The organism is Klebsiella sp. w6 (genome assembly GCF_033100215.1).
GTDB lineage: Bacteria > Pseudomonadota > Gammaproteobacteria > Enterobacterales > Enterobacteriaceae > Klebsiella > Klebsiella variicola.
This window is the reverse complement of the sequence record NZ_CP136907.1, coordinates 3,752,408-3,867,057: the sequence shown is the minus strand read 5'-3', so window position 1 is coordinate 3,867,057 and position 114,650 is coordinate 3,752,408. Positions and strand designations below refer to the sequence as shown.

The window sequence follows — 114,650 nt, the reverse complement described above, 5'->3', positions numbered from 1 at the left end:
CGTTCCCGGAAGGCCGGGGCAGCCCGCATGGATGCGGGCTGAGGGCCGTGTTTTGCAGGGACGCTGCCTCGGCCCGACCCGAAGCCTGCAGGGATAAGTCGAAGGCACCACGAAGTGGCGATTTTGCTGGCCGGAGCCCGGGGGTACAGGGGGCGGCGGCGACTGGCCGCCCCCTGTGCGCTCCCTGCGCCATGAATGACATAACGCAGAAGACTAACCGGGAGCGCAAACTACGCTGAAGCCACAGATAATATAAACAACCACACCGCAGTGCTTCCCCTCACCCTGTCCCTCTCCCGGAGGGAGAGGGAACCGTCCGGCTGGCGTTTAGACCTGCCAAGCGCAGCGCCGCCGGGCAAGATATCAGGCACGGTACCCCTGGTATTGCCGGGTGGCGGCTGGCGCCTTACCCGGACTACAGGATCCTCTCATAGGCTCACACCCCGCAGGCCCGGCAAGCGCAGCGCGACCTGGCCGTGTCATTCGCGGGCCAGCTTACGCTGGTTCTTTTGCCGCAGCTTTTTCGCTCGACTCTCCAGCAGCAGATAAGCCACCGTCGCCAGCAGCAGCGGCAGGAAATAATAGAGCGCGCGCCAGGCGAGCAGGGCGGCGATAATCGCGCCCTTCGAAATCTCCTCTCCGGAGAGCATGGCGATAAACACCGCCTCCAGCACGCCGATACCGGCCGGAATATGAACGATCACCCCGGCGATACTGCTCACCAGCAGCACCCCTAATACCAGGAAATAGTTAATTTCGCTGCCCAACAGCAGCCAGATTATCGCCCCCATCGCCATCCAGTTCGCCGCCGAAATCCCCATCTGCAGCAACGCGAAGCGCCAGGAGGGCAGCACCAGCCGCTGGCCTTTAATCGTCAGGTGACGGCGTTTGGCAAACGCGCAACCGAACAGATAGCAAAGCGTAAGGAGCAGCATCACCCCGCCGATAATGCGCAGAGTGGTCTGGCTGATGTACCAGTGCGGCGGCAGCTTCACCAGATCCGCCGTAAATATCACCCCACCGAGCAGGATATAGCCCAGCCAGTTGGTGGTAATGCTTAATGAAAAAATACGGGTGATGGTGCCGCCGTTGAGCCCCAGCCGCGAGTACAGCCGGTAGCGCATGCCGATCCCGCCGACCCAGGTGCTGAGCGTCAGGTTAAAGGCATAGCAGATAAACGACACCAGCATCACCTGGCGTTTCGCCAGCTTATGCCCACAATAGGCCCGGCCAAGCAGATCGTAGCAGCCGTAGATCAGATAGCTGACGATGACCAGCGCAATGGCGCTAAACAAGGCCAGCCGATCGTAGCCGCGGATCACCTTCCACACGTCCTGCCAGTCGACTTTTTGCGCGTAAATCACCAGCAGGACGATCACCGCGATAAAAAAGAGCACGGTAAGTACTCTTTTCGCCATCCGCCAGCGGGGATGCGATTTGCTCATAGCGGATTATCCCTGGTTTGTGAGTCGACACGATCCTGGGTTTCAATCTCCGGCTGCACCGGCGGGCTGACCCTGGCCAGCCGCGGCGTATGGGCTGGTAGCCAGCCGACCCACGCCGGGAAGTGGCGCAGAAAGTGGAAGGCCATCACGCTGACGCCCAGCCGCCACCAGTTGCGTTTCGGCAGCATCGTTTTATCGATCCGCTGGCAATCCCTGGCGATAAGCCCGTTAAGGTTATCGCGCAGCGTCTGGTTAAACACCCGGTCGTGGATAATCAGATTGGCTTCCAGATTCAGCGACAGGCTCAATGGATCCAGGTTGCTCGACCCGACGGTGGCCCAGTGGTCATCCGCCAGGGCGACCTTGCCATGCAGCGGACGGCGGCGATATTCGTAGATCTGCACCCCGCCCTTAACGAGATAGTGATAGAGCAGGTGGGCGCCAAACTTCACAATCGGAATATCCGGCTCGCCCTGGACGATCAGCTTGACCCGCACGCCGCGTCGCGCAGCGTTGCGCATCGCATGCAGCAGGCGGTAGCCGGGAAAGAAATAGGCGTTGGCAATGATCACCTCCCGGCGGGCGCTGGTGAGCATCTTCAGGTAGTGGCGTTCGATATCGTCGCGGTGATCCTGGTTGTCGCGCCAGATGAACAGCGCCTGCGCCTCGCCGGGAGTCTGGTTGATCTCTGGCTGGTGGCGACGGCGGCGCCACCAGCGGCGGGCGGTTTCGCTGTTGGGCAGGTTCTCCAGCTCGAACTGGAGAATATCAAGCACCACCGGCCCCTCGACCTGCACCGCATAATCCTGTTTCGCCTCCGGGCCGTAGTCGCTCATATGCTCGGCGGAGTAGTTGATGCCGCCGACAAAGGCGGTGGTGTCGTCAATCACCACGATTTTACGGTGCATCCGACGGAACAGGTTGGTGCGCATCCCCATCAGCTTAGGGCGCGGATCGTAGTAGCGAAAAATCACCCCGGCGGCGGTCAGTTCGCCGACAAACTCATCGCTGAGATCCGGCGAGCCGTAGCCGTCAAGCAGCACCTCCACCTGAATACCGCGGCGGGCGGCTTTCAGCAGCACCGCGTGCAGCCGCCAGCCCACCTCATCTTCAAACCAGATAAAGGATTCGAGGATCACCCGCCGGCTGGCGCGACCAATAGCCGCAAACAGCGCCGGATAGTACTGGTCGCCGTTCTCCAGTAGCGTAATGCGGTTGCCTTCCTGCCAACGACATTTCACAAGTGTATCTCCACGCTAAGGGGCGCATGATCGGACAGATGCCGCCATTGTTTGAGGGCCAGCGCCTTCGGGTGGCTGGCGTGGGCGTTTTTGACATAAATACGATCGAGGCGCAGCAGCGGAAAACTGACCGGAAACGTACGCGCCGGCCGTCCGCGGGCGCGGGTAAAGATCTCTTCCAGCCCGGCTTGCGCTTTTAACGGCTGATTCGCCTGCTGACGCCAGTCGTTAAAATCCCCGGCCACCACCACCGGCTCACCGGCGGGGAGGGTATTGACCCATTCTGCCAGCATGGTCAACTGCGCCTGCCGTTGGTCGGCGCGTAAACCCAGGTGAACGCAGATCACATGGATCGTCACGCCGCTCTCTGGCGGCACGATGCGGCAGTAAAGCAGACCGCGTTTCTCGCCGTTGCCGACTGAAATATCCCGATTTTCATAGTATTCAATGGGAAAGCGCGACAGTACGGCATTGCCGTGGTGGCCTTCCGGATAGACTGCGTTGCGCCCGTAGGCGTAATCGCTCCACATGGTGTCGGCGAGAAATTCATAATGGGTGGTATCTGGCCAGTTCTCGATGTGCAGCGGGTGAACCTCGTGAGCACCCATCACTTCCTGCAGGCAAACAATATCCGCGCTGACGCTGCGCACGGCGTCGCGCAACTCGGGCAAAATAAAACGCCGATTAAACGCCGTAAAGCCTTTATGGGTGTTAATTGTCAGCACGTTCAACGAAAATCCCGACGTTGGCTCAGCCATAATTCTCCAGTAAATGTCACTTTCCTGAATAAAATAGTGTAGTAGACGTCACAAAAAGATGCGGTGTTACGGAATTTTCCGTAAAGTGCGGTACTCTGAGTAGCAGAGAAAAATCCTTCAGGAGAGAAGCCATGAAGTGGCAACAACGTGTACGCGTCGCAACAGGTCTTAGTTGCTGGCAGATTATGTTGCATCTACTGGTCGTGGCAGTGCTGGTGATGGGATGGATGAGCGGCGCGCTGGTGCGCGTCGGATTGGGGCTGTGCGTCCTCTATAGCGTCACGCTGCTGGCGATGCTGTTTTTGCAGCGTCACCACGAGGCGCGCTGGCGCGATGTGGGAGACTTCCTTGAGGAGCTCACCACCACCTGGTACTTTGGCGCGGCCATGATAGCGCTGTGGCTGCTGTCGCGCGTGCTGCACAACAACCTGCTGCTGGCCCTCGCCGGGCTGGTGATACTGGCAGGCCCGGCGGTGGTCTCGCTGCTGGCGAAAGATAAAAAACTACGCAATCTTTCTTCGGAACATCGCATACGCCGCTGAGCCGGTGGTGGCCGCTATGACCAGTAGCGGCCACAAACTTCCCCACACAATCTTCAGACTCGCATCCTTCAGATAAATTTGCTTGGTGATATCGGTAAAATGGCGGATCGGGTTTATCCAGGTCAGATCCTGCAGCCACTGCGGCATATTTTCCACCGGTGAAACGTAGCCCGAAAGCAGGATCGCCGGCATCATAAAGACGAACACGCCGATAAACGCCTGCTGCTGGGTGGCGCACAGCGATGAAATCAATAAACCGAAGCCCACCAGCGATAAGCCATAAATCACCATCGTGAAATAGAACAGCAGCAGCGAGCCGGCAAACGGGATCTGATAGGCCCAGATACCAATCGCCAGCACGATAGTCGCCTGCAGGGTGGCGACGATCAGCGCCGGCACTGCTTTGCCAACGAAGATTTGCCAGGTGGCGAGGGGCGAGACCAGCAGCTGATCGAGGGTACCCTGTTCGCGCTCACGGGCCACCGACAACGACGTCACGATCATCACTCCGATGGTGGTGATCATGGCGATAAGCGACGGCACCACGAACCACTTATAGTCGAGATTCGGGTTGTACCAGTTGCGCACCACCAGTTCGCTGTTGTTCGGCTTCGCTTTCCCCTCCAGCAGCTCCTGCTGATAGTTTTTTACGATCTGCTGCAGGTAGTTGGCGGCGATTTGCGCGCTGTTGGAGTTGCGCCCGTCGAGCAGGAGCTGCAGCGGGGCGGTTTGATAGTTGTCGAGATTACGCGAGAAATCCGCCGGGAAGCGTACCACCAGCAGGGCTTTTTGTTCATCGATGGTCGGCTGGATCGCTTGCGGGCTTTTCAGCAACAGGACGTGGGTAAAGGCTTTGGCGCGGGCGAAGCGCTGAGTGAGTTCCACCGCGTGGCGGCCGCTGTCTTCGTTGTAGATGGCGATGGTGGCGTTGGTCACCTCCAGCGTCGCGGCAAAGGGAAACAACAATACCTGAATCAGCACCGGCATGATTAAAATTGCCCGCGTTTGCGGCTCGCGCAGCAGCGACTGCAGCTCTTTGCGGATCAATGTCCATAAACGGTGAAACATAATTGCTCCTTTGGCCCATTCAACCACGCCGGGCGGCACTGCGTTTGCCCGGCCTGGGGGATCGGCGAACCGTATAATCGATGTTGGTTAAACCGTAGGCCCGGTCAGCGCAGCGCCACCGGGCAAAACCTAATCCAGACGCCGCTTGGTTTTTAACCACGTCAGGCCGATAAACATCACCGCCGACGCAATCAAAAACAGCACATTCACCAGCAGCACCACCGGAATATTGCCCGCCAGAAACAGGCTTTGCAGGGTGTTGACGAAATAGCGCGCCGGGATCACGTAGGTCACCGCGCGGATCACCGCCGGCATACTGTCTATCTGGAAAATAAACCCGGACAGCATAATCGACGGTAAAAACGCGGCATTCAGCGCCACCTGCGCGGCGTTAAACTGGTTGCGGGTAATGGTTGAGATCAGCAGCCCCATCCCCAGGGTGCTGAGCAAAAACAGACTGGTGATGACAAACAGGATCGGCAGCGAGCCGCGATAGGGCACGCCGAGAATAAATACCGACACCAGCATACAGAGCAACATCGCCAGCATGCCGAGGAAATAGTAGGGAATGAGCTTGCACAGCAGCAGTTCGGCGCGGGTGATCTCCGTCGACAGCAGCGCCTCCATGGTGCCGCGCTCCCATTCGCGCGCCACCACCAGCGAGGTCAGGATCGCGCCGACCACGGTCATGATGATGGTAATTGCGCCGGGGATAATAAAGTGCTGGCTAATAGCCGCCGGGTTAAACCAGTAGCGCATCTGCACGTCGATCAGCGGTTCAAAGGTTTCGCCGCGGTCTTCCGCCCGCTGCTGCTGCCAGATCTGCCAGATACCTTCCACGTAGCCCTGAGCGAAGTTGGCGGTATTGGGCTCGCTGCCGTCGGTGATGAGCTGCAGCGGTGCGTCGGCGCCGGCGCGGGCCATCTGGCGGTCGAAGTCCACCGGAATGACCACCATGGCGCGGATGCGCCCGGCCTGCATCATTTGAATCAGTTGCTGGCGATTATCGCTGACCGTGGCGTCGATATAGGGCGAGCCGGTCATGGTATGGACGAAATCCAGCGCCTCTTCGCTCTGTTGCTCCAGCAATACGCCGACCCGCAGTTTGCTGGAGTCGAGGTTAATGCCATAGCCGAAGATAAACAGCAGGAGTAGCGGGATCACCACCGCGATCAGCCAGCTGCTGGGATCGCGGACGATCTGCCGGGTCTCTTTCACGCACAGGGCGCGGACCCGCCGCCAGGAGAGAATGCTATTGCTCATGGCTATTCTCCTTATCCCAGCGGTTAATCAGGGTAATGAACGCCTGCTCCATGGTCGGGTCCGTCTGGCTGTCATCCGCTGCCTGGGCCTTCAGCGCGTCCGGGGTGCCGCTGGCGATAAGTTTACCGTGGTAAACCAGCCCGATACGGTCGCAGTATTCCGCCTCATCCATAAAGTGGGTGGTCACCATCACCGTCACCCCTTTATCGACCATGCTGTTGATATGCAGCCAGAACTCGCGGCGGGTGAGGGGGTCGACGCCGGAGGTCGGTTCATCGAGAAACAGAATATCGGGCTCATGCATCAGCGAGCAGGCCAGCGCCAGCCGCTGCTTGTAGCCGAGCGGCAGCTCGTCGGCGGCGTGACGGGCGATACTTTTCAGGCCAAAGGCATCGCTCATTCGGGCGATTTTTTCATTTTGCGCCCGGCCGCGCAGGCCATAGACGCCGGAGAAAAAGCGCAGGTTCTGCTCGACGCTGAGGTTGCCGTACAGCGAAAATTTTTGCGCCATATAGCCCAGATGCTGGCGCGCCTTGCCAGAGCTGACCTTAAGATCCATCCCCAGCACCAGCGCTTTGCCGGAGGTGGGCACCAGCAGGCCGCACATCATTTTGAAGGTGGTGGATTTCCCGGCGCCGTTGGGGCCGAGCAGGCCGAAAATTTCACCGCGCTTAACCTGGAAATCGACGTGGTCGGTAGCGGCGAAATCACCAAACTTTTTCGTTAACGACTGGGCTTCAATGACCGTTTCGTCTTTGCTGCCGTCAACACGATGGATAATCGCTCCCAACGGCGATTCGGCGGTTCCCGCTCCGCCGAGCAGATCGATAAACGCATCTTCAAAGCGCGGCGCGGTGTCGGCCACCTGCAGCGGCGGCATGTCGCCATGCTGCTGGACTTCCTCAATGCGGGCGTCCTTTTTCAGGATCAGGCGCACCGATTTGCCCTGGATCACGCCATCGCTGACCTGCGGCAGCTTCAGCGCCCGCTGCAGCAGACGGCGGTTGTTTTCCTGTGGGCTGGAGACGAGGAAACTGCGCCCGGCCATGGTTTGCGTCAGCGCCGTCGGCTCACCCTGGTAGAGCAGTTTGCCTTCGTTCATCAGCAGCACGTCGCGGCATTGTTCCGCTTCATCGAGATAGGAGGTGCTCCACAGGATCAGCATGCCGTCGCCGGCCAGCTCGTGCACCATCTGCCACAGCTCGCGGCGCGAGATAGGGTCGACGCCGACGCCGGGCTCATCCAGCAGCAGTACTTTCGGGTCGCCCACCAGGGTACAGGCGAGCCCCAGCTTTTGCTTCATGCCGCCGGAAAGCTTGCCTGCCAGCCGTTCGGTGAACGGGCCAAGGGAGGTGAACTCCAGCAGACGGTCGAAAATTTTCTTCCGCGCCTCGCCGGTGACGCTGCGCAGGTCGGCGTACAGGGTCAGGTTTTCCATCACCGTCAGATCTTCATACAGGCCGAACTTCTGCGGCATATAGCCGAGCACCGCGTGCAGGGCGCTGTCGTCTTTTAGCGGGTCGAAGCCGATCACGCTGGCGCGGCCCTCATCAGGCTTGAGCAAACCGGCCAGCATTCGCATCAGGGTGGTTTTCCCCGCGCCGTCGGGCCCCACCAGCCCGGTGACGTAGCCGGCGTGGATCGTGCAGGTGAGCGGCGCCACCGCTGGCCTGTCCATTCCGGGAAAACGGCGGCTCAGACCGTTTAAGGCAATGATGGCCTCACTCATGTCCGTTCCCGTGGTTAAAGGAGACGGTCACCGGCATCCCCTGGCGCAGGGCGCCGTCGGCATCGTTCACCACAATACGCAGACGATAAACGAGGTCGGTACGCAGATCCGGCGTTTCAACGGTCTTCGGCGTGAATTCAGCGCTTGGCGAGACAAAGCCGATTTTGCCGTGATAGGGCTTATCCGGCCGGCTGTCGGTATACAGCAGCACTTCACGTCCCGGCTGCGCCTGACCAAGGTTTTTTTCGTCAACATAGGCGCGGACCCATACCGGATGGGTTAACGACAGCGTCAGTACGGTGCCGCCGGCGTTGAGCATGGTGCCGGGCTCGACGGCGCGGGTCATCAGCGTACCGTCGGAAGGGGCGGTGAGCACGGTATCGTGCAGGTCCAGTTTAGCCTGGGCCAGCGCCGCCTGCGCCTGTTCCAGACTGGCTTTGGCCTGGGCAATCTCCTGCGGGCGGTTACCGGCGCGATACTGACGCAGTTTATCCTGCGCCGATTTGAGCGTTGCCTGCGCCTGGTCGCGTGAGGAGCGGGCGTTCTCCAGATCGTTGGCGGAAATCGCGCTGCTGGCGCGCAGCCCGAGCTGGCGCTGATAAAAGTTTTGCGCATAGTCGTAAGCGGCCTGCGCCTGTTTCACCGCCGCCGCGGCCTGGGCAATCTCTTCCGCGCGGTAGCCGGCCATCATCAGGTCATACTGCGCCTGGGCGGTGGAGACGTTGGCCTGGGCCTGCAGCAGGGCATTTTCATACGGCGCGCGATCAAGCTCGCCGAGAGTTTGCCCGGCGCGGATGCTGTCGCCTTCGTCGACGGTCAGCGAAGCCAGTCTGCCGCCGACGCGGAAGCTCATGTTGACGGTGCGGATATCGACATTGCCATACAGGGTCAGCGGCTGCTGCCGGCTGCTCTGGTACCACCACCAGCCGCCGCCCAGCGCGGCGAGAAGAATCACGATCAGCAGAATGACGACGACGGGTTTTTTCATCAGCCCAAACTCCTTTGCGATAACCCATGCAGAATGAAATCGATATGACAGGTAATGACCTCGAAAATCTGTTCGGTCTTTTGCGCGTCAAACTGCGTCCAGCCGGTGCGTAGCAGGATGGTTTCACGCCCAAGACGGAAAGCCAGCACCTCGCCCAGCAGGGCGTGGGTGTGGAGGATCATTTGCGTATCACCGGCATCGCGGCCTGTCCAGGCGGCAATCAGCCGGGTGAGATAGTGGTGCAGGGGGGCGATCACCTGCTGGTGGATCAGATGGTAGGCGGCGGTCGGCGCCAGCTGCTCACGGGAAATGAATTTGCTTAAGTTGACCGTATCATCCTGGGTCAGCAGCAGGATCATGTTATGGCAGGCGTTGAGAATGAGGGCGCGTATTGCCTGGCGATCCGGCGACTTCCCGGCGAGCAGGGCCTCCGCCGCTTCGGCCTGTGGGCGAAAATTGTCGCCGATAAAATCGGCGATCCATTGGGCACAGGCGAGATATAAGTCGTCTTTCGAGCCAAAATAATAGGTGATAGCGGCGATATTCTGCCCGGCCTGGGCGGCGATATCGCGGGTGGTGGCATGCTGACCATACTCGCCAAACTGGGCGATAGCGGCCGCGATAAGCTGATTTTTTGCCTGTTCGCCTTTACTGGTCATCGCGCTCGGTAAAAGTTAATCAATCGATTGATTAACTTTAGGCCTCGATCGGCGGTTTGTCCACCAGCCGGGATCAAATATGGAACCCTTCCTCTTTCAGCTCCCCGGCGACCCAGGCGAAGAAACGCTGGACCTTCTCCTTCTGTTCATTGGCATGGGGAAGAACGAAGTGGTGCGCGCCGACCGGCATACTCCGCTCGTCGTCAAATACCGGCGTCAGCTGCCCCTGACGCACGTGCCCGCCGGCCAGCAGATTGCTTTCGAGGATCACGCCCATCCCCATTCTGGCCGCCTCGATGCTCATGTACGACCGGTCGAAATTAAAAATGAAGTTTTTATGCCAGCCGCGGACCTTGTGCCACGACAGCCAACTGCTCCAGTTAATTAAGGTGCTGTCGGAGTGGATCAGATCGCAGGCCAGCAGATCTTCCACCGCATGCACAGGATGGCTGGCTAAATAAGACGCTGCGCTGTAGGGCAGGACGCACTCATTTTTAATGGTTCTGACCAACAGCGTTGGCCACTGTGATAGCCCGTGACGAATATCGATATCAATATTATCCCGGGAGAACTGGATGCTTTCGTAGGAACAGGTCAGGCTGATTTTTAACTCCGGCCACGCCTGGCGAAATTTATCCAGGCGAGGCATCAACCACAGCAGGCCGAAGCTCGGCGCCGAGTGAATACGTAAATAATCCTGATGGATATCATTGATCACCTGGCTGGTGGCCTGGCCAATCATATTCAGCGCCCCGGAGACCTCTTTGAGATATTTTTCTCCCACCGCCGTTAACATGACGCCTTTACTGCTGCGGGAGAACAGTTTTTTCCCCAGAAAGTGCTCCAGGCTGGCTATCTGATGGCTGACCGCCGAGGCGGTAATATTGAGATTCTCTGCGGCCAGGTTGAGGCTGCCGGTAGCGGCGACTTCAATAAAGGCCTGGATATTGCGTAAAGAGGGCATCGGCAAATTTTTATTGGGCAGCGGTTGACTCATGGCAGCATCCTGGGCAGGGCGTTTCTAAAAGAAAATAGCGAATAGCGTGGCGCAGTCGTGATAGCCAGCATAGGGAAAAGGAAAAAAATGATTTTAATTTGTGATGGGCTTAACAATTTATCTCGTTAAAAGCGCGCGTGTCAGTAAAGACTAAAAATTTGCGGGAAGTCACTAACTCAATTTTTCTCAATCATAATTGAGGTTTTTTGAATACCGTTTCATTTTGGGGTTGTTATATTCCTCTCACAGGCCTGATCACAAACGGCGATGCGTTGAGATCGCCATTATAAAACACCTAACCACCTGTTTAGCTGAGCGAAAAGATATTTATCTTTTGCTGCTGTATGGAAAGTGAAAACGCGGTGATCCGAAGCGGCAACGGGCAGCGAAGTGGATGAGGTATAAGATGAGGAAACCCTATGTCACGTATAGATACACTAGTCTGTACTGACGCCAGGAAAACGAAATATCGTTTCGTGGTTTTGACGATGATTTTCCTGGTGTATGCCATCAATTACGCCGACAGAACCAATATTGGCGCGGTTCTGCCGTTTATCATTGATGAGTTTCATATCAATAATTTTGAAGCCGGGGCCATCGCCAGTATGTTTTTCCTCGGCTATGCGGTAAGCCAGATCCCGGCCGGTTTTTTCATCGCCAAACGCGGTACCCGGGGGCTGGTTTCGCTGTCCATTTTCGGCTTCTCCGCCTTTACCTGGCTGATGGGCACGGTGAGCTCCGTGTTTGGCCTGAAGCTGGTGCGTCTGGGACTGGGGCTAAGCGAAGGGCCTTGCCCGGTGGGGCTGGCTTCCACCATAAATAACTGGTTTCCACCAAAAGAGAAAGCCACGGCAACCGGCGTTTACATCGCGGCGACCATGTTTGCGCCGATTATTGTCCCGCCGCTGGCGGTGTGGATTGCGGTGACCTGGGGCTGGCGGTGGGTCTTTTTCTCCTTCGCGATACCCGGGATTGTGGCAGCGATAGCCTGGTATCTATTGGTGAAGTCAAAGCCATCAGAAAGCGGATTTGTTTCACAAAGTGAACTGGCAGAGATTAATGCCGGGCGTGAAAGTCATAATAATAGCGTACGCGAAAATATATTAATTGCCGATCGATTCACCTGGCTGGATAAAATCATTCGGGTAAAGAAGATGGCGCCAATTGATACGGCGAAAGGCTTATTCACCTCAAAAAATATTCTCGGTGACTGCCTAGCGTATTTTATGATGGTTAGCGTGCTGTACGGATTATTAACCTGGATCCCGCTGTACTTAGTCAAAGAGCGTGGCTTTGATGTAATGAGTATGGGTTTCGTGGCCAGTATGCCGTGCATCGGCGGCTTTATTGGCGCGATTGGCGGCGGGTGGATTTCAGATAAAGTCCTGGGCCGCCGACGTAAACCCACCATGATGTTTACTGCCGTGTCAACGGTGGTCATGATGTTAATTATGCTGAATATCCCGGCAAGCACCCTGGCGGTCTGTATTGGATTATTTTTTGTCGGTTTTTGTTTGAATATCGGCTGGCCGGCTTTTACCGCCTACGGTATGGCCGTTTCGGACAGCAAAACCTATCCAATCGCCTCTTCCATAATTAATAGCGGCGGCAACCTCGGTGGATTTGTCGCGCCGATGGCAGCCGGTTTCTTACTTGATAAAACCGGGAGTTTTAATTCTGTATTTACCTATTTTGGTATCTGCGCCGCCATTGGTTTGGTGGTGATTCTTTTCCTCGATGAACCACAATAACGGAAATATATCCTGTTAATTAATATGACGTAATGTCATGGAGTGAAACTATGTTATTAAAAGATAAAGTCGCCATTATTACTGGCGCGGCCTCAGCACGCGGCTTGGGCTTTGCCACCGCGAAATTATTCGCCGACAACGGCGCGAAAGTGGTCATTATCGACCTCAATGGTGAAGCCAGCAAAACCGCGGCGGCGGCATTAGGCGAAGGCCATCTCGGCCTGGCGGCGAACGTCGCCGACGAAGTGCAGGTACAGGCGGCCATCGAACAAATTCTGGCGAAATATGGCCGGGTTGATGTGCTGGTGAATAACGCCGGGATTACCCAGCCGCTGAAGCTGATGGAGATCAAGCGCGCCAACTATGACGCGGTACTTGATGTCAGCCTGCGCGGTACGCTGCTGATGTCGCAGGCGGTTATTCCCACCATGCGGGCGCAAAAATCCGGCAGCATTGTCTGCATCTCGTCCGTTTCCGCCCAGCGCGGCGGCGGTATCTTCGGCGGCCCGCACTACAGCGCGGCAAAAGCCGGGGTGCTGGGTCTGGCGCGGGCGATGGCGCGCGAGCTTGGCCCGGATAACGTCCGCGTTAACTGCATCACCCCGGGGCTGATTCAGACCGACATTACCGCCGGCAAGCTGACCGACGACATGACGGCCAACATTCTTGCCGGGATCCCGATGAACCGCCTCGGCGATGCGGTAGACATCGCGCGCGCTGCGCTGTTCCTCGGCAGCGACCTCTCTTCCTACTCCACCGGTATCACCCTGGACGTTAACGGCGGCATGTTAATTCACTAAGCGAGGCAAACAGATGAAGATGACCGAATCACAAAAAGTCGCCGCGGCGGCGTGGCGTATTCGCCGTTACGCCCTGCAAATGGGGGAAGTGCAGGGGCAGGGCTATATCGGCCAGGCGCTGGGCTATGCCGATGTGCTGGCCACCGCCTTCAGCCACGCCATGACCTATCGTCCGGAAGATCCCGAGTGGGAGGGGCGCGATCGCTTCCTGCTCTCTCATGGCCATTACGCTATCGCTTATTATGCCGCGCTGCTGGAGGCGGGCATTATCCCGGAAGCCGAGCTGGAAACTTACGGCTCCGACGACAGCCGCCTGCCGATGTCCGGCATGGCGACCTACACCCCAGGCATGGAGATGTCCGGCGGTTCGCTGGGACAGGGGCTGTCCATTGCCGTCGGCATGGCGCTTGGGCTGCGGCAGAAACAGAGCACGGCCTGGGTCTACAACTCCATGTCCGATGGGGAGCTGGACGAAGGGTCGACCTGGGAAGCGGCGATGTCGGCGGCTCACTATGGCCTGAGCAACCTGATTAACCTTGTCGACGTCAACAAACAGCAGGCCGACGGCGATTCACGCAAAATCCTCGGCTTTGAGCCGCTGCATGAAAAATGGGCCGCCTTCGGCTGGTACGTACAGCGCGTGGACGGTAACGATCTGCCGGCGGTGATGGCCGCCTTTGACAACGCGAAAAGTTATTCCGGCAACCAGCCGCGGGTCATTTTATGCGACACGCTGATGGGCAAAGGGGTGCCGTTCCTCGAAACCCGCGATAAAAACCATTTTATTCGCGTCGATGCCGACGAATGGCAAAAAGCGATTGCGGTGCTGGATGCTAACAAACCAGAAGGAGTGCTGTAATGAGCCAGAGTCAACCCCGTTTAAAAACGTCGGCGATGATCGCCTCGATTGCCGATGAGGGCCAGGCGACCATCTCTGCGCCCTTCGGCGTCGCGCTGTCAAAACTGGCGGCGCAGCGTCCGGAAATCGTCGGCATGACCGCGGACCTGTCAAAATATACCGATCTGCATATTTTCGCCCAGGCCTTCCCGGATCGTTTCTTCCAGATGGGCATGGCCGAGCAGCTGCTGATGGCGGCGGCGGGGGGAATGGCGAAGGAGGGATTTATTCCTTTCGCCACCACCTATGCCGCCTTTGCAACCCGTCGCGCCTATGATTTTATTCATCAGGTCATCGCTGAAGAGCATCTGAACGTGAAGATCTGCGCGGCGCTGCCGGGCCTGACGACCGGTTATGGCCCCAGCCATCAGGCCACTGAAGATCTGGCGATTATGCGCGGTATCCCCGGCATGGTCATCGTCGATCCTTGCGATGCGCTGGAGATAGAGCAGGCGGTGCCGGCCATTGCCGATCACCAGGGGCCGGTGTATATGCGCCTGCTGCGCGGTAAGGTGCCGCTGGTGCTGGATAAATACGACTATCAGTTCGAACTGGGTAAAGCAAAGCTGCTGGAGGACGGCAACGATGTGCTGATCATCTCCTCCGGGCTGATGACCATGCGCGCGCTGGAGGCGGTTGAAAAGCTGCGGGCCGATAACATCAGCGTGGCGGTCCTGCACGTGCCGACCATCAAACCGCTGGATGAAAAAGCGATTATTGAACAGGCGTCGAAGCCAGGTCGTCTGGTGGTGACTGCGGAAAACCACACCGCGGTCGGCGGCCTGGGGGAGGCGGTGGCCGCGCTGTTGATGCGTAAGGGTGTGCGCTGTGAGCTGGATACTGTGGGGCTGCCCGACGCGTTCCTGTTAGCCGGCGCGCTGCCGACCCTTCACGATCGCTACGGCATCTCCACCGCGAAGATCGTTGAAAAACTTAAGTATCGTCTGCGTTAATCGCTTTGCCATGACGCACCAGGCCGCTGAGCTCGCTCAGCGGCCTTCTCATGCCCGCCAGCCAGGCGCGGTATTCTTTTGCAGATTTTATGCGGCCTGTCACAAAATCTGCTAGACTGCGCCCCTTCATGGCATTGTGGTTTTTGCCATCTCTTATCGCAATAATCTCCCTGAAAACTACGCCCTTCACCGGGCCGGGGCGGTTCGGAGTTGTTATGTCTTTTGATTCCCTTGGCCTGAATCCCGATATCCTGCGCGCTGTCGCTGAGCAGGGCTACGTTGAGCCGACCCCTATCCAACAGCAGGCGATCCCGGCAGTAATGCAGGGGCGCGACCTGATGGCCAGCGCCCAGACCGGTACCGGTAAGACGGCGGGCTTTACCCTGCCGCTGCTGCAGCGCCTGATTGACAAAGAGCCGCACGCAAAGGGTCGCCGTCCGGTACGCGCGCTGATCCTGACCCCGACCCGTGAGCTGGCGGCGCAGGTGGGCGAGAACGTCCGCGATTACAGCAAGTACCTGAATATTCGCTCGCTGGTGGTATTCGGCGGCGTGAGCATCAACCCGCAGATGATGAAGCTGCGCGGTGGCGTCGACATCCTCGTTGCCACCCCGGGCCGTCTGCTGGACCTCGAACATCAGAACGCGGTCAGCCTTGATAGCGTGGAAATCCTTGTGCTGGACGAAGCGGACCGCATGCTGGATATGGGCTTTATCCATGACATCCGTCGCGTACTGGCTAAACTGCCGGCGCGTCGACAGAACCTGCTGTTCTCGGCCACCTTCTCCGACGAGATCAAGGGCCTGGCCGAGAAACTGCTGCACAACCCGCTGGAAGTGGAAGTGGCGCGTCGCAACACCGCGTCCGAGCAGATCACCCAGCACGTCCATTTCGTTGATAAGAACCGCAAGCGCGAACTGTTGTCGCAGCTGATCGGCGAAGGCAACTGGCAGCAGGTGCTGGTGTTTACCCGCACCAAGCATGGCGCCAACCACCTCGCGGAGCAGCTTAATAAAGACGGCATCCGCAGCGCGGCGATCCATGGCAACAAGAGCCAAGGAGCGCGTACCCGCGCGCTGGCCGACTTTAAATCCGGCGGCATTCGCGTGCTGGTGGCGACCGATATCGCCGCCCGTGGTCTGGATATCGAAGAGCTGCCGCACGTGGTGAACTACGAGCTGCCGAACGTACCGGAAGATTACGTCCACCGTATCGGCCGTACCGGTCGCGCGGCGGCCACTGGTGAAGCCTTGTCGCTGGTGTGTGTGGATGAGCATAAGCTGCTGCGCGATATCGAGCGCCTGCTGAAAAAAGAGATCCCGCGCATCGCGATTGCCGGCTATGAGCCGGATCCGTCCATTAAAGCCGAACCTATCCAGAACGGTCGCCAGCAGCGCGGCGGCGGTCGTGGGCAAGGTCAGGGACGCGGTGGCCAGGGTCAGGGACGCAGCGGACAGCCGCGCAGCCAGAACAGCGCCCCGCGCCGTCAGGACGGCGAGGCGCCGAAAGCGCGTACGCAGGACGGCAAACCGCCGCGCCGCCGTCGTCCGCGTAAACCGGCTGGCGAATAACACGCTGATGCCTCGGCCGCGATAACGCGGCCCGGCTCAGGCCCGTCTGTCCGCTACGCGGCGGCGGGCCTTTTTCTTTCCATTACACTATTTGTCGAGCACGCTTCCACACTCAGCAGAAAGCAATACCTCCAGGCGGGCAAAAATGGCACAATAGTGGCTGTTTATACAGTATTCAGGTTTTCTCATGGCTTTGACCGCTGCGCTGAAAGCGCAAATCGCCGCCTGGTATAAGGCGCTTCAGGAACAGATCCCGGACTTTATTCCCCGCCCCCCGCAGCGGCAGATGATCGCCGATGTGGCGAAAACTCTCGCCGGGGAAGAGGGCAGGCATCTGGCTATCGAAGCGCCGACCGGCGTAGGTAAAACGCTGTCATACCTGATCCCGGGCATCGCCATCGCCCGGGAGGAACAAAAAACGCTGGTGGTTAGCACCGCCAACGTCGCCCTGCAGGATCAAATCTACAGTAAAGACCTGCCGCTGCTGCGTAAAATTATTCCCGACCTGCGCTTTACCGCCGCCTTCGGTCGTGGGCGCTACGTCTGTCCGCGTAACCTGACGGCACTGGCCAGCACCGAGCCGTCACAGCAGGATCTGCTGGCCTTCCTCGATGACGATCTCACCCCGAACAACCAGGCCGAGCAGAAGCTGTGTGCGACCCTGAAGCAGGACCTCGACAGCTACCGCTGGGACGGCCTGCGCGATCATACCGATAAAGCCATCGATGACGCGCTGTGGAGCCGGCTGAGCACCGATAAGGCCAGCTGCCTGAACCGCAACTGCCACTACTATCGCGAGTGCCCGTTCTTCGTGGCGCGGCGGGAAATTCAGGAGGCGGAAGTGGTGGTGGCCAACCATGCGCTGGTGATGGCGGCGATGGAGAGCGAGGCAGTGCTGCCGGAGCCGAAAAACCTGCTGTTGGTCCTCGATGAAGGCCATCATCTGCCGGACGTCGCCCGCGACGCGCTGGAGATGAGCGCCGAGATCACCGCCCCCTGGTTTCGCCTGCAGCTGGATCTGTTCTGCAAGCTGGTCGCCACCTGCATGGAGCAGTTTCGTCCGAAAACCACGCCGCCGCTGGCCAATCCGGAGCGGCTCACCGGCCATTGCGAGGAGCTGTTCGAGCTGATTGCGTCGTTGAATAATATTCTCAATCTCTACATGCCCGCCGGTCAGGAAGCGGAGCATCGCTTCCCGATGGGCGAACTGCCGCAGGAGGTGATGGAGATCTGCCAGCGGCTGGCGAAGCTCACCGAGATGCTGCGCGGGCTGGCGGAGCTGTTTCTTAACGATCTCAGCGAAAAGACCGGCAGCCATGACGTGGTGCGCCTGCATCGGGTGCTGCTGCAGATGAACCGCGCGCTCGGCATGTTTGAAAGCCAAAGCAAGCTATGGCGCCTGGCGTCGCTGGCGCAATCCTCAGGCGCGCCGGTAACCAAATGGGCGACGCGAGTGGTGCGCGACGGCCAGATCCATGTCTGGTTCCACTGTGTCGGCATCCGCGTCAGCGATCAGCTGGAACGGCTGCTGTGGCGCAGCGTGCCGCATATCGTCGTGACGTCAGCGACGCTGCGCTCGCTAAACAGCTTCTCGCGCCTGCAGGAGATGAGTGGTCTGAAGGAGAAAGCGGGTGACCGCTTCGTGGCGCTGGATTCGCCGTTCAACCACGTGGAGCAGGGGAAAATTATTATTCCTCAAATGCGCTATGAACCGCTGATGGATAACGAAGAGCAGCACATTGCCGAGATGGCGGCCTATTTTCGCCAGCAGGTAGAGAGCAAGAAACATCTCGGGATGCTGGTGCTGTTTGCCAGCGGGCGGGCGATGAACCGCTTCCTGGAGCATGTGACCGATCTGCGCCTGATACTGCTGGTGCAGGGCGACCAGCCGCGCTATCGGCTGGTGGAGCTGCATCGCAAACGGGTGGAAAGCGGCGAGCGCAGCGTGCTGGTGGGTCTGCAGTCCTTTGCCGAAGGGCTGGATTTAAAGGGCGATCTGCTAAGCCAGGTACATATCCATAAAATCGCCTTTCCGCCCATCGACAGCCCGGTAGTGATCACCGAAGGCGAATGGCTGAAAAGCCTTAATCGTTACCCTTTCGAGGTACAGAGTTTGCCCAGCGCCTCCTTTAATCTTATTCAGCAGGTGGGGCGTCTGATCCGCAGCCATCACTGCTGGGGAGAGGTGGTGATTTACGATAAGCGTCTGTTGACCAAAAACTATGGCGCGCGTCTACTGAACGCGTTACCTGTTTTTCCCATAGAGCAGCCGGGCGTCCCGGAGGTTATAGTAAAACGGAAAGCAAAACAGACAGCAAAACAGTCAGGCCGCAAACGTCGCTGACGCCGGCGCGTGATGCACCAGGGGGAGCCATGGAGTACAGCAAAATTATAAAAGAGGTGGGTCGCGGTAAGAATCATGCCCGCGACCTCGATGAAGAGACCGCCCGTGCGCTCTATGCGCGGATGCTGGACGGCGAGGTGCCGGAGCTGGAGCTGGGGGGAATATTAATCGCCCTGCGCATCAAAGGCGAAGGCGAAGCGGAGATGAAAGGGTTTTACGCGGCGATGCAGCAGCATACGCTGCGCCTGACCCCGCCGGCCGGCAAGCCGATGCCGATTGTCATCCCCAGCTACAACGGCGCGCGCAAGCAGGCGAACCTGACGCCGCTGCTGGCGATGCTTCTGCACAAGCTGGGGTTTCCGGTGGTGGTTCACGGTGTCAGTCACGATCCCACCCGGGTGCTGACCGAGACCATTTTTACCCTGCTGGATATTCCGGCCACCCGGCACGCCGGACAGGCTCAGGCGCAGCTGGAGGGCCATGAACCGGTGTATATCCCGGTGGGGGCTTTCTGTCCGCCGCTGGAGAAACAGCTGGCGATGCGCTGGCGGATGGGCGTGCGCAACAGCGCCCATACCCTGGCCAAGCTGGCTACACCGTTTGGCGAAGCGGAGGCATTGCGTCTCTCCAGCGTGTCGCATCCGGAATATGTTCCGCGGGTGGCGAACTTCTTTCGTGAGACCGGTGGCCGCGCGCTGTTGATGCACGGTACCGAGGGCGAAGTGTATGCCAACCCGCAGCGCTGCCCGCAGATCAGCCTGATCGATGAGCAGGGCGTGCGGGTGCTGTACGAACGCCAGACTGAGACGGCAGCGGAGGCGGTGGTCCTGCCGGCCTCGAAAGATCCCGAGGTCACGGCGCGCTGGATCGAGCGCTGCGTCGCCGGCGTCGAACCGGTGCCCCACTCGTTGAAAATTCAGCTTGCCTGTTGTCTGCTGGCCAGCGGGGAAGTCACCACCCTGGAGCAGGGCCTCAGCCGCGTCAACGACTGCTGGTGATCGGATCTGCAGGATAAAAAAAGCCCGTCCGGTGGCTCGGACGGGCAAGGCAAGGGTATTAAAGGTCTTTTCAGGGTTAATTCAGTGGCTTACAGAGGGAACAGCGATTATTTATAGATAACCGCAGTACCGCTCAGTTTGTTGTTGGTGTTAGCGGAAGTAATGCTGTAGCCGGTCGCGCCAGCGGCTTCGGCTTTAGCAGCCAGTTTTGCTTCCAGACCATCTAAAGTGGTTGCGCCTTGCGCAGACACCACACCGATTTTATTCATGCTTTCTGCCTGAGCGGGGGTGACCGGTTCGGCGGCAAAGGCGCCGAAGGAAAGGGCGGTCAGAGCGATGGCAGCGGCAGCATATTTGATGTTTTTCATAGTTAATCTCTCGCAGGTTGTTCTGTTCAGGGGACGATGTTCCGTCGATGTGATAAGTATCACGCTTTTTTGCGGGAGATAAAATCGAAGGAAATTCACAGTCTTCATCGAATTTTTTGAATGATTAATAATTTACTGATTATTAATAAATTATTTCTCATTCTTTTCGTCACGAAGCGTAGCGAGGAAGACCGACGCGTTTAAGGGCACATATTGCGACTTTTTCCGCCAAAAAATGTGCGCGAAAAGATAATGCGAAAGGCTGTCATGAACGGTAAAGGAAAGTCAGCGTAGCTGGCTATCCTTGGATCCGCGGCGATTATATCCTGAAAATGTATTGTTATGTAAATCTTTCTCCTGCTGGCACTTCACGCAATATCTGACCCCTGGGATGGCCTGTCGACGGGCCTCCGGAATCGGCTCCCCACATTCATCACAAAATTTGTTGCTTTCGCCGCGCGGAAGCTCGCGGCGCGCGCGAGCCACCGCATCGTCAATGGTGCTGTCGATCTGATCCTGAACGGCCCCATCGCCTGCCCAACCTGATGCCATCGTCTGCCTCCTGTGAAAGGTTATTGATAAATTATAGCTGAACCGTGCAGTCGGTTACCGCTACTGGCGGCATTGACCCGCCAGGCTATCGCCCCCTGGCGGTGGGCCTTATCCGCGAGGGCGGCCACCAGATCATCAAGGGTGCTGGCACCGGAGGCGGAGACGGTGCCGACAGGGCGGAGCGGCCCGGCATAGGGCAGTACGGGTGTCGGTGGCAGGGGAGAGGCCGCGGTGGCATGAGCGGTGAGCGCAGCGGCGAATAGCAGCGAGGTGATTTTCATCAGCATATCCTCATAAACAGCATGGGACATAGCTTAAGTGTAGGTCTTTCCCGACCGTGCGATAGGGAATTTTTAATGCAAAACAAGGCGTTTAGTAGGCTACCGGCGCAGGGCAGCGGTACTCTGGCCGGTAGATTATTTAGCGGGCGTCAGGGCGGATCATGTCAAAACGCAGACTATCATCAATACTGTAATAGGCGCTCGGACCTCCGGCGCGCAGGATCGGCTGGGCGCGGGCGGTTTGATAGATGCCGTTGTCCAGCAGTGATTCATCAATATGCACGGCGACCACTTCGCCGAGCACCAGCCACGTATCAACAGGGTTACCGTCGGCGGTGGTGAGTTGAATACATTGCGACAGACGGCACTCAAAGTTCACCGGACTCTCCGCGACTCGGGGGGCGCTGACCAGGCGGCTGGCGGCGGCGGTGAGACCGGCGCGCACGAACTCGTCCTCATGGTGCGGGATCGAGGCAGACGTTTCATTCATCGCCACGGCCAGCGGTCGCGTCGCCAGGTTCCAGACGAACTCCTTTGTTTCGACGATATTTCGCACGCTGTCTTTCCAGCCGCTGCTGGCGAAACCAATGATCGGCGGGCGATAGTTAAAGCAGTTAAAAAAGCTGTATGGCGCCAGATTTCGCTGGCCCTCGGCGTCCTGCGAGGCGATCCAGCCTATCGGGCGAGGCCCGATTATCGCGTTCAGCGGGTCGTGCGGCAGGCCGTGGCCCTGCGAAGGTTGATAAAAGTACATGCTGCACCTGTCACGGATAAAGGAGATATCCAGACTCCCTTATTTACCGCGCCGCCGTCAACGGGTATCTTACGCGGCTGTTCAAAGGAGATTGTCATGAAAGCCCAGAAACCGGGGTTACACCCGCGTAACCGCCACCATCAACGCTACGACCTGCCTGCGCTCTGCCAGGCGCATCCTGACCTGCAGGGATACATTACGCTCAATCCGCTGGGTGAGCAGACCATTGATTTTGCCAATCCGCAGGCAGTAAAGGCGTTGAATAAAGCGCTGCTGGCGCATTTCTACGCGGTCAAACACTGGGACATTCCTGACGGTTTTCTCTGTCCGCCGGTGCCCGGGCGTGCCGATTATATTCATCATCTGGCGGATCTGCTGGCGCAGGATAGTGGCGAGGTGCCGAAGCAAGCCACGATCCTTGATATTGGTACCGGCGCCAACCTCATCTATCCCCTGATCGGCGTTCACGAGTACGGCTGGCGCTTTACCGGCAGCGAAATCAGCCCGGAAGCCTTCGCCAGCGCGCAGGCGATTGTCAATGGCAACCCCGGATTGACCCGGCAGATCCGTCTGCGTCGGCAAAAAGAGAGCCAGGCCATCTTCCACGGCGTCATCCACAAAAACGAGACCTATGACGCCACGCTGTGTAATCCGCCGTTCCATGACTCCGCAGAGAGCGCCCGGGCGGGCGGTGAGCGCAAGCGCCGCAATCTCGGACTCGGCGCCGACAGCGCGCTTAACTTTGGCGGTCAGCAGCAGGAGCTGTGGTGCGAAGGAGGCGAAGTGGCCTTTATCTCGCAGATGATCCGCGAAAGTCAGGCCTTCGCCCGCCAGGTGAAATGGTTTACCTCGCTGGTGTCGCGCGGCGACAATCTGCCGCCGCTCTACCGCCTGCTGACCGAGGTTGGGGCCGTGAAAGTGGTGAAAAAAGAGATGGCCCAGGGTCAAAAGCAGAGCCGCTTTATCGCCTGGAGCTTTATGGACGACGCCAAACGCCGCCGTCCGTTCTAACTACTCGGCGGCCGGGCTGTCTGAGCCCGGCATCGGCAGCTGTTGCCAGGTCTGTACCGGGGCGCGAACCCCGGCGCGATCGAAGTGCTTTTTCACCTGAGTGTCGAGGGCAAAGCGCACCGTCCACTGCTTCAGCGGCAGGGTGGTGAAGCTGACGCGTAGCGTAAAGGCGGTATTGCTCAGCCCCACCAGCCCGGCGAACGACGGTTCGCCAATGATCAGGCCGCGGATCTCCTCCTGGGCCAGCAGATCGTCCACCGCCGCCTTCAGCGCCTGGCTGGCTTTATCCAGATCCTCATGACGGTCGACATCATAGTTGGCGACTACCGAGCCAATGCCGCGCACGAAGTTGGCAAAAGTGGTGATCGAGGACCAGGGAATAATGTGATAGGCGCCGGTATCCTGCCGTACCCCCACGGAGCGAATCGACATTCGTTCCACGGTGCCGGTCAAAGGGCCGATGGTGACCAGGTCGCCGGTATTCATCCCGTTCTCAAACTGGATAAATATGCCGGTGATAATATCTTTAACCAGCGTTTGCGCGCCAAACGAAATCGCCAGCCCTAACGCCCCGGCGCCCGCCAGCAGCGGCGCAATGTTAACCCCAATCTCCGAAAGCAGGATCATCACCGTGATGGTGCTGATCACCACCGCCAGCGCGTTGCGAAACAGGGTCAGCAGCGTCCGGGCCCGCGCGCTGGGCAGCGGGCGGCCATGGATATCCGAGGCCAGCCGGTTTTCGATCAGGCTGGCCAGCACCGTCCAGCCGATGGCAGAGAAGAAGAGGATGAGGGCGATGCGGATCAGCACATCCACCGTTTTTTGCCCGGCATCGTTATGCAGCCATTCGCGGAAGTCAAACAGGCCCCAGGCGCTCAGCAGCAGCATGACGGCGACGCAGACGGTGAGAATGCGCGCGGCCTTCAGCGAGGCGGAGATCCAGCCATTCAGCCGCTTTTGCAGCTCAGGATAATTGCGCTGGGTGGCGGGTGACAGGGTGATGGTTTTGGCTATCCAGCGCGACAGGATGCCGGACACCAGCGCCGCGCCGCCGATAATGGCCAGGCTGCGCAGGGTGGCGCCCATCATGAATTTCAGGCTATTGCCCGGGTCGAACAGGGAGAAGAAAAAGAGCACCACAAAGTAGGCGCAGGCCAGCCAGTGCCAGACCAGCGCGAAGGCGCGGATAAACAGGCTAAAGAAGGAGAGCGAACGGTCGGCCAGATGGATTAGACCCTGCGTAATCAAGGTCTTGTTATGAAAAATCAGGTACAGCGCCCACAGCGTAATGCACAGCATGATGACGACGTTAGCCAGCGCGCCAACCTGAACATTCACCTGATTGGAGATAATCGGCACCGCGACGATCAGGCCATAGCCAATCAGGCTGCTGAGCGCGCTCAGGCGCAGGCTCCAGTATGACGCGGCTTCGTCGCTGAGGTTAAAAGGCCGGAGCGCCGGGATGCGCGGGCAGAAAATGAGCCGCAGAATGGCTTTAAAAAACTCGATCAACGCGAAGGCGTTGAGGAAAAGACTCTGCTGGAAGGCGATGGTGGGGTTATTACCATTCAGGCGATCGCTTAACAACTGGCCGACAAACAGGGTCAGCGCCAGCAGCAGCAGGTCGATAACAAACGCCCCGGCGATGGTCAGGGGCAGCTGGAGCCAGTTTCCGCGATCGCGGTTTTTATGCCGCCCCCATTCACCCATTTTGCGATACAGCGGCAGCGCCGCAAGACGCACCAGCCACCAGAAGGCAAAGACCAGGCCGGCCAGCAGTAAAAAATGCCAGGCCGCGCTGGTGAAGGTTTGCGAATTAAAAGGTTTATGCGGTGAGCCGGTGATATTGCGCCACAGTTGAGAGAAGCGAGACGAGAGCTGCTCGCCGTATTCCCGGCTGATCTGCGTGACGTTCTCCAGCACCGTGGTCTCTTCTTTCACCGCCGGCGGCGTCAGCGTCGGGGTGCTGTCTGGCGGCGGCGTGGCGGCTGCTTTACGCAGCTGGTCAATGAGCTCCTGACGGGCGCTGTCGTTAGCCAGCACGTCAGCCAGCGCGGCGTAGGCCGCTCTTTTCTGTTCCGCATCGGGTTCGCTGGCGCTGGTTTTATCGGCGTTAGCTGTCGGCACGCCGGGCAGGGCTGCGGCGGAAAGCGGGGCAGTAAACAGTGCAGCGAGCAAAAGCAGGATCCACGGCATGGGCACCTCCGTTGCAACGTAAACGGGTAAGTATAGAAGCCGATGGCGGAAGGGGAGGGAAGAGGAATCTGGAAAAGCGGCTCTCTCCGCGGAGGAAGAGAGCCGTTGCGGGTCAGGCGACGTGCTGCAGGAATTCGCGCAGGCGCGGGCTTGGCGGGTTCTTCACCAGCTCCTGCGGGTTGCCGTCTTCAGCAATGCGTCCTTTGTCGATAAAGATCAATCGCGAAGCCACTTTTTCGGCAAAGCCGATTTCGTGGGTTACGATCACCATCGTCATCCCCTCTTCAGCCAGATCCTGCATCACCTTGAGCACTTCATGGCGCAGTTCCGGGTCGAGCGCGGAGGTCGGTTCATCAAACAGCATCATCTTTGGCTTCACCGCCAGCGCGCGGGCAATGGCCACACGCTGCTGCTGGCCGCCGGAGAGTTCAGACGGATAGTGATGCGCGCGCTCGGCCAGGCCGACTTTCGCCAGCAGATCTTTCGCCTGCTTCTCTGCCGCCTGCTTGCTGGCGCCGCGCACCCGCAGCGGACCAAACATGACGTTCTCCAGCGCCGTGAGGTGCGGGAACAGATAAAACTGCTGAAATACCATCCCGGCTTCCTGACGAATCAGACGTTCGTCCACCTTCGGGTCGTTGACCTTCAGGCCATCGACAATCAGATCGCCGCTGGTGATCTCTTCCAGTTTATTGATGCAGCGCAGCATCGTTGATTTACCGGAGCCGGACGGGCCGATAATGACCACCACTTCACCCTGATTAATTTTCAGGGAGATATCGTGCAGCACCTGGGTCGGGCCAAAGTGCTTGGAGACGTTTTTAAATTCAATCACAGGATTTTCATCCTTCTTTCAAGACGACGCAGAATAAAGCTCAGGACCAGGGTGATAATCAGGTAGATAACAGCAACGGCGCTCCAGATTTCCAGGGCGCGGAAGTTGCCCGCGATGATCTCCTGTCCCTGACGGGTCAGTTCGGCGACGCCGATGACGATGAACAGCGAGGTATCCTTGATGCTGATAATCCACTGGTTGCCCAGCGGCGGCAGCATGCGGCGTAGCGCCAGCGGCAGGATCACGTGGCGAATGGTTTCGCGACGCGACAGGCCCAGCGCCAGGCCCGCTTCGCGGAAGCCTTTATGAATGGACAGCACCGCGCCGCGGGTAATTTCCGCGATATAGGCGCCCGAGTTAATCATGATGGTCACTACCGCTGCGGAGAAGGGGTCGATGCGCAGGTCGCTAAAGGCCATCGGCAGCGCAAAGTAGATGAACATGACCTGCACCACAATCGGGGTGCCGCGAATGATTTCAATAAACACCAGTGCGATGTGGTTGGCGATCCAGCCGCCGAAGCAGCGGGCGAAACCGGCCACCAGACCGATTATCAGGCCGCCGGCCAGGCCGAGGACGGAAATCCACAGCGTCATTTTGGCGCCTTCCAGCAAAATCGGAATGGCAGGCCAGATGGCACTCCAGTCAAACTGCATAATACGTTCCTGTTACCGTGTCGAGAGCAGAGGAAATCCTCCGCCAAAATACGGTCTCCCGCCGAGTCTGTGCCGGAAGACCGTTGTGATGTCGCCGGAGCTGCGTCTGGCGAAGTGTGTTCTTATTATTTTGGTTCAGTGCCGAACCATTTTTTATAAATTTCGTTGTAGGTACCATTCTCGCGCAGCGTTTTCAGCGCACCGTTCACTTTCTCACGCAGCTCGTCGCTGCCTTTCGGGAAAGCGATACCGTAGTTTTGCGCTTCCAGTGATTCGCCTACCGCTTTGAACTTGCCGTTGCCTGCGGTTTTGATGAAGTACAGAATATTTGGCGTATCGTGCAGCACGGCATCAGCGCGGCCGGTACCCAGTTCCATATAGGCGTTATCGATGTTCGGGAACTGACGCAGATCTTTGGTTTTGATATTGGCTTTCGCGTAATCAACGGAGCCGGTACCGCTCTTCACCGCGACCACTTTACCGTTCAGATCTTTCACATCTTTGATGTCGTTATTATTGGCGTTGACCATCACCAGCAGGCCGCTTTTGTAGTAGCCGTCGGAGAAGTCGATCGCTTTTTTACGTTCGTCGGTGATGGTGATCCCGGCCAGCGCCAGATCGATATTTTTAGTTTGCAGCGCCGGGATAATGCCGCTGAAGTCCATTGGCTTCAGGGTGTAGTCGAGCTTCAGCTCTTTGGCGATAGCCGCCCACAGGTCAACGTCAAACCCGACATATTTATCGCCTTGCTTAAATTCGAACGGGACGAACGCCGTATCGGTGGCGACAACCAGGGTCTTATTGGCGGCATGGGAAGAAACCGCAAAAGCCAGGGTCAGTGCAGCCAGTGAAACTTTAAATACAGACTTCATAGCATTTCCTTTTATATCCACGGGACGATCCCCTGCGAGAACGACTAGCCTAATGAAAAAATCGTGCCACTTTTACAAGCTGTTGTTTTTCAACAAACGAAGCGCGAGCGGTTGCACAATTTCGATCATGACAGGCACTTACTGCACCAGGATGGGGCGTCACTTTGGTGCGTTATAGAGTTGCTGAATAACGAGCACATTTTTAGCGCAAACCCTGATGGGAAAACAATCTCAACGTAACGATTGTGTGAGGTGATTATTACAATTGTTTTACTTTTGCGCGCATTTTCATCAATTTGGCGCCCTAAAACAGTGCATGGCCAGCAGGGGGACGAAAAGCATAGAAGGGGAAACGGATAGAACGGAAAACAGAAAGGTGGGCGAGAAAAGTAAAGGCGCCGCCGACCGCGCTGCGGCCGGCGGCAAAGCCTTACTCGATATTCGCTTCAATGAACCACAGGAATTTATCCAGATCGCGGGAGGCCGCGGTGAAAATATCCGCAGTATCCTCGTCTTTGGCTTCATCGATCGCCTTGCGCACATCGTTAGCGACGACGGCATAGCGGTCAGCCAGCGCTTTCAGGTGATCCTGAACGTGATGGATATCGAGCGGGTAGCTCTGCAGCGGCGTTTTGCTGTTAATGACCTGAGTGGTGCCCAGTGCGACGCCGCCCAGCTGCACGGCGCGCTCCGCCATGGTGTCCAGGTGCTCGGTTAGCGCGGTACGGAAGCCATCCAGCATTTCGTGCACGGCGATAAAGTTCGCACCGCGCATATTCCAGTGTGCCTGCTTGGTGATAAGTGACAGGTCAATGAACTGGATCACCTGGCGATTCAACAGCTCAATGGTCGCTTTCTTTTCGCTGTCAGCGACATCGTTGCGGGTATAGACCAGATTAGATGCTTTTGATTTAACCAGTTTTGCGGTACTCATCGTTTCATATCCTCTTGATATTGATGCTCGTCACACTTCAAATCTGAATGATGTGGAGCGTTGTCCCAGGTAACTTCGGGACTAAGTATAGCAAGGGTTTCAAAGAGTGAGGCATCGGCAGGCCATATCACTTCGATAGCGCAAAGTGGTTGGTTATTTTGAAAGTCGCTAAATATCATAGGGTTATATTTAGCTGAACGGCCCGGATTTCTCACGGGCCGGCGGCGTAACAGAATGTTAATTGATATCGACTTGCTCGATTTTACTTTGTCGCTGCATGGTCAGCGTGGCGCCCATCGAGGCGATAATGATCGCGCCCAGCGCCAGGGTCTGGGAGAGCTTCAACGTTTCGCCGAGGAAGACCATACCGGAAAGGGCGGCTAATGCTGGTTCAAGGCTCATCAGCGTGCCGAAGGTGCGCGTCGGCAGGCGCGTCAAGGCCATCATTTCGAGAGAGTAGGGCAGCGCGGTTGAGAGAATAGCAATCCCCAGCCCCATCGGCAGCAGCGACCATTGCCACAGCGTATCCGTAGCCTGCGCCATGCCTAACGGAACAAACACCAGCGAGGCGATGAGCGACCCCATCGCCACCGTGGCTGGCCCATGCTCTTCACCGGCGCGCTGCCCGGTCAGAATATAGACCGCCCAGCAGGCGCCGGCGCCCAGGGCAAAGAGCGCGCCGGTTAAATCGACCTGCGCCACGTTCTGCCCCAGCGGCAGGAGATACCACAGTCCGAGGATCGCCAGCGCCACCCAGACAAAATACAGCGGTCGGCGCGAACCAAACAGCGCCACCGCCAGCGGGCCGGTAAACTCCAGGGCTACCGCCACGCCGAGCGGAATACGCTGCAGGGATAAATAAAAGAGATAGTTCATCGCGCCGAGCGCCAGGCCGTACAGTAGCAGCGGCACGCGCTGCGCCGGGGAGAAACGTAACCGCCATGGCTTGAACACGACCACCAAAATCAGCGTCCCGAGCGCCAGGCGCAGGGCGGTGACCCCCGGGGCGCCGACCAACGGGAACAGCGATTTGGCGAGCGATGCGCCGCTCTGAATCGAGGTCATGGCGATTAAAATCACCAGAATCGGCAACCATGCCGCCGCTTTTCGGGATGGACCGGGCATCCTTTCTCCTGTCAGGTTTTGTCAAAAGTCGTAAAAGTGCCAGTGTACTGGAATAACCTGCTGACGGTTGAGCTAATGTTGAAAAAAACAGAGGCAAAAACAGTAGAATGGCGCACGTTGCTGAGAAATTCGCCAGGTGATTAAGATTAATCTGGATGCTTGCGAATTTCTTAATGAGCGTTAAGATGTACGTTAACGCCAAAAATTGTTGTTTTCCATATTGTTATAGAAATATGGAAACTTTTGGTTACATGAAAAAGTATGTTAGACAATGTAAACTCCAAAGAGTTTCCCAAAAGTTTTTGATATATTTAAGGCTTAGGACTTATTAGAAACACATTTGAGGTGGTTATGAATAAAATTGCACGTCTTTCAGCACTGGCCGTTGTTCTGGCTGCATCCGTAGGTACCACTGCATTTGCTGCAACTTCTACCGTAACCGGCGGTTACGCGCAGAGCGACATGCAGGGTAAAGCGAACAAAGCTGGCGGTTTCAACCTGAAATACCGTTACGAGCAAGATAACAACCCGCTGGGCGTTATCGGTTCCTTCACCTACACCGAAAAGGATAACACCAGCAACGGTACTTACAACAAAGGTCAGTACTACGGCATCACCGCAGGTCCGGCTTACCGTCTGAACGACTGGGCAAGCATCTACGGTGTAGTGGGTGTTGGTTACGGTAAATTCCAGAACAACAACTTCCCGAACCAGAAATCCGATATGAGCGACTACGGTTTCTCCTACGGTGCTGGTCTGCAGTTCAACCCGATCGAAAACGTTGCTCTGGACTTCTCCTACGAGCAGTCTCGTATTCGTAACGTTGACGTCGGTACCTGGATTGCTGGCGTGGGTTACCGCTTCTAATCACTCCGGTGATATAAAAAATCCGCCTTTCGGGGCGGATTTTTTTTGCCTGTTGCCGGCCAGCCTGAGCGACTGGCCGGGCCTGCACGATTAATTGACGGTGAACTCATCGGTACCGAGGTGAGCGTAGTCCACCTTCTGCAGCTGGAAGTTGGTGATGTACACCGGACCGGCCTTTTGCTCAGAGATAAAACGATAGCGCGGGACGATTTCCGCCGCCTTGATCCCGGTCCACTGGGAGAAGAAACTGAGGAAATCATTCGCTGAGCGCTGCGCTTTAATCACTTTATGCGCTTTGTCATCGCTGGACAGCACCATAAACGGCACCTGGAAGTTCTGCTGGAACTTATCGTCATGCGCCAGATACTGCACCTCTTTTCCCCGCTCCTTGAACGCCAGACCATGATCGGAAAAGTAGGTCAGTGAAAAGGTATCGCCGGAGTTTTGCAACTGACTGTATAGCTTAGCCAGCAGCGAATCGGTCTGCGTCATGCTGTAGAGATAACAGGAGGTCTCTTTCGACTGGACGAAAACCGTGTACTTGCCTTTGGTCCGATCGCAGGCCTGCGGGTGAGAGCCCATCAGATGCAGGACAATCAGCTGCGGCTGGGTGCGCTGCGTAGAGAGTACCTGCTCGGTCAGCTTTAATAACTGCTCGTCCTGAGTATTTTTATTGGCCTCGAAATCGCCGTTTTTCAGGAACTGGACTTCATCCGCACGTTTGGCGATGCTGGCGATAGCGGTGTCGTACTCGCCAATCTGCCCCTGGTTGGAGAACCACCAGGTCTGGAAACCCGCGCGGTTGGCGAGGGTGACAAAGTTATCCTGAAACTGCGGTTTGCCGTCGACCACCCGGTTAAGCGTCAGGCCGAGCGATTTCTGCGTCGAGCCGCTGGCGGCGACATAGTTGTTAAACAGATAACCGTTTACTGAGCTGGCAAACGGCGTGTTATCCCAGTGGCCGCCGAAGGCGCCGAGGGCGTCGCGACGGGCGCTCTCGCCAATCACCACCACATAGAGATGGTACTTTGGCTTCACCGCCAGCACGTGCCAGCTGTCTTTCATGCCGGCCAGCTGCGCCATTCGCGCCTGCTCGTCCAGCACCTCGTTATTATTCACCACCACGTCTTTCACAAAACGAAAGGCCGGATAACCGGTGTCAATCACCTTGAACACGCCGCCCCAGGCGAGGTTTTGCACCGGCTGCAGAAAGAAGATCCCGACGCTGAACAGCAGGCCCAGGGTCTCCATTTTTCCCCAGCGGGAGGGCTCAACGATCCTGCGGCGGACCGCAATGATCCCCAGTGCGAAAATGAAGACCGCCAGCAGATAGTTGTACCACGGGAAGATGGTCAGAATTTCCGTAGATTCTTCCACGTTGGTCGCGTGCAGCGCCAGCAAGGTGTTGAAATTGGGGGCGCCGTAAGCCTGGCCAAAGGGGTAATACAGGGCCGCCAGCAGCGAATAGGCGCCGACTACCCCTTTCTGGACGCGCGGAAAAGCGCGCCACAGAAGATGTAACACGCAGGTAAATGCCACGGTATAGAGCAGGCTAAATTCATAGCCCAGCGCCAGGTTAATCAACAGCGATTGTAAAAAGTAGAATCCTGTCCATGGGTTCAGTGCCAGTCGGCGGGCGACCAGCGTATCTTTCAGGGTGGTGACATTCATAGTAAACAATCAAAAAGAGGCCATGCGCATCCCCTGGCGACAAGGGGTAAAACCTGCTGGACAGTGCGTGAAGAGGGTCTCTGCGAGCCGCGAATGTGGCAGGGCTGTGCAAAGATAGGGCTTGTAAATGGTAAGGTCAACCAGACATAACAGATTGTTTTGCGAGGGCGCTTACAAAACTTGAAAAAAGGTCAGGGAAACGGGGGAAACCGGTCATTTTGCCGGCAGAAGATGACAGAAAAATGAAGCGGCATACCGCGACGCCGCCTTAGGAATGGGGTTTGTCCTGCTGTGGTTTACCGTTGATCATCTCGCACAGCATACCGATCAGCATTAATCGTACTTTAAAGGGGGAATGGCTAAACACGTTTAAGCACCTCTTGAATTCGTTCATCTGCTCTCCTCCTGCCTGTTCACGCCGTCAATCCATGATGGCTGTTTGCATTACATACAGATATAGCACAGGCTATATTTTATAGCTATGGCTAAAACGTTAATTTTTTGTGCTCTTGGCGCAATCCATTACAATGTGGATCTTTTTATATGATGCTTGACGCGTCACACGAATGAGGAAGCACAATGAACCGTCGCGCAGGTAAGCCAATAACAAAAAAAGTGACGCAGTTAGTAAATGTTGAAGAGCACGTTGAGGGGTTCCGTCAGGTGCGGGAAGCGCATCGCCGCGAACTGATCGATGACTATGTGGAGCTGATCTCCGATCTGATCAACGAAGTGGGGGAGGCGCGCCAGGTGGATATGGCGGCGCGTCTTGGCGTTTCGCAGCCCACGGTCGCCAAAATGCTCAAACGCCTGGCCAGCGTGGGTCTGATCGAACAGATCCCCTGGCGCGGGATCTTCTTAACCCCGGAAGGGGAAAAGCTGGCCCAGGAAAGTCGCGAACGCCACCAGATTGTGGAAAACTTTCTGCTGGCCATTGGCGTCAGTCCGGAAATCGCCCGCCGCGATGCGGAGGGAATGGAGCATCACGTGAGTGAAGAGACGCTGGCGATGTTCCTGAAATTTACCCAGAAACAGGGATCCCAGGAAGCATGACTCTTCCCTTTGTTCAGTCGCTGCTGCGCGACCGTTTTTTACACCTGCTGCTGATTATCGCCTGTGTGCTCAGCGCCATCGTGCCGTTTGTCCCGGCAAGCTGGCCGGCGGCCATTGACTGGCATACCATCATCACGCTCAGCGGCCTGATGCTGTTGACCAAGGGCATTGAACTGAGCGGCTACTTTGACGTGCTGGGGAGGAAAATGGCCCGCCGCTTCGTGACTGAGCGCCAGCTGGCCATCTTTATGGTGCTGGCGGCAGCGCTCCTGTCCACCTTCCTGACCAACGATGTGGCCCTGTTTATTGTGGTGCCGCTGACGCTGACGCTGAAAAAGTGGTGTGCGATCCCGGTTAACCGTCTGATTATCTTCGAAGCGCTGGCGGTTAACGCCGGGTCGCTGCTGACGCCGATCGGCAACCCGCAGAACATTTTGCTGTGGGGACGGTCCGGCCTCTCTTTCGTCGGGTTTATCGGCGAGATGTTACCCCTGGCGGCGGCAATGATGTTGACCCTGCTGGTGCTGTGCTGGTTCTGTTTCCCGGCAAACCGGCTTAGCTACCAGAGTAGCGATAAGGCGCCATCGTGGCAGCCTAAGCTGGTCTGGAGCTGTCTGGGATTGTATCTGGTGTTCCTGACCGCGCTGGAGATGAATCAGGCGCTGTGGGGGCTGGCGCTGGTGCTGCTGGGCTTCCTGATTCTGGCCCGGGCGGTGATCGTCCATGTGGACTGGTCGCTGCTGCTGGTGTTTATGGTGATGTTTATCGACGTCCACCTGCTGACCCAGCTTCCGGCGCTGCATCATGTGCTGAGCGGCGTCGGGACGCTTTCCGGCGGCGGACTGTGGCTGACCGCCATCGGCCTGTCTCAGGTGATCAGTAATGTGCCCTCGACCATTCTGCTGCTCAACTATGTCCCGCCGTCGATACTGCTTGCCTGGGCGGTTAACGTGGGCGGCTTTGGTCTGCTGCCAGGATCGCTGGCCAATATCATCGCCCTGCGCATGGCCAGCGATCGGCGGATCTGGTGGCGCTTCCATCTTTACTCCATTCCTATGCTGCTATGGGCGGCCATCAGCGGCTATTGGCTCTTTAAACTCTGCGCCTGATTTCTGCAGAATTGGGCAAGAAACTGACAGAAACACCCCATTCGCACGCCTCGACACAGCGGTATAACTATACCGCTGACGTTAACCATCCTGTTGAGGAGAGTGCTATGCGATATCAAAAACTGGGCAATACCGGTCTGTTTGTCTCTGAGCTGTGCCTGGGCACCATGACCTTCGGCGGCGAAGAAGGGATGTGGGGCAAAATCGGCCAGCTGCGCCAGGCTGAAGCCGAACAGCTGGTCGGCAGCGCGCTGGACGCCGGGATCAACTTTATCGATACCGCCAACGTCTACTCGGAAGGGCGCTCTGAAGAGATTACCGGTCAGGCGCTGAAAAACCTGAAAATCCCGCGTGAAAACGTGGTGGTGGCGACCAAAGTGTTTGGCGAAACCGGCACCGCCGGCGTGAACTCGCGCGGCAGCTCACGGTACCACATCATGGGCAGCGTGAAAGAGAGCCTGCGCCGCCTGCAGCTCGATCATATCGATCTCTATCAATTGCACGGCTTCGATCCGGCGACGCCGATCGAAGAGACATTGTCGGCCCTGGATACGCTGGTACAGCAGGGGCATGTGCGCTACATCGGTGTTTCAAACTGGGCGGCCTGGCAAATCGCCAAAGCGCTGGGCATCGCGGAACGCCTTGGACTCTCGCGCTTTGCTTCTCTGCAGGCCTACTACACGATTGCCGGGCGTGACCTGGAACGTGAGCTGGTGCCGATGCTGCAAAGCGAAGGACTCGGCCTGATGGTCTGGAGCCCGCTGGCGGGCGGCCTGCTGAGCGGGAAATACCGCCGCGACGGCGAGGCGGAAGCGGGTGGTCGTCGCCTGGCGTTCGACTTTCCGCCCGTGGATAAAGCGCGCGCATTTGATTGCATCGACGTCATGCGGGTGATAGCTGAAGCAAAAGGGGTATCGGTGGCGCAGATTGCCCTGGCGTGGCTGCTGCATCAGCCGGCGGTGACCAGCGTCATTATTGGCGCCAAACGGGCCGAGCAGTTGCAGGATAACATCGCTGCGACCGCTATCCGCCTGAGCGATGATGAGTTGCGCCAGCTTGACGCGGTCAGCGCCCTGCCGCGCGAATATCCGGGCTGGATGCTGGAGCGACAGGGGGAATATCGTCGTCATCAGCTTGACGCGCAGTAACGCCGTTTTTTCCGTGCCTATAAAGATCGCCGCTTGCGGCGATCTTTTTTGTTTGCCTGGCTCACAGAAAACGATCCGACTTTTGCTTCGGTGGCGGATCTTTTGTATATGACTAGTCATTACAGTTAAATGACTAGTCATATACCGAGGCGCAGCATGAAGAACACACTACCGGCAGATTTTTTATGGGGTAATTCCGTCTCCAGCATGCAGACGGAGGGGGCGTGGAACGAGGGGGGCAAGGGGATGTCGGTGTACGATATTCGTCAACCGGCGGAATTCGCCTCGGACTGGAAGGTCGCGACCGACTCCTATCATCGCTTTCGCGAAGATTTCGATCTGATGCAGGATCTGGGCATGAACTGCTACCGCTTCCAGATCGCCTGGAGCCGGGTGTGCCCGGAAGGGGACGGCGAATTCAATGAAGAGGGGATCGCGTTCTACCATCAGTTTATCGATGAACTCATTGCCCGCGGTATTGAACCGATGATCTGCCTGTATCACTTTGATATGCCGCTGTCGCTGGCGGAGCGTTACAACGGTTTTACCGACCGCCGGGTCATGGACGCCTTTATCCGCTATGGCCAGAAGATGATCGACTGTTACGGCGATAAGGTGAAGTACTGGCTGACCTTCAATGAACAGAACCTCTACCATTCGCCGGAAGCCTTCCTGATCACCGGCTATTTGCGTGGCGATAAAACGCTGCGCGAACTCTACCAGATCCAGCACCACGTGATGATGGCGCATGTCCATCTGACCCACTATCTGCATCAGACGAAGCCGCAGTGCCTGATGGGCGGAATGCTGGCCCATGCGCTGGTCTATCCGGCTACCTGCAAACCACGCGATATTCTCTGCGCCCAGCAACTGGACGAGTTTTTAAACCAGAACCTGCTGCGCGCCTACGCCGGCGAGGGTTATAGCCCGGAAGTGATGCATTTTGTCGCTCGCCAAGGCTTTGACGATATTTATCGCCCTGAAGATATCGCGCTGATGGCGACGGTGAAGGTCGATTATCTGGCGTTCAGCTATTACGCCAGCCGTGCGCTCAATAGCGACGCGATCCCGCCGGGAACGGCGGTCAACAATTACATGCTATTCGGTAATCAGGATAACCCGTACCTGAAAGCGACGGAATGGAACTGGCAGATCGATCCGCTGGGATTTCGCATGATCATCACCCGCTATTACAATGACTGGCGGCTACCGGTGTTCCCGATTGAAAATGGCATCGGGGTGATCGAATCCTGGGATGGCGAACATCCCATTGCCGATGATTACCGCATCGCCTACCATCGCGACCATATTAACGCCATGAAAGCGGCGATATTTGAGGACGGCGCGCAGGTGATTGGCTATCTCGGCTGGGGATTAATCGATATCCTCAGCTCTCAGGGCGATATGCGTAAGCGCTACGGCGTGGTGTACGTCAATCGTGAGAACCATGACCTCAAGGATCTGCGGCGGGTGCCGAAGAAGAGCTATGCGTGGCTAAAGCAGGTGATCCACAGCAACGGCGAAGCGATGTAACAGTGTCCTGGCGGTCAGGTCAAGTATGCTGTCCGCCAGCCACACACAGAATGTAAAAGGACCGGGAATGACGGCGAAGTATCTGCAAATCGCGCGGGAAATAAAAAAACGCATCATCAGCCAGCAGTATCCTGCCAGCGCGCCGCTACCCGACCAGTTTGCGCTGGCGGCGGAGTTCAACACCAGCCGGATGACGATCCAGCAGGCGATGCGTCAGTTAATCGTCGAAGGGCTTATCTATACCCGCAAAGGACTGGGTACCTTTGTGCGGAAAAATTTTCTCCAGCTGTCGCAGTGGGAGTTGCCCGGCAGCGACTATTTTGGCGCCACCAAAACCTGGGAGCATCTTGGCGAGGTACAAAGCGAAGTGGTGCGCTTTGAGGTGCGTTTTCCCAGCGACAAAGAGCAGAGTTCGCTGCTGATTGACGCCGATGCGCCGGTGTATGACTTCGTTCGCCTGCGGTTGCTCAACGGGGAACCGGTGTCGCTGGATCTGACGGTCATGCCGGTGGGGCTAGTGCCGGGGCTCAATAAAAGCCATCTGGAAAGCTCGGTGTTTCGCTATATCCAGGAGACGCTGGGGCTGAAGCTGATGGGATCTTACCGCGTGGTGCGGGCGATGAAGCCGGATGAACTGGATAAATTACATCTTCACTGCGACCTCACCGACCCGGTGCTGGAGGTTGAACAGGTGATCTACCTCGAAGACGGTACGCCGCTGGAGTATGCCCACTGTCACTATCGCTACGATCACGGCGGGATTATTCTGGTGAATAACGGCTAGACCGGGGACCCCTGTTTGCGCAGCGCTTAGCAGGCCCAGGGTGTTGTCAGGTTTGGTAACCCAGGCAAGGCGTCAGCCGCAGCCCGGGGAAATGCAGATAAAAAAACGGCGGGCATCAGGCCCGCCGTTTTTCTTGTCATGCAGAACTTAGTTCAGACGCACCGGCATACCGGAGCGGTTCTGGATAGCCTGCTCAACCACGTTCTGATCGACATCAGACTGGCTGGTGATCGCCTGTACCGGCTGAGTCAGGGTGATCGGCACGATTTCGCCGCCCTGGAACTGCGCTTCGGTGGTCGACAGCGGGTTGTGAACCTCAATGTAACGGCTGCCGTCCGGCTCGGTGGTCGCTTTTACCGGCTCATCGATAAACTGCACGCGGGTGCCGACCGGCACATTCTCAAACAGGAATTTGATGTCATCGTTGCGCAGACGCACGCAGCCGTGGCTCACGCGCAGGCCAATACCAAAGTTAGCGTTGGTGCCGTGGATGGCGTACAGACGGCCAATATATAACGCGTACAGACCCATCGGGTTATCCGGACCGGCCGGTACGACGGCTGGCAGCGGGTTGCCGGCAGCGGCGTATTCAGCGTGCATCTTGGCGGTCGGCGTCCAGGTCGGGCCGGCCTTCTTGCGTTCGACTTTGGTGGTCCAGTTAATCGGCGTATCTTTACCTAACTGGCCGATACCGATCGGCAGAACGATCACGGTGTTGGTGCCTTTCGGATAGTAATACAGACGCATCTCGGCGCTGTTGATGACGATGCCTTCGTGGACGGTGTCCGGCAGGATCAGCTGCTGCGGGATGTTCAGGACGCTACCGCCTTTTGGCAGATAGGTGTCCACCCCCGGGTTGGCTTCCAGCATGTTGGACAGCCCCATCTGATATTTCGCCGCAAAGTATTCCAGCGGCTGCTTGTTATCATCCGGAATGGTGATGACCTGATTCTGACCAACCAAACGGCTGCCGTCGGTCGGCAAAGGATAGGTGACAGCAGACGCTGTATTGCAAAAGCCTACGAGGGCGAAGGCTGCCGCTAAGAGTGTAGATAATTTCATAGTCTTTAATGTCGTGTGCGAAATCAACGCCACACAGGCCTTTGTTAATGATTGAGACAGTAGATGGGAGCGCATTATATGTGCATTCCGCTAAACAGGTAAATCAGATGTGTACGAAATCACATTTTTTTCCCTGTCGCCTCGGCTGACGGGGCTGGCGGATGATGCAATCGCCGCCTCTCACGCGGGTGACAGGGAGGTTATCCTTCCAGTAACCGGTCCTGTAGCGAAGCGCGTGCCGGGGCGGTGAGCTGGTACTCTTCTGCCAGCCAAGCGTCGACCGTGCCATAGCGCTGGTGGATGGCTGACAGCGCGGCGGCGAGATAGGACTCTTTCACCGTCAGGATATCCGCCAGACTCTGGCGTCCCTGGGGCGTCAGGTCGTTGCCCAGCATCTCCAGCATCCAGGCTTCCACTTGTGTCAGCATGCCGTGGGTGAGCAGATACTCCTCCATGACCGTCTCGCTGTCGCATCCGACGGCAAACAGGGTTAACGCGCAGCCGACGCCGGTGCGATCTTTGCCGACGGCGCAGTGTTGCAGTAAAGCGCCTTCAAAAGGCGTGGTCAGCCAGGCGGCGAGCTGGCGATAGGCCGGGTTATTAAAGGGCAACTGGCGATACAGTTGCAGCATAAACTGCTCCCCGTTCAGCGCGTTAAGGGTGGCAGCATTCAGCTCGGTGACTTTCGCATTCACATCGCCGAGCGGCGGATTAGCGGGCGCGTTTAAATAGTGAGTGAGCGGGCTAAGCTTGTCAGGGGTGCGCTGCACTTCGCCGGGGTCGCGATAGTCGAGCACCCGACTGAGCGGCAGCGTCGCCAGATGGTTGAGATCGTCCGCCGTCAACCGATTTAGCGCACCGGAGCGTAGCAGCTTGCCGCTGCGTACCGTGCGTCCGTCGGCGGCGCGCTGGCCGCCGAGGTCGCGAAAATTGATACCGCCCTGCAGGGATAAAAAAGCCGGGTGTCGCGGTAGGCTGGTGGTCATGGGGTTCCTCATAATGACGTACAGAATAACCGTTTGAGCCCTGGTCTGCGGCTCATCTGACAAAGACCTTAGCACAAGCGCCGCGGCGGAATTTACCGCAGGCCGTGAAAAGTGTGTCATTTGCTGGCATAATGTCTGTTGTGTCACACCCCTCATTCTCTTTTTTCAGGATATCCCCGTGCTAGTATCCAGCAACGTTACCATGCAGTTTGGCAGTAAGCCGCTGTTCGAAAATATCTCCGTTAAATTTGGCGGCGGCAACCGTTATGGTCTGATCGGCGCCAACGGCAGCGGTAAATCGACCTTTATGAAGATCCTCGGCGGCGATCTCGAGCCGACGCTGGGCAACGTTTCTCTCGACCCGAACGAGCGTATCGGTAAGCTGCGCCAGGATCAGTTCGCCTTCGAAGCATTCACCGTGCTGGATACGGTTATCATGGGCCACGGCGAGCTGTGGGAAGTGAAGCAAGAGCGCGATCGCATCTACGCGCTGCCCGAAATGAGCGAGGAAGACGGCTATAAAGTGGCCGACCTGGAAGTCAAATACGGCGAGATGGACGGTTACTCCGCCGAAGCGCGCGCCGGCGAACTGCTGCTCGGCGTCGGCATTCCGGTTGAACAGCATTACGGCCCGATGAGCGAAGTCGCGCCGGGCTGGAAACTGCGCGTCCTGCTGGCGCAGGCGCTGTTCTCCAATCCGGATATCCTGCTGCTCGACGAACCGACGAACAACCTGGACATCGACACCATCCGCTGGCTGGAGCAGACGCTGAACGATCGCGACAGCACCATGATCATCATCTCGCACGACCGTCACTTCCTGAACATGGTCTGCACCCACATGGCGGACCTCGACTACGGCGAGCTGCGCGTCTATCCGGGCAACTACGACGAATACATGACCGCGGCCACCCAGGCGCGTGAGCGTCTGCTGGCGGACAACGCCAAGAAAAAAGCGCAGATTGCGGACCTGCAGTCCTTCGTTAGCCGCTTTAGCGCCAACGCTTCTAAATCACGTCAGGCCACCTCGCGCGCGCGCCAGATTGACAAAATCAAGCTGGAAGAGGTTAAAGCCTCCAGCCGTCAGAACCCGTTTATCCGCTTCGAACAGGACAAGAAACTGTTCCGTAACGCGCTGGAAGTGGAAGCCCTTACCAAAGGCTTTGATGAAGGTCCGCTGTTCAAAAAGGTCAACCTGTTGCTGGAAGTGGGCGAGAAGATTGCCATTCTGGGCGCCAACGGCGTGGGTAAATCCACCATGCTGAAAACTCTGGTAGGCGAACTGCAGCCGGACAACGGCACCGTGAAATGGTCTGAAAACGCGCAAATTGGTTACTACGCGCAGGATCATGAGTACGAGTTCGAAAACGACCTGACGGTCTTCGAGTGGATGAGCCAGTGGAAGCAGGAAAGCGACGACGAGCAGGCGGTACGCAGTATCCTCGGCCGTCTGTTGTTTAGCCAGGACGATATCAAAAAGCCGGCGAAAGTCCTTTCTGGTGGTGAGAAAGGGCGCATGCTGTTCGGTAAGCTGATGATGCAGAAGCCAAACATCCTGATCATGGACGAACCGACCAACCACCTGGATATGGAATCGATCGAATCGCTGAACATGGCGCTGGAGATGTATCAGGGCACCCTGATCTTCGTTTCTCACGACCGCGAGTTCGTCAGCTCGCTGGCGACCCGCGTCCTGGAGATCACCCCAGAACGCGTGATCGATTTCAGCGGTAACTACGAAGACTACCTGCGCAGCAAAGGTATCGAGTAATCCATGTCCGTTACCCGGGTAGCGGCTACGCCTTACCCGGGCTACGCCTGGCATGTGATCTGTAGGCCCGCGCAAGCGTAGCGCCGCCGGGCAATAACTGCGGGTAAAGAGCCACTTTCGCGCCGGATGGCGGCTGCGCCTTATCCGGCCTACGGTCCGTGCCATTGTGAGCTTAAGAGCTCTATCTTGTACCCATGGTTACTGAAACTGTCCGTTACCCGGGCTACCAAACCGCACAGTGCTGTAGCCCCGGTAAGCGGTAGCGCCACCGGGGATTTTGAGGCCACCCGTTTGTAGCCCGGATTAGCGTAGCGCAATCCGGGAACATCATAAAATCCAGGCCGGGCAAGGCGTAAGCCGCCGCCCGGCATATCGCTTAGCGCCTCCACTCGGTCCCTTCAACGCCATTCACCAGCAGCTTGCGCTTTTCTCCCGCCGGTAATGACAGCTTCAGCGCTTTCCACGCCGGACGGTAGCTGCCGCGAGCGTTGATATTCAGGTTTATGCTGTTGGCGCTGCAGATCATTTCCCACTCCAGCCATAGCGCATCCCCCTCTTTATAGCCCCAGCTTTCGCCGTCGTCTTCAAACAGCAGACCGCGGGTTGAGCCGGTACCTTTCAGCGGGAACAACTGCAGTTCGCGACGATCGTCTTTTTGCGCATCGACGTGGCTGATACGTTCACTAAGCGGCAGACCGGCGCCGGCGCGGACCAGCAGCGGCAGTTTTTCCAGCGGCGCGTCCAGCGTCACCCACTGGCCGCCGGCGAACCACTGGTGGCTGTAAAAATCGTACCAGCCGTCCTGATTATCGGGCAGCCACAGCTGGCGTTGACGGGCGCCGGGCTCGACCACGCTGGCCACCAGCAGATCGCGACCCAGCAGGAAGTCATCGCACTCGGCGAAGGTCTGGGTATCGTGCTGGTGATCGAGGAAGGTCGGGCGCAGCATCGGTTCGTCATCGGCATGCGCCTGCCATAACAGGGTGTACAAATAGGGCAGCAGACGGTAGCGCAGCTCGATGGCTGAGCGGATCGCCGGGGTGATTTCCGGGTACATCCAGGCTTCATTGACCGTCTGGTCGTCATTCCACGAATGAATGGTAAAGCGCGGATGCATCACGCCGTTTTGTACCCAGCGCACGAACAGCTCCGGCTCGGGTTTATCGCCGGAGAAACCGCCGACGTCGTGGCCGACGTTAAACAGCCCGGAAAGGCTCATGCCCAGCCCCATGCGGATGTTATAGCGCAGCGTATCCCAGTTGGTGCGGTTGTCGCCGCTCCAGGTCTGGACGTAGCGCTGCATCCCGGCGCAGCCGGAGCGGGAGATCAGATACGGGCGCTTTTGCGGCGCAAAGCGCTGCTGGGCTTCCATGGAGGCGCGCATCATCAGCAACGGCATCACCGGGCGAATATGTTTAATGGCGATTTCGCGGCCAAAGCCGTAGCAGCGCGCCTCGCCGTCCCACACCTCATACTCGTTATTATCGTTCCAGGTCGAATCGATACCCATCTCCAGTAGCTGGGTGGTCACGCCTTCCTGCCACCAGGCCACGGTGTGCGGGTTGGTGAAGTCGAGATGCGACCCTTCATCATCCCAGAAGCTGGAGCGCTCCGGCGCGTCGGTTTGCGAATCGCGAATAAAAAGACCGCGCTCCGCCACTTCGCCATAGCGCGGATGATCCTGCAGCAGGCAGGGTTTGATATTGGCGGCCAGCTTCAGCCCGGCATCATGGAACGACTGGCTCATCACTTTTGGCTGCGGCACCTTGTCGTAGTTCCAGTTAAAGACGTAGCGCTTGCCGTTGATCGAGGTATAGCCGGAAGAGAGCTGGAACGAGTCGCAAGGGATCGCGTGCTGCTCGCACAGGCGGATGAAGTTCATCAGCTGATTTTGCGCATCCGGCGCGTCGGTATAGTGCATCGTGGAGCCGCTGTAGCCGAGGCTCCATTTTGGCCCGAACAAGGTTTTACCGGTCAGGCGGACGAAGGCTTTGGTCACATCCAGCACCTGTTTACCGGTAAACAGGTAATAATCGATATCGCCGGCCTCCGCCTGCCAGCGGCGATAGGCGGTGTGGTAGTTGTCGATTTCATTGCCCAGATCCAGCCAGCAGCTGCTCAGGTTGTCATAGAACAGGCCGTAGCTGATATCGCTGCGCTGGGTGATGGTAAACGGAATATGTTTATACAGCGGGTCGGTACTGACGGCGTTGTAGCCCATGGCATCGAGGTTACGCATTTCGTAGCGTTTGCCGTTACGCTGCAGGTCGCCGGCTTTTTCACCCAGGCCGTAGAAACGCTCATCTTTGCGGCGGCTCAGATAATGGGCGACGCCGTCGCCGTGAGCGTTTGCCAGATAGGCGCTGGTGGGGCGGTCACTGGCGAGCGTCTGCCACTCGCCGGCGTCGTCGCGATAGCACCACTCCAGCCATAGCGGCTGGTGAACGGTGACGCGCAGCTGGCGGGTGGCGATGGTCAGCGCGTCATCTTCTTTGGTCATCTGCCAGGCCGGGAGGCTAAAACCGCTGAGGTCATCCCGCGCGCGGCCTTCCCACGGCACATCCTGCTGCGGGGCGATACTCCAGGTGCGATCCAGCGCCAGTTGGCCCTGGCGCTTCAGCAAGACGCGGAATAAATTCTCTTCCAGCACATACAGACACAAAGTGTGCTGACCATCAACGGTCAGTTCAACGTGATGCTCCAGCTGTTGGTGCAAACTCCAGTGTTTCAACGTCTTCATATTTTACATCCACTCTCAGGCGCGCTTGGCGCGACGTTCAGCAATAAATGCCACCAGGAAAACGGCGCCAATCAGGTCAAAGAAACCCATGGCGATAAACAGCGGGTTGAAGCCAATTTTGTCGGCGGTCACCCCGATTAATAATGAGAACAGGAAGCTGGCGATCCACGCCGCGGAACCGCGCATACCGTTGACCGTCGCCATTTGTCCCTTGTCGAAAGACTCCACCACCAGCGCGCTGAGCATGCAGGAGATGATCTGATGGCCGAAACCACCAATGGAGATCAGGATGATGGTGATATAGGGATCGCGAGTAATGGCGACCAGGGCCAGCGAGATCATCAGAAACGCGCCGGTTACCGAGCTGGCGATAACCGAGTTGACTCGCGTGCAGCCGAACCAGCGAACGTACAGGCGGGTGAGATAGCCGCTGACCACGCTGCCAAGATCGGCGGCGAGGAACGGCAGCCAGGCGAACATCGCGATCTGCTTCAGATCCATGCCGTGCTCTTTCGCCAGGTACAGCGGCACCCAGAAGCTCAGTACCGCCCAGGCAGGCTCGGCCATAAAGGCGGGGATGGCGATACCGTAGAAACGTTTATTCTTCGAGACGGTTTTGAGCGCGGTAAAGAAGGGCTGTTTCACCGGCGGGGCTTCGTTATCCTGCTTGATGTACTCCAGCTCGCTTTTGCTGAGGTTCGGGTGCTTTTCCGGGTTCTGATAGAAAGCCCACCACAGCACCACCCACAGCAGCGCCAGCGCGCCGGTAAACATAAACGCCCCCTGCCAGCCGAAGGAGGCGTGGGCGAAGTAGATAATCGGCGGGGCCAGCATTGCGCCGATAGAGAAGCCGACGCCAGCCCAGCCGGCGGCGATTGGCCGTTCAGATTTCGGGAACCACTCGCCGATGGTTTTGGCGTTCGCCGGCGTGGCGGCCGCCTCGGCGCCGCCCATAAAGAAGCGCAACATAGCCAGGTGCAGCCAGCTGCCAGCCCCGGCGTGGGCGATACAGGCCAGCGCCCACAGGGTAGCGCAGATCATAAACCCGAGCTTCAGGCCGATGACGTCGATAAGCCAGCCACAGAGCGGCTGGAAAATCGTGTAAGCCAGCTGAAACGCGCCGACGATCCAGGAATATTGTTCGGTGGTAATACCGAGCGTCGCTTTCAGTTCCGGGGCGATAATCCCCAGCGAGTTACGTGTGATGTAGTTGACGGTGACGCCGAGTAAAAACAGGACCAGCACCCACCAGCGCAGGTTTTTTACCACCCGGCGCGTTTTACTGACCGCGATATCATTGTTGAGGCCTTGACTCATAGCACACTCCACAAGACGTTGTAGGGGGAAAGTGACGGCCTCTTTCCCTGAGTGGTCACATAGTTTTTTTAACTATTTGAATAGTCTATTTTTTATCTCAACATCATTGGTATAACTAGTATGGGAGATGTTGGACCAATTCAGGCTAAGGGAGAAAAAACGTCGGGCAAAGTGCTATTTATGCAACTTTTTTCATGAAATGACCGAGATCTCAAATTTCGCTCTGTCATTTGCTTACAGGAAGCGCTTTGGCGATTATGAAAATTCTTTCATTTTCCAATCGGAGCTGGATCACAAAATGGATAAAAAGCTGCGCGTCGCCGAAATCGCCGCCCGCACCGGGCTGTCGGCCAGCACCGTTTCGCGCGTCCTGGCCGGAAAGGCGAATACCAGCGATAAGGCGCGCCGGGCGGTGCTGGAGTGCGCCCGCGAGCTGGGGGTCATGCAGGGACTGGCCGCCGGGCGTCTGCTGCTCAATAATCTGCTGGTGTTTGCTCCGCAGCGCGCCTTCGATGAGCGATCGGATATCTTCTACTACCGGGTGATCCAGAGCATCAATAACGCGCTGGCGGCGCATGAAGTGCGCCTGCGCTACTGCGCACTGGACGAGAACGACAGCGACGCCAATCTGTTTCTTGCCCGCATGAACGAAGCGGAGACCCAGGCCGCGGTGCTGCTGGGGATCGACGATCCGCATATTCATGGCCTGGCGGCGGATCTGGGCAAACCCTGCGTATTGATCAACTGTCGGGATGAAGGGATGCGGCTGCCGTCCATTGCCCCCGACCATCGTCTGATTGGCCAGTGCGCCGCCCGCTATCTGTTTGATATGGGCCATCGGGCGGTGATGAACGTGATGTGCCTGCGCCGCTATACCATGGAGCTGCGGCTGGGCGGGATCCAGGAAGCATGGCGCGCGCGCAATCTGCGCTTTACCGCCAGCCGGGATCTCATCAGCGTCGCCAACTTTAGCGCCAGAGAGACGGAAGAGCAGGTAGGGGCCTGGCTTGACGCTTTACAGGGGCGCCCGATGCCCACCGCCTTCCTGGTGGGCGGCGATTTTATGGCCGCCGGCACCGTCAGCGCCCTGCAAAAACGAGGCCTGCGGGTGCCGCAGGATGTTTCGGTAATGAGTATCGACGGGTTTAATCTGGCGGCGATTCAGGAGGTGCCGCTGACCGCGGTGCATGTGCCGCGAGATGAGCTGGGCAGCGAGGCGGTGCATCTCCTGCAGCAGCGCCTGCTGCGCCCGGAGGCGCCGCACGGCTCGCTACTGTTGCACGGCACGCTGGTGGTACGTGATTCGGTACGGCGGATCCGGCCGGGCAAAGGCCATACCGCCGTGGAGCCGCAGGGGCTGTATGACGATTAAACCGGGATACCCAGCGCCCGTTTCCCGTGAATATTCAGATCTTCCAGGGTGAAGCGCCCCTGCCAGCTGGCCTCATAGTCCTCGCGCGGGAAATCCCCCGGCGAGGCCCCTTTTTCCAGAGCAATTTTCACTTTCTGCGCGTAGGCGAGGTTCTTTTCGCACATCGGCGCGGCCGGGATGTACATCACGTTGCCCCAGCCCTGTTGATTTTCCACCGGCGCCACTGAGTGAATAACATCGCAGTGCCACCAGACGGAATCGCCAGCGTTCAGCGCCGGAATCGAGCTTAACGCTTTAATTAAGAGTGGGTGCCATTGCTCAGAGATCGGCAGCACTCTGCCCGGCGCGACGCCGCACAGCTCATCTTCCGGCACATCGTCGAGCAGGGGGCGCAGCAGCACATAAGCCATCGCCTCCGGGATCGGCACCACGTGTAGCAGCCCCTGACCCGGGATCATGTCCGACAGCGCGGTCCAGCCCTGGAAGGTGCGGAACACCGAGCATTTGGTGGTGTTGTCGACGGTGTACTCTTCCACTTCGGTACGGTGCGCGGCGTCCCACGGATCGTAGGCGTCGATATTGCCATTAAAGACGTTGGCGAAAACCTGCTGATAGGCGGGAAGCAGCCAGCGCTCCAGCGCGCCAGAATCGGTATGCGCCCCCAGCCCCTTTGACGTGGTTCCCGGCGGGCGGCGGCGGATACGGTCAGGGTAAATCACGCTGACATCCGGATCGAACCAGCGCTTGCCATTCTGTTCAAAGCGCCACAGGCGATTGAGGAAGGATTGCACCGCCGCCATTTCATCACTCTGTCGCGCCTGCATTTGCGAGGGGGACCAGTAGATCGGATAGATTTCCGGACGCGAAGCCTCCAGCGAACCGAAGAAGCTGTCGCCAGGTCCTTTGTAAACATCATCGAAGTGGTTCAGATCGAGGTATTCCAGCATCGCGTTGTCCCAGGCCAGCGCCTGTTCGCGCGGGTAGTGTCCTTTGATCACTGCGCAGCCCCGGCGCTTAATCGCCGCGCGCTGCTCATCGCTCACTTTTCCTTCGGCGATATCGCTGAACGGGATCGTCGGCCAGACCTCCTGGCCTGTGGCTTTCAGGGCATTAATCTCGTCCAGGCGCTCGCTGATACGCGCCGAGAGTTTATCGAACACTGCCTGGACATCGCCAATTTGTGCCCGTAAGGCCTGTTTCATCTGGCGAATTGCCGCTTTGTGGTCGGCAGGTAATGTTTCGTGGGTCGGGAGAGCAGCCATAATAACCTCGCTGTATCTTTCATTCGAAAGTGTTAAATCTTACAAACGTTAATTTAAGTTAAAATGGAGTTAATGCAAGTTTAAAATCTTGCTACGGCGCACAAAATGGAAAAACCGGGGCGCGATGCCCCGGCGAAGGGTCACGCGTTGAAGGGAGCGGTATTATCGAGGACGGCCTGAATGACGTTCAGCGCGCCGTCATGGTTATTATCGTCAGTGGCGTAGCCGGCGATAGCCTTGATGGTGTCGGCGGCGTTACCCATGGCGACAGCGTATTTCACCAGCTTCAGCATTTCGGCGTCGTTGCCGCTGTCGCCGATGGCCACGCACTGCTGCGGCGAAAGGTTCCAGCGTTTGAGCAGGCGGCTGATGCCGTTGGCTTTATGCAGGCCGGGGATAATCAAATCGACAAAGCCAAAGCCGCTGGTGACCGGCTTCATGATCCCGTCGAGCGACACGTGCAGTTTATCGATCAGCTGTGGGATCTCGCTGTCCGGCAGGTTGAGGGAGAATTTGAACAGCGTGTCGTCGATGCGATGGTAATTGCTTACCCGCTGCAGACGGTGGTAGTGCTTTGACATCAGGTCGACGAAGGCGTCCGGAGCTTTATCGCTCACATACGCGCTCTGCAGGCCGCAGGCGACGAAGTTCAGCTGCGGATCGTTAAGTAATTCGCCGATCACCACCTGCGATTCGTGGCGGGTCAGTTCGCCGTGGAACAGCTGCTTACCATGCTCAAAGACCAGCGCGCCGTTTTCGGCGACGAACGAAATCTGCTCGCGGATCTCCGGGAAGAAGGAGATCAACTGATAGTACTGGTTGCCGCTGGCGACAACAAATTCAATGCCGCGCTGCTGCAGCTGGGCGAATTGCGCCAGAAACCGTGAGCGATCGTAGGTTTTGGCGTCATTGAGAAAAGTTCCGTCCATATCGGTGACGATAACTTTAACGGTCATAAGGGGATGCTCCTGGCTTAACTTCGACCAGTAACATTCTAATTACAATGTGATGGGGAGCACAAATTTATTTCGAATGAAAGTTCACTCAGCGCAGAAAATGCCGGGTGGCAACGTTGCCTTACCCGGCCTGCAGAACAGGGTAGGCCCGCTAAGCATAGCGCCAGCGGGCACGAAGGGTTACAGCGTATGTTCGGTTCGGGCGATGATATCGTCCTGGGTATCCGGCGACAGGGCGGTGAAGAACGCCGAGTATCCGGCGACGCGGACCACTAAATCGCGGTACTGGTCAGGGTGTTTCTTCGCCTCCAGCAGCGTGTCGCGGGATACGATGTTGTACTGAATATGCCAGCCTTTGTGCACCTCGAAGAAGGTGCGCAGCAGCACCATCAGCTTCTGCTTGTCGGACTCATTCTCCAGCGTGGACGGATTCAGCTTCTGGTTAAGCAGCACGCCGCCGAGGATCGCGCCGGTGGGGAGTTTGCCCACCGAACTGATGACCGCTGTCGGCCCCAGATGGTCGGTACCGGAGGCCGGGCTGGCCCCTTCCGCCAGCGGGGTGTGCGCTTTACGGCCATCCGGTGTCGCCATCGTCTGGGCGCCGAACGGAACGTTGGCGGAGATAGACGACGTGCCGGCGTAATAGTTGCCGCCGATTGGGCCGCGGCCATAGCGCGGGTTGTGATACTGCTTCAGCTCGTCGATATAGGTCTGGTAGGCCCGCGCCAGCAACTCGTCGACGCTGTCATCATCGTTACCGTACTTCGGCGCGCCGTTGATCAACCGCTGGCGCAGTTGCTCGTGGGTCAGACCGTCGAAATCTTCCGCCAGCGCCTTCGCCAGTTCCTGCTGGCCGATGGCGCCCTGATCGAAGACCAGTTTTTTCACCGCCGCCAGGCTGTTGCCGAGGTTGGCGATACCCACCTGCAGGCCGGAAACCCAGTCATATTTCGCGCCGCCTTGCTTGATGCTTTTCGCCCGTTCGATACAGTCATCCACCAGCGCCGAACAGAGAATATCGTGGACGTTTTCCTCCAGCATGGTATCGACCACGTACTCAATCTCAATGGATTTACGGGTGTAGTAGCGGATCTGGTTATCCCAGTCTGCCAGCACCTGGTCGAAATTAGCGAAGTTGCCTTTCGACAGGGCATGCTCCTGGGGCAGGAATACCTGACCGCTGGTGGCATCGCGGCCACCTTCCAGCGTCGCCAGCATCACCCGCGCGAAGTTGATAAAGCTCATGCCGGTGCAGCGGTAGCCCCATTTGCCGCCAACCGCGGTTTCGATGCAGCCGATGGCGGCGTAATCGTAGGCGTCCTGCGGCTCGATGCCGAGTTTGATAAATTCCGGGATGACGATTTCGTCGTTATTAAACGCCGGCATGCCGAAGCCGCAGCGGATCACCTGGACGCAGGCGTCGAGGAAGTCGTTGCTCATCCCGGCATGGTAACGCACGCTGAGGTTCGGCTGGGTAGAGCGCAGACGACCACAGGATTCCAGGATGGCATACGACAGCGGGTTGACGGCGTCCTGCGGCTGGCCGTCGACCAGGTTCTGGCCGCCAATGGTGACGTTCTGGTACAGCGGGCTGCCGGCAGAGGCCTTGGAGTGCGAGCCGGAGCGAATTTTGTTGACCTCCAGCAGCTTCAGCCAGCAGCTGTGCAGCAGCTCAATGGCCTGTTCGCGATCCAGCGACTGCTGCAGTTCAACGTCGCGACGGTAGTACGGATAGAGGTACTGGTCCATACGGCCAAAGGAGACCGAGTGGCCATTGGATTCAATCTGCAGGATAAGCTGAATGAAGTAGCACAACTGCAGCGCCTGCCAGAAGGTTTTCGGCGGCTCATGGGCGATGATGTCGCAGTTTTCGGCTATCGTCAGCAGTTCGTGGCGGCGTGATTCACGGGATTCTGCTGTCGCCATCTCGCGCGCCAGCGCGGCGAAGCGTTTGCTGTGGTCGCTGACCGCTTCCAGAACGATATCAATCGCTTTCAGGAACTGCTCGCCGTGCAGGTCTTCCAGTACCGTCAGGTTAATGCGCGACCGGCGTTCAGCAACCTTGGCGCGCATGCCGTCGAGGCCTTTCTCCAGCAGTAACGGGAAGTTGACCGCCAGGTGGGCGTCACCGGAAGTCATGTTGCCTTCCGCCTTGATAATACCGGTGGCGAGGAGCGCCTTCTGCTCATCGGTAAACATACCGTAGCAGCGGTCCTGTACGGTCTGCCCGCGCCACCATGGGCACACTTCATGCAGCACGCGTTTGTTCTCTTCGCTGACCGAGAAGCCGGCGCCGGGGCGGTCGGCAAGATCGTCGATCTCTTTCTCAATCCAGCTGACGGTGTATTCCGGGAAAATCGGCGCAGCGCGCACTTCGCTGGCCTGGTTGCCGACGATCAGTTCGTCGTGCTTGATCCAGATGGTGCGCTCGGCAAGGTGATGCGCCAGCGCCAGGGCGCGACGCACCGGGATTGGCTTATCAAGATGCTGCTGATACATCTCGGTGTAGTGGCGGGCGCGTTCGGTACAGACCGGCGGTTTGACAATATGCACCAGTGCCATTTTATGGGCCTGGATGCGGGCGCTGAGGGTATTGAGTTTGAGAGTTGTCATAAGGTTATCCTCGTAAGATCGCCGTTAGCCCCTTGCTCCGCGCATAATCTTGCGCGAAGGCGAGCAGCTCAGGAGCATCCAGCGGTTTGTCCGGTGCGGTGTAGGGCTGACTGAGTAACTGGTATTTGTTCATTCCCAGCGTGTGGTACGGCAGGAAATGGATCTCGCTGACCTGCAGGCGGTCGGCGGCAAAATCGGTGATCGCGGCAATGTCGGCTTCACTGGCGTTGAATCCCTGGATCAGCGGCACGCGAATAATCATTTTTTTCCCTGCCTGCGCCAGTCGCTGCAGGTTATCCAGCACCCGGCGGGCGCTGCCGTCGGTCCACTGCTGGAAAACGGCCTCGTCGACGTGTTTCAGGTCGGCGAGAAACAGGTCGACAAAGGGTAAAGCCGGTTCAATGTATTTCCACGGCACGTGCAGGCAGGTTTCCACGGCGGTGTGAATACCTGCCTGATGGCTGGCTTCGAAAAGCGCCTGCGCCAGCGTCGGGTTCATAAAGGGTTCGCCGCCGGAAAGGGTGATGCCGCCGCCGCTGCGATCGTAGAACGGTTTATCACGCAGCACCGTCGCCATGATCGCTTCGACGTTTTTCTCCTCGCCGCAGACCGTTAGCGCGGTGGTGGGGCAGCAGTCACGCAGCGCAGTAATATGCTTGTCGTTAACGTTTTGCCGATCAATGATCAAACCATCGAGGGTACGGGTGATAACCTCCGGCGCCGCCTGCTGGCACAGATCGCAGCCGGCCAGGCACAGCCGCGAGTCATACAGCAGATCTTCGCTGCGGGCGCGGCTTTCCGGGTTCTGGCACCAGCGGCAGCCCAGCGAGCAGCCTTTCAGGAAGACGACGGTACGGATCCCTGGGCCGTCATGGGTGGAGTAGCGCTGGATGTTGAAGATCATGGCTTATCCTCTTGTTTGCGTATGAATATAAAAACACTTTCGAATGAAAGTTATATTGACGCAAATCAACAAGCGGGATGGGGCTAAGCTCCTGGGGATAAAAAAACGAGAGAGGTCACAAAACCACCGACGACCCTCGTCGCCGGTGTGGGGGTTAGTGCGAGCCGCATACCTCGCACTGCGGATGACGCATCAGCTTCATTTCACGAAACTGGCAGGTCATGGCGTCGTACATCACGATTTTTCCGCTGGCAGGGGTGCCGTAGCCGGTCAGCAGTTTAATGGCCTCCATCGCCTGCAGCGAACCGATGGTGCCCACCAGCGGGGCCATTACCCCGGCTTCGACGCAGGTGAGGGCATTTTCGCCGAACAGACGGCTCAGGCAGCGGTAGCAGGGTTCGCCATCCTGATACGTGAAGACGCTGATTTGCCCCTCCATGCGGATCGCCGCCCCGGAGACCAGCGGGGTGGTGTGCTGGAAACAGCCGGCGTTGAGCTGGTTACGAATGGCGACGTTGTCGGTGCAGTCCAGCACCAGATCGTGATCGGCAATCTGCCCCGCCAGCGCGGTCTCATCCAGCAAGGCATTGAGCGGGACCAGCCGGATGTGCGGGTTAATGCGCGCCAGCGCCTCGCGGGCAGAATCCACCTTCGGTTGGCCGATGGTCGCGTCGCTGTGCAGCGTCTGGCGCTGGAGGTTGGACAGCGAGACGGTGTCGAAATCGAGCAGGGTGAGCTGACCCACGCCGGCCGCCGCCAGATATTGAGCGGCGGCGCAGCCGAGCCCGCCGAGGCCGACCACCAGTACGCGAGCGGCTTTTAGCCGCTCCTGACCGTCGAAATCAAAACCGCGCAAGATGATCTGCCGGTTATAGCGCAGCATCTCCTCGTCGCTCAGCTCAACGGCCATTACAGCCCCCCAAACAGATGATTAAAGGGCTCGACTTCGACCCATTCGCCCGCTTCGACGTGGCCGCGTTCGCGCTCCAGTACGATAAAGCAGTTACCGAGGCTGAATGAGCTGAAAATGTGCGAGCCCTGATGGCCGGTGGTGGTCACCACCAGCTCGCCGTCGGGGTTGCGCTGCAGAATACCGCGCTGGAAGTCGAGACGGCCCGGCGACTTCTTCAGTCGCGTGGCGGCGCGTACCCGCAGGCAGGTTGCCTGAAGCGGGCCGTGCTTGCCCGAGAGTTTCGCCAGCAGCGGCTGCACCAACTGACAGAAGGTGACGGTGGCGGAAACCGGGTTACCCGGCAGGCCGCAGAACCAGCTGCTACTGAGTTTGCCGAAGGCGAAGGGTTTCCCCGGCTTGATCGCCAGTTTCCAGAAGCCGATCTCCCCCAGCTCTTCAAGAATGGTTTTGGTGTAGTCGGCTTCGCCCACCGAGACGCCACCGGAGCTGATGACCACGTCGGCCTGCTGGTCGGCGGCGATAAACGCGTCACGCAGCTTCGCCGGGTCGTCAGGAATAATGCCGAGGTTAATGACCTCGTAGCCCAGCTGCTGCAGCATCAGGTGCACCGCCAGGCGGTTGGTATCGTAAATCTGGCCGTCGCCGAGCGGTTGACCCGGCAGCTGCAGCTCATCGCCGGTTGAGAAGACCGCGACGCGGACCTTGCGCACCACCTCGACCTCGGCAATGCCCAGCGAGGCCAGCACCGGCAGCTCGGCCACCGTCAGGGGCGTCCCCGCCGGGAAGACCACCGCGCCGTGGGCGATATCTTCTCCGCGACGGCGAATGTGCTGCCCGGCTTTCACCGGCGCGGTAAAGTGCACGCCGGCGTCGGTCTGTTCGGTCTCTTCCTGCATGACCACCGCGTCGCAGCCCGCAGGCACCGGCGCGCCGGTCATGATGCGAATACAGGTGCCGGTGGGCCAGGCGTCGTTGAAAGGCTGGCCGGCAAAGGCCTTACCGGCGACCGGCAGCGCCGCGCCGTCGCGAAGGTCGTTCAGCCGGACGGCATAGCCATCCATCGCGGCGTTATCAAAGCCGGGCACATCCAGCGGGGAGACGATGTCATGGGCAGTCACACGCGAGAAGGCCTGCAACAGCGGTACAGTTTCCGTCGCGTTCAGCGGCGTAATACGATCGAGCATCTGGGCGAGGGCTGTGTCGAGCGGCATCAGTCCGGCGGTAAAATCCATGGGTCACTCCTGCGGGCAAAACAGCGAAAACGCCTATTATGGCAGAAAAGCGGCGCGGGCTGTATGCCACTTGGGTACGAGGCTTTACATCGCCCGCCGCTCTTTCTATATTCAAAAATTGTATAAGACATTCAGCAATATAATGATATCAATACCCTTATTCCTGACGTGACCGGCGCCGCGCCGCGGTACGACGGGGCAGGGGCGATCCACTTCATCGTTAAGGACTGGCGAAATGGGCAAGGCGGTTATAGCAATTCACGGCGGCGCAGGGGCGATTTCTCGCGCGCAGATGACGCCGGAGCGGGAGCGAGAGTATGTGGCGGCGCTGTCGACTATCGTCGAAAGCGGGCAGAAGATGTTGGCTGCGGGCGCCAGTGCGCTGGATACCGTAACCGAGGCCGTTCGGCTGCTGGAAGAGTGCCCGCTGTTTAACGCCGGGATGGGCGCGGTATTTACCCGCGATCAAACCCACGAACTGGACGCCTGCGTGATGGACGGCTATAGCCTGCAGGCGGGGGCGGTAGCCGGGGTCAAACATTTGCGTAATCCGGTGCTGGCGGCGCGTCTGGTACTCGAGGAGAGCCCGCACGTGCTGCTGATTGGCGAGGGCGCGGAAAATTTTGCCTTCTCCCGCGGGATGGCGCGCGTCGATAACGATCTCTTTTCCACCCCCGAGCGGCTGCTGCAGCTGCAGGAGGCGAAAGCGGGCGGGGAGATTATCCTCGACCACCACGCCGCTCCGCTTGACGAACGTCAAAAGATGGGCACCGTCGGCGCGGTGGCGCTCGACCTGGCGGGTAACCTGGCGGCGGCGACCTCCACCGGCGGTATGACCAACAAGCTGCCCGGGCGCGTCGGCGACAGCCCGCTGCCGGGCGCGGGGTGCTATGCCAACAATGCCAGCGTGGCGGTCTCCTGCACCGGCACCGGCGAAGTCTTTATGCGTACCCTGGCGGCCTACGACATTGCCGCCCTGATGGAGTATGGTCAGCTGAGTCTTTACACCGCCTGTGAACGAGTGGTAATGGAGAAACTGCCGGCTCTCGGCGGTAGCGGCGGGCTGATTGCCGTCGATCGCGAAGGCAACGTCGTTTTACCGTTTAACAGTGAAGGCATGTACCGCGCCTGGTGCTATGCCGGCGATACGCCGACCATTGGCATTTATCGCGAATAGAACAAGGGAGAGGGAGAGTGCCGCAAACTCACGAAACGGATACCTGCGAGGTACTGGTGGTGCGCAACCTGAACGTCGCGTTCCGCCAACAGGATGCGCCTGAGGTGCAGGCTGTGCGTCAGCTTTCCTTCAGCCTGCGCCGCGGCGAGACGCTGGCGATAGTGGGCGAGTCCGGTTCGGGAAAATCGGTGACCGCCCTGGCGCTGATGCGCCTGCTCGACGCCGCCAGCAGCGAAGTGAGCAGCGAGGGGCTGTGGCTGCGGCGGCGTAACCGGCAGGTGATTGCGCTCAATGAGCAAACGGACGCCGAGATGCGCCGGGTGCGCGGCGCGGATCTGGCCATGATTTTTCAGGAGCCGATGACCTCGCTGAATCCGGTTTTTACCATCGGCGAACAAATCGCCGAATCCCTGCGCCTGCACCAGGGGCTGGGGCGCGAAGAGGCGCTGCGCGCGGCGAAAAAGATGCTCGACCAGGTGCGTATTCCCCAGGCGGAAGAGATGCTCTCACGCTATCCGCACCAGCTCTCCGGCGGCATGCGCCAGCGGGTGATGATCGCCATGGCGCTCTCCTGCCGGCCGGCGGTGTTGATAGCCGATGAGCCGACCACGGCCCTGGATGTCACCATCCAGGCGCAAATTTTGCAACTCATTGCCGTCCTGCAAAAGGAGATGGCGATGGGGGTGATCTTTATTACCCACGATATGGGCGTCGTGGCCGATATCGCCGATCGGGTGCTGGTAATGTATCGCGGTGAGGCGGTAGAGACCGGCAGCGTTGAGGAGATCTTTCGTTCGCCGCAGCACCCTTATACTCAGTCGCTGCTGGCGGCGGTTCCGAGGCTGGGGGAGATGCGGGGTCAGGATCTGCCGCGCCGTTTTTCGCTTCCCGGTCAGCCGCAGGCGGAGACCGAAACGCCAGACACGGTGGCGGCGGGGGAGCCTATCCTGCAGGTGCGCGACCTGGTGGCCCGTTTTCCGGTGCGCGGTGGGCTGCTCAATCGCGTGACGCGCGAAGTGCATGCGGTGGAGAAGATCAGTTTTGATCTCTGGCCGGGAGAGACCCTGTCGCTGGTGGGAGAGTCCGGCTGCGGCAAGTCGACCACCGGCCGGGCGCTGCTGAGACTGGTCGAAACCCAGGGTGGCACCATTACCTTCGACGGCCAACGGATTGATACGCTCTCCGGCAGCAAGCTGCAATCCCTGCGCCGTAATATTCAGTTTATTTTTCAGGATCCTTACGCTTCGCTTGACCCGCGTCAGACGGTCGGTGACTCGATCATGGAGCCGCTGCGGGTGCATGGCCTGCTGCATGGTGAAGCCGCGCGTGAGCGGGTTTCCTGGCTACTGAAGCGCGTGGGGCTTCAGCCGGAGCATGCCTGGCGTTACCCCCATGCCTTTTCCGGCGGCCAGCGGCAGCGGATCTGCATTGCCCGCGCGCTGGCGCTGAATCCTAAGGTGGTGATAGCCGATGAGTCGGTGTCGGCCCTGGATGTCTCCATTCGGGCGCAGATTATCAATCTGATGCTCGACCTGCAGCGCGAGATGGGTATCGCGTTTCTGTTTATTTCCCATGATATGGCGGTGGTGGAGCGCATCAGCCACCGCGTGGCGGTGATGTATCGCGGTCGCATTGTCGAAATAGGCCCGCGCCGTGCGGTGTTTGAAAACCCGCAGCACCCCTATACCCGTAAGCTAATGGCCGCCGTACCGGTGGCCGACCCGGCCTACCGTCATCCGCAGCGAGTCCTGCTGTCTGATGACGTCCCGGGCAATATCTATAAGCGGGGCGAGGAGATGGCCAGCGTGCCATTGCAGCAGGTTGGGCCGGACCACTTTGTCGCCCGCGAATCCGCCGATGTGCTGGGCAGAGCATAACAACACATAACGCACCTTTTCAGGAGAATACGATGACACAACCTGTTTCACGCAAATGGTGGCTGGCGCTGAGTATCGCGGCGGCCCTGGCGAGCGCCCCTGCCTTTGCCGCCAAAGATGTGGTCGTGGCGGTCGGGTCTAACTTTACGACGCTCGATCCCTATGATGCCAACGATACCCTGTCGCAGGCGGTGGCGAAGTCCTTTTATCAAGGCCTGTTCGGCCTTGATAAAGAGATGAAGCTACAAAATGTTCTTGCCGAGAGCTATACCGTGTCACCGGACGGCCTGGTGTACACCATCAAGCTGCACAGCGGGGTGAAATTCCAGGATGGCACCGACTTTAACGCCGAGGCGGTCAAGGCTAACCTCGACCGCGCGAGTAACCCGGATAACCATCTCAAGCGCTATAACCTGTATAAAAATATCGCCAGCACCGAGGCGGTCGATCCGACCACGGTCAAAATTACCCTGAAGCAGCCCTTCTCGGCATTTATTAACATTCTCGCCCATCCGGCGACGGCGATGATTTCGCCGGCGGCGCTGAAAAAATATGGCAAGGATATTGGCTTCCATCCGGTGGGTACCGGGCCGTATAAGCTCGACACCTGGAACCAGACCGATTTCGTGAAGGTCAGCAAGTTCGATGGTTACTGGCAGCCAGGCCTGCCGAAGCTGGACTCCATCACCTGGCGTCCGGTGGTGGATAACAACACCCGGGCGGCGATGCTGCAGACCGGCGAAGCGCAGTTTGCTTTCCCGATCCCTTACGAACAGGCGCCGCTGCTGGCAAAAAACAGCAAACTGGAGCTGGTGGCCAGCCCGTCGATCATGCAGCGCTACATCAGCATGAACGTGACGCAGAAGCCGTTCGATAATCCGAAGGTGCGTGAAGCCATCAACTATGCGATTAACCGTCAGGCGCTGGTCAAGGTGGCGTTTGCCGGATACGCCACCCCGGCGACCGGGGTGGTGCCGCCGTCGATTGCCTACGCCCAGACTTACACCGCCTGGCCCTACGATCCGGCGAAAGCTCGCCAGTTGCTGAAAGAGGCTGGCTACCCTAACGGTTTCAGCACCACGCTGTGGTCATCACATAATCACAGCACCGCGCAGAAAGTACTGCAGTTCACCCAGCAGCAGCTGGCGCAGGTGGGGATTAAGGCGCAGGTGACGGCGATGGACGCTGGTCAGCGGGCGGCGGAAGTGGAAGGTAAAGGGCAGAAAGAGAGCGGGGTACGGATGTTCTATACCGGCTGGTCCGCCTCCACCGGTGAAGCCGACTGGGCGCTGTCGCCGCTGTTCGCCTCGCAAAACTGGCCGCCGACGCTGTTTAATACCGCGTTTTACAGCAACCCGCAGGTGGATAACGCGCTGAGCGAGGCGCTGAAAACCACCGACCCGCAAGAGAAAACCAAACTCTATAAAGAGGCGCAGGATATTATCTGGAAAGAGTCGCCGTGGGTACCGCTGGTGGTCGAGAAACTGGTCTCCGCCCACAGCAAGAACCTCACCGGTTTCTATATCCAGCCGGATACTGGCTTTAGTTTTGAACAGGCAGATTTAACACCGTGAAGGATGGGATGATGCCCTCCGGCGCCAGCGCGCGGGGGGCGGTTTTTCCGCGGGGCGGGTTGCGGAGGTATGATGCTCAACTATGTGATTAAGCGCCTGCTGGGGCTGATCCCCACCCTGCTTATCGTCGCAGTACTGGTGTTTCTGTTCGTCCATATGCTGCCCGGTGACCCGGCGCGGCTGATTGCCGGACCGGAGGCCGATGCCCAGGTGGTGGCGATGGTGCGCCAGCAACTGGGGCTTGACCAGCCGCTGCATGTCCAGTTCTGGCACTACATCACCAACGTGCTGCGCGGCGATTTTGGCATTTCCATGGCCTCGCGGCGTCCCGTTTCCAGTGAAATAGCCAGCCGCTTTATGCCCACGCTGTGGCTGACGCTGGCCAGCATGAGCTGGGCGGTACTGTTCGGGATGGCGGCGGGGATCGCGGCCGCGGTGTGGCGCAATCGCTGGCCCGACCGTCTGGGAATGGCGCTGGCGGTGAGCGGCATTTCGTTTCCGGCTTTTGCTCTCGGCATGCTGCTGATGCAGGTGTTTTCGGTTGAGCTGGGCTGGCTGCCGACGGTGGGGGCCGACAGCTGGCGGCACTATATTTTGCCGTCGTTGACCCTTGGCGCGGCGGTAGCGGCGGTCATGGCGCGCTTTACCCGCGCGTCGTTCGTTGATGTGTTGCATGAAGACTATATGCGTACCGCGCGGGCGAAAGGGGTGAGCGAAACGTGGGTGGTGCTCAAGCATGGCCTGCGCAATGCGATGATCCCGGTGGTGACCATGATGGGGCTACAGTTCGGCTTTCTGCTCGGTGGGTCGATCGTCGTGGAAAAGGTGTTTAACTGGCCGGGACTTGGGCGCCTGTTGGTCGATTCGGTAGAGATGCGCGATTACCCGGTGATTCAGGCGGAAGTCCTGCTCTTTTCGCTGGAGTTTATTCTTATCAATTTAGTGGTGGATGTGCTGTACGCGGCCATTAACCCGGCTATCAGGTATAAGTAAGGTGCGATTGCTCAACTGGAGAAGGCAGGCGGCGCTGAACGCCATGCCGGGTATCAGACCCGGCGAGATCCATACCCCATGGCATGAGTTCTGGCGGCGCTTTCGTCGCCAGCCGGTGGCGATGGGCGCTGGTATTTTCGTGCTGTTGCTGATTGCGGTAGCCATCGTTGCGCCATGGATAGCGCCGTACGATGCGGAAAATTATTTCGATTATGACCGGCTTAACGAGGGGCCCTCGCTGGTGCACTGGTTCGGTGTCGACTCGCTGGGGCGCGATATTTTCAGCCGGGTGCTGGTCGGGGCGCAGATCTCGCTGGCTGCCGGGGTACTTGCGGTGCTGATTGGCGCGGCTATCGGCACGGTGCTTGGGCTGCTGGCCGGCTACTATGAGGGTTGGTGGGACCGGCTCATTATGCGACTTTGCGACGTGCTGTTCGCCTTTCCGGGGATCCTGCTGGCGATCGCGGTGGTCGCTGTCATGGGCAGCGGGATGGCCAACGTGATCATCGCCGTGGCGATCTTCTCGATCCCGGCGTTTGCTCGTCTGGTGCGCGGCAATACGCTGGTGTCAAAGCAGCAGACCTTTATTGAATCGGCGCGCAGCATCGGCGCCAGCGACGCCACCATTCTGTTCAACCACATCCTGCCGGGGACGGTGTCATCGATCGTGGTTTACTTCACGATGCGTATTGGGGTGTCGATTATTTCGGCGGCCAGTCTGTCGTTTCTCGGCCTCGGCGCGCAGCCGCCCACCCCGGAGTGGGGCGCGATGCTCAACGAGGCGCGGGCGGATATGGTGATGTCCCCGCACGTAGCGCTGTTTCCGGCGGTGGCGATTTTCGTGACCGTGCTGGCGTTTAATCTGCTGGGAGATGGCCTGCGCGATGCGCTGGATCCGAAGTTAAAGGGGTAGGGTGAGGGAAAGCACCGCCGTGCGGTGCTTTATATTATTTGCGGCTTCAGCGCACATTGCGCTCCCGGTTAGTCTTCTGCGTTATGTCTCTCATAGCGCAGGGAGCGGTGTGGGGCGAAACGACTGCCGGACGGTTCCCTCTCCCTCCGGGAGAGGGTTAGGGTGAGGGAAAGCTTCGCCGTGCGGTGCTTTATATTATTTGTGGCTTCAGTGCACATTGCGCTCCCGGTTAATCTTCTGGGTTATGTCTCTCATAGCGCAGGGAGCGGTGTGGGGCGAAACGACTGCCGGACGGTTCCCTCGCCCTCCGGGAGAGGGTTAGGGTGAGGGAAAGCTTCGCCGTGCGGTGCTTTATATTATTTGTGGCTTCAGCGCACATTGCGCTCCCGGTTAATCTTCTGCGTTATGCCTGGCATGGCGCAGGGAGCGCACAGGGGGCGGCCAGTCGCCGCCGCCCCCTGTACCCCCGGGCTCCGGCCAGCAACATCGCCACTGCGTGGTGCCTTCGACTTATCCCTGCAGGCTTCGGGTCGGGCCGAGGCAGCGTCCGTGCAAAACACGGCCCTCAGCCCGCATCCCTGCGGGCTGCCCCGGCCTTCCGGGAACGTCTCAGCGATGTTGAGGCCGCCAGCACCGGCAGTTTCAGCGGCCCCATGTCCGGCGGCGATTCACATATTGGGACTGGATCCCGTAGGCCGGGTAAGCGTAGCGCCACCCGGCAAAATAACCTCGCAACAGGGCTGCCTGGAAGATAATCAATGCTTGCCCGGCGGCGCTGCGCTTGCGCGGACCTGGGGGGGGAGCCTACGGGAGGACCCCGTAGGCTGGGGAATGCGATAAGCCGCTATCCGGGAAGCTGGACTAGACCCGGGTACCCCACAGGTCGTATTCGTCGGCATGCTCGACTTTCACCCGCACCACGTCGCCCGGCTTAACGCGGGTTTCGCCGTTCAGGTAGACCGCGCCGTCGATTTCCGGGGCGTCGGCCATGCTGCGGCCAATGGCGCCTTCTTCGTCAACTTCATCCACCAGCACCAGGATTTCGCGGCCCACTTTCTCCTGCAGACGCTCGGCAGAGATCTGCTGCTGCAGCTGCATAAAGCGGTTCCAGCGCTCCTCTTTCACCTCTTCCGGCACCTGATCCGCCAGTTCGTTGGCGGTGGCGCCTTCAACCGGGCTGTACTTGAAGCAGCCGACGCGGTCGAGACGCGCCTCTTTCAGGAAGTCGAGCAGCATCTGGAAATCTTCTTCCGTTTCGCCCGGGAAGCCCACGATAAAGGTAGAGCGCAGGGTCAGATCCGGGCAAATTTCACGCCACTGCTTAATGCGCGCCAGCTGGCGGTCTGCAGAGCCAGGACGCTTCATCAGCTTCAGAATACGCGGGCTGGCGTGCTGCAGCGGAATATCGAGGTACGGCAGAATTTTGCCTTCCGCCATCAGCGGGATCACATCGTCGACGTGCGGATACGGGTAAACATAATGCAGGCGCACCCAGATGCCGAGCTTCGCCAGCTCTTCGCACAGGCTGACCATGCTGGTCTTCACCGGCATGCCGTTGTGGAAACCGGTACGGTGCTTGACATCGACGCCGTAGGCGGAGGTGTCCTGAGAAATCACCAGCAGCTCTTTCACGCCGGCGTCAGCGAGGCGTTTGGCTTCCGCCAGCACTTCGCCAATCGGACGGCTCACCAGATCGCCACGCATGGACGGGATGATGCAGAAGGTGCAGCGATGGTTGCAGCCTTCAGAAATTTTTAAGTAGGCGTAGTGACGCGGCGTCAGCTTAACGCCCTGTTCCGGCACCAGGCTGAGGAACGGGTTGTGCTTCGGCTTCGGCGAGTAGTGGTGGACGTGCTCCAGCACCTGCTCATAGCTGTGCGGACCGGTGATCTCCAGCACCTTCGGGTGAACTTCGCGGATCTGATCCTCTTTCGCGCCGAGGCAGCCGGTGACGATCACCTTGCCGTTCTCTTTTAACGCTTCGCCGATCGCTTCCAGCGATTCCTGCACAGCGCTATCGATAAAGCCGCAGGTGTTAACGATGACCATATCGGCGTTGTCGTAGGTGGGGACGACGTCATAACCTTCGGTGCGCAGTTCGGTCAGGATACGCTCTGAGTCCACGAGATTTTTCGGGCAGCCCAGGGAGACGAAGCCGATTTTCGGCTGGTGCGTGACATTGCTCATAGCTTAAAAAGTGTTCAATTATTGGAATGGTCAGGGCAGGAATTCTACAGATCTTTGCGAAAAAGAGTATAGCTCCGTCGCGGTTAATGGTGAAAAAGCGCTCGGGTGAGGAGCGCGTGGGCTTCAGCACCGGGTCAAAACCGCCATTCCTGATAAAAACGCCCGTCATTTACGTTGTAATCTACAAAATGATAACAATTTCTTTACTAAATACCTCGATGACCGCGAGGAGAAGAGGCAAGGAAATGACACCAACAGGCTCCCCGGTGGCGATAGCCACCCTGCCATTCAGTAATCTGGAGATCCCCCCGCAACCGCCGCAGATCCAACACTCCCTTGAGCAGGGAAATGTGCTCTATCTGCCGCAGCTGGCGTTTTCATTAACCGCCACGGAGCAGGCATTGCTGACCCCTGAGCTGGTCGCGCCGCGGCGCAAGAATATCAGCTATCAACCCGACACCCGCATACTCAGAGGCGTGGCGGATAAGCAGAAAACGGCTGCCATCGCCCGGCTGATGGCGCGTTACCACCAGATGACGCTGCAGCTGATCGACGCGTTATTGCCAGGCTATGGCGAGTCGCTGCACCATCCGCAAACCAGTCTGCGTCTGCATCCCATTACCGCCTGGCGTGAAACGACCTCCTGGCGCAAAGACGATTCGCGCTTGCATGTGGACGCATTCCCGTCGCGCCCGGTCAAGGGTGATCGTATTCTGCGCATCTTTTGCAATATTCATCCCCGCGGCGAACCGCGAACCTGGCGGACAGGGGAGCATTTCGATACCCTCGCGGCACGCTTTCTGCCGCGGCTGAAACCCTGGTCGCCGTCAGGCGCCTGGCTGCTGGCAGCGCTGGGGATCACCAAAAGTCGGCGTAGCCATTACGATCATCTGATGCTGGCCCTGCACGATGCGATGAAAAGCACCCCTGAGTACCAGCGACAGGGGGTGCAGCAGGAGATCGACTTTGCCGCCGGCAGTACCTGGATCTGCTTTTCCGATCAGACCCCGCACGCCGCGATGCGCGGCCAGTATCTGCTTGAGCAGACCTTTCTGTTGCCGGTGAAAGCGATGAGTCACCCGCAGCTCTCGCCGCTGCGGGTGCTGGAAACGCTCCTGCAAAAGCCGTTAGTCGCGCGCAACGTGTAGCGCCCGGCGTGGCTACCGGGCAGAGGATTATTGCGCCGGCGTAACGGCCCCGGAAGGCCTGGCGCTGGGCTTTTTCGGCTCGCGCTTATCCTTCAGGGTGAAAATGGAGATCAGCGTAAAGAGCCCGGCGATACCGCCGAGGATCAGATAGGTATCGGCGAAGCCAATGGTATCGTACAGATAGCCTGCCAGCGGAGAGTAGATGGCGGTGGCGATCGAGGCGACAAACAGCACCAGCAAATAGACCGTCGAAGAGAGCTTGTGGTCGAAGTTGGCAGCGATGAATTTAAAGACCGATACCAGAATTAACGGTTTCTCCAGGGCATGCATCATTTTCACCGCGCCAATCCACACCGGACCGAGGGGCACGGCTGACCCGACAATACGTACCGACATGATCAACCCGGCGATGATCAGCGCCCATTTGGCGCCGGTCCGGTTAACAAACCACGGCATCAGGCATAAGAACAGCGTTTCGCCGCACACCTGAATGGAGGCGAGGATCCCATACCAGCGGTTGCCTTCCTCCGGCGTCGGGAACTGCAGCGAGAAATACTGGGCAAACTGCTGATCGTAGGTGTCATAAATTTGCGTGACGAACAGGGTAAAGAGCAGCAGCATCCAGAACTGACCATTCTTAGCCAGCTCGAGGGCATGGGAGACCTTCAGCGATTCGCTTCGCGCCACATCAGCGTCGGTTAATTCAATTTTGGTCAGCATAAAGCAGATGGCGGCGATGACGATGGCGAGGCTGGCGAGCCAGAAAGCCAGATTAGGATTGCTGTCGATATATTTACCCACAATCCAGGCCGCCGCTGCCCAGCCTAACGAGCCCCACATCCGCACCCGACCGTATTCGAACTGGTAGCGACGGGAAATCTTATCGATGTAAGAGTCGATCACCCCGCAGCCGGAGTTAAAGATGATCCCCAGATAGATCCCCCCCAGCAGCGCGCCGAACCAGAAATTGTGCACCAGCAGCGGCGCGTAAACATAGATAAAGAAGGGGCCCACCGGCAGGAGCAGGGCGACCAGCAGCCAGATAAGCCGTTTTTTCAGGCCGAACTTGTCGGAGATAAAGCCGAAGAAAGGTTGCATCAGCAGGGCGATAAAAGCGTTGACCGAGTACAGCAGGCCAGTCTTCGTGGCGCTGATGCCAAGATGCTGGGTGGTCCAGATGACGAAGAAAGCCATGGTCGACGACCAGGCGAACAGGTAGAGGAAATCGAAAAGACTCAACAGGAGGTAGTTTCTTTTACCGGGCGTCATGTTTCAGTTCCTTGCAAACGGGCAGAGAGATTATCAGCGATCCGCGGGCCGCGTTCGCTGTTTTTATGAAATGTTATACGTATTACATTAATGATTTGTTATGGCATTCTGGCTGGCGATCGCGCAATAGCATTTGTGGTGTAGTGTGATCTTATCAGCACTATTTCCGCTTTTTAATGGTAATAATCGCGAGTTGATTTCTTTTTGAAATTAATTGTGATCGAATACCATTATCTTTGGTATATATCCTACAAAGCGGTAAGGTTGTCACATTGTAAAGGGTGTTACAGGCTTGGGAATAATTGACCTGGCGCATCATTTTGCACAAAAAATAACCGTATCATGAGAAGGGTAAAGGACGACAGAGGAGGAACTGTGATGACCGTTGACAGACAATATCGCCACCTTTTGCAGAAGCTCATCAATGCCAATATCGATATTGATGCCTATCTGCAGTTGCGAAAGGCTAAAGGCTACATGTCAGTCAGCGAAAATGACCATCTGCGTGATAACTTGTTTGAGCTTTGCCGTGAAATGCGTGCGCAGGCCCCGCGCCTGCAGAATGTCGTTTCACCGGAGGAGAAGGAGGCCCTTCGCCTGGCGGGCGAGTCCCTCGCCGCCGCTGCAGTATGCCTGATGAGCGGGCATCATGATTGTCCGCTGTACATCGCTGTTAACGTAGAGAAGCTAGAACGCTGTCTGACAGGATTGACTTCAAATATTCATAAATTGAATAAATTGTCGCCAATCACTCATGCCTGATCGGCTGAAACTCAGGGGAAGTGGACGCTTCCCCTGTTAAAGGTTATGTAAAAATCCCCGCGCAAATTTCCCCGCTGGCTACCCTTTAGCGCAGAGCTGACTAAAGGAGAATGCCATGCGTCCAATCCCGCTGCTGTTGATATTGAGCGCCTTAGCGCTGCCAGCCCTGAGCCAGGCCGCGGTGCGGGTGGAGGTATTGCAAAACCGGCTGGCTCATCCGTGGGGTCTGGCGTTTCTCCCCGACGATCAGGGCATGTTGATTACCCTGCGCGGCGGCGAGCTCAAGCGCTGGCAGCCAGGTAAAGGCCTGTCGGCGCCGATATCCGGCGTGCCGCAGGTGTGGGCCAACGGTCAGGGCGGCTTACTGGATGTAGCGCTGGCGCCGGATTTTGCGCAGTCGCGACGGGTATGGCTGAGCTATGCGGAAAGCGACACCAGCGGCAAAGCGGGCACTGCGGTAGGCTACGGGCGGTTAAGTGAGGATGCCACGCAGCTGTCGAACTTTACCGTGGTGTTTCGCCAGCAGCCGAAGCTCTCCGTGGGCAATCATTTCGGTGGCCGGCTGGTGTTCGACGGCAAAGGGTATCTGTTTATCGGTCTGGGAGAGAACAATCAGCGCGCCACCGCCCAGGAGCTCAGCAAGCTGCAGGGGAAAGTGGTCCGCCTGACGGAGAGCGGGGACGTTCCACCGGATAATCCCTTTGTCGGCCGGGCTGACGCCAGGCCAGAGATCTGGGCCTACGGTATTCGCAATCCGCAGGGCATGGCGATGAACCCATGGAGCGACGCGCTGTGGCTCAATGAGCACGGCCCGCGCGGCGGGGATGAAATTAACATCCCGCAGGCGGGGAAAAACTACGGCTGGCCGCTGGCGACGCATGGCATTAACTACAGCGGCCTGCCGATCCCGGAGGCCAAGGGCAAGACGGCCCCGGGTACCGAGCCTCCCCTGTATGTCTGGCCGGTCTCCCCAGGGGTGAGCGGGATGGCCTTTTACGCGGCGCAGACTTTTCCCCAGTGGCAGCATAAGCTGTTTATCGGCGCGCTGAAGGAGACGTCGCTTATCGTCTTATCGGTGGACGGTAATCAGGTCCGCGAGGAGGGGAGGTTACTGGAGGCGCGCGGGAAGCGTATCCGCGACGTCCGCGTGGGACCCGACGGCTATCTGTACGTATTAACCGACGAGTCTAACGGCGAACTGTTGCGCTTGAGTCCGGAGGGTTAACCTCAGGTGACCGGGATCTTCACGACCGCGTGCCAGGCGGGGCGCTGGCTAATCTGCTGATACCAGCGCTGCAGATGGGGTCGCGGTTGCCAGGTATCGAGGATCGTCAGCAGATTGTAGACGAAGGGGGCAACGGCAATATCGCCAAGGCCGAAGTGCTCGCCAGAGAGCCATGGCGTTTTCGCCAGTTCGTCATCAAGCATGGCAAACAGCGATTCACAGGCGCCGATCCCCGCGGCGATGACCGCCGGATCGCGCTGCTCCGGCGGCGTCCTGACCAGGCCCATTAACACCGGGCGATGGGCGGGAGAGAGCGTGCCGTTGGACCAGTCCATCCACTTTTCCCCTTGCGCGCGCTGCGCCGGTGCGGCCAGCCACAGGCGATCGACGCCGTACTGGGCGGCAAGGTAGCGAATAATGGTATTTGATTCCCACAACACCACCCCGGTAGCATCGTCTTTTAACAGCGGCACCAGCCCGTTCGGGTTCATCGCCAGATATTCCGGGTCATGATTGAGACCAAACTCCAGCCCGGCGAGGATCTGCTCATAAGGAAGATCCAACTCCTCCAGCACCCAGCGTACTCTCTTCACGTTGGTCGAGTTATTACGTCCCCACAGTGTAATCATTTTCGCTCCTGAGTTTGTTTCACTGCCGTTGCAGCGCGATCGGCGATCATGTTGGGATAAAGTTAATATTTAGGCAATCACGATCAAAAAAGTTGTTCTGATTAAAGCACAGCGGCACGTTATTGCGTAAACTTTAAAAACTTTACCAACTCGCTGTTTCTTTAAGGTCATTTGTACGCTTTACTCACCGGTTGCTGCGGCGCGGTCAGAGTGGTGCGGCATATTTTGTTTGGAAAGGATACTTGGGTGGCTCTTATGATGCATGACGCTTTTTCCCTTCGCGGCCTCGCTGCAGGTTGCGCGCTGTTATTTCTTGTCGCACCTGCGGTGCAGGCTGCAGAACAACTCCCCGACGCCCCTTCGATTGACGCTCGCGCCTGGATCCTGATGGACTACGCCAGCGGGAAGGTGCTCAGCGAAGGCAATGCCGATGAAAAACTCGACCCGGCCAGTCTGACGAAGATCATGACCAGCTACGTGGTGGGGCAGGCGATAAAAGCGGGAAAAATCAAGCTCACCGATATGGTGACCGTCGGACGTGATGCCTGGGCGACCGGCAACCCGGCGCTGCGCGGCTCATCGGTGATGTTCCTCAAGCCCGGCATGCAGGTCTCGGTGGAAGATCTGAATAAAGGGGTCATTATTCAGTCCGGTAACGACGCCAGCATTGCCATTGCCGACTACGTGGCGGGCAGCCAGGACGCATTCGTCAGCCTGATGAACGGCTATGCCAAAAAAATGGGGCTGACCAACACCACCTTTATGACCGTCCACGGCCTTGATGCGCCGGGTCAGTTCAGTACCGCCCGCGATATGGCGCTGCTGACCAAAGCGATGATCCACGATGTGCCGGAAGAGTACGCGGTACATAAAGAGAAAGAGTTCACCTTCAATAAAATTCGCCAGCCGAACCGCAACCGTCTGCTGTGGAGCACCAACCTCAACGCCGATGGTGTGAAAACCGGGACCACCGCCGGGGCCGGCTATAACCTGGTCTCCTCAGCCACCCAGGGTGATATGCGTCTGATCGCCGTGGTACTGGGGACCAAAACTGACCGCATTCGCTTTAACGAGTCAGAAAAACTGCTGACCTGGGGCTTCCGCTTCTATGAAACCGTGACGCCGATTAAACCGGATGCCACCTTCGTTACCCAGCGCGTGTGGTTTGGCGACAGCAGCGAAGCGAAACTGGGAGCCGGCGAGGCGGGCTCTATCACCCTGCCGAAGGGCCAGCTGAAAAACCTGAAAGCCAGCTACACCTTAAATCAGCCGCAGCTTACCGCGCCGCTGGAGAAGGGGCAGGTGGTCGGGACTATCGACTTTAAGCTGAATGATAAAACCATCGAGCAGCGCCCGCTGATCGTCATGGAGCCGGTGAAAGAGGGCGGTTTCTTCAGCCGGATGATCGACTTCGTACTGATGAAACTCCACGGCTGGTTCGGCAGCTGGTTCTCCTGATGCCATGACCGCGCCCGGCGGGGCGCGGTCAGTGACGCCTCAATACAGCAGGGAGATCTGCTGCGCCTTCGCCAGCGCGACCAGCTCATCATCCGGGCAGATATCGCTGGCGATCACGTCAAATTTCGCTAACGCCCCCATGCGCGCCGGACGCACTTTGCCAAACTTGCTGTGGTCGACCACCAGCACGTGGTAGCGCGCGTGACGCATCGCCCAGTGCTTGACCGGCAGCTCCTCCAGGTTATAGCAGGTCGCCCCCTGCTCGCAGTCAATGCCTGCCGCCGAGTAAAAGGCGATGTCAGGGCTCAGATGGCTGAGGGTATCCTCAAGGCTCAGCGGCATAAAAATCGCGTTGCTGGCGTGAAATTCCCCACCGCACAGGACCGCCCGGCACTGTGGTTTCTCCTGCAGGGCCAGGAAGGTATTCAGGGAGTAACAGACGCCGGTGAAGGGCAGGGCATCATCGATGGCGTCAATGATCCATGGCGTGGTGGTCCCGCAGTCGAAGAAAGCCATCTGATGGGCCTCCAGCAGCGCGGCCGCATGGCGAGCGGCGCGGCGCTTTTCCTCGACCAGCCGGGTTTTTTGATCGCTTAGCAGGTAATGGGTGGCGCTGCGCGGCTCCAGCACAATGTATCCGCCGAGCAGCACAACCGGGCCGCTGTGGCCATTGAGGTCGCGACGAATGGTCATTTCCGACACCCCAAGCAGGGAGGCGGCTTCTTTCAGATGTAGCTTATCGCTGCGTTTGAGTGCCTGAATGAGCTGACTGATACGTTCGTCACGGCGAGTTTCCATATTCCCTCTGCGCTAAAATCGCCCTGCGGGGGCAGGACGTTAGCGGGATTTTACCTGTCGCTTACGGGTTAGTCACGCGGTGGCCGCAGCGACGGCTGGCGTTTAGCCGCGTACCCAGCCTTTGCGGATCGGCAAGGAGAAGCAGAGACGATACAGTCGCTGCAGCTGGCGATACAGCGCCGGGCCGAACGTATGCCAGATCAGCGCCGCGCCAAGGCAGCCGCACATTCCGGCCAGCAGACCGCCGACCATATCCAGCGGCCAGTGCACGCCGAGATAGACGCGGGACCAGGCGATGGCGGCGGCAATGACCATCAGCAGCGCGCCGGACCACAGGCGGTGCCAGAACAGAAAAGCCAGGGCAAAGGTAAAGCTGACGGTGCCATGATCGCTGGGGAAGGAGTCGTCCGCCGCGTGATGCAGGAAGTTATAGCCTACGCCGGCGACAAACGGCCGATCGTGCGGATAGAGGTGGCCGATCGCCCACGACACGGTCAGGCTAATCATCAGCGCCAGCATCAGCTTAAACACCATCTGCCGCTGGGCAGGCCCCCACAGCCATAATGTCACTACCAGCAAGGGCACGATCAGAATCAGATCTTTGGCGATCAGGATCGCCACCTCAATGGCCCACTGCGGCGAGGTCGGCGTCGCGTTGATCAGGGCGAACAGCGCGTAGTTAATATTTTCCAGCATAGACTTCCAGGCTCGTTGGTCCGATAGCAAATAAGCCGCCTACCCTAAAAAAAAGCGGTGTGGAGATAAAGCAGCATTGTCTTAAAGATCAGGTTGTTAAGAAATCTTGCAAATGGATTTCAATGCTAACCGCCTGAAAAGCGCCAGTATATCGTTTGTCACATTGCTGAAACATAAACGGAATATATACGCAGGCTGAATAGCAGGGGGTGAGTCTGGAGGGGGGCGCGCAATTCGCAATATTGTGCGGTGTCACCCACAATTCACTATCTCCGCGCCGGGAGTTTCATTACACTTTGCGCGATTTTTGATAGATAAGAGATTTCATGCAAAATTATTCGCTTTCAGGCCGCCGCCTCGGAAGGCAGGCGTTGCTGTTCCCGCTATGTCTGGTGCTGTACGAGTTTTCCACCTATATCGGCAACGATATGATCCAGCCGGGTATGCTGGCCGTGGTTCAGGAGTTTCAGGTGGGCAACGAATGGGTACCTACCTCGATGACCGCCTATCTGGCCGGCGGCATGTTTTTACAGTGGCTGCTGGGGCCGCTGTCGGACCGTATTGGCCGCCGCCCGGTGATGTTGACCGGGGTGGTGTGGTTTATCGTCACCTGCCTGGCGACGCTGCTGGCGCAGACCATTGAGCAGTTTACCCTGCTGCGCTTCCTGCAGGGGATCAGCCTGTGCTTTATCGGCGCGGTAGGCTATGCGGCGATCCAGGAGTCTTTTGAGGAGGCGGTGTGTATCAAAATCACCGCCCTGATGGCCAACGTGGCGCTGATTGCTCCGCTGCTGGGGCCGCTGGTGGGCGCCGCCTGGGTGCACGTGCTGCCATGGGAGATGATGTTCGTCCTGTTCGCCGTGCTGGCGGCCATCTCGTTCGTCGGGCTGCTGCGGGCGATGCCGGAAACCGCGACGCGGTTGGGCGAAAAGCTGTCGGTCAAAGAGCTGGGTCGTGACTATCGCCTGGTGCTGAAAAACCTGCGCTTCGTCGCCGGCGCGCTGGCGACGGGCTTTGTCAGCCTGCCGCTGTTGGCGTGGATTGCCCAGTCGCCGGTGATTATTATCAGCGGCGAACAGGCCACCAGCTATGAGTATGGCATGCTGCAGGTGCCGATTTTCGGCGCGCTGATTGCCGGTAACCTGGTGCTGGCGCGCCTGACTTCGCGCCGTACCGTGCGCTCGCTGATTATCATGGGCGGCTGGCCGATCATGTTTGGTCTGATCCTCTCCGCGGCGGCGACCGTGGTCTCTTCCCACGCTTATCTGTGGATGACCGCCGGCCTGAGCTTTTACGCCTTCGGAATTGGCCTCGCGAATGCCGGGCTCGTGCGCTTAACGCTGTTCGCCAGCGAGATGAGCAAAGGCACGGTCTCGGCGGCGATGGGAATGCTGCAGATGCTGATCTTCACCGTCGGCATTGAGCTCAGCAAACATGCTTATGAGCTGGGGGGCAACGGCTTGTTCAGCCTGTTTAACCTGCTGGGCGGAGTACTGTGGCTGGGGCTGATGATCTACTTCCTGAAAGATAAAAGCGTCGGCAATTCGCAGCAGGCGTAACCGGTGGCAAACCCGGATGCACAAAAGCATCCGGGGGGCTAATCAGGCGAACGGCGCTTCGCGATTTAACACCTTATCAATAATCTGCAGCACGCCTTCTTCGTTGTTGTGCGGCGCGTGATGGCTGGCGACGGCTTTGACGTCTTCCCGGGCGTTGGCCATGGCAAAGCCAAATCCGGCGTGCTGCAGCATCTCGATATCATTGCCGCTATCGCCGAACGCCACCACCTCATGATCCTCAATGCCCCAGCGCTGCTGCAAAATGCGCAAGCCGTTGGCTTTGTGCACCCCAGGCATAATTAAGTCAATACTGCCGTAGCCGGTGGCCACCGCGGTGACCATATCCCCCAGCGCCGCGTGCAGCTTCGGCTGAATTTCCGGGATCAGGCTGTCCGGTACGTTGAGACCAAATTTGAGGATCGCGTCATCAAGGTGGTTAAAATCATCTACCAGTTCGAGGCGGTGATAATACTTCGCCGCCACATTCTTCAGCGCGTCGTTATAGCGGTTGAGAGTGTAGGCGCTGCGCTTCCCGCAGGCGATGATTTCGATATTCGGCAGGGTCTGCAGATGATCGACCACGGCGTTGAAATGGTGGAGCGGCAGCTGGCAGTTGAAGACGTCTTCATTGCCGCTCACCACCCAGCCGCCGTTTTCCGCCACAAAGGCGATCTGATGGGCGATCTCCGGGAAAAAGGAGATCAGCTGATAATACTGGTTGCCGCTGGCGACCACGAAGCGAATATTCTGTTCACGCATTCGCTGGTACTGGGCGAGGAAGCGCGGCCGGTTGTAAGTTTTGGCATCGCTTAAAAAGGTGCCGTCCATATCCACCGCAATCAGTTTGATGCTCATTAGCTGTTCTCCATAACGGGTTCAGATTGTGGCTTAGCCACCGCGCGGGCGACCAGTGCCGCCACCATGACCAGACCCAGCACCACCATCATGGCGCTGCGCAGGCCGAAGTGTTCGCCGAGGAAGCCCAGCAGCGGCGGCCCGACGAGGAAAGCAAGATAACCGGTGATCGCCACCACGCTGACACGCTTGGGCGCGTCCGGCCCGGTATCGCTGGCGGCGGAGATGGTCAGCGGGAAGCCGAGCGAGGCGCCAATGCCCCACAGCAGTACCGAGATGCCCGCCACCCAGGGGTTATCGACGAAGATGATCAGGCCAATACCCAGGGCGCCCATCACCGCGCTGCCGCGGACCACCGTCACCCGGCTGTAGCGATCGATAAACCAGCCGCCGGTAAAGCGGCCCAGCGTCATGCCGAGGGTGAAGCCGGCATAGATCAGCGAGCCGGAGGTGGGGCTAAAGCCGTGGCCGTCCACCATCAGCAGCGGCAGCCAGTCGTTGGCCGAGCCTTCGGCAAAGGCCATCGCCAGGACGATGACCCCGATCAGCAGCAACTGCGCGTCGCGCCATACCGGCAGACCTTTCGCCTCTCCGTGGGCGGCTTCGGCGGCATTTTTACCGGTGCCATCGGGAATGGCGCGGATGGCAATGGCGATGGGCAGAATAGCCACCAGCGCGGCCGCCAGGATATGCGGGGCGGCAGGCAGGCCGAATCCGGTCACTGCCATGCCCACCCCGGCGCCGAACAGGGTGCCGAAACTGTAAAAGCCATGCATCATCGGCAGCACCGTTTTATTCATCTCTCGCTCGATGGCCGCGCCTTCGACGTTAATAGCGACTTCTGCAGAGCCAAAGCTGGCGCCAAAGATGGCCAGGCCGAAGGCGAACAGCGGGGCGGAAGAGACCCACAGCGCCAGGCTGAGCACCAGCATGCCGAGTACGGCGAAGGACATGGTGGTGCGGATGACCTTGCGGGTACCAAAGCGCTTCACCAGCCACGCTGAGCAGAGAATACCGCTCATCGACCCCACCGACAGACCAAACAGCACCACGCCCATTTCTGCCGTAGAAAGCATCAACTGATCGCGGATCGCCGGCGTGCGGGTGGCCCAGGAGGCCATTAATAAGCCGGGGATGAAAAAGAACATAAACAGCGCCCACAGCCGAAGCTGGAGCGCTCTGCGCGAGGTTTGCGTCGTCATCCGTAAACGCCTTAAAGGAGAAGAGTGAAGACAACAGTAGCAAGCATGTGTACATTTGTACATAAACCGGAAGAGGAAAATTATGGCCCGTAGACCGAACGATCCGCAGCGCCGCGAGCGCATCCTGCAGGCGACGCTGGACACCATCGCGGCGCACGGCGTCCAGGCGGTGACGCACCGCAAAATCGCCCTCTGCGCGAATGTGCCGCTGGGGTCGTTGACCTATTATTTCAGCGGCATCGAGGCGCTGGTTGAGGAGGCGTTCAGCCTGTTTACCGCCGAGATGTCGGCGCAGTATCAGCAATGCTTTGCCGGGGTAACGAACCGGGAACAAGCCTGCGATGCCATCGCGGAGCTGATCTTCAGCGCCCAGGTGACCACGGCGCGCAATATGGAGCTGATGTATCAGCTGTACGCGTTCTGCAGCAGTCAGCCGGCGCTAAAGGGGGTGATGCAGAACTGGATGCGGCGCAGCCAGCAGACGCTGGAGCAATGGTTCGCCCCCGATACCGCCCGCGGCCTCGACGCCTTTATTGAAGGAATGACCTTGCACTTTGTCACCGACCGCGCGCCGCTGTCGAAGGCGGCAATCCGGCTGCTGGTTGGGCAGCTGGCGGGGGAGAGGGCGCAGGAAGAGGGGCGCTGAGGCGGTGCGAGACATGCGTAAGGGCTAAATGCAGGCAACAAAAAACCCATCAACCTTGAACCGAAGTGGCGGGGTTGATGGGCTCCACAAAATGGGGACATCAAAGAAAAGCAGTGGCATTACTTATGACTGATGCCCTGAGAAAAAGTTCTGCCTGTGACGGCTTTTTTCTCAAAAATTTATTGTAGCCCTGGCCAGATGATCACGATGAGCGTCCCGGCAAGGGTAAGCAGCACGTTGGCGATGGCGTAGGTGCCTGCGTAGCCGAGCGCCGGAATGTTGCTGCGCGCGGTATCGCTGATGATCTCCATTGCCGGGGCGCAGGTGCGGGCGCCCATCATGGCGCCAAACAGCATCGCCCGGTTCATGCGCAGCACATAGGCGCCGAACAGGAAGCAGATCACCACCGGCAACAGGCTGACAATAAGCCCTGCCGCCAGCATCTGACCGCCGACGGCGCCCAGACCGTTATTGATCCCGGCCCCGGCGCTGAGTCCGACCCCGGCCATAAACACCATCAGGCCAAACTCTTTCACCATGTTCAGCGCTCCCTGCGGGATATAGCCGAAGGTTGGGTGGTTGGCGCGCAGGAAGCCAAGCATAATGCCGGCGAACAGCAGGCCGGCGGCGTTGCCGATGCCGAAGCTAAAAGAGCTGAACTGGAAGGTGATCATGCCGATCATCAGGCCGACGATAAAGAAGGCGCAGAAGGCCAGCAGGTCGGTCACCTGGCTGTGAATGGAGATGAAGCCGATGCGGTCGGCCACGGTTTTTACGCGGCGGGCGTCGCCGCTGACCTGCAGCACGTCGCCTTTGTTCAGCACCACGTTATCGTCGATAGGCATTTCAATCTGGCTGCGGATCACCCGGTTTAAGAAGCAGCCGTGGTCGGTGAGTTTCAGCTGCGCCAGGCGGCGGCCGACGGCGTTGTGATTTTTGACCACAATCTCTTCGGTGACGATGCGCATGTCGAGCAGATCGCGGTCGAATACCTCTTTGCCGTTACGGAAGCTCGGGTCGAGGCGGGCGTGCGCGTCCGGATAGCCCACCAGCGCAATATCGTCGCCCATCTGCAGCACCGCGTCGCCGTCCGGGTTGGCCAGAATGCCGTTGCGGCGGATGCGTTCGATATAGCAGCCGGTCTGGCGATAAATCCCCAGTTCGCGCAGATTTTTGCCATCCGCCCAGGCCACCAGCTCCGGGCCAACGCGGTAGGCGCGGATCACCGGCAGGTACACTTTACGTTTTGAATCGGTATCGAGGCCGCGCTCGCGGGCGATTTGTTGGGCGCTGGTCTGCAGATCCTGATGCTGCAGCTTGGGCATATAGCGGGCGCCGACGATCAGACTCACCAGGCCGACCAGGTAGGTCAGGGCATAGCCGAGGCTCAGATGGTCAAGCGACTGCGCCAGCTGATCGCTGGGCAGGCCGAAATGGCGCAGGGTGTCGCCCGCGCCCACCAGCACCGGGGTGGAGGTCATGGCGCCCGCCAGCATACCGGCGGTAAGACCAATATCCCAGCCGAACACTTTGCCCAGCACGGTGGCGATCAGCATCGCGCTGCCGACCATCACCAGCGCCAGCATCAGGTAGTTTTTGCCGTCGCGGAAAAAAATGGAAAAAAAGTTGGGCCCGGCTTCCACGCCGACGCAAAAAATAAACAGCATAAAGCCGAGATTAAGGGCATCAGTGTTAATCGCGAAATGCTGTTGACCTAATAAGAGAGAAACGACTAAAACGCCAATGGAATTACCAAGTTGTACTGAGCCGAGACGCAGTTTTCCCAGGCATAGTCCTAATGCAAGTACAACGAATAATAACAGGATGTAATTCCCGTTTAACAAATCTGCGACGTTTATATTCACGAAAGCCAACTTCTCATTTACTAGTAAGTTGTTGAAGGAAATGGTTATTTGGTCTAAGGTTGCTCAGGCGTTCGCGTTGTGGCGAACCTATTCTGGCACCCTGTTATAACCAGCAAAAATATACCCGCTAGTTTAATCCTTCCTGGATGCGGCGGCTAGTGACAATCGTTTTTAGGCTGGTTGGGGAGTTATTGGCATGGATTGCCGAAATGCTTTATCTGACTGGGCGACGTGGACGTGAGTTAGAGGCAACATCAGGAGGATACGGTGAAGTCTGAGCGTAGTTGGGCCGGTATTATCTGCGGCTTCGTTCTGTTCATTGTGGTGTGCTTATCGCTGCTATTACATATGAAAGGGGCCTTTCGCGCCAGCGGCAACCCGGAGCTGGGCCTGCTCTTCTTTTTGTTGCCAGGGGCGGCGGCGAGCTGCCTCTCTCCCGGACAGCGGGTACTGCGTCCTTTGCTGGGTGCGATGCTGGCGGCGCCGGTCTGTATGGTGACGATGCGGCTGTTCTTCGTGACGCACAGAACGTTCTGGCAGGAGATGGCGTGGGTACTGAGCGCGGTGTTCTGGTGCGCACTCGGGGCGTTGTGCTTTTTGTTTATCTGCGCCTGGCTTGATACCTGGCGCAGTCACTCATCGAGCAAATAAATTGACTCAGGCAAACAGGCCAAGGTTCTCTTTCGCCCAGGCTTCGAAATCGGTGCAACCGCCGATGTGTTTCTGGTCGACGAAGATCTGCGGCACGGTTTCAACCGGTTTGCCGACGGTCTTTTCCAGGTCAGCTTTGCTGATGCCTTCGGCGTGAATATCCACGTAACGGTAGTTAAAATCATCACGCTCGTTGGTCAGTTTTTCTGCCAGCTCTTTGGCGCGAACGCAGTAAGGGCAGCCTGGACGACCAAAAATAACGGTAAACATTGCTTCTCTCCTTAAACCTCAGCCGGATGGCGAATGGCGCTTATGATGCCTGCATTGACCGGTGAGGGAAAGAAGGTTCTGCCTTTTGCTTCGATGGTTTACGGCTATGTTTGATAAATGTCGTACTATCAAAACCCGTATACTGACCCGGCGGCGTAGTGAGATTGTCTGATGCGCCGCGCTTATCAACCGGAGAGGCGTGATGCGAAAATTTGCCCCGTTGCCGAAAAGCATTCTGCTGGTTGAGATCCTCGGGATGGGGCTGTTAACCCTCGCCTGGCTCTCGCTTAACCAGTATGTCCAGCTGCCTGCGCCCATTGCCAGCCCGACCGCGGCGCTGGTGATGCTCTTTGCCGGGATCGTGCTGATGATCCCCGCCGCCATCGTCGTTATGTGGCGGATGGCGCAGATCGTGGCCCCGCAGTTAACGCACTCTCCAAAGCCTGAATCCTTGTCTGACAGAGAAAAACGTAATGACGCCGACCATTGAGCTGCTGCGCAGCCATCGTTCCATCCGCCACTTCACCGATGCCCCCGTGAGCGACGAACAGCGCGCAGAGATTATCGCCAGCGCGCAAGCGGCATCTACCTCGAGTTTTTTACAGTGCACCTCCATCATCCGTATTACCGACCCCGCGCTGCGTGAGCAACTGGTCCCGCTGACCGGCGGCCAGCAGCACGTCGCCCAGGCGGCGGAGTTTTGGGTTTTCTGCGCCGACTTTAACCGCCACCTGCAGATTTGCCCACAGGCGCAGCTGGGGCTGGCTGAACAGCTGCTGATCGGCGTCGTCGATACGGCGCTGCTGGCGCAAAACGCGCTGATTGCCGCCGAGTCCCTCGGGCTGGGCGGCGTCTATATCGGCGGGTTGCGTAATAGCATCGAGGCGGTGACCGAGCTGCTGGCGCTGCCGCAGCACGTCCTGCCGCTGTTCGGTCTTTGCCTTGGCTGGCCGGCGGATAACCCGGACATCAAGCCGCGGATGCCGGCCGCCATGCTGGTGCATGAGAACCACTATCAGCCGCTGGATAACGCGCTGCTGGCGGACTATGACGACCAGCTGGCGCACTATTATCTGTCGCGCGGCAGCAACGCCCGCCGCGATACCTGGAGCGATCATATCCGTCGCACTATCGTGAAAGAGAGTCGTCCGTTTATTCTCGACTATCTGCATAAGCAGGGGTGGGCAACACGCTGATTACGTGTACACTGCTGCTCCGGCCAGGTGATCTCCGCCGCCGGCCGCAGGAAAGGTGAAAGTGTGTTCGATAGCTGAGGCCCGCCAGAGCGGGTCTTTTTGCAGAGGTGCAGGATGAAAATTGCCATATTATCCCGGGATGGAACGCTTTATTCATGTCGACGCCTGCGCGAAGCGGCGCAACAGCGCGGGCATCAGGTCGAGATCCTCGATCCGCTTTCCTGTTATATGAATGTCAGTCCGGTGGCATCGTCCATCCACTACAAAGGGCGTCAGCTACCGCATTTTGATGCGGTGATCCCGCGGATTGGCTCGGCGATCACCTACTATGGCACCGCGGCTTTGCGTCAGTTTGAACTATTGGGAAGCTATCCGCTGAATGAGTCGGTCGCCATCACCCGCGCTCGCGATAAGCTGCGCTCGCTGCAGCTGCTGGCGCGCCAGGGCATCGATTTGCCGCTGACCGGCATCGCTCACTCCCCCGATGACACCAGCGACCTGATCGCCATGGTGGGCGGGGCACCGCTGGTGGTGAAGCTGGTGGAAGGCACCCAGGGGATCGGCGTGGTGCTGGCGGAGACCCGTCAGGCGGCGGAGAGCGTGATCGACGCCTTTCGCGGGCTGAATGCGCATATTCTGGTGCAGGAATATATTGCCGAGGCGAAAGGCTGCGATATTCGCTGCCTGGTGGTCGGCAATGAGGTGGTGGCGGCGATCGAACGGCGGGCTAAAGAGGGCGACTTTCGTTCTAACCTGCACCGCGGCGGCATGGCCACGGTGGCGCAGATTAGCGACGAGGAGCGGGCGATTGCCATCAAGGCGACGCAAACCCTTGGGCTCGATGTCGCCGGTGTTGATATTTTACGCGCCACCCGCGGGCCGCTGGTGATGGAGGTGAATGCCTCGCCGGGGCTGGAAGGGGTGGAAACCACCACCGGCGTGGACATCGCCAGCCGGATGATCGCCTGGATCGAGCGCCAGGCGACGCCGGAATTCTGTTTGAAAATAGGCGGCTAGCCGCTGGATGCAAGTCTGTCATGGTATGCGGCGCTTTTTTTGCGTAAGCTATGGCGTCGTTTTTTCATTGTAAGGGGTCACAGGCACTATGGATTCACTGGTCGTTCCAGGTCTGGATACGCTACGCCGCTGGCTGGATGAGATCGGCATCAGCTTTTTTGAGTGCGATTCCTGCCAGGCATTGCATCTGCCGCATATGCAGAATTTCGACGGTATTTTTGATGCCAAAATTGACCTGGTAGACAACGTGGTGCTCTTTTCCGCCCTCGCGGAGGTGAAGCCGTCCGCTCTGCTGGCGCTGTCGGCGGATCTCTCGGCTATCAACGCCAGTTCGTTAACTGTGAAGGCGTTTATCGATATTCAGGACGATAACTTGCCCAAGCTGGTGGTCTGTCAGTCGTTGTCTATCGGCCCGGGGGTGACCATGGAGCAGTTCGCCTGGTTCTTCCGCCAAAGCGAAGAGCAGATCTCAATGGTGATCCTCGAAGCCGGCGCCAACCAGCTGCTGTACAAAGGCGAAGAAGAAGAGCCCGCGGCGGAAAACGTGCAATACCATTTTCTTCACTAAACCTGCCTAAAATTAGCGCAGCCACTACCGCAGCGGCTGCGTATTACCCGCTTTTATTCTGCGTTTATCCTTCTCTTAAAGCATTATTCACCGCCATTCAGGCCGTTTTGGCTTATCACGTAGACCGTTATTGCATAAAAATTTGATAAAAGGCGTTTTTTTACCTGGGCTATAGCCTCTTATTCTGGCTACAGTTATTCTGGCGATGCTTCCAGTTGCGAGCAACCACTCCGGGAGAGATCCGCTCTCCTTTTCTCAGGCAATGAAAAAATATGCATGATTCTTGCATGCGTTGAAATGCGTATATTTGAGCCCGTAAATTAACGGGCGTTGAGAAGGATAAGAGATATGACCGCCTTTGGTAAAAAATGGTTAACAGGTCTGGTTACGGGTGCGCTGATGGCCGTCTCTGCCGGTTCGCTCGCCGCCGAACAAAAAACCCTGCATGTTTATAACTGGTCTGATTATATTGCGCCGGACACGGTAGCGAATTTTGAAAAAGAGACCGGGATTAAAGTCGTGTATGACGTTTTTGATTCCAACGAAGTACTGGAAGGCAAATTAATGGCCGGCAGCACCGGTTTCGACCTGGTGGTACCGTCGGCAAGCTTCCTTGAACGCCAGCTGGCGGCGGGCGTGTTCCAGCCGCTGGACAAGAGCAAGCTGCCCAACTGGAAGAACCTTGATCCCGAAGTGTTGAAGCTGGTCGCCAAGCATGACCCTGAGAATAAATACGCCATGCCTTACCTGTGGGCGACGACGGGCATTGGCTACAACGTGGATAAGGTGAAAGCCGTCCTCGGTAAAGATGCGCCGGTGGACAGCTGGGATCTGGTGCTGAAGCCGGAGAACCTTGAAAAACTGAAAAGCTGCGGCGTCTCCTTCCTCGACGCGCCGGAAGAGATTTTCGCCACCGTGCTGAACTACCTCGGCAAGGATCCGAACAGCAGCAAAGCGGATGATTACACCGGCCCGGCGACCGATCTGCTGCTGAAGCTGCGGCCGAACATTCGCTACTTCCACTCTTCGCAATATATTAATGACCTTGCCAACGGCGACATCTGCGTGGCGATCGGCTGGGCAGGGGATGTCTGGCAGGCGGCCAACCGCGCGAAAGAGGCGAAGAACGGCGTCAACGTCTCCTACTTTATTCCGAAAGAAGGCGCGCTGGCGTTCTTTGATGTCTTTGCCATGCCGGCCGACGCCAAGAATAAAGATGAAGCCTATCAGTTCCTTAACTATCTGATGCGCCCGGATGTGATCGCTAAAATCAGCGACCAGGTGTTCTACGCCAACGGCAACAAGGCCTCCACACCGCTGGTCAGCGAGACAATCCGTAACAACCCGGCGATTTATCCGCCAGCGGATGTGTTCGCCAAACTGTTCACGCTGAAGGTGCAGGATCCGAAGATTGACCGCGTGCGCACTCGCGCGTGGACCAAAGTGAAGAGCGGCAAATAATCTCTGACGGCCCGTCGAACACGGGCCGAATCAGATCTGCACTCGCCGGGAAATGGCAGCGCGCCCGGCGAGCAGAAGCACCAGGATGGTGCAATTGCACTGTTAAGCACGAAGTATGGCACCGGACCATATGGTGATCGTTTTTTTGCCGGAGAGCACCCGATTGAACGACGTAATGCCCCGCCCACAGGCGAAAGCCCCCAAAGCGCTGACCCCGCTACTGGAAATCCGTAACTTAACCAAGTCGTTTGATGGCCAGCACGCGGTCGACGACGTCAGTCTCACTATCTATAAAGGCGAAATTTTTGCTCTGCTGGGCGCATCAGGCTGCGGGAAATCGACCCTGCTGCGTATGCTGGCGGGCTTTGAACAACCGACCGCCGGGCAGATTATGCTCGACGGCGTGGATCTGGCGCGCGTGCCGCCCTATCAGCGGCCTATCAATATGATGTTCCAGTCCTACGCCCTGTTTCCCCATATGACCGTTGAGCAGAATATCGCCTTCGGTCTGAAGCAGGATCGTCTGCCTAAGGCGGAAATCACCGCCCGGGTGCAGGAGATGCTGGCTCTGGTGCATATGCAGGAATATGCCAAACGCAAGCCGCACCAGCTCTCTGGCGGCCAGCGCCAGCGCGTCGCGCTGGCGCGTAGCCTGGCGAAACGGCCGAAGCTGCTGCTACTCGATGAGCCGATGGGCGCGCTGGACAAAAAGCTGCGCGATCGCATGCAGCTGGAGGTAGTGGATATTCTCGAACGCGTTGGCGTGACCTGCGTGATGGTGACTCACGACCAGGAAGAGGCGATGACGATGGCGGGCCGTATCGCCATCATGAACCGCGGCAAGTTTGTGCAGATTGGCGAACCGGAAGAGATTTACGAGCACCCGACCACCCGCTATAGCGCCGAGTTCATCGGCTCGGTGAACGTCTTTGAAGGGCTGGTGAAGGAGCGTCTGGAGGATGGTCTGGTGTTGAGTTCGCCAGGACTGGTGCACCCGCTGAAGGTCGACCCCGACGCGTCGGTGGTGGATAACGTGCCGGTCTGGGTGGCGCTGCGCCCGGAGAAGATCATGCTGTGCGATGAACCACCGGCGGACGGCTACAATTTTGCCGTCGGCGAGGTGATTCATATCGCCTATCTCGGGGATCTCTCTATCTATCATGTGCGCCTGCAAAGCGGGCAGATGATCAGCGCCCAGTTGCAGAATGAACACCGCCATCGGAAAGGAACGCCCACCTGGGGTGACGAGGTGCGTTTATGCTGGGATGCGGATAGCTGCGTAGTGCTGACGGTGTAAGGAGAGGGCGATGAGTACCGTTGAATCCCCGTCAGGGGCGAAAAAACCGGGCGGCTTCGGGCTGTGGGCGGCGCGCCTGCAGATGGCGCATGGCCGCAAGCTGGTGATTGCGCTGCCCTATCTGTGGCTGATCCTGTTGTTCATGCTGCCGTTCCTGATCGTGTTCAAGATAAGTCTTGCCGAGATGGCGCGGGCGATCCCTCCCTACACCGAGCTGATGGAGTGGGCGGATGGCCAGCTGACGCTGACCCTCAACTTTGCCAACTTCCTGCAGTTGACTGACGATCCGCTCTATTTCGAAGCTTATCTCCAGTCGCTGCAGGTGGCGGGCATATCGACGATCTGCTGCCTGCTGCTGGGCTATCCGCTGGCCTGGGCGGTGGCGCACAGCAAGCCGTCGACGCGCAATATTCTGCTGCTGCTGGTGATCCTGCCGTCGTGGACGTCATTCTTAATCCGCGTCTATGCCTGGATGGGGCTGCTGAAAAGCAACGGCGTGTTGAATAACTTCCTGCTGTGGTTAGGGGTTATCGATCAGCCGCTGGAGATCCTGCACACCAACCTGGCGGTGTATATCGGTATTGTGTATGCCTATCTGCCGTTTATGGTGCTGCCGATCTACACCGCGCTGACCCGCATCGACTATTCGCTGGTGGAGGCCTCGCTGGATCTCGGTGCCCGGCCGCTGAAGACCTTCTTCCAGGTGATCGTCCCGCTCACCAAAGGCGGCATTATTGCCGGCTCCATGCTGGTGTTTATCCCGGCGGTGGGGGAGTTCGTGATCCCGGAACTGCTGGGCGGGCCGGACAGCATTATGATTGGCCGCGTGCTGTGGCAGGAGTTCTTTAACAACCGCGACTGGCCGGTCGCCTCGGCGGTGGCGATTGTCATGCTGCTGCTGCTGATCGTGCCGATCATGTGGTTCCACAAGCACCAGCAAAAACAGATGGGAGAGCAGGGATGAACGACTTGCCGGTAGTACGCTCGCCGTGGCGCATTCTGATCCTCGTGCTTGGGTTCACCTTCCTCTATGCCCCGATGCTGATGCTGGTGATCTACTCGTTCAACAGCTCGAAGCTGGTAACGGTCTGGGCCGGGTGGTCGACGCGCTGGTATAGCGAACTGTTCCACGATGATGCGATGATGAGCGCGGTAGGGTTGAGCCTGACCATCGCCGCCTGCGCGGCGACGGCGGCGGCGATCCTCGGTACCATCGCCGCGGTGGTGATGGTGCGTTTTGGACGCTTTCGCGGGTCTAATGGCTTCGCATTTATGATCACCGCGCCGCTGGTTATGCCGGACGTGATCACCGGTCTCTCGCTGCTGCTGCTGTTCGTGGCGCTGGGACATGCCATTGGCTGGCCGTCGGATCGCGGGATGTTGACCATCTGGCTGGCGCACGTCACCTTCTGTACCGCCTATGTGGCGGTGGTGATCTCCTCGCGGCTGCGTGAACTGGACCACTCGATCGAAGAGGCGGCGATGGATCTGGGCGCCGCGCCGCTGAAGGTCTTTTTCGTCATCACGCTGCCGATGATTATGCCAGCGGTGATCTCCGGCTGGCTGCTGGCGTTCACGCTGTCGCTGGATGACCTGGTGATCGCCAGCTTTGTTTCCGGCCCCGGGGCCACGACCTTGCCGATGCTGGTCTTCTCCAGCGTGCGCATGGGGGTCAACCCGGAGATTAACGCCCTGGCGACGCTCATCCTTGGCGTGGTCGGTATTGTTGGTTTTATCGCCTGGTATTTGATGGCCCGCGCAGAAAAGCAGCGAGTGCGCGATATCCAGCGTGCAAGACAAGGCTGAACCACCTAAAATCGGTACAGCAGCCTCCGGTCGGCGCCACCCTGTGGCGCCGTTTTCATGGAAGACATTACGTTGGGATTGTTTACGAAAACTCGCTCATCGCATGCCCGCCTTAACGTCCCTGCGCTGGTGCAGGTGGCGGCCTTTGCTATTATTTTGATCCGCGCTCTGGACCTGCTGATGATCCTCAATCTGTTGGGTCTGCAGGGGCTGAACGAATTCATACACCGCAGCGTCCAGACCTGGAACCTGACGCTGGTCTTCCTCGGCAGCCTGGCGCTGGTATTTGTCGAAATCTGGTGTGCCTTCTCGCTGGTGAAAGGGCGCAACTGGGCGCGCTGGGTCTATCTGCTGACGCAGATTATCGCCGCCGGCTACCTGTGGGCGGCGTCGCTGGGCTATGGGTATCCGGAACTGTTCAGCATTCCCGGCGAATCCAAACGGGAGATCTTCCACTCGCTGGTGATGCAAAAACTGCCGGATCTGCTGGTTCTGACGCTGCTGTTTGTGCCGGCGAACTGCCGTCGGTTTTTCCGCCTGCAATAACGGTGATACAATCCCCGCCCCTGGATTTTTGAAGGTCAATTATGCATTGCGCACTCTACGACGCCGGCCGCTGCCGCTCCTGTCAATGGCTGGAGCGGCCGGTCCCGCAACAGCTCGCCGATAAAATGGCCGATCTGCGCACACTGCTGGCGGCGATCCCGGTCGCTGCCTGGGGCGAGCCGGTCAGCGGGCCAGAGACGGCCTTTCGTAACAAGGCCAAGATGGTGGTCAGCGGCAGCGTTGAGCGTCCGCTGCTGGGGATGCTGCATCGCGATGGCACCCCGGTGGATCTCACCGACTGCCCGCTCTATCCCGCCGAGTTTGCGCCGGTGTTTGCCGTCCTGAAGCCCTTTATCGCCCGCGCCGGGTTAACCCCCTATAACGTCGCGCGCAAGCGCGGGGAGCTGAAATATCTGCTGCTAACCGCCAGCCAGCAGGGGGAGATGATGCTGCGCTTCGTGCTGCGCTCAGAGGCCAAGGTGGCCCAGCTGCGCGCCGCGCTGCCGTGGCTGCAGGCGCAGCTCCCGCAGCTCAAGGTGATCACGGCGAATATCCAGCCGGTGCATATGGCAATCATGGAAGGCGAGCAGGAGATCTTCTTCACCGAACAGCAGGCGCTGGGGGAGGTCTTTAATGAGGTGCCGCTGTGGATCCGCCCGCAAAGTTTCTTTCAGACCAACCCGGCGGTAGCCAGTCGGCTGTATGCCACCGCCCGCGACTGGGTGCGCGCGCTGCCGGTCCAGCATATGTGGGATCTGTTTTGCGGCGTCGGGGGATTTGGCCTGCACTGCGCGACGCCGGCGATGCGCCTGACCGGTATCGAGATCGCTCCGGAAGCGATCGCCTGCGCCAGACAGTCAGCCGCGCAGCTGGGGCTCAGCAATCTGCATTTTCAGGCGCTGGACTCGACGCAGTTCGCCACTCATGAAGCGGATATCCCGCAGCTGGTGTTGGTCAACCCGCCGCGCCGCGGCATTGGCGCCGAACTGTGCGACTATTTAAGCCGCATGGCACCGCCCTATATCATCTATTCCAGCTGTAACGCTCGCACCATGGCGACCGATATTGCCCGTCTTCGCGGCTATCGCGTCGAGCGGGTCCAGCTGTTTGATATGTTCCCTCACACCGCGCACTACGAAGTGCTGACCCTGCTGGTCCGCGAAGTTTAAACAAAATGTGAAGGCTTTGCGCCGCTGAAATCAGGTAAGCTTGGCGCTGCATGTTTTGTTATTGGTGGGGGGAATCTAATGGCCAAAACCATTCTGCTGGTGGAAGATGACGAGGATATTGCCACGCTGCTGCGGCTCAATCTTCAGGATGAGGGCTATCAGATTGTGCATGAAGCCGACGGCGACCAGGCCCTTGTCCAGCTGGAAAAGCAGGTCTGGGATGCGGTGATCCTTGATTTGATGCTGCCTGGCGTCGATGGCCTGGAGATCTGCCGGCGTATCCGTCAGATGACCCGTTACCTGCCAGTAATTATCATCAGCGCTCGCACCAGCGAAATGCACCGCGTGCTGGGCCTGGAGATGGGCGCCGATGATTATCTGGCGAAGCCCTTTTCACTGCTGGAGCTTATCGCCCGCGTCAAAGCGCTGTTTCGTCGCCAGGAGGCGATGGGGCAGAACCTGCTGATGGACGCCGGGCGCCTGTCCTGCCATGGCCTGAGCATCGATCCGCTGTCGCGCGAAGTGAAGCTGCGCGGCGAGGTGGTGGACCTGACGCCGCGCGAATTCGATCTGCTCTATTACTTCGCCCGCCATCCCGGTGAGGTGTTTTCGCGGCTGGCGCTGCTGGAGCAGGTCTGGGGATATCAGCACGAGGGCTATGAGCACACGGTTAATACCCATATCAACCGCCTGCGCAGCAAAATCGAACGTGACCCGGCGGAGCCGGACATCATTCTTACCGTCTGGGGTAAAGGCTATAAATTCGCCCCGATGTCGCAAGAGGTCGCCCCGTGATCCGCCGCCTGAGCCTCAGCCAGCGGTTGGCGCTGGTGGTGGTCTCCCTGCTGATGCTGTGCGCGGCGGCAGTATGCGCCGTTCAGTTACACAGCAGCGCGCAGTATGGCAACGCCATGGTGCAGCGCCTCTCCGCCGGGCTGGCTCAGCAGATTGTCGCCCGCGAGCCGCTGCTGGACGCCCACGGCGAGGTCAACCGACAAACCCTGAAGTCGTTGTTTGACCGCCTGATGACCTTTAATCCCAGCGTGGAGCTCTATCTGTTGTCGCCGGATGGCGACCTGCTGGCCGATGCGGCGCCGCCGGGACATATCCAGCGCCAGCGTATCGATATGGCGCCAGTGCAGGCTTTTCTCACCGGCAGTGCGTCGCCGGTGTATGGCGACGATCCACGTAGTCTCGACGGACGAAAAGTCTTCAGCGCCGCTCCGCTGCGCGTCGACGGGCAGCTGCGCGGCTACCTGTATATCATTTTGCAGGGAGAGACCTTTAATCAGCTGGCGGCCGACGCCTGGCAAAAAACGCTGTGGAGCATTGTTCTGTGGACGCTGCTGCTGGTGGCCCTGTTTGGCCTTCTGACAGGGGGGCTGGCATGGTTCTGGGTCACCCGGCCGGTCCGCCAGCTCACCGCCCAGGTCGCGGCGAGCGGCCAGGACAGCATCAGCGCCATCAAAACCCTGGCGGCCCGCACGCCGGAGCCCCTGCCTGGTAACGAGGTGGCGGTGCTCGAGAATCGCTTTATTGACCTTGCGCAGCAGATAGCCGGCCAGTGGGATCGGCTGGCCGACAGCGACCGCCAGCGCCGCGAATTTGTGGCCAATATCTCCCATGATTTGCGTACGCCGCTCACCTCGCTGCTGGGGTATCTGGAAACGCTGACGCTGAAGGATGAACGGCTGACCGCCGAGGAGCGCAGGCAATATCTCACCATCGCCCTGCGTCAGGGCAACAAAGTGCGCCATCTCTCGCAGCAGCTGTTTGAGCTGGCGCGACTGGAGCACGGGAGCATTAAGCCGCAGCGCGAGCGTTTTGCGATGGGGGAGCTGATCTCCGATGTCGCGCAGAAGTTTGAATTAACTGCCCGCACGCGCGAGGTGAACCTGCGTATTGATGTGCCGGGACCGCTGCCGCTGATTAACGCCGATGTGTCGATGATTGAGAGGGTGGTGACCAACCTGCTCGATAACGCGATGCGGCATACGCCCGTCGGCGGGGAGATCCGTCTGGCGGTCTGGCAGGAGGATCAACAGCTCCAGGTGGAAGTGGCCGACAACGGAACGGGCGTCGATGCCGCGCTGCGCGACGATCTGTTCCAGCGGCCGTCGGCGTTGTCTACCCAGGCATCGCGGGAGGAGCGCGGCGGGTTAGGGCTACTGATTGTGAAACGAATGCTGGAGTTGCACGGGGGCGGTATCAGACTGGTGGAGTCGGTAAGCGGGGCGCGGTTCAGGTTCTTCGTGCCACTTTAAGACATTGCCGGATGGCGGATACGCCTTACCCGGCTACGGGGGAAGAGTAGGCCGGGTAAGCGCAGTGCCACCCGGCAAAAAATTTACTCCGGGAACCATTGGTTGCTGATTTTCTGGTAGGTACCGTCGGCCTTAATCGCTTTCAGCGCGGCGTTCAGTTTCTCCAGCAGCGCCTTGTTATCCGGGCGCACGGCAATGCCGAGTCCGGTGCCGAAGTATTGCGGATCCGTCACTTTCGGCGTGGCTGCGCCCAACTGCGGGTTGGTTTTCAGCCACTCGTTGACCACTGCGGTATCGCCGAACACGCCGTCGATACGGCCATTTTTCAGATCGATAATCGCATTCTGGTAGCTGTCATAGGCGACGGTCTTCACCTCAGGATGTTTATCCTGCAGATATTTCTGGTGGGTGGTGCCGTTTTCCATGCCGATCCGTTTGCCTTTCAGGTCATCGAAGGAATGGAACGCGTCTTTTTTGGCGATCACCAGCGCCGAGTTGGCGTAGTACGGGTCGGTGAAGGCCACTTGCTTGCTGCGTTCCGGCGTAATATCCATTCCGGAAATCACCGCATCATATTTCTTGAACTTCAGTGCCGGGATCAGGCTGTCAAAAGCGTGGTTGGTAAAGGTACATTCTGCCTGCATTTGTTTGCACAGCGCTTTGGCCAGGTCGAGATCGAAACCAACAATCTGATTATTGGCATCCATCGATTCAAACGGCGGATAGGTTGCGGACACGCCGAAGCTGATTTTCTCTGCGGCGGCAGCGCCGAAGGTGAACGTGGTGAGCAGTGCAGCCAGAACTAACTTTTTCATCGTGGAACTCCCGTCTGTCAATCTTATGATTATTCGCCGTGTCTGCGGCATAGAGTGACAATGCCATTAAATGAATTTATATGCAATAAATATGATTAAATATTTTTAATAGCATAAAAAAAGACGGACAGGTGTTAGACTTGTCCGTCTTGTTGTCTGCTTTTTATGCAATAAGGCTCAGGCGCTAGTTACGTCGCTCGAAGGCCAGCGCTTTACGTTCCACCAGGCGCATCAGCAGCGTCAGCAGTCCGTTGACGATGAGATAGATAATCCCGGCGGCGCCGAACACCATCACGTCGTAGGTGCGTCCGTACAGCAGCTGGCCGTGGCCCATTACTTCCATCAGGGTGATGGTGTAGGCCAGAGAGGTACTCTTGAAAACCAGCACCACTTCGTTGGAATAGGACGACAGCGCACGCTTAAAGGCATACGGCAGCAGGATCGCCAGGGTATCCTTTTTACTCATCCCCAGCGCGCTGCACGACTGCCATTGCCCGTCGGGGATCGCCCGGATGGCGCCATAAAACAACTGAGTGGTGTAGGCGGCGCTGTTGAGCGACAGGGCGATCAGCGCGCACAGCCACGGTTCAGAGATAAGATGCCACAGCCACGGATAATCCTGCAGCGAAGGAAACTGTCCGGGGCCGTAGTAAATCAGGAAGATCTGCACCAGCAGCGGCGTACCGGTAAACAGGGTGATATAGCCGCGGACTATCCACACCAGCCCCGGCGTCTTCAGCGTCAGGATAATGGTAAAAATCAGCGACAGGATCAGCGCCACGATAATCGACGCCACGGTCAGCGTCAGGCTGGTATGAAGCCCTTTCAGCAGTTCGGGTAAGTAGTCGAGCATCAGCCTGGTCTCCGTTCGAAGCGCGTCGCACGCTGGTCAATCCGCTTAAGGATGTATTGACTCAACAGGGTGATGACGAGATAGATTGCCGCCGCAATGATATACCAGTTAAAGGGTTCCTGAGTGCGGGTGGCGATGCTTTTGGTCTGCAGCATCAGATCGTTGACGCTGATCAGGCTCACCAGCGCGGTGTCCTTCAGCAGCACCAGCCACTGGTTACCGAGGCCAGGCAGAGCATGGCGCCACATCTGCGGCATCACCAGACGGAAGAATATAGCCGCTTTCGACAGCCCCAGCGCCTGGCCGGACTCCCACTGACCCTGCGGAACGGCTTTCAGCGCGCCGCGCAGCGTTTGCGAGGCGTAGGCGGCATACAGCAGCGACAGGGCGATCGCCCCGCAGAGGAACGGACTGACGTCAAAGTTCTCAATCTGCATCTGCACCGGGATCTGCGTGAACCCGAGCGGGATGGTAAAACCGTCAGAGAGCGTCAGCAGCAGCTGGGAAGAGCCGAAATAGATAAACAGCACCACCAGAATTTCCGGTAGTCCGCGCAGGATGGTCACAATGCCGGTTGCAAGCCAGGCTACCGGGCGCCATTTCACTGACTCCAGTACCGCAAAGAGCATCGCCAGGACCAGGCCGATGACGAGCGCGCAAACGGCAAGGCCGACGGTCATCCCGGCGGCGCTTGCTAATGGGAAAATTTCGTTCATTCAGTCTTACTTCTGGAACCATTTGTTATAGATGGTCTGGTAAGTGCCGTCTTTCTTCACTTTTTCCAGCGCAGCGTTAAATTTCTGCTGCAGGTCGGTGTTGCCCTGACGTACGGCAATGCCCAGCCCGGTGCCGAAATAGGCTTTGTCGGTCACTTTATCGCCCACGGCCGCCAGCTTCGGATTGCTCTTCAGCCATTCGGTCACCACGGCGGTATCGCCAAAGACCGCGTCAATACGACCATTCTGCAGATCGAGCTTCGCATTCTGGTAGCTGTCGTAAGGAACGGTAGTAATTTCCGGATGTTTATCGGTGATGAATTTCTGGTGGGTGGTGCCGTTCTGCACGCCCACTTTTTTGCCCTTCAGCTGGTCAATGCTGGTGAACTTACCCTGCTGACCGACGAACAGCGCCGAGTTGTCATAATACGGGGTAGAGAACAGCACCTGCTTTTCACGCTCCGGCGTGATGTCCATCCCGGCCATGACCGCGTCGAAACGGCGGAATTTCAGTCCCGGGATCAGGCTGTCAAAGGCCTGGTTGGTGAAGGTACAGGTGGCGTCAATCTCTTTACACAGCGCATTCGCCAGATCGACATCGAAACCGACGATCTGGTTGTTGGCGTCCACCAGCTCAAACGGAGGGTAGGAGGCCTCGGTGGCGAAACGAATGGTCTGCGCGGCGGAAGCGGAGAGGCTCATGCCTGCGAGCAGGGCGGCAATCAGTACTTTTTTCATCGTCATTTCCCCGAAAAACATCAATGTGAAAGATAGTTTTTAAACGCGTCAGTTTGCGGATGCGTGAAGCAGGAGGCATCCCCTTGCTCGACGATATGGCCATTTTCCATATACACCACCCGGCTGGCCGTCTTGCGCGCCACTTCAACTTCGTGGGTGACGATAACCTGGGTGATGCCGGTTTCAGCCAGCTCGCGAATGATGCTGACGATCTGAGCCGTGATTTCCGGGTCAAGCGCCGCGGTAGGCTCATCGAACAGCAGGACCTGGGGCTCCATCATCAGCGCGCGGGCGATAGCCACACGCTGCTGCTGGCCGCCGGATAAATGCAGCGGGTAGCGATCGCTGTAAGGCTTCAGACGCAGACGCTCCAGCAGTTTCTCTGCGCGAGCCAGCGCCTGATCCTTGCTTAACCCCAGTACGCGGCAGGGGGCTTCGATCAGGTTCTGCTGTACCGTCAGGTGCGGCCACAGGTTGTATTGCTGGAAGACCATGCCGACGTTCTGACGCAGCTCGCGAATCGCTTTATCGGACGGCGCTTTGGTGAAGTCGAATTGGTTGCCGGCGATGGATAACGAACCGGACCGCGGCATCTCCAGCAGGTTGAGTACGCGCAGCAGCGAGCTCTTCCCGGCACCGCTGGGGCCGAGCAGCACCAGCGTTTCCCCCTGCGGGCAATCCAGCGTGATGTCGAACAGCGCCTGGTGTGCGCCGTAGAAGCAATTAATGCCGTTTAGTTTAATACTCATCTGGGCAGTCTGATACGAATAGCTATTGAGGCCGCAAATACTACCTTTGGCAGAATAGTTATGCAATATTTATGCGTTAAAAGTTAAATCTAAACCACGTTTAGCTTTAAAGTTAGCACAAAATATGGCCTGGTGGGTGAGGGGGGCGCAAATGTCGGCATTCCTGGGGCGAATACCGACATTTTACCGGGGTTATCGTTTCAGCGGGGTGGCTTCAACTCCGGAATCAGCGTTTCTCCAGACTCTGTCGCAGCGTCCCGGCTGGCGCATGGCTGTTGTTGCCGAGATAGCGGACGTCATCGACAGCCCAGCACTGGCCTTCCTGGATCATCAGCACTTCATCTTTCCAGCTCTGGGTGCCCTGTTTCAGTTCGACGCGCAGCGGAATATTGCGCGCATCACGGTTCGGGATGGTGGAGGCGCTGGCGACCACGGCGCTGTCTGCTGGGGTGCTGCTGCTGGAGAACGGGTTAGCCTGCAGCAGTTTGCTGTTGGCCGGATCCTGGCGGGCGTCATTGAGTAACTGCGCCAGTCCGTCGCTCAGATAGGGGCGCAGCGCCGCCGGATCCTGAGTGCGGTTCTGGATCTGAGTGTCATAGAATTTTTGCGCTACGTCGTCAGGGCCGCCTTCGACACAGGGGCCGCTGCGGGTACCATTATCTTTATAGGCCGGGGTGACGGTCGTACAGGCGCTGAGCGCCAGCGCGCAAGGGAGAAGTACAGCAAGAAGTTTGTAGCGCATGATGATTTCCTTATAAGCGAACTACGTTTTCAGTTTCCGTTAAAGCATAGCGTATAGCGTGCGGATTGTACTTGACGCAAAGAGCTAAGACCTTGATGTGACAACGGCCTTAGGGCAGGAAATCGACAATGAGCATCACCGAATGATATTCAGGCAGGAAAAACCAGGCGCCGTTTAAAAATAAACAGACTTTTTGGGCAAACAAGAAACATTACCCGGACAATAGGATAATGTTTCTTGAGATATAAGATTAATTACTTCTTCTTATAGATGTTAGCGGAGACGTGCAGTTTTTTATCGGTATTACCGGAAGAGAGCACGATAACGTCCGCGCCTTTTTCATCGGCCTTTTTAATCAGCTCTTCACGGGCATCGCTCGGCGCAGTCTGGCCGGTAGAGGAAATGGTGCCGATTTTGGTATATTGCGTATGGACCTTATTAAAGGCTTCTTTCGTTAAAATCTCAGCGGAGAAGGCGTTCGCCGTTAAAAACAATGCTGCACCTGCCACTAAAGCTGCATATTTCATATTTTTAGACTCCATTGTTTATTTTGCTATCATCATGCTCTTGTTTTAACTCACCAATGAGCGATTTCAGATTGTACTAACGCCGCTTTTTTTTCAAGCAAAATACTGCAATTTTATGACGATTAGTTAACGCTTTTTTAAAGAAAAGATGACGAGGTTCTCATTGATAATGCTTGCTTTTTTTTGCGGAATGAACATTAAGGCGACGCAAGACCTTTTTTTACTGTGGTTAGCTGAAAATTAGCTGAGGCGCACGCAGGAGAAGGGGCCGGGACGCTGAAAGACATTCCCGGTAACATGGTTTATCATATAGAACAGCAGGGGCTGCACCCATGGTCATGCAGGTCACCAGGGAGATAAGATGTTAACAAATAAGCGAGAGCGGGCCCGGCAGCAGCGAGCCGCGTTGTGGGCCACCAAAGATAATGTTCAGCGCCATGCGCTGTCCATGAGTATGCCCTGGCTGGCCTTTGTCAATATCGCTTTTGCGTTAATGATTTTCTTCCGCAATTTTATCTTTACCTATTTTGATAAGAAGTTACTGACGCACCGGGCGGTTATTCCTTATATCGAAGTGGCGCTGATCGCGGTTATTATTATTTCGGCCATTTTAGTGATTATTGCCGTCACGCCGCGGCTGGCGCAGGGGCGATATACGCTGAATATCATCACCGGGCTGCTGCTGGCGCTCAGCCTGTGCTGGTCCCTGAGTAATTACTGTTTTATCTTTTTCTGGACCTTGCCCTTCGCCTGGCCGCTGCTGGTGATTTTAATGACCACCGGCCTCACCGCGCTCTATCACCACTGGCCCGGCATTATCGCCTTTATGCTCCCAATGTGGGTGACCGCCTTGCTGGCAGGGGTGCAGATTCACTATGACGGTGAATTTCGTTTTTTGACCTTATGGGCTATTTTCACCGCGATTTTGCTTTATGGACGGCGTATTCTGCAGCGCTGGTATGATGAAGCCTGGGATACGCATCAGGAAAATATGCAGCTTATCCAGCGGCTGGAAAGTATCGCTAACCGGGATGCCTTAACCGGAACGGCCAATCGCCGGGCACTGAATGCTTTTCTGGCGCAGCTCTGGGAGCAAAAAGCGCCGTTAGCGCTGATCATGATCGATGTCGATTACTTTAAGCGTTATAACGACCATTACGGCCATCAGGCCGGCGATGACTGCTTATCGTCTGTCGCGCAGGTGCTTAAAATGGCGGTGCGGGCTGAGGACGATTTGGTGGCCCGCTACGGCGGCGAGGAGTTTGTCGTGGCGCTGCCGGGGGTTTCCTTAGCGCACGCCACCGTCATTGCCGAGCGCATTCAGCAGAAAATCCACGACGCGGCCTTGCCGCATGAAGCCTCTGCGGTGGCGGCGGTAGTGACCGTCAGCATGGGCGTGGTGGCTTCCGACGGCACGGTCCCGATGGAGACGCTGATCGCCCGGGCGGACAGTGCGTTGTATCAGGCTAAAAATAAAGGACGTAATCAATGGTCTTATTAACCCGGCTCCACTGCCGGGCGAGGGAAAGGGGATGAAACGGATTGCGCAGGTCGCCCTGCTGGCGCTGCTGTTAACCGGCTGTGCCGGGGAAAAGGGAATTATCGATCGCGATGGATACCAGCTGGACACTCGCCATCCGGCGCAGGCGGCCTATCCGCGAATAAAAGTGCTGGTGATCCACTATACGGCAGACAATTTTGATGTTTCTCTGGCGACGTTGACCGATAAAGAGGTCAGCTCCCACTATTTAATCCCCGAGCAGCCGCCGCGTTATCAGCATAAACCGCGGATCTGGCAGCTGGTGCCGGAAGAGGATTTAGCCTGGCACGCCGGGGTGAGCTACTGGCGCGGCAGTACGCGTATCAATGATACGTCCATCGGCATTGAGCTGGAGAACCGCGGCTGGCAGAAGACGGCGGGCGTCAAAAGCTTTACCCCCTTCCACCCGGAACAGATAGCGGCCCTGATCCCGCTGGCGCGCGATATTATCACCCGCTACCACATCGCACCGCAGAACGTGGTGGCCCATGCCGATATCGCGCCGCAGCGTAAAGACGATCCGGGGCCGCTGTTTCCCTGGCAACAGCTGGCGCAGCAGGGGATTGGCGCCTGGCCTGACGAGCAGCGAGTGGCCTTTTATCTGAACGGACGGCCGGCCAGCGATCCCGTTGACCCAGAGGTGGTGCTGGATTTACTGGCGCGCTACGGCTATCAGGTGACGCCGGAGATGACCCCCGCGCAGAAGAAGCGGGTGATTATCGCCTTCCAGATGCACTTCCGTCCGCAGCGCTGGGATGGCGTAGCGGATGCGCAAACTGAAGCGATAGCCGAGGCGCTGTTAGAAAAATATGGCCAGGGTTAGCGGTGAAGTTTGCCGTGGTCGCGTAGCCAGGCGGCGGTACGCACAATGCCGTCGTCAAGCGTCACCACCGGCTGATAGCCCAGTTCATCCTGCGCGCGGGTGATATCGAGCGTAAAATCAAAGTTAAGTTTGGAAACGCCGTAGTGGGTAAAGGCGGGCTCTTTGGCTGTTTTATCGCCAAAACGTTCCATGCTGCGGGCAATAATATCCAGCATCGGGTAGGGAACTGAGCGGATCCGGCACTTGATGCCCAGCTCGTCGATCAGTTTCTGCACGATGCTTCGCAAGGTGCGCGGTTCGCCGTTGCTGATATTCCACGCGCGGGCGGAAGGAAGATGATCGCAGGCCGACTGGCTCGCCAGCCACATCGCATGCACGGCGTTTTCATAATAGGTCATGTCGACCAGCGCGCTGCCGCCCCGCGGCAACAGGACGCTGCCATAATGCTGCATCATTTGCGCCAGCCGGGGAATAAAGACTTTATCGTGCGGCCCGAACAAGCTCTGCGGACGCAGAATGGTAAAACGGGTGTGCGGGTTGGCCTGCGCCAGCAGGTTGATCACCTCCTCGCTGGCCGCCTTGCTGCGGGCAAACTCGTTGGCGAAGCGATGCGGGCGGAAATCTTCCTGGATATCGCGATGGTGGTGATAATCGAAATAGAGCGATGGCGAAGAGATATGGACGAAATTGCGCACCCCCCATGCCACAGACCATTCGCCCAGACGGCGGGTGGCGCGGACGTTAGCGAGATCGAAAGCCTGCTGGGTGCCCCAGGGCGAGGTAAAACTCGAACAGTGCCACAGGGTATCGATACCGGCGAGCATCACTTTAGCCTGCGAAGAGACCAGCTCGGTTAAATCGGCCGGGATGAATTCTGCCCCCATTTTGCTCAGAAGCTTACCCATCGCTTCGTTGCGCCCGGTGGCTCTCACGCTGATGCCCTTATTGCGCAGATATTCCACTGCGTTGCGGCCTAATCCGCTGGTCGCACCGGTAACCAGTACCTTCATATCACTCTACTGTCCCAGAAAAGAATTTCGTGCGCATTTTTCCGTGATTCTCCCGACTATGCAATGAGAATCATGAAAGAATAATGCTTATCCTTGGTCTCTGCCTGAGATTTGTTCGGCCAGCCGGGCGATGCGTTGCGCCATACCGCGGAAAATAAACAGGTGCGCCGGGATCATCAGCAGCCAGTAGATCAGTCCGGGCATACCGTGCGGGTGCCACCAGGCGCGCACGTCCAGTTCGCGATGGTCGCCTTTATCGTTTATCGTAAAGCTTAACCGGCCCAGCCCCGGCGCTTTCATACCGAACAGCAGGGTGAGCTGTTTTTCTTCCTCCACGATAATTACCTTCCAGCTGTCGACCGTATCGCCGGTTTGCAGATAGTCGCGCTGCGGCCGTCCTTTGGCTAACCGATGGCCGACCAGCAGGTCCATCGCACCACGGGTTTTCCACAGCAGATTGCCGAAAAAATACCCCTCTTTACCACCGATTTGGTTAACGACCTGCCACAGGGCCTGGCGGTTCGCCTGGGTGGTGACGGTGCAGCCAGCCTGTTTCGGAAAGTAGCCGTACTCCGGTCGCCAGCGGGCGAAAGCCTGGGCGTCGTAGCCCCAGTCGCTGGAGTTTACCAGCTGCTCTTCTTCTTTCAGCGTGCGGCGAACCGCCTGATCGAAGGGGATCAGCGTTTGCGGGATCAGCGCTCGCAGCGCCCGGTCGTCGGCGATCAGATCGTGCTTCAGCCCCTGAATCAGCGCCCTGGCGATGGTAGGCGGCACCGAGGTGATAACGTTAAGAAACCACACTGAGATCCAGCGCGTCGGCAGGGGAATGGGAATGAGCGGGCGATGTTTACCGCTGACGGCCATAAAGTGGATAAACTGCTGCTGATAGCTTAACACCTCCGGACCGGCGGCTTCGAAGACGCGATGCGCGTTGGACGGATGATTCAGCAGCTCAACCAGGTCAAAGAGCAGATTTTCCAGGGCGACAGGGGTGGTACGCGAGCGTACCCAGCGCGGGGGAGTGAGCACTGGCAGGTTATAAACCATATCGCGCATCACCTCGAAGGCGGCAGAGCCGGCGCCGACGATAATCCCGGCCCGCAGTTCGGTCACCGGCACGCCCGACTCACGCAGGACCTCACCGGTCACCTGGCGGGCGCGCAGATGGTCAGATTGTTCCTGCGCCGGGGCCTGCAGCGAACTGAGAAATATCACCTGGCGCACTGACGACTGACGCAGGGCATCGCGCACATGCGTGGCCACCCGGCGTTCATGGGCGATAAAATCGCCGCCTTCGCCCATACCGTGTACCAGATAATAAAGGGTATCGATGCCGGCGAGCAGTGCAGGCAGAGCCTGCGGCTGATTAAGATCGACTGACCGACAGGTGACGCCGGGCAAATCGAGTTTTTGCAGTCGGTCGATGTGGCGTGCCGCCGCCAGCACAGGATAACCCCGCGCGCTTAACTCGCGCACCAAATGCTGGCCAATATAGCCGCTGGCGCCGAGCACCAGAACCGATTGCGACACGCCTGACTCCTTAGCGCTGTAAAAAAGCCTGCCAGTGAGCGACCACCTCGCTCAGCTGCTGACGGTTGACATCCAGGTGAGTGACCAGACGGACAACAGGCGAGGCGTTAATCAACACGCCGCGCGCCTGCATAAACTCGCCGAGCGCCGGGGCCTGCGCTTCGCCAACGCGCACAAACAGCATGTTGGTATCATGGCGGGTGACGTCGGCGCCGATGGCGCGAAGCTGCTCCGCCATCCACGCGGCGTTGTCATGATCCTCCTGCAGGCGCTGTACGTTATTTTTCAGCGCGTACAGCCCGGCAGCGGCCAGTATGCCCGCCTGGCGCATGCCGCCGCCGACCATTTTCCGCCAGCGGATAGCACGGCGAATGTATGCCTCGCTGCCCAGCAATAGCGAGCCTACCGGGGTGCCAAGCCCCTTTGACAGGCAGATGGTGAAGGAGTCGCAGTACTGAGCGATATCACGCAGTTCGCAGCCGTAGGCCACTACGGCGTTAAAGATACGCGCGCCGTCGACGTGCAGCGCCAGGTCGCGCTGGCGGGTAAACGCCCAGGCTTCCTGCAGATAGTCGCGCGGCAGCACCTTACCGTTGTGGGTGTTTTCCAGGCTCAGCAGGCGAGTGGGGGCAAAATGGATATCGTCGGGTTTGATTTTCGCCGCCACTTTATCCAGCGGCAGCGAACCATCCGCCGCGGCGTCAATCGGCTGTGGCTGAATACTGCCGAGTACTGCCGCACCGCCGGCTTCGTACAGATAGTTATGCGCCCCCTGGCCGACGATATACTCTTCGCCGCGCTGGCAGTGGCTGAGCAGGCCAACGAGGTTGGCCTGGGTGCCGGTGGGCAGAAAAAGCGCCGCCTCTTTGCCGGCGAGGTCGGCGGCATAGCGCTGCAGTTCATTGACGGTAGGGTCGTCGCCATACACATCGTCCCCGACCGGGGCGGCCATCATGGCCTCCAGCATGGCGCGCCCGGGACGGGTAACGGTATCACTGCGTAAATCGATCACGGCTTTTCCTTGGTCTGGTTCAACGTATTGCTTCTGTTTTACCTGAGCCAGTTGGTTTTCGCCAGTTCGATGACCTCATCGCCGCGCCCGCTGATGATCGCCCGCAGCATATACAGGCTAAAGCCTTTCGCCTGCTCCAGCTTGATCTGCGGCGGGATAGCCAGCTCCTCTTTGGCGACGACGACGTCGACCAGCACCGGACCGTCGGTGCGGAAGGCGGTCTGCAGCGCTTCATCCACCTCGGAGGCTTTTTCAACGCGAATACCTTTGATACCGCAGGCCTCGGCGATGCGGGCGAAGTTGGTATCGTGGAGCTCCGTACCGTCGGTGAGATAGCCCCCGGCCTTCATCTCCATCGCCACGAAGCCCAGCACGCTGTTGTTAAAGATGACAATTTTCACCGGCAGCTTCATCTGCGCCAGCGACAGAAAATCGCCCATCAGCATGCTGAACCCGCCGTCGCCGCACATGGCCACCACCTGCCGCTCCGGAGCGGTGGCCTGGGCGCCGATGGCCTGCGGCATGGCGTTGGCCATTGAGCCGTGGTTGAACGAGCCCAGCAGGCGGCGTTTGCCGTTCATTTTGAGATAGCGTGCCGCCCAGACGGTGGGGGTGCCGACATCGCAGGTGAAAATGGCGTCTTCATCGGCAAAATGACTAATCTGCTGCGCCAGATACTGCGGGTGAATGGCTTTATCGCTGGGCTTCGCCAGGTCGTCGAGTCCTTTTCGCGCGTCGCGATAGTGCTCCAGCGCTTTATCCAGGAAGTGGCGATCGGTTTTCTCTTCCAGCAGCGGCAGTAGCGCTTTTAGCGTCGATTTAATATCGCCCACCAGCGCCATATCGACCTTACTGTGGGCGCCGATGCTGCCGGGGTTAATGTCGATCTGAATAATTTTGGCGTCGGTTGGATAGAAGGCGCGATAGGGGAACTGGGTGCCCAGCAGGATCAGGGTATCGGCGTTCATCATGGTGTGGAAGCCAGAGGAGAAGCCAATCAGCCCGGTCATGCCGACATCGTACGGATTGTCGTACTCCACGTGCTCTTTGCCGCGCAGGGCGTGGACGATGGGGGCTTTAATTTTGGCCGCGAACTCCACCAGCTCCTGATGAGCGCCGGCGCAGCCGCTGCCGCACATGAGCGCGATATTGCTGGAGTAGCGAATAAGCTGCGCCAGCTTGCGCAGTTCTTCTTCCGCCGGAGTGACCGTCGGCAACGGCGCATGATACCAGTGGCTGCTGGCGCTCTCCGGGGCAGCCTTCAGCGCCACGTCGCCGGGCAGCACCACCACCGAGACGCCGCGGTTAATCACCGCTTTACGCATGGCGATGGCCAGCACCTGCGGAATCTGTTCCGGGGTGGAGACCAGCTCGCAGTAGTGGCTGCATTCGCGGAACAGCTCCTGGGGATGGGTCTCCTGAAAATAGCCGCTGCCGATTTCGCTGGAGGGGATGTGGGCGGCAATGGCCAGCACCGGCACATGGTTACGATGACAGTCAAACAGACCGTTAATCAGATGCAGGTTGCCCGGCCCGCAGGAGCCGGCGCAGACCGCCAGTTCGCCGGTCAGCTGCGCCTCGGCGCCAGCGGCGAAAGCAGCCACCTCTTCGTGCCGGGTGGGCATCCAGTCGATGGTGCCCATGCGGTTCAGACTATCGCTCAATCCATTGAGGGAATCTCCGGTGACGCCCCAGATACGTTTCACGCCGGCCTGTTCCAGCGTTTTGGCAATGTATGCGGCCACGGTTTGTTTCATGATCTCCATCTCCTTTTTGTGATAACGCCTTCAAGCTTAGATGAAACTGCAGGTTACGTTGCTGATTGTCCCTTATTTTTTGCTGGTTTTATTGCTGAAAAATTGTGCATACTCAGGGATCTCACAGGGTGTAAAACAGGAAGCACATCAGATGGTTAAGGGAATGTTAAACGCAGTAAATAAAACGCTGTCGCATGACGACGCCGGTAAACTCTTGTTACGACTCGCCGTCGGCGGGTTAATGCTGTTTCACGGTCTGCACAAGCTGTTGGACGGCGTGGGCGGGATCAGCGGCATGCTGGTGGCGAAGGGGTTGCCGGGGTTTATCGCCTACGGTGTGCTGGTGGGGGAAGTGGTCGCTCCCTGCTTGTTAATTCTCGGCGTCCTGACACGTCCGGCGGCGCTGGTGCTGGCGTTCACCATGGTGGTGGCGTGGCTGATGGTCGGTCTCGGCAAGACGTTTGCGCTTGATGCGGTGGGGGCGTGGGCGATCGAGAACCTGGTCTATTTCTTTGTTGGCGCACTGGCGATTGCGCTACTCGGCGCAGGGCGTTATTCGCTGGCCGGTCAGTCGGCCTGGCGGTAAAAATGCCTCATTCGTCCTGGGGCGTAAAGTCGATACTGTTGCCGGTTTGCAACTTTTTCAGTCTGAGAAAATGTTTATCTCATGTCGCCTGAGCGTTTATTGTCGCCCGGGATTTTCCCGGAGTCGGCGCATTGCGCCTTCTCCGGGCTACCCAATCGCACAGCGCTGCAGCCCCGGTAAGCGGTAGCGCCACCGGGGATTTTGACCTCAGGCGAGAACCAGATCGCTCTGCGGATGGCAGGAGCAGGCCAGCACATAGCCGTCGGCGATTTCGGCGTCGGTTAACGTCATGGTGCTGGTGACGCTGTACTTCCCGGAAACCACTTTGGTTTTACAGCAGCCGCAGACGCCGGCGCGGCAGGCGACGGTCACCGGCACTTTATTGCTCTCTAGCGCATCAAGCAGTGTGGTGCCCACCGGCGCGTAAAACTCGCGCGCCGGCTGCAGTTTGGTAAATTTCAGTCCACTGGTCGCGGCTTCCGCCACCGGGGTGAAGAACTTCTCCTTAAAGAAGCGGGTGACGCCCAGGGCGGCAACATCCTGCTCGACCTTCTCCATATAAGGCGCCGGGCCGCAGGTCATCACGGTGCGGCTGGCTAAATCCGGCACGCTCTGCAGCAGCTCCCGGGTCAGACGGCCGGCGACAAAGCCATGAGTGGCATGGTGCTCTGCCACCAGGGTGACCGGATACTGGCGCCACTCCTCGGCAAAGATCACATCCTCCGGCGAACGCACGCTATAGATCACCTGCACGTCGGCCTGCGGTCGATACTTCGCCAGCCAGCGACGCATCGACATTATCGGCGTTACGCCGCAGCCGGCGGCCAGCAGCAGGAATTTATCTTCCGCTTTATCGTCGCAGGTAAACTCGCCCATCGCATCGGACAGCCAAAGGTAATCGCCGCGTTTGACCTCGCGGGTCAACCACTGCGAACCCGCGCCCTCGTCAATACGGCGAACGGTCAGCGTAATGTACTCGCTGACCCCCGGCGTGGAGGAAAGGGTATAGGCGCGCAGCGTTTCCGCCGAGTGACGCACGCTGACCAGGGCATACTGGCCGGCGCGGTACGGATAGTAATCGTGGCACAGCAGCGAAAGGGTCCACACGTCCGGGGTTTCCTGGTGAATGTGGTGAACCTGCATCCGCCACGGGCACTGGGAGGTTGGCATGGTCATCAGGGACTCCTTAAGCGCTCAGCAGCTGCTGCATATCTTGTTCCACGGTGGTCACGGACCGCAGACCAAACTTCTCATTGAGGACCGCCAGCAGATCCGGGGTGAAGAAGCCAGGCGCCGTCGGGCCGGTGACGATGTTTTTCACCCCCAGCGACAGCAGCGTCAGCAGAATGACGATCGCTTTCTGTTCGAACCAGGAGAGCACCAGCGACAGCGGTAGGTCGTTAACACCGCAGCCCAGTTTTTCCGCCAGCGTAACCGCGAGAATAATTGCCGAGTAGGCATCGTTGCACTGCCCGGCGTCGACCAGACGCGGCAGACCTTCGATATCGCCGAAGTCTAGCTTGTTGAAGCGGTATTTACCGCAGGCCAGGGTCAGGATCAGACAGTCATCCGGCACGCTGGTGGCGAAATCGGTGAAGTAGTTACGCTCCCCGCGGGCGCCGTCGCAGCCGCCGACGAGGAAGATATGGCGCAGTTTTTCACGGCTGACCAGATCGATCAGCGTATCCGCCGCGCCAAGCAGGGTCTGACGGCCAAAGCCGACGGTGATCAGATGCGGGATTTCGCTGTACGGGAAGCCCGCCATCTGCTGCGCCTGGGTGATAACCGGGGCGAAGTCTTCACCTTCCAGATGGTTCACGCCCGGCCAGCCGACGATGCTGCGGGTCCAGATGCGGTCGTCGTAGGCGCCGACGGTGGGGTCGATGATGCAGTTCGAGGTCATCACGATAGGGCCCGGGAAGCGGGCGAATTCCACTTGCTGGTTTTGCCAGCCGCTGCCGTAGTTGCCGATCAGATGTTTGAATTTACGCAGCTCCGGATAGCCGTGCGCCGGCAGCATTTCGCCGTGGGTATAGACGTTAACGCCGGTGCCTTCCGTCTGCTCAAGCAGGTTATACAGATCTTTCAGATCATGGCCGGAGATCAGGATGCACTTCCCTTCGGTGGCTTTAACGTTCACCTGAGTCGGCGTCGGGTGGCCATATTTAGTGGTTTCACCGGCGTCAAGGATGCTCATCACCTGGAAGTTCATCTGGCCGATTTCCATCGAACATTCCAGCAGCGCGTTCATATCCGCCGGCCAGGTCCCCAGCCATGCCATGATTTTATGGTACTGGGCATAAATCGCGTTGTCGTACTGGCCGAGTTCGTGGGCGTGCTCCATATAGGCCGCCGCGCCTTTCAGGCCGTACAGGCACAGCAGACGCAGACCGAGAATATTCTCGCCGATGGCGGCTTTATCTTTATTTGGGGCATAGTCTGCCGCCTGACGCTGCAGGTCACCCAGATCGTCGCTGACCAGGTGTAAATCGGCTACCGGGTTATCAACCGCGGCGCTGGCGTCGAGGTTCTGGCACTGCGCTTTCAGCGCCTCACGCAGGGCAATCGCCTGGCGGGCGTAGCCGACGATACGCGGAGAATCGAAGTTGACGTTGGTCAGGGTGGAGAAGAAGGCGCGGGGGGCGAAACTGTCGACCTCATGATCGATAATGCCATATTCGCGGGCCTTGAGCGCCCAGGCGGACAGGCCTTGCAGTGACGCAATCAGCAGATCCTGCAGATCGGAGGTTTCCGCTGTTTTACCGCACATCCCCTGCGCGTAAGAGCAGCCGTTGCCGGCTGGGGTACGAATGGTTTGTTCACATTGCACACAAAACATGGTCACACCTTTAAAGTTATATTTAATATACATGTTTAAGGTTATGCCGCATGGCACAAGGTGAAAAGGCATTTCTGATACAACTTAAAGGGAGATTGATTTAGCGCAAATTTGGCGGCAGGGAGTCTGCCGCCAGCGGGTATTCAGGCGGTAAAAAAGGCGATCAGGATCGGGACCAGCAGGCTAAGCAGAAAACCGTGCACGATGGCGGCAGGAACAATCTCGACGCCGCCGGAACGCTGGAGTACCGGTAAGGTGAAGTCCATCGAAGTGGCGCCGCACAGCCCCAGCGCTGTGGAGCGGCTGCGGCGAACAAGGCCCGGAATTAACATGATAGCCAGCAGCTCGCGACACAGATCGTTAAAGAACGCCGCACTGCCGATCACCGGGCCAAAGGATTCAGTGAGTAAAATACCGGAGAGCGAATACCAGCCGAAACCGCTCGCCATCGCCAGACCGGTCTTTAACGGCAGACCGAGAATAAAGGCGTTAAGTATCCCGCCAAGTAATGAACTGGCCATAACCACCATGGCGACGATCATTCCCCGACGGTTAAGGACTATTTGTCGCAGACTCATTCCATTATTGCGTAATTGAATACCGACGAGGAACAGGAGAAAGATCAGCGTATATTCGCTGGCTTCGGTCGCGTGCTGTAAAAAAGACAGGCCGGTCAGGCCGAGCAGAAAACCGAGCACGACCACGCCGCACAGCTGCAGCGATTCCAGGGCCATGGCCAGGCGCGAAGGTAATTTCTCCTGCCGATGCTGACTGCGCCATGGCATTTTACTTTCCAGCCACAACAGGGCGGCAATATTACACAGTAAAATGATGACCACGCTCACTGCAGCGTAATGCAATATGGCCAGCAGGTTGCTTGCCAGATTGTCGAGGAATGCCAGGCTGATCCCCATAAAGAAAAGGATGACATAGACAATCCAGCTGAGCATCCGGTTAATCAGTTTTAGCGCGGAGGGTTGACGAAGTGGCACCAGATAGCCGACAACCAGCGGCAACAGAATGATGAAGAGTCCCGATAACATGAACGATGCAGCCCTTGCATAATGAGAATAGCGCCCATGACACTACCCAAATCACCGGGCCGAGTAAAGCTGCCACCAGAAAGAAAAAGCCCGGAAACCCGGGCTTTACAAAGGATTAATCACGTTTTTCCAGCAGGGTGCGATACAGCACGCCGCCGAGGATCCCGCCGACGATCGGCATGACCCAGAACAGCCACAGCTGCTGCAGAGCCCAGCCGCCCTGGAAAATCGCTACCGCGGTGCTGCGCGCCGGGTTGACCGAGGTGTTGGTAACCGGAATGCTGATCAAATGGATGAGGGTCAGCGCCAGGCCGATAGCGATGGGGGCAAAGCCCGCCGGGGCATGTTTATCGGTCGCGCCATGGATAACCAGCAGGAAGCCACAGGTCAGGACAATTTCAATGACGATAGCCGACAGCATGGAGAAGCCGCCCGGGGAGTGTTCGCCATAGCCATTGGAGGCAAATCCGCTGGCGGCGGCATCAAAGCCGGCTTTACCGCTGGCCACCACGTAAAGCACCGCCGCGGCAATAATGCCGCCGACCACCTGAGCGATAATATAGCCAATGACTTCTTTCGCCGGGAAACGGCCGCCGGCCCACAGGCCCAGGGTCACCGCCGGGTTGAAATGCCCCCCGGAAATATGGCCGACCGCAAATGCCATGGTTAATACCGTTAAGCCAAATGCCAGCGCGACGCCGGCAAAACCAATACCGAGCTCAGGGAAGGCTGCGGCAAGCACGGCGCTACCGCAGCCACCAAATACAAGCCAGAAAGTGCCGAAGCATTCTGCTGCTAATTTTCTGAACATAACCACCTCAATTAAATTGTATACGCGCACGAGCGGACCGTGCCGGTCTTTATTTATCGTGATAAGGGATGACGATAAAAATAAAGCGGCGTTATTCTAGAGATAATCGCCATCCCAGAGCCAGTTAAATATATTGATATTATTTGATTTAGGGCAAGGTGAAGGGATTCCGTTTGCCAGTGTAGTCTTTCCTTTATCCGTGGAAGATTATCAATAGTGTAGATCATAACGCCTGAAATAAAACTATTTTGTTTGATGAATAATCAACAGCCGGTAATAGGCGATAAGTGAGTAATTTTATGAATATATTTAATCCGCTGAATATGAGCCACGGATGCGATTAAGCAGAGTGTCATCTTGCCGTCGCCCTCGCTATACTGTTGATTACTGAAGGAGAGTGGTGGTTTAGCGGAGGGGATATGCTTCTTGAGCGCGTAGAAATCGTCGGTTTTCGCGGTATCAATCGTTTGTCGTTGATGCTGGAGCAAAATAACGTCCTGATCGGGGAGAACGCGTGGGGGAAGTCCAGTCTGCTTGATGCGCTGACCCTGCTTTTGTCCCCTGAGTTCGATCTTTATCACTTTGTACGCGATGACTTCTGGTTTCCCCCGGGCGACATCCAGGGGCGCGAGCACCATTTGCATATTATCCTGACCTTCCGTGAAACCGAACCTGGGCGCCATCGGGTCCGGCGTTTTCGTCCGCTTCAGCGCTGCTGGGTACCTTGTGACGATGGTTATCATCGGGTGTTCTATCGTCTGGAAGGCGAGCTCGCCGATGACGACAGCGTGATGACCCTGCGGAGCTTTATCGATGGCGAAGGCGAAGCGCTGGCGGTTGAGGATATTGATGATCTGGCCAGACACCTGGTGCGTCTGATGCCGGTGCTGCGCCTGCGCGACGCGCGCTTTATGCGGCGTATCCATAACGGGACGGTACCGCATTCGCCGCAGATAGAGATCACCGCCCGCCAGCTCGATTTTCTCTCCCGGGAGCTGGTCAGCCATCCGCAAAATTTATCGGACGGTCAGATCCGCGAGGGGTTGTCGGCCATGGTGCAGCTGCTGGAGCATTACTTTGCCGAGCAAAGCAGCGCCCAGACGCGGCATCGTCTGATGCGGCGGCGCTCCCATGATGAGCAGCGCAGCTGGCGCTATCTGGATATTATCAACCGGATGATCGATAAACCCGGCGGGCGCAGCCATCGGGTGATTCTGCTGGGGCTGTTTTCCACCCTCCTGCAGGCAAAAGGGACGGTGCGCCTCGATCGCGACGCGCGGCCGCTGTTGCTGATTGAGGATCCGGAGACGCGTTTGCATCCGATTATGCTCTCTGTCGCCTGGCACCTGCTGAATTTATTGCCGCTGCAGCGCGTGACCACCACCAACTCCGGGGAGCTGTTGTCCCTGACGCCGGTGGAGCAGGTCTGTCGACTGGTTCGTGAGTCGTCGAGGGTGTCGGCATGGCGGCTGGGACCCGGCGGAATGAATGCCGAAGACAGCCGGCGTATCGCCTTCCATATTCGCTTCAATCGCGCCTCATCGCTCTTCGCCCGCTGTTGGCTGCTGGTGGAAGGGGAGACGGAGACCTGGGTTATCAACGAACTGGCCCGCCAGTGTGGCCATCATTTTGATGCCGAGGGCGTGAAGGTGATCGAGTTCGCCCAGTCAGGCCTTAAACCACTGATCAAATTTGCCCGCCGGATGGGGATCCAGTGGCACGTGCTGGTGGATGGCGATGAGGCGGGGAAAAAATATGCCGCCACCGTGCTCGGCCTGCTGAATAACGATCGCGAGCTGGAGCGTGACCATTTGACGAGCCTGCCCGCGATGGATATGGAGCACTTTATGTATCGCCAGGGATTTGATGACGTTTATCACCGGGTGGCGCAGATCCCGGATAATGTCCCTATGAATATGCGGCGGGTGATCACCAAGGCCATCCATCGTTCATCCAAGCCCGACCTGGCGATTGAGGTGGCGATGGAGGCCGGCCGACGCGGGGTGGACGCGGTGCCGACGCTGTTAAAGAAAATGTTCTCGCGGGTACTGTGGCTGGCTCGTGGTCGTGCAGATTAACCTGCGCCGTAGGGCTGGCGCAAAGCTCTCCGGTAGCTAAACAAAACGTAAGCAACGTTAAAAATGGGTGTTCTGTTGTCGACGGGTTTGGATAGAATCACCGTCTGGAGCGGCAGGGAAACAGCAGGAATCGGATAATGAAAGTGAAGGGAAAACGCAGGACAATCTGGTGGTTGTTAGCGATCGTTGTGCTGGGTCTGGCCGTCTGGGGATGGCGGATCCTGAATGCGCCGCTGCCGAACTACCAGACGCTGGTGGTGCGCAAAGGTGACCTCCAGCAGAGCGTGCTGGCCACCGGTAAGCTGGATGCCCTGCGGAAAGTTGACGTCGGCGCCCAGGTCAGCGGACAGCTGAAAACGCTGCACGTCAATATCGGCGATAAGGTCAAAAAGGACCAGTTGCTGGGGGTTATCGATCCGGAGCAGGCGCAAAACCAAATTAAAGAGGTTGAAGCGACGCTGATGGAACTGCGTGCCCAGCTCAATCAGGCGCGCGCGGAGAGCAAACTGGCGCAGGTGACTCTGGCCCGTCAGCAGCAGCTGGCGCAGCGCCAGCTGGTCTCGCGACAGGACCTTGATACCGCGGCCACCGATCTGGCGGTGAAACAAGCGCAGATCGGCACTATTGAAGCGCAAATTAAGCGTAACCAGGCGACGCTCGACACCGCGAAGACCAACCTCGACTACACGCGGATCCTGGCGCCGATGGCTGGCGAAGTGACGCAAATTACCACCCTGCAGGGACAGACGGTGATCGCCGCCCAGCAGGCGCCGAACATTCTGACGCTGGCGGATCTCAGCACTATGCTGGTCAAAGCGCAGGTCTCTGAAGCGGATGTCATCCACCTCAGACCGGGGCAAAAGGCGTGGTTTACCGTGCTGGGGGATCCGCTGACTCGCTATGAAGGCACGCTGAAAGACATTTTGCCGACGCCGGAAAAAGTCAATGACGCCATCTTCTACTATGCCCGCTTCGAGGTGCCGAATCCGCAGGGCATCCTGCGTCTCGACATGACCGCGCAGGTGCATATCCAGCTGGCCGAGGTGAAAAACGTGATTACCATCCCGCTGAGCGCCCTGGGTGACGCGGTGGGTGATAACCGCTATCACGTCCGGTTGTTGCGCACCGGCGAGGTAAAAGAGCGTGAGGTTGCCATTGGCGCCCGCAACGATACCGACGTCGCGGTGGTGCAGGGGCTGGATGAGGGAGATGAAGTGATCGTCGGCGAGAGCGCGAGCGGGGCGGCAAAATGACGGCGCTGCTTGAGCTGCGTGATATTCGTCGCAGCTACCCTTCCGGCGACGGCAGCGTTGAGGTACTGAAGGGGATCACCCTCAGCATCAATGCGGGGGAGATGGTGGCGATCGTGGGTGCCTCCGGCTCGGGCAAATCGACGCTGATGAATATTCTCGGCTGTCTCGACAAACCGACCAGCGGCACCTACCGGGTGGCGGGAACCGATATCGCGCAGTTGAATGGCGATGCGCTGGCTCGGCTGCGGCGGGAACACTTTGGTTTTATCTTTCAACGCTACCACTTGCTGTCACATCTTACCGCCGCGCAGAACGTTGAAGTGCCTGCGGTGTATGCCGGCAGCGAGCGACGGGCACGCCTGGCGCGCGCCCATGATCTGCTGGTGCGTCTGGGGCTTGGCGATCGGGCTGACTATCAGCCGTCGCAACTGTCCGGCGGCCAGCAGCAGCGGGTGAGTATCGCCCGTGCGCTGATGAACGGCGGGGAAGTGATTCTGGCGGATGAACCGACCGGCGCGCTGGACAGCCATTCCGGCGAAGAGGTGATGGCGATCCTGCATCAGCTCAAAGCTCAGGGCCATACGGTCATCATTGTCACCCACGATCCGCAGGTCGCGGCCCAGGCGGAACGGATCATTGAGATCCGCGATGGCGAGATCGTCCGCAATCCGCCCGGCAGCCGCCAGGGCGGTGGGCTGCGCGCCCGTCAGCAGCCGGAACCCTCGGCGTGGCGTCAGTTTACCAGTGGCTTTCGCGAAGCGCTGGTTATGGCGTGGCGGGCGATGGCGGCGAATAAAATGCGTACCCTGCTGACCATGCTCGGCATTATTATCGGCATTGCGTCGGTGGTATCGATCGTGGTGGTCGGTGATGCCGCCAAACAGATGGTGCTGGCGGATATTCGCGCCATCGGCACCAATACCATCGATGTCTATCCCGGAAAGGATTTTGGCGATGACGACCCGCGTTATCAGCAGGCGCTGAAGTATGACGATTTGCTGGCGATCCAGAAACAGCCATGGGTGCGTTCCGCCACGCCGGCGGTATCGAAAAGCCTGCGCCTGCGCGCCAACAATATTGACGTTGCCGCCAGCGCGGAGGGGGTCGGGCCGCAGTACTTTAATGTTTACGGCATGACCTTCAGCGAAGGCAATACCTTTAATGAACTGCAGCTCAACAGTCGGGCGCAGGTGGTAGTGCTCGACAGCAATACCCGTCGCCAGCTGTTTCCCAATAAAGCGAAAGTGGTGGGCGAGGTGATTCTGGTGGGCAATATGCCGGCCACGGTGATCGGCGTCGCGGATGAAAAACAGTCAATGTTTGGCAGCAGTAAAATTCTCCGCGTCTGGTTGCCTTACACCACCATGGCGGGAAGAGTGATGGGCCAGTCGTGGCTGAACTCCATTACGGTACGCGTTCATGAAGGTTATGACAGTGAAACCGCGGAGAAACAGCTGCTGCGTCTACTGGAGCTGCGGCATGGTAAAAAAGATGTATTCACCTGGAATATGGACAGCATCTTGAAAACCGCAGAAAGGACCACACATACCTTACAGCTGTTCCTGACATTGGTGGCGGTGATTGCCCTGGTGGTTGGCGGTATTGGTGTAATGAATATTATGCTGGTGTCGGTGACCGAACGGACGCGCGAAATCGGCATCCGCATGGCGGTTGGCGCGCGGGCCAGCGATGTACTGCAGCAGTTTCTCATCGAAGCGGTGCTGGTTTGCCTGGTCGGTGGCGCGCTGGGGGTCACGTTATCGCTGATGATCGCATTTATTCTGCAGCTGTTTCTGCCCGGCTGGGAGATCGGTTTTTCCCCGCTGGCTCTGCTAACGGCTTTTCTCTGTTCGACGTTGACCGGGGTGCTGTTTGGTTGGCTGCCAGCGCGCAACGCGGCACGGCTCGATCCGGTGGATGCGCTGGCACGCGAATAGAAATAAAAATGCCAGTCAGAAGGACTGGCATTTTATTAGCAGGATGTACACAATGAAGCAAAAGAGTTATGCAGCCGTTTCCGCTTCCACAGGGACGATCACGCTGGCGTGGTTGCCTTTTGGCCCCTGGTGAACATCAAACCGAACGGCTTGTCCGGCTTTTAGCGTTCTGTAACCATCCATCTGGATGGTGGAGTAATGGGCGAAAATGTCTTCGCCGCCGCCCTCAGGGCAGATAAAACCGAACCCTTTGGCATTGTTGAACCACTTAACAGTACCCATTTCCATACTTCGACATCCTTCGTAAATCTTTATAAGTAAGATGGAATGAACCGGTGGTGGAGTGACGAGTTGTTCAATTGCTCGCCAACTCTCGCCACTACAATTTAGAGAAATACGAAAACGCGTCAAGCGATTGAGGAGGGGGAACGGCGAAAAATGCGTCAAAATTTGAAGCAGTTAACGCTATTGCCGGGGAATGTGACAGCCGTCGCGGATAGAAGCGATAGATGATAGTTATCTATGATCTGTTGTAGATTTGTGATGAGCATAACCTCTGGTCATCGACAGGCCTCCGCCTGTTGGCAACAGCAACCGATGATGAACACTGACGATGAGTAAGAGAGATTGGCTGGACTTCGAGCACCTGGTTGACGACGAAGTTCGTGATGCGATTAAACCGCCATCTATGTATAAAGTGATATTAGTCAATGATGACTACACTCCAATGGAGTTTGTTATTGACGTGTTACAAAAATTCTTTTCTTATGATGTTGAACGTGCAACGCAACTGATGCTCACGGTTCACTATGAAGGTAAGGCGATTTGTGGCGTGTTTACCGCGGAAGTGGCGGAGACCAAAGTCGCTATGGTGAATCAGTACGCGAGGGAGAACGAGCATCCATTGCTGTGTACGCTGGAAAAAGCCTGAATACAGGCATGAAAATTGGGGGAGGTGCCTATGCTCAATCAAGAACTGGAACTCAGTTTAAATATGGCTTTCGCCAGAGCGCGCGAGCACCGTCATGAGTTTATGACCGTCGAGCACTTGCTGCTGGCTCTGCTAAGCAACCCCTCGGCCCGTGAGGCCCTGGAAGCGTGTTCAGTGGACCTGGTGGCATTGCGTCAGGAACTTGAAGCCTTCATCGAACAAACCACACCCGTCCTGCCAGCCACGGAAGAAGAGCGCGACACCCAGCCGACGCTGAGCTTCCAGCGTGTGCTGCAGCGCGCCGTCTTCCACGTGCAATCTTCTGGCCGCAGCGAAGTGACCGGCGCCAACGTACTGGTGGCCATTTTCAGCGAGCAGGAGTCGCAGGCCGCTTACCTGC

The 114,650-nt window shown here is 58.1% G+C and carries 104 protein-coding genes and 1 pseudogene (1 of these 105 cut by a window edge); 49 read left to right on the top strand and 56 right to left on the bottom strand.

The window, feature by feature from the left end:
• Positions 1-479 precede the first annotated feature (479 nt).
• Genes R0140_RS19040 through R0140_RS19030 form a run of 3 tightly spaced genes read right to left on the bottom strand, consistent with a single transcriptional unit; the run spans position 480 to position 3,444 of the window.
• Entirely contained in the window at positions 480-1,445 is a 966-nt protein-coding gene (locus R0140_RS19040; protein ID WP_032735006.1) for a lysylphosphatidylglycerol synthase domain-containing protein, read from the bottom strand.
• A complete protein-coding gene (gene clsB / locus R0140_RS19035; RefSeq protein ID WP_008805753.1) occupies positions 1,442-2,686 on the bottom strand; it encodes a cardiolipin synthase ClsB in 1,245 nt (414 codons plus the stop codon). Before clsB ends, R0140_RS19040 begins: the two co-directional genes overlap by 4 nt.
• Positions 2,683-3,444 carry an endonuclease/exonuclease/phosphatase family protein gene (locus R0140_RS19030; protein ID WP_008805754.1) on the bottom strand — a complete coding sequence of 254 codons (762 nt, stop codon included), beginning with the start codon at positions 3,442-3,444 and terminating at the stop codon, positions 2,683-2,685. The genes clsB and R0140_RS19030 overlap by 4 nt, the downstream gene beginning before the upstream one ends.
• A gap of 131 nt (positions 3,445-3,575) precedes the next feature.
• Here R0140_RS19030 and R0140_RS19025 point away from each other — a divergent pair, with 131 nt between their 5' ends.
• Positions 3,576-3,986, top strand: coding sequence for a YbhQ family protein (locus R0140_RS19025; RefSeq protein ID WP_012542390.1), 411 nt, complete (start codon positions 3,576-3,578; stop codon positions 3,984-3,986).
• On the opposite strand, the gene R0140_RS19020 is transcribed toward R0140_RS19025, so the two are convergent.
• From R0140_RS19020 to R0140_RS18995, 6 genes are all read right to left on the bottom strand, one after another.
• Positions 3,948-5,054 carry an ABC transporter permease gene (locus tag R0140_RS19020; protein ID WP_012542389.1) on the bottom strand — a complete coding sequence of 369 codons (1,107 nt, stop codon included), beginning with the start codon at positions 5,052-5,054 and terminating at the stop codon, positions 3,948-3,950. The genes R0140_RS19025 and R0140_RS19020 overlap by 39 nt on opposite strands.
• A gap of 129 nt (positions 5,055-5,183) precedes the next feature.
• Positions 5,184-6,317 carry an ABC transporter permease gene (locus tag R0140_RS19015; RefSeq protein WP_008805757.1) on the bottom strand — a complete coding sequence of 378 codons (1,134 nt, stop codon included), beginning with the start codon at positions 6,315-6,317 and terminating at the stop codon, positions 5,184-5,186.
• Entirely contained in the window at positions 6,307-8,046 is a 1,740-nt protein-coding gene (locus tag R0140_RS19010) for an ATP-binding cassette domain-containing protein (protein ID WP_012968663.1), read from the bottom strand. The genes R0140_RS19015 and R0140_RS19010 overlap by 11 nt, the downstream gene beginning before the upstream one ends.
• Complete coding sequence (gene hlyD, locus R0140_RS19005) at positions 8,039-9,034, bottom strand: secretion protein HlyD (RefSeq protein WP_008805759.1); 996 nt, start codon at positions 9,032-9,034, stop codon at positions 8,039-8,041. Before hlyD ends, R0140_RS19010 begins: the two co-directional genes overlap by 8 nt.
• Positions 9,034-9,693, bottom strand: coding sequence for a transcriptional regulator CecR (gene cecR / locus R0140_RS19000; protein WP_008805760.1), 660 nt, complete (start codon positions 9,691-9,693; stop codon positions 9,034-9,036). Before cecR ends, hlyD begins: the two co-directional genes overlap by 1 nt.
• Positions 9,694-9,766: 73 nt before the next feature.
• The gene (locus R0140_RS18995; protein WP_012542386.1) at positions 9,767-10,690 is read right to left on the bottom strand and encodes a LysR substrate-binding domain-containing protein; all 924 of its coding nucleotides are present in this window, start codon (positions 10,688-10,690) and stop codon (positions 9,767-9,769) included.
• A gap of 419 nt (positions 10,691-11,109) precedes the next feature.
• Here R0140_RS18995 and R0140_RS18990 point away from each other — a divergent pair, with 419 nt between their 5' ends.
• The 7 genes from R0140_RS18990 to ybiB all read left to right on the top strand — a co-directional run bounded on the left by R0140_RS18990 (position 11,110) and on the right by ybiB (position 20,005).
• Positions 11,110-12,441, top strand: coding sequence for an MFS transporter (locus R0140_RS18990; protein WP_012542385.1), 1,332 nt, complete (start codon positions 11,110-11,112; stop codon positions 12,439-12,441).
• A 50-nt stretch (positions 12,442-12,491) separates the two neighbouring features.
• Positions 12,492-13,241, top strand: coding sequence for an SDR family NAD(P)-dependent oxidoreductase (locus R0140_RS18985; RefSeq protein WP_008805763.1), 750 nt, complete (start codon positions 12,492-12,494; stop codon positions 13,239-13,241).
• Between the two features lie 13 nt (positions 13,242-13,254).
• Entirely contained in the window at positions 13,255-14,100 is an 846-nt protein-coding gene (locus tag R0140_RS18980) for a transketolase (protein ID WP_016160531.1), read from the top strand.
• Entirely contained in the window at positions 14,100-15,092 is a 993-nt protein-coding gene (locus R0140_RS18975) for a transketolase family protein (RefSeq protein WP_008805765.1), read from the top strand. Before R0140_RS18980 ends, R0140_RS18975 begins: the two co-directional genes overlap by 1 nt.
• Before the next feature lie 215 nt (positions 15,093-15,307).
• Entirely contained in the window at positions 15,308-16,663 is a 1,356-nt protein-coding gene (gene rhlE, locus R0140_RS18970) for an ATP-dependent RNA helicase RhlE (RefSeq protein ID WP_008805766.1), read from the top strand.
• A 187-nt stretch (positions 16,664-16,850) separates the two neighbouring features.
• Entirely contained in the window at positions 16,851-19,007 is a 2,157-nt protein-coding gene (dinG, locus tag R0140_RS18965) for an ATP-dependent DNA helicase DinG (RefSeq protein WP_032735011.1), read from the top strand.
• A 29-nt stretch (positions 19,008-19,036) separates the two neighbouring features.
• Complete coding sequence (gene ybiB, locus R0140_RS18960) at positions 19,037-20,005, top strand: DNA-binding protein YbiB (RefSeq protein WP_008805768.1); 969 nt, start codon at positions 19,037-19,039, stop codon at positions 20,003-20,005.
• Between the two features lie 107 nt (positions 20,006-20,112).
• Here the strand turns inward: ybiB and ybiJ are convergent, their stop codons facing one another.
• The 4 genes from ybiJ to R0140_RS18940 all read right to left on the bottom strand — a co-directional run bounded on the left by ybiJ (position 20,113) and on the right by R0140_RS18940 (position 21,960).
• Entirely contained in the window at positions 20,113-20,373 is a 261-nt protein-coding gene (ybiJ, locus tag R0140_RS18955) for a DUF1471 family protein YbiJ (protein WP_004176772.1), read from the bottom strand.
• Between the two features lie 285 nt (positions 20,374-20,658).
• On the bottom strand, positions 20,659-20,925 hold the full coding sequence (locus R0140_RS18950; RefSeq protein WP_002895824.1) for a DksA/TraR family C4-type zinc finger protein: 267 nt from the start codon (positions 20,923-20,925) through the stop codon (positions 20,659-20,661).
• A 20-nt stretch (positions 20,926-20,945) separates the two neighbouring features.
• Entirely contained in the window at positions 20,946-21,206 is a 261-nt protein-coding gene (locus R0140_RS18945) for a YdgH/BhsA/McbA family protein (protein WP_016160534.1), read from the bottom strand.
• A 139-nt stretch (positions 21,207-21,345) separates the two neighbouring features.
• Positions 21,346-21,960: a flavin reductase family protein gene (locus R0140_RS18940; protein WP_012968656.1), complete on the bottom strand. Its 615-nt coding sequence runs from the start codon at positions 21,958-21,960 to the stop codon at positions 21,346-21,348.
• Positions 21,961-22,056: 96 nt separating this feature from the next.
• On the opposite strand from R0140_RS18940, the gene rlmF reads away from it, so the two are divergent.
• Complete coding sequence (rlmF, locus tag R0140_RS18935) at positions 22,057-22,971, top strand: 23S rRNA (adenine(1618)-N(6))-methyltransferase RlmF (RefSeq protein WP_008805773.1); 915 nt, start codon at positions 22,057-22,059, stop codon at positions 22,969-22,971.
• Here rlmF and ybiO read toward each other — a convergent pair whose 3' ends face one another.
• From ybiO to rhtA, 6 genes are all read right to left on the bottom strand, one after another.
• Positions 22,972-25,167: a mechanosensitive channel protein gene (gene ybiO, locus R0140_RS18930; protein ID WP_012542377.1), complete on the bottom strand. Its 2,196-nt coding sequence runs from the start codon at positions 25,165-25,167 to the stop codon at positions 22,972-22,974.
• A gap of 112 nt (positions 25,168-25,279) precedes the next feature.
• Complete coding sequence (gene glnQ, locus R0140_RS18925) at positions 25,280-26,002, bottom strand: glutamine ABC transporter ATP-binding protein GlnQ (protein ID WP_008805775.1); 723 nt, start codon at positions 26,000-26,002, stop codon at positions 25,280-25,282.
• A complete protein-coding gene (glnP, locus tag R0140_RS18920; RefSeq protein ID WP_002895837.1) occupies positions 25,999-26,658 on the bottom strand; it encodes a glutamine ABC transporter permease GlnP in 660 nt (219 codons plus the stop codon). Before glnP ends, glnQ begins: the two co-directional genes overlap by 4 nt.
• Positions 26,659-26,783: 125 nt before the next feature.
• Positions 26,784-27,530, bottom strand: coding sequence for a glutamine ABC transporter substrate-binding protein GlnH (glnH, locus tag R0140_RS18915; protein ID WP_004886198.1), 747 nt, complete (start codon positions 27,528-27,530; stop codon positions 26,784-26,786).
• Between the two features lie 430 nt (positions 27,531-27,960).
• Entirely contained in the window at positions 27,961-28,464 is a 504-nt protein-coding gene (gene dps / locus R0140_RS18910) for a DNA starvation/stationary phase protection protein Dps (RefSeq protein WP_002895841.1), read from the bottom strand.
• 237 nt (positions 28,465-28,701) lie between these two features.
• Positions 28,702-29,589: a threonine/homoserine exporter RhtA gene (gene rhtA / locus R0140_RS18905; protein WP_317703876.1), complete on the bottom strand. Its 888-nt coding sequence runs from the start codon at positions 29,587-29,589 to the stop codon at positions 28,702-28,704.
• Between the two features lie 351 nt (positions 29,590-29,940).
• Here rhtA and ompX point away from each other — a divergent pair, with 351 nt between their 5' ends.
• Positions 29,941-30,456 (top strand): outer membrane protein OmpX, encoded by a 516-nt coding sequence (gene ompX, locus R0140_RS18900; RefSeq protein ID WP_008805777.1) that lies wholly within the window; start codon positions 29,941-29,943, stop codon positions 30,454-30,456.
• Positions 30,457-30,546: 90 nt separating this feature from the next.
• Here the strand turns inward: ompX and R0140_RS18895 are convergent, their stop codons facing one another.
• Together R0140_RS18895 and mntS are read right to left on the bottom strand one after the other, a co-directional pair.
• Entirely contained in the window at positions 30,547-32,127 is a 1,581-nt protein-coding gene (locus R0140_RS18895) for a phosphoethanolamine transferase (protein ID WP_012968654.1), read from the bottom strand.
• A gap of 268 nt (positions 32,128-32,395) precedes the next feature.
• Positions 32,396-32,521, bottom strand: coding sequence for a manganase accumulation protein MntS (gene mntS, locus R0140_RS18890; protein ID WP_012968653.1), 126 nt, complete (start codon positions 32,519-32,521; stop codon positions 32,396-32,398).
• Between the two features lie 185 nt (positions 32,522-32,706).
• Here mntS and mntR point away from each other — a divergent pair, with 185 nt between their 5' ends.
• The 5 genes from mntR (at position 32,707) to R0140_RS18865 (ending at position 37,754) form a co-directional block, all read left to right on the top strand.
• Positions 32,707-33,180 (top strand): manganese-binding transcriptional regulator MntR, encoded by a 474-nt coding sequence (gene mntR / locus R0140_RS18885; RefSeq protein WP_008805779.1) that lies wholly within the window; start codon positions 32,707-32,709, stop codon positions 33,178-33,180.
• Positions 33,177-34,289: an anion transporter gene (locus R0140_RS18880; RefSeq protein ID WP_012542373.1), complete on the top strand. Its 1,113-nt coding sequence runs from the start codon at positions 33,177-33,179 to the stop codon at positions 34,287-34,289. The genes mntR and R0140_RS18880 overlap by 4 nt, the downstream gene beginning before the upstream one ends.
• Positions 34,290-34,396: 107 nt before the next feature.
• Positions 34,397-35,437 (top strand): aldo/keto reductase, encoded by a 1,041-nt coding sequence (locus tag R0140_RS18875; protein ID WP_008805781.1) that lies wholly within the window; start codon positions 34,397-34,399, stop codon positions 35,435-35,437.
• A 156-nt stretch (positions 35,438-35,593) separates the two neighbouring features.
• Positions 35,594-36,970: a glycoside hydrolase family 1 protein gene (locus R0140_RS18870; RefSeq protein WP_012542372.1), complete on the top strand. Its 1,377-nt coding sequence runs from the start codon at positions 35,594-35,596 to the stop codon at positions 36,968-36,970.
• 67 nt (positions 36,971-37,037) lie between these two features.
• On the top strand, positions 37,038-37,754 hold the full coding sequence (locus R0140_RS18865; RefSeq protein ID WP_016160535.1) for a GntR family transcriptional regulator: 717 nt from the start codon (positions 37,038-37,040) through the stop codon (positions 37,752-37,754).
• A 147-nt stretch (positions 37,755-37,901) separates the two neighbouring features.
• On the opposite strand, the gene ldtB is transcribed toward R0140_RS18865, so the two are convergent.
• Positions 37,902-38,816, bottom strand: coding sequence for a L,D-transpeptidase (gene ldtB / locus R0140_RS18860; protein ID WP_008805784.1), 915 nt, complete (start codon positions 38,814-38,816; stop codon positions 37,902-37,904).
• Between the two features lie 200 nt (positions 38,817-39,016).
• Positions 39,017-39,932: pseudogene (locus R0140_RS18855) on the bottom strand (tyrosine-protein phosphatase).
• 48 nt (positions 39,933-39,980) lie between these two features.
• On the opposite strand from R0140_RS18855, the gene R0140_RS18850 reads away from it, so the two are divergent.
• Entirely contained in the window at positions 39,981-41,573 is a 1,593-nt protein-coding gene (locus tag R0140_RS18850) for an ABC-F family ATPase (protein ID WP_008805786.1), read from the top strand.
• A gap of 376 nt (positions 41,574-41,949) precedes the next feature.
• On the opposite strand, the gene R0140_RS18845 is transcribed toward R0140_RS18850, so the two are convergent.
• Positions 41,950-44,313, bottom strand: coding sequence for a glycoside hydrolase family 31 protein (locus tag R0140_RS18845; RefSeq protein WP_032739393.1), 2,364 nt, complete (start codon positions 44,311-44,313; stop codon positions 41,950-41,952).
• Between the two features lie 15 nt (positions 44,314-44,328).
• A complete protein-coding gene (locus R0140_RS18840; protein WP_012968650.1) occupies positions 44,329-45,630 on the bottom strand; it encodes an MFS transporter in 1,302 nt (433 codons plus the stop codon).
• Positions 45,631-45,928: 298 nt separating this feature from the next.
• Here R0140_RS18840 and R0140_RS18835 point away from each other — a divergent pair, with 298 nt between their 5' ends.
• Positions 45,929-47,002, top strand: coding sequence for a LacI family DNA-binding transcriptional regulator (locus R0140_RS18835; RefSeq protein WP_032739944.1), 1,074 nt, complete (start codon positions 45,929-45,931; stop codon positions 47,000-47,002).
• Here R0140_RS18835 and R0140_RS18830 read toward each other — a convergent pair.
• The 6 genes from R0140_RS18830 to moeA form a co-directional block, all read right to left on the bottom strand.
• On the bottom strand, positions 46,999-48,264 hold the full coding sequence (locus tag R0140_RS18830; protein WP_008805790.1) for a DUF1479 domain-containing protein: 1,266 nt from the start codon (positions 48,262-48,264) through the stop codon (positions 46,999-47,001). The genes R0140_RS18835 and R0140_RS18830 overlap by 4 nt on opposite strands.
• 140 nt (positions 48,265-48,404) lie before the next feature.
• On the bottom strand, positions 48,405-49,220 hold the full coding sequence (locus R0140_RS18825; RefSeq protein WP_032739395.1) for a Cof-type HAD-IIB family hydrolase: 816 nt from the start codon (positions 49,218-49,220) through the stop codon (positions 48,405-48,407).
• Positions 49,221-49,400: 180 nt separating this feature from the next.
• On the bottom strand, positions 49,401-51,833 hold the full coding sequence (locus R0140_RS18820; RefSeq protein ID WP_008805792.1) for a formate C-acetyltransferase/glycerol dehydratase family glycyl radical enzyme: 2,433 nt from the start codon (positions 51,831-51,833) through the stop codon (positions 49,401-49,403).
• Positions 51,834-51,837: 4 nt separating this feature from the next.
• Complete coding sequence (locus tag R0140_RS18815) at positions 51,838-52,737, bottom strand: glycyl-radical enzyme activating protein (protein WP_008805793.1); 900 nt, start codon at positions 52,735-52,737, stop codon at positions 51,838-51,840.
• Positions 52,738-52,891: 154 nt separating this feature from the next.
• Positions 52,892-53,647: a molybdopterin-synthase adenylyltransferase MoeB gene (moeB, locus tag R0140_RS18810; RefSeq protein ID WP_032739396.1), complete on the bottom strand. Its 756-nt coding sequence runs from the start codon at positions 53,645-53,647 to the stop codon at positions 52,892-52,894.
• On the bottom strand, positions 53,647-54,882 hold the full coding sequence (moeA, locus tag R0140_RS18805) for a molybdopterin molybdotransferase MoeA (protein ID WP_046622759.1): 1,236 nt from the start codon (positions 54,880-54,882) through the stop codon (positions 53,647-53,649). Before moeA ends, moeB begins: the two co-directional genes overlap by 1 nt.
• Before the next feature lie 235 nt (positions 54,883-55,117).
• On the opposite strand from moeA, the gene iaaA reads away from it, so the two are divergent.
• The 5 genes from iaaA (at position 55,118) to gsiD (ending at position 61,416) form a co-directional block, all read left to right on the top strand.
• Entirely contained in the window at positions 55,118-56,059 is a 942-nt protein-coding gene (iaaA, locus tag R0140_RS18800) for a beta-aspartyl-peptidase (RefSeq protein ID WP_032739397.1), read from the top strand.
• Between the two features lie 17 nt (positions 56,060-56,076).
• The gene (gene gsiA / locus R0140_RS18795; protein WP_032739398.1) at positions 56,077-57,936 is read left to right on the top strand and encodes a glutathione ABC transporter ATP-binding protein GsiA; all 1,860 of its coding nucleotides are present in this window, start codon (positions 56,077-56,079) and stop codon (positions 57,934-57,936) included.
• A gap of 32 nt (positions 57,937-57,968) precedes the next feature.
• On the top strand, positions 57,969-59,510 hold the full coding sequence (gsiB, locus tag R0140_RS18790) for a glutathione ABC transporter substrate-binding protein GsiB (protein WP_004176731.1): 1,542 nt from the start codon (positions 57,969-57,971) through the stop codon (positions 59,508-59,510).
• A gap of 72 nt (positions 59,511-59,582) precedes the next feature.
• Positions 59,583-60,503 (top strand): glutathione ABC transporter permease GsiC, encoded by a 921-nt coding sequence (gsiC, locus tag R0140_RS18785; RefSeq protein WP_008805798.1) that lies wholly within the window; start codon positions 59,583-59,585, stop codon positions 60,501-60,503.
• A 1-nt stretch (position 60,504) separates the two neighbouring features.
• A complete protein-coding gene (gene gsiD, locus R0140_RS18780) occupies positions 60,505-61,416 on the top strand; it encodes a glutathione ABC transporter permease GsiD (RefSeq protein ID WP_317703875.1) in 912 nt (303 codons plus the stop codon).
• Between the two features lie 861 nt (positions 61,417-62,277).
• Here gsiD and rimO read toward each other — a convergent pair.
• A complete protein-coding gene (gene rimO / locus R0140_RS18775; RefSeq protein ID WP_008805799.1) occupies positions 62,278-63,603 on the bottom strand; it encodes a 30S ribosomal protein S12 methylthiotransferase RimO in 1,326 nt (441 codons plus the stop codon).
• A gap of 245 nt (positions 63,604-63,848) precedes the next feature.
• On the opposite strand from rimO, the gene R0140_RS18770 reads away from it, so the two are divergent.
• On the top strand, positions 63,849-64,751 hold the full coding sequence (locus tag R0140_RS18770; protein ID WP_032729750.1) for a Kdo hydroxylase family protein: 903 nt from the start codon (positions 63,849-63,851) through the stop codon (positions 64,749-64,751).
• Between the two features lie 27 nt (positions 64,752-64,778).
• Here the strand turns inward: R0140_RS18770 and R0140_RS18765 are convergent, their stop codons facing one another.
• Positions 64,779-66,020, bottom strand: a complete 1,242-nt coding sequence (locus R0140_RS18765; RefSeq protein WP_012968644.1) for an oligosaccharide MFS transporter — start codon at positions 66,018-66,020, stop codon at positions 64,779-64,781.
• Between the two features lie 378 nt (positions 66,021-66,398).
• Here R0140_RS18765 and bssR point away from each other — a divergent pair, with 378 nt between their 5' ends.
• On the top strand, positions 66,399-66,782 hold the full coding sequence (gene bssR / locus R0140_RS18760; protein ID WP_012968643.1) for a biofilm formation regulator BssR: 384 nt from the start codon (positions 66,399-66,401) through the stop codon (positions 66,780-66,782).
• Positions 66,783-66,897: 115 nt separating this feature from the next.
• Positions 66,898-68,007 (top strand): PQQ-dependent sugar dehydrogenase, encoded by a 1,110-nt coding sequence (locus R0140_RS18755; RefSeq protein ID WP_012968642.1) that lies wholly within the window; start codon positions 66,898-66,900, stop codon positions 68,005-68,007.
• A 2-nt stretch (positions 68,008-68,009) separates the two neighbouring features.
• On the opposite strand, the gene R0140_RS18750 is transcribed toward R0140_RS18755, so the two are convergent.
• Positions 68,010-68,636, bottom strand: a complete 627-nt coding sequence (locus R0140_RS18750; RefSeq protein ID WP_032739404.1) for a glutathione S-transferase family protein — start codon at positions 68,634-68,636, stop codon at positions 68,010-68,012.
• 255 nt (positions 68,637-68,891) lie between these two features.
• Between R0140_RS18750 and dacC the strand changes: the two genes are divergently transcribed.
• Complete coding sequence (gene dacC / locus R0140_RS18745) at positions 68,892-70,094, top strand: serine-type D-Ala-D-Ala carboxypeptidase (RefSeq protein ID WP_004201290.1); 1,203 nt, start codon at positions 68,892-68,894, stop codon at positions 70,092-70,094.
• Between the two features lie 39 nt (positions 70,095-70,133).
• Here dacC and deoR read toward each other — a convergent pair whose 3' ends face one another.
• Positions 70,134-70,892, bottom strand: a complete 759-nt coding sequence (deoR, locus tag R0140_RS18740) for a DNA-binding transcriptional repressor DeoR (protein ID WP_004151717.1) — start codon at positions 70,890-70,892, stop codon at positions 70,134-70,136.
• A gap of 102 nt (positions 70,893-70,994) precedes the next feature.
• Positions 70,995-71,588, bottom strand: coding sequence for an undecaprenyl-diphosphate phosphatase (gene ybjG, locus R0140_RS18735; protein WP_032739406.1), 594 nt, complete (start codon positions 71,586-71,588; stop codon positions 70,995-70,997).
• Positions 71,589-71,914: 326 nt separating this feature from the next.
• Here ybjG and kdeA point away from each other — a divergent pair, with 326 nt between their 5' ends.
• The gene (gene kdeA, locus R0140_RS18730; RefSeq protein WP_023297307.1) at positions 71,915-73,147 is read left to right on the top strand and encodes a multidrug efflux MFS transporter KdeA; all 1,233 of its coding nucleotides are present in this window, start codon (positions 71,915-71,917) and stop codon (positions 73,145-73,147) included.
• Positions 73,148-73,189: 42 nt separating this feature from the next.
• On the opposite strand, the gene R0140_RS18725 is transcribed toward kdeA, so the two are convergent.
• Both R0140_RS18725 and R0140_RS18720 read right to left on the bottom strand, forming a co-directional pair.
• The gene (locus R0140_RS18725) at positions 73,190-74,002 is read right to left on the bottom strand and encodes a Cof-type HAD-IIB family hydrolase (protein ID WP_012968637.1); all 813 of its coding nucleotides are present in this window, start codon (positions 74,000-74,002) and stop codon (positions 73,190-73,192) included.
• A complete protein-coding gene (locus tag R0140_RS18720) occupies positions 74,002-75,204 on the bottom strand; it encodes an MFS transporter (RefSeq protein ID WP_008805808.1) in 1,203 nt (400 codons plus the stop codon). The genes R0140_RS18725 and R0140_RS18720 overlap by 1 nt, the downstream gene beginning before the upstream one ends.
• A gap of 82 nt (positions 75,205-75,286) precedes the next feature.
• On the opposite strand from R0140_RS18720, the gene R0140_RS18715 reads away from it, so the two are divergent.
• Positions 75,287-75,850 (top strand): TetR/AcrR family transcriptional regulator, encoded by a 564-nt coding sequence (locus tag R0140_RS18715; RefSeq protein WP_012542353.1) that lies wholly within the window; start codon positions 75,287-75,289, stop codon positions 75,848-75,850.
• A 179-nt stretch (positions 75,851-76,029) separates the two neighbouring features.
• Here the strand turns inward: R0140_RS18715 and R0140_RS18710 are convergent, their stop codons facing one another.
• Positions 76,030-77,715 carry an aspartate:alanine antiporter gene (locus R0140_RS18710; RefSeq protein WP_008805810.1) on the bottom strand — a complete coding sequence of 562 codons (1,686 nt, stop codon included), beginning with the start codon at positions 77,713-77,715 and terminating at the stop codon, positions 76,030-76,032.
• Positions 77,716-77,982: 267 nt separating this feature from the next.
• On the opposite strand from R0140_RS18710, the gene ybjM reads away from it, so the two are divergent.
• Positions 77,983-78,366, top strand: coding sequence for an inner membrane protein YbjM (ybjM, locus tag R0140_RS18705; RefSeq protein WP_008805811.1), 384 nt, complete (start codon positions 77,983-77,985; stop codon positions 78,364-78,366).
• Positions 78,367-78,372: 6 nt separating this feature from the next.
• On the opposite strand, the gene R0140_RS18700 is transcribed toward ybjM, so the two are convergent.
• Entirely contained in the window at positions 78,373-78,636 is a 264-nt protein-coding gene (locus R0140_RS18700) for a GrxA family glutaredoxin (RefSeq protein WP_002896352.1), read from the bottom strand.
• Positions 78,637-78,838: 202 nt separating this feature from the next.
• On the opposite strand from R0140_RS18700, the gene R0140_RS18695 reads away from it, so the two are divergent.
• The 12 genes from R0140_RS18695 to R0140_RS18640 all read left to right on the top strand — a co-directional run bounded on the left by R0140_RS18695 (position 78,839) and on the right by R0140_RS18640 (position 89,960).
• Positions 78,839-79,126: a YbjC family protein gene (locus R0140_RS18695; RefSeq protein ID WP_008805812.1), complete on the top strand. Its 288-nt coding sequence runs from the start codon at positions 78,839-78,841 to the stop codon at positions 79,124-79,126.
• Complete coding sequence (gene nfsA, locus R0140_RS18690; RefSeq protein WP_012542350.1) at positions 79,110-79,832, top strand: nitroreductase NfsA; 723 nt, start codon at positions 79,110-79,112, stop codon at positions 79,830-79,832. The genes R0140_RS18695 and nfsA overlap by 17 nt, the downstream gene beginning before the upstream one ends.
• 114 nt (positions 79,833-79,946) lie before the next feature.
• Complete coding sequence (rimK, locus tag R0140_RS18685) at positions 79,947-80,849, top strand: 30S ribosomal protein S6--L-glutamate ligase (RefSeq protein ID WP_012542349.1); 903 nt, start codon at positions 79,947-79,949, stop codon at positions 80,847-80,849.
• Between the two features lie 88 nt (positions 80,850-80,937).
• Complete coding sequence (locus R0140_RS18680; protein ID WP_002896365.1) at positions 80,938-81,417, top strand: type III secretion system chaperone family protein; 480 nt, start codon at positions 80,938-80,940, stop codon at positions 81,415-81,417.
• 348 nt (positions 81,418-81,765) lie between these two features.
• Positions 81,766-82,878 carry a spermidine/putrescine ABC transporter substrate-binding protein PotF gene (gene potF / locus R0140_RS18675; protein WP_002896368.1) on the top strand — a complete coding sequence of 371 codons (1,113 nt, stop codon included), beginning with the start codon at positions 81,766-81,768 and terminating at the stop codon, positions 82,876-82,878.
• A gap of 163 nt (positions 82,879-83,041) precedes the next feature.
• Positions 83,042-84,175: a putrescine ABC transporter ATP-binding subunit PotG gene (potG, locus tag R0140_RS18670; RefSeq protein WP_012542348.1), complete on the top strand. Its 1,134-nt coding sequence runs from the start codon at positions 83,042-83,044 to the stop codon at positions 84,173-84,175.
• A gap of 10 nt (positions 84,176-84,185) precedes the next feature.
• Entirely contained in the window at positions 84,186-85,139 is a 954-nt protein-coding gene (gene potH / locus R0140_RS18665) for a putrescine ABC transporter permease PotH (protein ID WP_008805816.1), read from the top strand.
• Complete coding sequence (potI, locus tag R0140_RS18660; protein WP_002896372.1) at positions 85,136-85,981, top strand: putrescine ABC transporter permease PotI; 846 nt, start codon at positions 85,136-85,138, stop codon at positions 85,979-85,981. Before potH ends, potI begins: the two co-directional genes overlap by 4 nt.
• A 57-nt stretch (positions 85,982-86,038) precedes the next feature.
• Positions 86,039-86,527 carry a YbjO family protein gene (locus R0140_RS18655; protein WP_008805817.1) on the top strand — a complete coding sequence of 163 codons (489 nt, stop codon included), beginning with the start codon at positions 86,039-86,041 and terminating at the stop codon, positions 86,525-86,527.
• 41 nt (positions 86,528-86,568) lie between these two features.
• Complete coding sequence (gene rlmC, locus R0140_RS18650; protein ID WP_023297308.1) at positions 86,569-87,696, top strand: 23S rRNA (uracil(747)-C(5))-methyltransferase RlmC; 1,128 nt, start codon at positions 86,569-86,571, stop codon at positions 87,694-87,696.
• 78 nt (positions 87,697-87,774) lie between these two features.
• Positions 87,775-88,491 (top strand): response regulator transcription factor, encoded by a 717-nt coding sequence (locus tag R0140_RS18645; protein WP_012542345.1) that lies wholly within the window; start codon positions 87,775-87,777, stop codon positions 88,489-88,491.
• Positions 88,488-89,960 (top strand): sensor histidine kinase, encoded by a 1,473-nt coding sequence (locus tag R0140_RS18640; RefSeq protein WP_032753938.1) that lies wholly within the window; start codon positions 88,488-88,490, stop codon positions 89,958-89,960. Before R0140_RS18645 ends, R0140_RS18640 begins: the two co-directional genes overlap by 4 nt.
• A gap of 83 nt (positions 89,961-90,043) precedes the next feature.
• Here R0140_RS18640 and artJ read toward each other — a convergent pair whose 3' ends face one another.
• The 7 genes from artJ to yahO all read right to left on the bottom strand — a co-directional run bounded on the left by artJ (position 90,044) and on the right by yahO (position 95,100).
• On the bottom strand, positions 90,044-90,775 hold the full coding sequence (gene artJ / locus R0140_RS18635; RefSeq protein WP_008805821.1) for an arginine ABC transporter substrate-binding protein ArtJ: 732 nt from the start codon (positions 90,773-90,775) through the stop codon (positions 90,044-90,046).
• A 184-nt stretch (positions 90,776-90,959) separates the two neighbouring features.
• Complete coding sequence (gene artM / locus R0140_RS18630) at positions 90,960-91,628, bottom strand: arginine ABC transporter permease ArtM (protein WP_008805822.1); 669 nt, start codon at positions 91,626-91,628, stop codon at positions 90,960-90,962.
• On the bottom strand, positions 91,628-92,344 hold the full coding sequence (gene artQ / locus R0140_RS18625; protein ID WP_002896386.1) for an arginine ABC transporter permease ArtQ: 717 nt from the start codon (positions 92,342-92,344) through the stop codon (positions 91,628-91,630). The genes artM and artQ overlap by 1 nt, the downstream gene beginning before the upstream one ends.
• A gap of 6 nt (positions 92,345-92,350) precedes the next feature.
• Positions 92,351-93,082: an arginine ABC transporter substrate-binding protein ArtI gene (artI, locus tag R0140_RS18620; protein ID WP_002896390.1), complete on the bottom strand. Its 732-nt coding sequence runs from the start codon at positions 93,080-93,082 to the stop codon at positions 92,351-92,353.
• A 20-nt stretch (positions 93,083-93,102) separates the two neighbouring features.
• Positions 93,103-93,831, bottom strand: a complete 729-nt coding sequence (gene artP, locus R0140_RS18615; protein ID WP_012968630.1) for an arginine ABC transporter ATP-binding protein ArtP — start codon at positions 93,829-93,831, stop codon at positions 93,103-93,105.
• Positions 93,832-94,057: 226 nt separating this feature from the next.
• The gene (locus tag R0140_RS18610; protein ID WP_012968629.1) at positions 94,058-94,573 is read right to left on the bottom strand and encodes a lipoprotein; all 516 of its coding nucleotides are present in this window, start codon (positions 94,571-94,573) and stop codon (positions 94,058-94,060) included.
• Positions 94,574-94,827: 254 nt separating this feature from the next.
• Positions 94,828-95,100, bottom strand: coding sequence for a DUF1471 family periplasmic protein YahO (yahO, locus tag R0140_RS18605; protein WP_008805825.1), 273 nt, complete (start codon positions 95,098-95,100; stop codon positions 94,828-94,830).
• Between the two features lie 361 nt (positions 95,101-95,461).
• On the opposite strand from yahO, the gene R0140_RS18600 reads away from it, so the two are divergent.
• Positions 95,462-96,601, top strand: a complete 1,140-nt coding sequence (locus R0140_RS18600; protein ID WP_032739411.1) for a GGDEF domain-containing protein — start codon at positions 95,462-95,464, stop codon at positions 96,599-96,601.
• 31 nt (positions 96,602-96,632) lie between these two features.
• Entirely contained in the window at positions 96,633-97,463 is an 831-nt protein-coding gene (locus R0140_RS18595; RefSeq protein ID WP_008805827.1) for an N-acetylmuramoyl-L-alanine amidase, read from the top strand.
• On the opposite strand, the gene R0140_RS18590 is transcribed toward R0140_RS18595, so the two are convergent.
• The 4 genes from R0140_RS18590 to poxB form a co-directional block, all read right to left on the bottom strand.
• On the bottom strand, positions 97,460-98,473 hold the full coding sequence (locus R0140_RS18590; RefSeq protein ID WP_008805828.1) for an NAD-dependent epimerase/dehydratase family protein: 1,014 nt from the start codon (positions 98,471-98,473) through the stop codon (positions 97,460-97,462). The genes R0140_RS18595 and R0140_RS18590 overlap by 4 nt on opposite strands.
• Positions 98,474-98,560: 87 nt before the next feature.
• The gene (locus tag R0140_RS18585; protein WP_023297311.1) at positions 98,561-100,003 is read right to left on the bottom strand and encodes an SDR family oxidoreductase; all 1,443 of its coding nucleotides are present in this window, start codon (positions 100,001-100,003) and stop codon (positions 98,561-98,563) included.
• A gap of 10 nt (positions 100,004-100,013) precedes the next feature.
• A complete protein-coding gene (gene ltaE / locus R0140_RS18580) occupies positions 100,014-101,015 on the bottom strand; it encodes a low-specificity L-threonine aldolase (RefSeq protein ID WP_023297312.1) in 1,002 nt (333 codons plus the stop codon).
• Between the two features lie 38 nt (positions 101,016-101,053).
• Complete coding sequence (poxB, locus tag R0140_RS18575; protein ID WP_008805831.1) at positions 101,054-102,772, bottom strand: ubiquinone-dependent pyruvate dehydrogenase; 1,719 nt, start codon at positions 102,770-102,772, stop codon at positions 101,054-101,056.
• Between the two features lie 151 nt (positions 102,773-102,923).
• On the opposite strand from poxB, the gene R0140_RS18570 reads away from it, so the two are divergent.
• Entirely contained in the window at positions 102,924-103,358 is a 435-nt protein-coding gene (locus tag R0140_RS18570; RefSeq protein WP_016160554.1) for a DoxX family protein, read from the top strand.
• A gap of 207 nt (positions 103,359-103,565) precedes the next feature.
• On the opposite strand, the gene hcr is transcribed toward R0140_RS18570, so the two are convergent.
• The 4 genes from hcr to aqpZ form a co-directional block, all read right to left on the bottom strand.
• Positions 103,566-104,534, bottom strand: a complete 969-nt coding sequence (gene hcr, locus R0140_RS18565; protein WP_032739415.1) for an NADH oxidoreductase — start codon at positions 104,532-104,534, stop codon at positions 103,566-103,568.
• Positions 104,535-104,544: 10 nt separating this feature from the next.
• The gene (gene hcp / locus R0140_RS18560) at positions 104,545-106,197 is read right to left on the bottom strand and encodes a hydroxylamine reductase (RefSeq protein ID WP_110184817.1); all 1,653 of its coding nucleotides are present in this window, start codon (positions 106,195-106,197) and stop codon (positions 104,545-104,547) included.
• 143 nt (positions 106,198-106,340) lie between these two features.
• Positions 106,341-107,240 (bottom strand): LysO family transporter, encoded by a 900-nt coding sequence (locus tag R0140_RS18555; RefSeq protein ID WP_008805835.1) that lies wholly within the window; start codon positions 107,238-107,240, stop codon positions 106,341-106,343.
• A gap of 115 nt (positions 107,241-107,355) precedes the next feature.
• The gene (gene aqpZ, locus R0140_RS18550; protein ID WP_002896434.1) at positions 107,356-108,051 is read right to left on the bottom strand and encodes an aquaporin Z; all 696 of its coding nucleotides are present in this window, start codon (positions 108,049-108,051) and stop codon (positions 107,356-107,358) included.
• A gap of 419 nt (positions 108,052-108,470) precedes the next feature.
• Here aqpZ and R0140_RS18545 point away from each other — a divergent pair, with 419 nt between their 5' ends.
• The 3 genes from R0140_RS18545 to macB all read left to right on the top strand — a co-directional run bounded on the left by R0140_RS18545 (position 108,471) and on the right by macB (position 113,319).
• Positions 108,471-110,129 carry an ATP-dependent endonuclease gene (locus R0140_RS18545; protein WP_008805837.1) on the top strand — a complete coding sequence of 553 codons (1,659 nt, stop codon included), beginning with the start codon at positions 108,471-108,473 and terminating at the stop codon, positions 110,127-110,129.
• A gap of 137 nt (positions 110,130-110,266) precedes the next feature.
• On the top strand, positions 110,267-111,382 hold the full coding sequence (gene macA, locus R0140_RS18540; RefSeq protein WP_008805838.1) for a macrolide transporter subunit MacA: 1,116 nt from the start codon (positions 110,267-110,269) through the stop codon (positions 111,380-111,382).
• Positions 111,379-113,319 (top strand): macrolide ABC transporter ATP-binding protein/permease MacB, encoded by a 1,941-nt coding sequence (gene macB / locus R0140_RS18535; RefSeq protein ID WP_008805839.1) that lies wholly within the window; start codon positions 111,379-111,381, stop codon positions 113,317-113,319. The genes macA and macB overlap by 4 nt, the downstream gene beginning before the upstream one ends.
• Positions 113,320-113,385: 66 nt before the next feature.
• Here the strand turns inward: macB and cspD are convergent, their stop codons facing one another.
• Positions 113,386-113,607 (bottom strand): cold shock-like protein CspD, encoded by a 222-nt coding sequence (gene cspD / locus R0140_RS18530; RefSeq protein ID WP_002896516.1) that lies wholly within the window; start codon positions 113,605-113,607, stop codon positions 113,386-113,388.
• 325 nt (positions 113,608-113,932) lie between these two features.
• Here cspD and clpS point away from each other — a divergent pair, with 325 nt between their 5' ends.
• Together clpS and clpA are read left to right on the top strand one after the other, a co-directional pair.
• A complete protein-coding gene (gene clpS, locus R0140_RS18525) occupies positions 113,933-114,250 on the top strand; it encodes an ATP-dependent Clp protease adapter ClpS (protein WP_002896520.1) in 318 nt (105 codons plus the stop codon).
• Positions 114,251-114,280: 30 nt separating this feature from the next.
• On the top strand, positions 114,281-114,650 hold the 5' portion of the coding sequence (gene clpA, locus R0140_RS18520; RefSeq protein ID WP_012542332.1) for an ATP-dependent Clp protease ATP-binding subunit ClpA. The gene runs 1,910 nt beyond the window's last position; the window shows 370 of its 2,280 coding nt (coding positions 1-370); the start codon lies at positions 114,281-114,283; its stop codon lies off the right edge, out of view.

What these genes read in the sequence shown, in the direction of transcription:
- artJ (WP_008805821.1), bottom strand. Translation starts at nt 90,775, where the DNA reads ATGAAAAAGTTAGTTCTGGCTGCACTGCTCACCACGTTCACCTTCGGC.
- R0140_RS18655 (WP_008805817.1), top strand. Translation starts at nt 86,039, where the DNA reads ATGGAAGACATTACGTTGGGATTGTTTACGAAAACTCGCTCATCGCAT.
- rlmC (WP_023297308.1), top strand. Translation starts at nt 86,569, where the DNA reads ATGCATTGCGCACTCTACGACGCCGGCCGCTGCCGCTCCTGTCAATGG.
- R0140_RS18755 (WP_012968642.1), top strand. Translation starts at nt 66,898, where the DNA reads ATGCGTCCAATCCCGCTGCTGTTGATATTGAGCGCCTTAGCGCTGCCA.
- ompX (WP_008805777.1), top strand. Translation starts at nt 29,941, where the DNA reads ATGAATAAAATTGCACGTCTTTCAGCACTGGCCGTTGTTCTGGCTGCA.
- dacC (WP_004201290.1), top strand. Translation starts at nt 68,892, where the DNA reads ATGATGCATGACGCTTTTTCCCTTCGCGGCCTCGCTGCAGGTTGCGCG.
- rimK (WP_012542349.1), top strand. Translation starts at nt 79,947, where the DNA reads ATGAAAATTGCCATATTATCCCGGGATGGAACGCTTTATTCATGTCGA.
- R0140_RS18750 (WP_032739404.1), bottom strand. Translation starts at nt 68,636, where the DNA reads ATGATTACACTGTGGGGACGTAATAACTCGACCAACGTGAAGAGAGTA.
- glnP (WP_002895837.1), bottom strand. Translation starts at nt 26,658, where the DNA reads ATGCAGTTTGACTGGAGTGCCATCTGGCCTGCCATTCCGATTTTGCTG.
- artI (WP_002896390.1), bottom strand. Translation starts at nt 93,082, where the DNA reads ATGAAAAAAGTACTGATTGCCGCCCTGCTCGCAGGCATGAGCCTCTCC.
- R0140_RS18940 (WP_012968656.1), bottom strand. Translation starts at nt 21,960, where the DNA reads ATGTACTTTTATCAACCTTCGCAGGGCCACGGCCTGCCGCACGACCCG.
- R0140_RS18700 (WP_002896352.1), bottom strand. Translation starts at nt 78,636, where the DNA reads ATGTTTACCGTTATTTTTGGTCGTCCAGGCTGCCCTTACTGCGTTCGC.
- R0140_RS18545 (WP_008805837.1), top strand. Translation starts at nt 108,471, where the DNA reads ATGCTTCTTGAGCGCGTAGAAATCGTCGGTTTTCGCGGTATCAATCGT.
- artP (WP_012968630.1), bottom strand. Translation starts at nt 93,831, where the DNA reads ATGAGTATTAAACTAAACGGCATTAATTGCTTCTACGGCGCACACCAG.
- R0140_RS19015 (WP_008805757.1), bottom strand. Translation starts at nt 6,317, where the DNA reads ATGAGCAATAGCATTCTCTCCTGGCGGCGGGTCCGCGCCCTGTGCGTG.
- R0140_RS18975 (WP_008805765.1), top strand. Translation starts at nt 14,100, where the DNA reads ATGAGCCAGAGTCAACCCCGTTTAAAAACGTCGGCGATGATCGCCTCG.
- R0140_RS18990 (WP_012542385.1), top strand. Translation starts at nt 11,110, where the DNA reads ATGTCACGTATAGATACACTAGTCTGTACTGACGCCAGGAAAACGAAA.
- R0140_RS19040 (WP_032735006.1), bottom strand. Translation starts at nt 1,445, where the DNA reads ATGAGCAAATCGCATCCCCGCTGGCGGATGGCGAAAAGAGTACTTACC.
- gsiB (WP_004176731.1), top strand. Translation starts at nt 57,969, where the DNA reads ATGACACAACCTGTTTCACGCAAATGGTGGCTGGCGCTGAGTATCGCG.
- clpS (WP_002896520.1), top strand. Translation starts at nt 113,933, where the DNA reads ATGAGTAAGAGAGATTGGCTGGACTTCGAGCACCTGGTTGACGACGAA.
- R0140_RS18845 (WP_032739393.1), bottom strand. Translation starts at nt 44,313, where the DNA reads ATGAAGACGTTGAAACACTGGAGTTTGCACCAACAGCTGGAGCATCAC.
- R0140_RS18895 (WP_012968654.1), bottom strand. Translation starts at nt 32,127, where the DNA reads ATGAATGTCACCACCCTGAAAGATACGCTGGTCGCCCGCCGACTGGCA.
- aqpZ (WP_002896434.1), bottom strand. Translation starts at nt 108,051, where the DNA reads ATGTTCAGAAAATTAGCAGCAGAATGCTTCGGCACTTTCTGGCTTGTA.
- hcp (WP_110184817.1), bottom strand. Translation starts at nt 106,197, where the DNA reads ATGTTTTGTGTGCAATGTGAACAAACCATTCGTACCCCAGCCGGCAAC.
- R0140_RS18595 (WP_008805827.1), top strand. Translation starts at nt 96,633, where the DNA reads ATGAAACGGATTGCGCAGGTCGCCCTGCTGGCGCTGCTGTTAACCGGC.
- R0140_RS19025 (WP_012542390.1), top strand. Translation starts at nt 3,576, where the DNA reads ATGAAGTGGCAACAACGTGTACGCGTCGCAACAGGTCTTAGTTGCTGG.
- artM (WP_008805822.1), bottom strand. Translation starts at nt 91,628, where the DNA reads ATGCTCGACTACTTACCCGAACTGCTGAAAGGGCTTCATACCAGCCTG.
- R0140_RS18720 (WP_008805808.1), bottom strand. Translation starts at nt 75,204, where the DNA reads ATGACGACGCAAACCTCGCGCAGAGCGCTCCAGCTTCGGCTGTGGGCG.
- rhlE (WP_008805766.1), top strand. Translation starts at nt 15,308, where the DNA reads ATGTCTTTTGATTCCCTTGGCCTGAATCCCGATATCCTGCGCGCTGTC.
- gsiC (WP_008805798.1), top strand. Translation starts at nt 59,583, where the DNA reads ATGCTCAACTATGTGATTAAGCGCCTGCTGGGGCTGATCCCCACCCTG.
- R0140_RS18825 (WP_032739395.1), bottom strand. Translation starts at nt 49,220, where the DNA reads ATGACCGTTAAAGTTATCGTCACCGATATGGACGGAACTTTTCTCAAT.
- R0140_RS18765 (WP_012968644.1), bottom strand. Translation starts at nt 66,020, where the DNA reads ATGACGCCCGGTAAAAGAAACTACCTCCTGTTGAGTCTTTTCGATTTC.
- R0140_RS18870 (WP_012542372.1), top strand. Translation starts at nt 35,594, where the DNA reads ATGAAGAACACACTACCGGCAGATTTTTTATGGGGTAATTCCGTCTCC.
- R0140_RS18715 (WP_012542353.1), top strand. Translation starts at nt 75,287, where the DNA reads ATGGCCCGTAGACCGAACGATCCGCAGCGCCGCGAGCGCATCCTGCAG.
- R0140_RS18835 (WP_032739944.1), top strand. Translation starts at nt 45,929, where the DNA reads ATGGATAAAAAGCTGCGCGTCGCCGAAATCGCCGCCCGCACCGGGCTG.
- cecR (WP_008805760.1), bottom strand. Translation starts at nt 9,693, where the DNA reads ATGACCAGTAAAGGCGAACAGGCAAAAAATCAGCTTATCGCGGCCGCT.
- yahO (WP_008805825.1), bottom strand. Translation starts at nt 95,100, where the DNA reads ATGAAATATGCAGCTTTAGTGGCAGGTGCAGCATTGTTTTTAACGGCG.
- R0140_RS18555 (WP_008805835.1), bottom strand. Translation starts at nt 107,240, where the DNA reads ATGTTATCGGGACTCTTCATCATTCTGTTGCCGCTGGTTGTCGGCTAT.
- ybiB (WP_008805768.1), top strand. Translation starts at nt 19,037, where the DNA reads ATGGAGTACAGCAAAATTATAAAAGAGGTGGGTCGCGGTAAGAATCAT.
- R0140_RS18945 (WP_016160534.1), bottom strand. Translation starts at nt 21,206, where the DNA reads ATGAAAATCACCTCGCTGCTATTCGCCGCTGCGCTCACCGCTCATGCC.
- R0140_RS18600 (WP_032739411.1), top strand. Translation starts at nt 95,462, where the DNA reads ATGTTAACAAATAAGCGAGAGCGGGCCCGGCAGCAGCGAGCCGCGTTG.
- R0140_RS18995 (WP_012542386.1), bottom strand. Translation starts at nt 10,690, where the DNA reads ATGAGTCAACCGCTGCCCAATAAAAATTTGCCGATGCCCTCTTTACGC.
- ybiJ (WP_004176772.1), bottom strand. Translation starts at nt 20,373, where the DNA reads ATGAAAAACATCAAATATGCTGCCGCTGCCATCGCTCTGACCGCCCTT.
- deoR (WP_004151717.1), bottom strand. Translation starts at nt 70,892, where the DNA reads ATGGAAACTCGCCGTGACGAACGTATCAGTCAGCTCATTCAGGCACTC.
- kdeA (WP_023297307.1), top strand. Translation starts at nt 71,915, where the DNA reads ATGCAAAATTATTCGCTTTCAGGCCGCCGCCTCGGAAGGCAGGCGTTG.
- R0140_RS18570 (WP_016160554.1), top strand. Translation starts at nt 102,924, where the DNA reads ATGGTTAAGGGAATGTTAAACGCAGTAAATAAAACGCTGTCGCATGAC.
- nfsA (WP_012542350.1), top strand. Translation starts at nt 79,110, where the DNA reads ATGACGCCGACCATTGAGCTGCTGCGCAGCCATCGTTCCATCCGCCAC.
- mntR (WP_008805779.1), top strand. Translation starts at nt 32,707, where the DNA reads ATGAACCGTCGCGCAGGTAAGCCAATAACAAAAAAAGTGACGCAGTTA.
- iaaA (WP_032739397.1), top strand. Translation starts at nt 55,118, where the DNA reads ATGGGCAAGGCGGTTATAGCAATTCACGGCGGCGCAGGGGCGATTTCT.
- hcr (WP_032739415.1), bottom strand. Translation starts at nt 104,534, where the DNA reads ATGACCATGCCAACCTCCCAGTGCCCGTGGCGGATGCAGGTTCACCAC.
- R0140_RS18985 (WP_008805763.1), top strand. Translation starts at nt 12,492, where the DNA reads ATGTTATTAAAAGATAAAGTCGCCATTATTACTGGCGCGGCCTCAGCA.
- moeA (WP_046622759.1), bottom strand. Translation starts at nt 54,882, where the DNA reads ATGGATTTTACCGCCGGACTGATGCCGCTCGACACAGCCCTCGCCCAG.
- potH (WP_008805816.1), top strand. Translation starts at nt 84,186, where the DNA reads ATGAGTACCGTTGAATCCCCGTCAGGGGCGAAAAAACCGGGCGGCTTC.
- rimO (WP_008805799.1), bottom strand. Translation starts at nt 63,603, where the DNA reads ATGAGCAATGTCACGCACCAGCCGAAAATCGGCTTCGTCTCCCTGGGC.
- R0140_RS18820 (WP_008805792.1), bottom strand. Translation starts at nt 51,833, where the DNA reads ATGACAACTCTCAAACTCAATACCCTCAGCGCCCGCATCCAGGCCCAT.
- R0140_RS18695 (WP_008805812.1), top strand. Translation starts at nt 78,839, where the DNA reads ATGCGAAAATTTGCCCCGTTGCCGAAAAGCATTCTGCTGGTTGAGATC.
- R0140_RS18950 (WP_002895824.1), bottom strand. Translation starts at nt 20,925, where the DNA reads ATGGCATCAGGTTGGGCAGGCGATGGGGCCGTTCAGGATCAGATCGAC.
- macB (WP_008805839.1), top strand. Translation starts at nt 111,379, where the DNA reads ATGACGGCGCTGCTTGAGCTGCGTGATATTCGTCGCAGCTACCCTTCC.
- dps (WP_002895841.1), bottom strand. Translation starts at nt 28,464, where the DNA reads ATGAGTACCGCAAAACTGGTTAAATCAAAAGCATCTAATCTGGTCTAT.
- R0140_RS18770 (WP_032729750.1), top strand. Translation starts at nt 63,849, where the DNA reads ATGACACCAACAGGCTCCCCGGTGGCGATAGCCACCCTGCCATTCAGT.
- glnH (WP_004886198.1), bottom strand. Translation starts at nt 27,530, where the DNA reads ATGAAGTCTGTATTTAAAGTTTCACTGGCTGCACTGACCCTGGCTTTT.
- macA (WP_008805838.1), top strand. Translation starts at nt 110,267, where the DNA reads ATGAAAGTGAAGGGAAAACGCAGGACAATCTGGTGGTTGTTAGCGATC.
- R0140_RS18865 (WP_016160535.1), top strand. Translation starts at nt 37,038, where the DNA reads ATGACGGCGAAGTATCTGCAAATCGCGCGGGAAATAAAAAAACGCATC.
- R0140_RS18590 (WP_008805828.1), bottom strand. Translation starts at nt 98,473, where the DNA reads ATGAAGGTACTGGTTACCGGTGCGACCAGCGGATTAGGCCGCAACGCA.
- hlyD (WP_008805759.1), bottom strand. Translation starts at nt 9,034, where the DNA reads ATGAAAAAACCCGTCGTCGTCATTCTGCTGATCGTGATTCTTCTCGCC.
- R0140_RS18875 (WP_008805781.1), top strand. Translation starts at nt 34,397, where the DNA reads ATGCGATATCAAAAACTGGGCAATACCGGTCTGTTTGTCTCTGAGCTG.
- R0140_RS19020 (WP_012542389.1), bottom strand. Translation starts at nt 5,054, where the DNA reads ATGTTTCACCGTTTATGGACATTGATCCGCAAAGAGCTGCAGTCGCTG.
- R0140_RS18880 (WP_012542373.1), top strand. Translation starts at nt 33,177, where the DNA reads ATGACTCTTCCCTTTGTTCAGTCGCTGCTGCGCGACCGTTTTTTACAC.
- R0140_RS18840 (WP_012968650.1), bottom strand. Translation starts at nt 45,630, where the DNA reads ATGAGTCAAGGCCTCAACAATGATATCGCGGTCAGTAAAACGCGCCGG.
- cspD (WP_002896516.1), bottom strand. Translation starts at nt 113,607, where the DNA reads ATGGAAATGGGTACTGTTAAGTGGTTCAACAATGCCAAAGGGTTCGGT.
- R0140_RS18610 (WP_012968629.1), bottom strand. Translation starts at nt 94,573, where the DNA reads ATGCGCTACAAACTTCTTGCTGTACTTCTCCCTTGCGCGCTGGCGCTC.
- rhtA (WP_317703876.1), bottom strand. Translation starts at nt 29,589, where the DNA reads ATGCCCGGTCCATCCCGAAAAGCGGCGGCATGGTTGCCGATTCTGGTG.
- bssR (WP_012968643.1), top strand. Translation starts at nt 66,399, where the DNA reads ATGACCGTTGACAGACAATATCGCCACCTTTTGCAGAAGCTCATCAAT.
- dinG (WP_032735011.1), top strand. Translation starts at nt 16,851, where the DNA reads ATGGCTTTGACCGCTGCGCTGAAAGCGCAAATCGCCGCCTGGTATAAG.
- R0140_RS18680 (WP_002896365.1), top strand. Translation starts at nt 80,938, where the DNA reads ATGGATTCACTGGTCGTTCCAGGTCTGGATACGCTACGCCGCTGGCTG.
- R0140_RS18815 (WP_008805793.1), bottom strand. Translation starts at nt 52,737, where the DNA reads ATGATCTTCAACATCCAGCGCTACTCCACCCATGACGGCCCAGGGATC.
- mntS (WP_012968653.1), bottom strand. Translation starts at nt 32,521, where the DNA reads ATGAACGAATTCAAGAGGTGCTTAAACGTGTTTAGCCATTCCCCCTTT.
- R0140_RS19010 (WP_012968663.1), bottom strand. Translation starts at nt 8,046, where the DNA reads ATGAGTGAGGCCATCATTGCCTTAAACGGTCTGAGCCGCCGTTTTCCC.
- potI (WP_002896372.1), top strand. Translation starts at nt 85,136, where the DNA reads ATGAACGACTTGCCGGTAGTACGCTCGCCGTGGCGCATTCTGATCCTC.
- R0140_RS18980 (WP_016160531.1), top strand. Translation starts at nt 13,255, where the DNA reads ATGAAGATGACCGAATCACAAAAAGTCGCCGCGGCGGCGTGGCGTATT.
- poxB (WP_008805831.1), bottom strand. Translation starts at nt 102,772, where the DNA reads ATGAAACAAACCGTGGCCGCATACATTGCCAAAACGCTGGAACAGGCC.
- rlmF (WP_008805773.1), top strand. Translation starts at nt 22,057, where the DNA reads ATGAAAGCCCAGAAACCGGGGTTACACCCGCGTAACCGCCACCATCAA.
- moeB (WP_032739396.1), bottom strand. Translation starts at nt 53,647, where the DNA reads ATGGCCGTTGAGCTGAGCGACGAGGAGATGCTGCGCTATAACCGGCAG.
- R0140_RS18725 (WP_012968637.1), bottom strand. Translation starts at nt 74,002, where the DNA reads ATGAGCATCAAACTGATTGCGGTGGATATGGACGGCACCTTTTTAAGC.
- ybiO (WP_012542377.1), bottom strand. Translation starts at nt 25,167, where the DNA reads ATGCCGTGGATCCTGCTTTTGCTCGCTGCACTGTTTACTGCCCCGCTT.
- ybjG (WP_032739406.1), bottom strand. Translation starts at nt 71,588, where the DNA reads ATGCTGGAAAATATTAACTACGCGCTGTTCGCCCTGATCAACGCGACG.
- R0140_RS18830 (WP_008805790.1), bottom strand. Translation starts at nt 48,264, where the DNA reads ATGGCTGCTCTCCCGACCCACGAAACATTACCTGCCGACCACAAAGCG.
- R0140_RS19030 (WP_008805754.1), bottom strand. Translation starts at nt 3,444, where the DNA reads ATGGCTGAGCCAACGTCGGGATTTTCGTTGAACGTGCTGACAATTAAC.
- ldtB (WP_008805784.1), bottom strand. Translation starts at nt 38,816, where the DNA reads ATGAAATTATCTACACTCTTAGCGGCAGCCTTCGCCCTCGTAGGCTTT.
- R0140_RS18645 (WP_012542345.1), top strand. Translation starts at nt 87,775, where the DNA reads ATGGCCAAAACCATTCTGCTGGTGGAAGATGACGAGGATATTGCCACG.
- artQ (WP_002896386.1), bottom strand. Translation starts at nt 92,344, where the DNA reads ATGAACGAAATTTTCCCATTAGCAAGCGCCGCCGGGATGACCGTCGGC.
- potF (WP_002896368.1), top strand. Translation starts at nt 81,766, where the DNA reads ATGACCGCCTTTGGTAAAAAATGGTTAACAGGTCTGGTTACGGGTGCG.